At 70.7% G+C, this 113602-nt stretch carries 97 protein-coding genes, 1 tRNA gene, 4 pseudogenes and 1 riboswitch (1 of these 103 running past the window's edge); of the genes and pseudogenes, 45 read left to right on the top strand and 57 right to left on the bottom strand.

The features are described from left to right. Positions 1 to 105 precede the first annotated feature (105 nt). On the top strand, positions 106 to 1581 hold the full coding sequence (locus SLV14N_RS20035; protein ID WP_263270493.1) for a CCA tRNA nucleotidyltransferase: 1476 nt from the start codon (positions 106 to 108) through the stop codon (positions 1579 to 1581). A gap of 89 nt (positions 1582 to 1670) precedes the next feature. Here the strand turns inward: SLV14N_RS20035 and SLV14N_RS20030 are convergent, their stop codons facing one another. The 4 genes from SLV14N_RS20030 to SLV14N_RS20015 form a co-directional block, all read right to left on the bottom strand. Continuing rightward, on the bottom strand, positions 1671 to 2255 hold the full coding sequence (locus SLV14N_RS20030; RefSeq protein WP_263270492.1) for a hypothetical protein: 585 nt from the start codon (positions 2253 to 2255) through the stop codon (positions 1671 to 1673). Positions 2256 to 2368: 113 nt separating this feature from the next. Next, complete coding sequence (locus tag SLV14N_RS20025) at positions 2369 to 3628, bottom strand: MFS transporter (RefSeq protein ID WP_263270491.1); 1260 nt, start codon at positions 3626 to 3628, stop codon at positions 2369 to 2371. 78 nt (positions 3629 to 3706) lie between these two features. Next, on the bottom strand, positions 3707 to 4789 hold the full coding sequence (locus SLV14N_RS20020) for an inositol-3-phosphate synthase (RefSeq protein ID WP_018092113.1): 1083 nt from the start codon (positions 4787 to 4789) through the stop codon (positions 3707 to 3709). A gap of 46 nt (positions 4790 to 4835) precedes the next feature. Next, the gene (locus SLV14N_RS20015) at positions 4836 to 5516 is read right to left on the bottom strand and encodes a PadR family transcriptional regulator (protein WP_018092114.1); all 681 of its coding nucleotides are present in this window, start codon (positions 5514 to 5516) and stop codon (positions 4836 to 4838) included. A 589-nt stretch (positions 5517 to 6105) separates the two neighbouring features. Here SLV14N_RS20015 and SLV14N_RS20010 point away from each other — a divergent pair. Then, positions 6106 to 8535, top strand: coding sequence for a transglycosylase domain-containing protein (locus SLV14N_RS20010; protein WP_259670433.1), 2430 nt, complete (start codon positions 6106 to 6108; stop codon positions 8533 to 8535). Positions 8536 to 8655: 120 nt separating this feature from the next. Then, positions 8656 to 10137, top strand: a complete 1482-nt coding sequence (locus tag SLV14N_RS20005) for a glycosyltransferase family 87 protein (RefSeq protein ID WP_208682391.1) — start codon at positions 8656 to 8658, stop codon at positions 10135 to 10137. Positions 10138 to 10229: 92 nt separating this feature from the next. On the opposite strand, the gene SLV14N_RS20000 is transcribed toward SLV14N_RS20005, so the two are convergent. The 3 genes from SLV14N_RS20000 to SLV14N_RS19990 all read right to left on the bottom strand — a co-directional run bounded on the left by SLV14N_RS20000 (position 10230) and on the right by SLV14N_RS19990 (position 12884). After that, positions 10230 to 11261 (bottom strand): alanine racemase, encoded by a 1032-nt coding sequence (locus SLV14N_RS20000; RefSeq protein ID WP_018092117.1) that lies wholly within the window; start codon positions 11259 to 11261, stop codon positions 10230 to 10232. A gap of 63 nt (positions 11262 to 11324) precedes the next feature. After that, the gene (locus tag SLV14N_RS19995; protein ID WP_208682387.1) at positions 11325 to 12443 is read right to left on the bottom strand and encodes a peptidoglycan bridge formation glycyltransferase FemA/FemB family protein; all 1119 of its coding nucleotides are present in this window, start codon (positions 12441 to 12443) and stop codon (positions 11325 to 11327) included. Between the two features lie 123 nt (positions 12444 to 12566). Further along, positions 12567 to 12884: a hypothetical protein gene (locus tag SLV14N_RS19990; RefSeq protein WP_208682385.1), complete on the bottom strand. Its 318-nt coding sequence runs from the start codon at positions 12882 to 12884 to the stop codon at positions 12567 to 12569. 228 nt (positions 12885 to 13112) lie between these two features. Here SLV14N_RS19990 and rpsF point away from each other — a divergent pair, with 228 nt between their 5' ends. The 4 genes from rpsF to rplI all read left to right on the top strand — a co-directional run bounded on the left by rpsF (position 13113) and on the right by rplI (position 14888). After that, positions 13113 to 13403 carry a 30S ribosomal protein S6 gene (gene rpsF / locus SLV14N_RS19985; RefSeq protein ID WP_006604399.1) on the top strand — a complete coding sequence of 97 codons (291 nt, stop codon included), beginning with the start codon at positions 13113 to 13115 and terminating at the stop codon, positions 13401 to 13403. Between the two features lie 82 nt (positions 13404 to 13485). After that, complete coding sequence (locus SLV14N_RS19980) at positions 13486 to 14076, top strand: single-stranded DNA-binding protein (protein WP_208682384.1); 591 nt, start codon at positions 13486 to 13488, stop codon at positions 14074 to 14076. A 110-nt stretch (positions 14077 to 14186) separates the two neighbouring features. Further along, complete coding sequence (gene rpsR / locus SLV14N_RS19975) at positions 14187 to 14423, top strand: 30S ribosomal protein S18 (protein ID WP_003978893.1); 237 nt, start codon at positions 14187 to 14189, stop codon at positions 14421 to 14423. 18 nt (positions 14424 to 14441) lie between these two features. Continuing rightward, entirely contained in the window at positions 14442 to 14888 is a 447-nt protein-coding gene (gene rplI / locus SLV14N_RS19970) for a 50S ribosomal protein L9 (RefSeq protein WP_018092121.1), read from the top strand. A 79-nt stretch (positions 14889 to 14967) separates the two neighbouring features. Here the strand turns inward: rplI and SLV14N_RS19965 are convergent, their stop codons facing one another. Then, complete coding sequence (locus tag SLV14N_RS19965) at positions 14968 to 15837, bottom strand: serine protease (RefSeq protein ID WP_263270486.1); 870 nt, start codon at positions 15835 to 15837, stop codon at positions 14968 to 14970. 41 nt (positions 15838 to 15878) lie between these two features. Continuing rightward, on the bottom strand, positions 15879 to 17216 hold the full coding sequence (locus SLV14N_RS19960; protein WP_263270485.1) for an MATE family efflux transporter: 1338 nt from the start codon (positions 17214 to 17216) through the stop codon (positions 15879 to 15881). 476 nt (positions 17217 to 17692) lie between these two features. On the opposite strand from SLV14N_RS19960, the gene dnaB reads away from it, so the two are divergent. Beyond that, positions 17693 to 19150, top strand: coding sequence for a replicative DNA helicase (gene dnaB, locus SLV14N_RS19955; RefSeq protein ID WP_208687993.1), 1458 nt, complete (start codon positions 17693 to 17695; stop codon positions 19148 to 19150). Positions 19151 to 19231: 81 nt separating this feature from the next. Here dnaB and SLV14N_RS19950 read toward each other — a convergent pair whose 3' ends face one another. The 4 genes and pseudogenes from SLV14N_RS19950 to SLV14N_RS19935 form a co-directional block, all read right to left on the bottom strand. Further along, complete coding sequence (locus SLV14N_RS19950; RefSeq protein WP_263270484.1) at positions 19232 to 19957, bottom strand: dienelactone hydrolase family protein; 726 nt, start codon at positions 19955 to 19957, stop codon at positions 19232 to 19234. A 245-nt stretch (positions 19958 to 20202) separates the two neighbouring features. After that, a pseudogene (locus SLV14N_RS19945) lies at positions 20203 to 20280 on the bottom strand (DNA-binding protein); the annotation flags it as partial. Positions 20281 to 20289: 9 nt separating this feature from the next. Beyond that, complete coding sequence (locus tag SLV14N_RS19940; protein WP_263273222.1) at positions 20290 to 20796, bottom strand: HAD domain-containing protein; 507 nt, start codon at positions 20794 to 20796, stop codon at positions 20290 to 20292. A 116-nt stretch (positions 20797 to 20912) separates the two neighbouring features. Then, positions 20913 to 21878 (bottom strand): NADP-dependent oxidoreductase, encoded by a 966-nt coding sequence (locus SLV14N_RS19935; RefSeq protein WP_208682374.1) that lies wholly within the window; start codon positions 21876 to 21878, stop codon positions 20913 to 20915. Positions 21879 to 22020: 142 nt separating this feature from the next. Between SLV14N_RS19935 and SLV14N_RS19930 the strand changes: the two genes are divergently transcribed. From SLV14N_RS19930 to SLV14N_RS19915, 4 genes and pseudogenes are all read left to right on the top strand, one after another. Further along, positions 22021 to 22995 carry a GlxA family transcriptional regulator gene (locus SLV14N_RS19930; protein WP_263270483.1) on the top strand — a complete coding sequence of 325 codons (975 nt, stop codon included), beginning with the start codon at positions 22021 to 22023 and terminating at the stop codon, positions 22993 to 22995. Positions 22996 to 23112: 117 nt separating this feature from the next. Next, entirely contained in the window at positions 23113 to 25089 is a 1977-nt protein-coding gene (locus SLV14N_RS19925) for a MerR family transcriptional regulator (RefSeq protein ID WP_263270481.1), read from the top strand. A 139-nt stretch (positions 25090 to 25228) separates the two neighbouring features. After that, positions 25229 to 26492, top strand: a pseudogene (locus tag SLV14N_RS19920) (serine hydrolase domain-containing protein). Positions 26493 to 26584: 92 nt separating this feature from the next. Continuing rightward, entirely contained in the window at positions 26585 to 27730 is a 1146-nt protein-coding gene (locus SLV14N_RS19915) for an alanine--glyoxylate aminotransferase family protein (protein ID WP_263270480.1), read from the top strand. Between the two features lie 202 nt (positions 27731 to 27932). Here the strand turns inward: SLV14N_RS19915 and SLV14N_RS19910 are convergent, their stop codons facing one another. After that, positions 27933 to 28829, bottom strand: a complete 897-nt coding sequence (locus SLV14N_RS19910) for an NmrA/HSCARG family protein (RefSeq protein WP_263270479.1) — start codon at positions 28827 to 28829, stop codon at positions 27933 to 27935. Between the two features lie 91 nt (positions 28830 to 28920). On the opposite strand from SLV14N_RS19910, the gene SLV14N_RS19905 reads away from it, so the two are divergent. After that, positions 28921 to 29667 (top strand): TetR/AcrR family transcriptional regulator, encoded by a 747-nt coding sequence (locus SLV14N_RS19905; RefSeq protein WP_263270477.1) that lies wholly within the window; start codon positions 28921 to 28923, stop codon positions 29665 to 29667. A 33-nt stretch (positions 29668 to 29700) separates the two neighbouring features. On the opposite strand, the gene SLV14N_RS19900 is transcribed toward SLV14N_RS19905, so the two are convergent. Both SLV14N_RS19900 and SLV14N_RS19895 read right to left on the bottom strand, forming a co-directional pair. After that, positions 29701 to 30153, bottom strand: a complete 453-nt coding sequence (locus SLV14N_RS19900) for a GNAT family N-acetyltransferase (protein ID WP_127152067.1) — start codon at positions 30151 to 30153, stop codon at positions 29701 to 29703. A gap of 79 nt (positions 30154 to 30232) precedes the next feature. After that, positions 30233 to 30760 carry a MarR family winged helix-turn-helix transcriptional regulator gene (locus tag SLV14N_RS19895; protein ID WP_208682358.1) on the bottom strand — a complete coding sequence of 176 codons (528 nt, stop codon included), beginning with the start codon at positions 30758 to 30760 and terminating at the stop codon, positions 30233 to 30235. A 132-nt stretch (positions 30761 to 30892) separates the two neighbouring features. On the opposite strand from SLV14N_RS19895, the gene SLV14N_RS19890 reads away from it, so the two are divergent. Further along, a complete protein-coding gene (locus tag SLV14N_RS19890; protein WP_263270476.1) occupies positions 30893 to 32113 on the top strand; it encodes an MFS transporter in 1221 nt (406 codons plus the stop codon). An 86-nt stretch (positions 32114 to 32199) separates the two neighbouring features. Beyond that, positions 32200 to 32637, top strand: a complete 438-nt coding sequence (locus SLV14N_RS19885; RefSeq protein ID WP_263270474.1) for a heme-binding protein — start codon at positions 32200 to 32202, stop codon at positions 32635 to 32637. A gap of 18 nt (positions 32638 to 32655) precedes the next feature. Here the strand turns inward: SLV14N_RS19885 and SLV14N_RS19880 are convergent, their stop codons facing one another. Then, a complete protein-coding gene (locus tag SLV14N_RS19880; protein ID WP_263270473.1) occupies positions 32656 to 33213 on the bottom strand; it encodes a DUF2269 domain-containing protein in 558 nt (185 codons plus the stop codon). 198 nt (positions 33214 to 33411) lie between these two features. Here SLV14N_RS19880 and SLV14N_RS19875 point away from each other — a divergent pair, with 198 nt between their 5' ends. The 3 genes from SLV14N_RS19875 (at position 33412) to SLV14N_RS19865 (ending at position 37315) form a co-directional block, all read left to right on the top strand. After that, entirely contained in the window at positions 33412 to 34047 is a 636-nt protein-coding gene (locus tag SLV14N_RS19875; RefSeq protein WP_263270472.1) for an HAD family phosphatase, read from the top strand. 450 nt (positions 34048 to 34497) lie between these two features. Then, the gene (locus tag SLV14N_RS19870) at positions 34498 to 36330 is read left to right on the top strand and encodes a globin domain-containing protein (RefSeq protein ID WP_263270471.1); all 1833 of its coding nucleotides are present in this window, start codon (positions 34498 to 34500) and stop codon (positions 36328 to 36330) included. Between the two features lie 49 nt (positions 36331 to 36379). After that, positions 36380 to 37315 carry a pyridoxamine 5'-phosphate oxidase family protein gene (locus SLV14N_RS19865; protein ID WP_263270469.1) on the top strand — a complete coding sequence of 312 codons (936 nt, stop codon included), beginning with the start codon at positions 36380 to 36382 and terminating at the stop codon, positions 37313 to 37315. A gap of 44 nt (positions 37316 to 37359) precedes the next feature. Here SLV14N_RS19865 and SLV14N_RS19860 read toward each other — a convergent pair whose 3' ends face one another. The 5 genes from SLV14N_RS19860 to SLV14N_RS19840 form a co-directional block, all read right to left on the bottom strand. Then, complete coding sequence (locus tag SLV14N_RS19860) at positions 37360 to 37839, bottom strand: NUDIX domain-containing protein (RefSeq protein WP_018092145.1); 480 nt, start codon at positions 37837 to 37839, stop codon at positions 37360 to 37362. Positions 37840 to 37887: 48 nt separating this feature from the next. Continuing rightward, complete coding sequence (locus SLV14N_RS19855) at positions 37888 to 38784, bottom strand: LysR family transcriptional regulator (RefSeq protein WP_208682344.1); 897 nt, start codon at positions 38782 to 38784, stop codon at positions 37888 to 37890. A 308-nt stretch (positions 38785 to 39092) separates the two neighbouring features. Further along, positions 39093 to 40220: a cystathionine gamma-lyase gene (locus tag SLV14N_RS19850; protein WP_263270467.1), complete on the bottom strand. Its 1128-nt coding sequence runs from the start codon at positions 40218 to 40220 to the stop codon at positions 39093 to 39095. Further along, a complete protein-coding gene (locus SLV14N_RS19845) occupies positions 40217 to 40885 on the bottom strand; it encodes a low molecular weight protein-tyrosine-phosphatase (protein ID WP_263270466.1) in 669 nt (222 codons plus the stop codon). Before SLV14N_RS19845 ends, SLV14N_RS19850 begins: the two co-directional genes overlap by 4 nt. Before the next feature lie 3 nt (positions 40886 to 40888). Further along, positions 40889 to 41266, bottom strand: coding sequence for a phage holin family protein (locus SLV14N_RS19840; protein WP_127152078.1), 378 nt, complete (start codon positions 41264 to 41266; stop codon positions 40889 to 40891). Positions 41267 to 41314: 48 nt separating this feature from the next. On the opposite strand from SLV14N_RS19840, the gene SLV14N_RS19835 reads away from it, so the two are divergent. The 4 genes and pseudogenes from SLV14N_RS19835 (at position 41315) to SLV14N_RS19820 (ending at position 43783) form a co-directional block, all read left to right on the top strand. Next, positions 41315 to 41632, top strand: coding sequence for a cupin domain-containing protein (locus tag SLV14N_RS19835; RefSeq protein WP_208682337.1), 318 nt, complete (start codon positions 41315 to 41317; stop codon positions 41630 to 41632). Positions 41633 to 41857: 225 nt separating this feature from the next. After that, positions 41858 to 42082: a DUF5326 family protein gene (locus SLV14N_RS19830; protein WP_263270463.1), complete on the top strand. Its 225-nt coding sequence runs from the start codon at positions 41858 to 41860 to the stop codon at positions 42080 to 42082. A gap of 404 nt (positions 42083 to 42486) precedes the next feature. Then, positions 42487 to 43256: pseudogene (locus tag SLV14N_RS19825) on the top strand (IclR family transcriptional regulator). A gap of 104 nt (positions 43257 to 43360) precedes the next feature. After that, complete coding sequence (locus SLV14N_RS19820) at positions 43361 to 43783, top strand: SsgA family sporulation/cell division regulator (RefSeq protein ID WP_168480449.1); 423 nt, start codon at positions 43361 to 43363, stop codon at positions 43781 to 43783. Positions 43784 to 43825: 42 nt separating this feature from the next. On the opposite strand, the gene SLV14N_RS19815 is transcribed toward SLV14N_RS19820, so the two are convergent. Continuing rightward, positions 43826 to 45238, bottom strand: a complete 1413-nt coding sequence (locus tag SLV14N_RS19815) for a YibE/F family protein (RefSeq protein ID WP_263270460.1) — start codon at positions 45236 to 45238, stop codon at positions 43826 to 43828. 71 nt (positions 45239 to 45309) lie between these two features. After that, positions 45310 to 45466: riboswitch (TPP riboswitch) on the top strand. On the opposite strand from SLV14N_RS19815, the gene thiC reads away from it, so the two are divergent. Beyond that, positions 45460 to 47247, top strand: a complete 1788-nt coding sequence (gene thiC / locus SLV14N_RS19810) for a phosphomethylpyrimidine synthase ThiC (RefSeq protein WP_263270458.1) — start codon at positions 45460 to 45462, stop codon at positions 47245 to 47247. (Overlaps the previous riboswitch by 7 nt.) Before the next feature lie 56 nt (positions 47248 to 47303). Here thiC and SLV14N_RS19805 read toward each other — a convergent pair whose 3' ends face one another. After that, entirely contained in the window at positions 47304 to 47690 is a 387-nt protein-coding gene (locus tag SLV14N_RS19805; protein WP_208687991.1) for a VOC family protein, read from the bottom strand. Positions 47691 to 47853: 163 nt separating this feature from the next. Here SLV14N_RS19805 and SLV14N_RS19800 point away from each other — a divergent pair, with 163 nt between their 5' ends. Beyond that, a complete protein-coding gene (locus SLV14N_RS19800) occupies positions 47854 to 48756 on the top strand; it encodes a LysR family transcriptional regulator (RefSeq protein WP_263270456.1) in 903 nt (300 codons plus the stop codon). A gap of 83 nt (positions 48757 to 48839) precedes the next feature. Here the strand turns inward: SLV14N_RS19800 and SLV14N_RS19795 are convergent, their stop codons facing one another. From SLV14N_RS19795 to SLV14N_RS19785, 3 genes are all read right to left on the bottom strand, one after another. After that, positions 48840 to 49730 carry a hypothetical protein gene (locus tag SLV14N_RS19795; protein ID WP_263270455.1) on the bottom strand — a complete coding sequence of 297 codons (891 nt, stop codon included), beginning with the start codon at positions 49728 to 49730 and terminating at the stop codon, positions 48840 to 48842. A 224-nt stretch (positions 49731 to 49954) separates the two neighbouring features. Beyond that, positions 49955 to 51058 carry a metallophosphoesterase gene (locus SLV14N_RS19790; protein ID WP_269470888.1) on the bottom strand — a complete coding sequence of 368 codons (1104 nt, stop codon included), beginning with the start codon at positions 51056 to 51058 and terminating at the stop codon, positions 49955 to 49957. 262 nt (positions 51059 to 51320) lie between these two features. Further along, positions 51321 to 52421 (bottom strand): LacI family DNA-binding transcriptional regulator, encoded by a 1101-nt coding sequence (locus tag SLV14N_RS19785; RefSeq protein WP_037742820.1) that lies wholly within the window; start codon positions 52419 to 52421, stop codon positions 51321 to 51323. 402 nt (positions 52422 to 52823) lie between these two features. On the opposite strand from SLV14N_RS19785, the gene hisC reads away from it, so the two are divergent. The 5 genes from hisC to SLV14N_RS19760 all read left to right on the top strand — a co-directional run bounded on the left by hisC (position 52824) and on the right by SLV14N_RS19760 (position 62295). Further along, entirely contained in the window at positions 52824 to 53903 is a 1080-nt protein-coding gene (hisC, locus tag SLV14N_RS19780) for a histidinol-phosphate transaminase (protein WP_208682329.1), read from the top strand. Between the two features lie 231 nt (positions 53904 to 54134). Next, positions 54135 to 55643 (top strand): cytochrome ubiquinol oxidase subunit I, encoded by a 1509-nt coding sequence (locus SLV14N_RS19775; RefSeq protein ID WP_263270451.1) that lies wholly within the window; start codon positions 54135 to 54137, stop codon positions 55641 to 55643. Between the two features lie 9 nt (positions 55644 to 55652). After that, complete coding sequence (gene cydB / locus SLV14N_RS19770) at positions 55653 to 56654, top strand: cytochrome d ubiquinol oxidase subunit II (RefSeq protein ID WP_208682325.1); 1002 nt, start codon at positions 55653 to 55655, stop codon at positions 56652 to 56654. A gap of 38 nt (positions 56655 to 56692) precedes the next feature. Further along, positions 56693 to 60376, top strand: coding sequence for a thiol reductant ABC exporter subunit CydD (gene cydD / locus SLV14N_RS19765; RefSeq protein WP_263270450.1), 3684 nt, complete (start codon positions 56693 to 56695; stop codon positions 60374 to 60376). Positions 60377 to 60615: 239 nt separating this feature from the next. Further along, positions 60616 to 62295 (top strand): GAF domain-containing sensor histidine kinase, encoded by a 1680-nt coding sequence (locus tag SLV14N_RS19760; RefSeq protein ID WP_208687989.1) that lies wholly within the window; start codon positions 60616 to 60618, stop codon positions 62293 to 62295. Positions 62296 to 62352: 57 nt separating this feature from the next. On the opposite strand, the gene SLV14N_RS19755 is transcribed toward SLV14N_RS19760, so the two are convergent. Next, positions 62353 to 63282, bottom strand: a complete 930-nt coding sequence (locus SLV14N_RS19755; protein WP_208682314.1) for an HAD hydrolase family protein — start codon at positions 63280 to 63282, stop codon at positions 62353 to 62355. Positions 63283 to 63437: 155 nt separating this feature from the next. On the opposite strand from SLV14N_RS19755, the gene SLV14N_RS19750 reads away from it, so the two are divergent. From SLV14N_RS19750 to SLV14N_RS19740, 3 genes are all read left to right on the top strand, one after another. Further along, positions 63438 to 64337 (top strand): LLM class flavin-dependent oxidoreductase, encoded by a 900-nt coding sequence (locus SLV14N_RS19750; protein ID WP_263270447.1) that lies wholly within the window; start codon positions 63438 to 63440, stop codon positions 64335 to 64337. Positions 64338 to 64566: 229 nt separating this feature from the next. Beyond that, positions 64567 to 65466 (top strand): zinc metalloprotease HtpX, encoded by a 900-nt coding sequence (htpX, locus tag SLV14N_RS19745; protein WP_263270445.1) that lies wholly within the window; start codon positions 64567 to 64569, stop codon positions 65464 to 65466. Positions 65467 to 65531: 65 nt separating this feature from the next. Then, positions 65532 to 66095 (top strand): hypothetical protein, encoded by a 564-nt coding sequence (locus SLV14N_RS19740; protein WP_263270443.1) that lies wholly within the window; start codon positions 65532 to 65534, stop codon positions 66093 to 66095. A gap of 30 nt (positions 66096 to 66125) precedes the next feature. Here SLV14N_RS19740 and SLV14N_RS19735 read toward each other — a convergent pair whose 3' ends face one another. The 5 genes and pseudogenes from SLV14N_RS19735 to SLV14N_RS19715 form a co-directional block, all read right to left on the bottom strand. Continuing rightward, positions 66126 to 66668, bottom strand: a complete 543-nt coding sequence (locus SLV14N_RS19735; protein WP_208682305.1) for an RNA 2'-phosphotransferase — start codon at positions 66666 to 66668, stop codon at positions 66126 to 66128. A gap of 84 nt (positions 66669 to 66752) precedes the next feature. Next, a complete protein-coding gene (locus SLV14N_RS19730; RefSeq protein ID WP_263270440.1) occupies positions 66753 to 67970 on the bottom strand; it encodes a MerR family transcriptional regulator in 1218 nt (405 codons plus the stop codon). A 29-nt stretch (positions 67971 to 67999) separates the two neighbouring features. Further along, positions 68000 to 68146: pseudogene (locus SLV14N_RS19725) on the bottom strand (metal-dependent hydrolase); the annotation flags it as partial. Between the two features lie 217 nt (positions 68147 to 68363). Next, the gene (locus tag SLV14N_RS19720; RefSeq protein ID WP_263270439.1) at positions 68364 to 70139 is read right to left on the bottom strand and encodes an SDR family oxidoreductase; all 1776 of its coding nucleotides are present in this window, start codon (positions 70137 to 70139) and stop codon (positions 68364 to 68366) included. A 137-nt stretch (positions 70140 to 70276) separates the two neighbouring features. Continuing rightward, complete coding sequence (locus tag SLV14N_RS19715; protein WP_208682300.1) at positions 70277 to 71143, bottom strand: M24 family metallopeptidase; 867 nt, start codon at positions 71141 to 71143, stop codon at positions 70277 to 70279. 232 nt (positions 71144 to 71375) lie between these two features. Here SLV14N_RS19715 and SLV14N_RS19710 point away from each other — a divergent pair, with 232 nt between their 5' ends. The 4 genes from SLV14N_RS19710 to SLV14N_RS19695 all read left to right on the top strand — a co-directional run bounded on the left by SLV14N_RS19710 (position 71376) and on the right by SLV14N_RS19695 (position 75161). Beyond that, a complete protein-coding gene (locus SLV14N_RS19710; RefSeq protein WP_263270438.1) occupies positions 71376 to 72431 on the top strand; it encodes an ABC transporter ATP-binding protein in 1056 nt (351 codons plus the stop codon). 4 nt (positions 72432 to 72435) lie between these two features. After that, entirely contained in the window at positions 72436 to 73347 is a 912-nt protein-coding gene (locus tag SLV14N_RS19705; protein ID WP_263270436.1) for an ABC transporter permease, read from the top strand. Between the two features lie 103 nt (positions 73348 to 73450). Further along, a complete protein-coding gene (locus SLV14N_RS19700; protein WP_263270434.1) occupies positions 73451 to 74362 on the top strand; it encodes an ABC transporter ATP-binding protein in 912 nt (303 codons plus the stop codon). A 79-nt stretch (positions 74363 to 74441) separates the two neighbouring features. Beyond that, positions 74442 to 75161 (top strand): ABC transporter permease subunit, encoded by a 720-nt coding sequence (locus SLV14N_RS19695; protein ID WP_208687988.1) that lies wholly within the window; start codon positions 74442 to 74444, stop codon positions 75159 to 75161. Between the two features lie 58 nt (positions 75162 to 75219). On the opposite strand, the gene mltG is transcribed toward SLV14N_RS19695, so the two are convergent. The 5 genes from mltG to SLV14N_RS19670 all read right to left on the bottom strand — a co-directional run bounded on the left by mltG (position 75220) and on the right by SLV14N_RS19670 (position 80362). Next, positions 75220 to 76032 (bottom strand): endolytic transglycosylase MltG, encoded by an 813-nt coding sequence (mltG, locus tag SLV14N_RS19690; protein ID WP_263270432.1) that lies wholly within the window; start codon positions 76030 to 76032, stop codon positions 75220 to 75222. Between the two features lie 272 nt (positions 76033 to 76304). After that, a complete protein-coding gene (locus SLV14N_RS19685) occupies positions 76305 to 77576 on the bottom strand; it encodes an MFS transporter (RefSeq protein ID WP_263270430.1) in 1272 nt (423 codons plus the stop codon). Positions 77577 to 77672: 96 nt separating this feature from the next. Beyond that, entirely contained in the window at positions 77673 to 78383 is a 711-nt protein-coding gene (locus SLV14N_RS19680; protein WP_263270428.1) for a FadR/GntR family transcriptional regulator, read from the bottom strand. Positions 78384 to 78627: 244 nt separating this feature from the next. After that, positions 78628 to 80031 carry a diaminopimelate decarboxylase gene (gene lysA, locus SLV14N_RS19675; protein WP_263270426.1) on the bottom strand — a complete coding sequence of 468 codons (1404 nt, stop codon included), beginning with the start codon at positions 80029 to 80031 and terminating at the stop codon, positions 78628 to 78630. A 16-nt stretch (positions 80032 to 80047) separates the two neighbouring features. Further along, on the bottom strand, positions 80048 to 80362 hold the full coding sequence (locus tag SLV14N_RS19670; RefSeq protein ID WP_263270424.1) for an SAV_915 family protein: 315 nt from the start codon (positions 80360 to 80362) through the stop codon (positions 80048 to 80050). 305 nt (positions 80363 to 80667) lie between these two features. Between SLV14N_RS19670 and SLV14N_RS19665 the strand changes: the two genes are divergently transcribed. Further along, on the top strand, positions 80668 to 81585 hold the full coding sequence (locus SLV14N_RS19665) for a MerR family transcriptional regulator (RefSeq protein WP_263270422.1): 918 nt from the start codon (positions 80668 to 80670) through the stop codon (positions 81583 to 81585). A gap of 106 nt (positions 81586 to 81691) precedes the next feature. Here the strand turns inward: SLV14N_RS19665 and SLV14N_RS19660 are convergent, their stop codons facing one another. Together SLV14N_RS19660 and SLV14N_RS19655 are read right to left on the bottom strand one after the other, a co-directional pair. Further along, positions 81692 to 82615 (bottom strand): LysR family transcriptional regulator, encoded by a 924-nt coding sequence (locus tag SLV14N_RS19660; protein ID WP_263270420.1) that lies wholly within the window; start codon positions 82613 to 82615, stop codon positions 81692 to 81694. Positions 82616 to 82844: 229 nt separating this feature from the next. Next, on the bottom strand, positions 82845 to 84428 hold the full coding sequence (locus tag SLV14N_RS19655) for an MFS transporter (RefSeq protein ID WP_263270418.1): 1584 nt from the start codon (positions 84426 to 84428) through the stop codon (positions 82845 to 82847). Positions 84429 to 84613: 185 nt separating this feature from the next. Here SLV14N_RS19655 and SLV14N_RS19650 point away from each other — a divergent pair, with 185 nt between their 5' ends. Beyond that, entirely contained in the window at positions 84614 to 85672 is a 1059-nt protein-coding gene (locus SLV14N_RS19650) for an Lrp/AsnC family transcriptional regulator (protein ID WP_263270416.1), read from the top strand. 8 nt (positions 85673 to 85680) lie between these two features. Further along, positions 85681 to 86418 (top strand): rhomboid-like protein, encoded by a 738-nt coding sequence (locus SLV14N_RS19645; protein WP_263270414.1) that lies wholly within the window; start codon positions 85681 to 85683, stop codon positions 86416 to 86418. Here the strand turns inward: SLV14N_RS19645 and SLV14N_RS19640 are convergent. The 9 genes from SLV14N_RS19640 to SLV14N_RS19600 form a co-directional block, all read right to left on the bottom strand. Further along, complete coding sequence (locus tag SLV14N_RS19640) at positions 86406 to 87236, bottom strand: HAD family hydrolase (protein WP_263270412.1); 831 nt, start codon at positions 87234 to 87236, stop codon at positions 86406 to 86408. The two genes, SLV14N_RS19645 and SLV14N_RS19640, sit on opposite strands and share 13 nt — an antisense overlap. Then, positions 87233 to 88522 (bottom strand): serine--tRNA ligase, encoded by a 1290-nt coding sequence (gene serS, locus SLV14N_RS19635; RefSeq protein WP_208682280.1) that lies wholly within the window; start codon positions 88520 to 88522, stop codon positions 87233 to 87235. Before serS ends, SLV14N_RS19640 begins: the two co-directional genes overlap by 4 nt. A gap of 671 nt (positions 88523 to 89193) precedes the next feature. After that, entirely contained in the window at positions 89194 to 90120 is a 927-nt protein-coding gene (pheA, locus tag SLV14N_RS19630) for a prephenate dehydratase (RefSeq protein WP_208682278.1), read from the bottom strand. Positions 90121 to 90334: 214 nt separating this feature from the next. Beyond that, positions 90335 to 91786 carry an iron uptake transporter deferrochelatase/peroxidase subunit gene (efeB, locus tag SLV14N_RS19625; RefSeq protein WP_263270410.1) on the bottom strand — a complete coding sequence of 484 codons (1452 nt, stop codon included), beginning with the start codon at positions 91784 to 91786 and terminating at the stop codon, positions 90335 to 90337. Further along, positions 91783 to 94176, bottom strand: a complete 2394-nt coding sequence (locus tag SLV14N_RS19620) for a FixH family protein (protein ID WP_263270409.1) — start codon at positions 94174 to 94176, stop codon at positions 91783 to 91785. The genes efeB and SLV14N_RS19620 overlap by 4 nt, the downstream gene beginning before the upstream one ends. A gap of 101 nt (positions 94177 to 94277) precedes the next feature. Beyond that, positions 94278 to 94724: a copper chaperone PCu(A)C gene (locus tag SLV14N_RS19615; RefSeq protein WP_208682267.1), complete on the bottom strand. Its 447-nt coding sequence runs from the start codon at positions 94722 to 94724 to the stop codon at positions 94278 to 94280. After that, a complete protein-coding gene (locus tag SLV14N_RS19610) occupies positions 94721 to 95365 on the bottom strand; it encodes an SCO family protein (protein WP_093641539.1) in 645 nt (214 codons plus the stop codon). The genes SLV14N_RS19615 and SLV14N_RS19610 overlap by 4 nt, the downstream gene beginning before the upstream one ends. 84 nt (positions 95366 to 95449) lie before the next feature. Further along, on the bottom strand, positions 95450 to 96238 hold the full coding sequence (locus SLV14N_RS19605) for a YcnI family protein (protein ID WP_263270405.1): 789 nt from the start codon (positions 96236 to 96238) through the stop codon (positions 95450 to 95452). Positions 96239 to 96383: 145 nt separating this feature from the next. Beyond that, positions 96384 to 97211 carry a hypothetical protein gene (locus SLV14N_RS19600; RefSeq protein ID WP_263270403.1) on the bottom strand — a complete coding sequence of 276 codons (828 nt, stop codon included), beginning with the start codon at positions 97209 to 97211 and terminating at the stop codon, positions 96384 to 96386. A gap of 245 nt (positions 97212 to 97456) precedes the next feature. On the opposite strand from SLV14N_RS19600, the gene SLV14N_RS19595 reads away from it, so the two are divergent. Both SLV14N_RS19595 and SLV14N_RS19590 read left to right on the top strand, forming a co-directional pair. Next, positions 97457 to 97951, top strand: a complete 495-nt coding sequence (locus tag SLV14N_RS19595; RefSeq protein ID WP_018092200.1) for an ATP-binding protein — start codon at positions 97457 to 97459, stop codon at positions 97949 to 97951. A gap of 320 nt (positions 97952 to 98271) precedes the next feature. Beyond that, positions 98272 to 98922 carry a TetR/AcrR family transcriptional regulator gene (locus SLV14N_RS19590; RefSeq protein ID WP_208682263.1) on the top strand — a complete coding sequence of 217 codons (651 nt, stop codon included), beginning with the start codon at positions 98272 to 98274 and terminating at the stop codon, positions 98920 to 98922. Positions 98923 to 98956: 34 nt separating this feature from the next. Here the strand turns inward: SLV14N_RS19590 and SLV14N_RS19585 are convergent, their stop codons facing one another. Then, positions 98957 to 100417: an aminopeptidase P family protein gene (locus SLV14N_RS19585; RefSeq protein ID WP_263270401.1), complete on the bottom strand. Its 1461-nt coding sequence runs from the start codon at positions 100415 to 100417 to the stop codon at positions 98957 to 98959. 232 nt (positions 100418 to 100649) lie between these two features. After that, complete coding sequence (locus SLV14N_RS19580) at positions 100650 to 102305, bottom strand: PP2C family protein-serine/threonine phosphatase (protein WP_317633714.1); 1656 nt, start codon at positions 102303 to 102305, stop codon at positions 100650 to 100652. Between the two features lie 698 nt (positions 102306 to 103003). Here SLV14N_RS19580 and SLV14N_RS19575 point away from each other — a divergent pair. Next, positions 103004 to 103753 carry a bifunctional DNA primase/polymerase gene (locus tag SLV14N_RS19575; RefSeq protein ID WP_208682257.1) on the top strand — a complete coding sequence of 250 codons (750 nt, stop codon included), beginning with the start codon at positions 103004 to 103006 and terminating at the stop codon, positions 103751 to 103753. Positions 103754 to 103950: 197 nt separating this feature from the next. Beyond that, positions 103951 to 104532, top strand: a complete 582-nt coding sequence (locus SLV14N_RS19570) for a hypothetical protein (RefSeq protein ID WP_263270399.1) — start codon at positions 103951 to 103953, stop codon at positions 104530 to 104532. Positions 104533 to 104813: 281 nt separating this feature from the next. On the opposite strand, the gene SLV14N_RS19565 is transcribed toward SLV14N_RS19570, so the two are convergent. From SLV14N_RS19565 to SLV14N_RS19555, 3 genes are all read right to left on the bottom strand, one after another. Further along, positions 104814 to 105782 (bottom strand): SEC-C domain-containing protein, encoded by a 969-nt coding sequence (locus SLV14N_RS19565; protein ID WP_263270398.1) that lies wholly within the window; start codon positions 105780 to 105782, stop codon positions 104814 to 104816. Between the two features lie 114 nt (positions 105783 to 105896). Further along, the gene (locus SLV14N_RS19560) at positions 105897 to 106574 is read right to left on the bottom strand and encodes an ATP-binding protein (RefSeq protein WP_263270396.1); all 678 of its coding nucleotides are present in this window, start codon (positions 106572 to 106574) and stop codon (positions 105897 to 105899) included. 53 nt (positions 106575 to 106627) lie between these two features. Beyond that, entirely contained in the window at positions 106628 to 107473 is an 846-nt protein-coding gene (locus tag SLV14N_RS19555) for a glycerophosphodiester phosphodiesterase (protein ID WP_208682249.1), read from the bottom strand. A 590-nt stretch (positions 107474 to 108063) separates the two neighbouring features. Between SLV14N_RS19555 and SLV14N_RS19550 the strand changes: the two genes are divergently transcribed. Together SLV14N_RS19550 and SLV14N_RS19545 are read left to right on the top strand one after the other, a co-directional pair. After that, the gene (locus tag SLV14N_RS19550) at positions 108064 to 109533 is read left to right on the top strand and encodes a S1C family serine protease (protein ID WP_208682247.1); all 1470 of its coding nucleotides are present in this window, start codon (positions 108064 to 108066) and stop codon (positions 109531 to 109533) included. Between the two features lie 52 nt (positions 109534 to 109585). Next, positions 109586 to 109672: transfer RNA gene (locus tag SLV14N_RS19545), tRNA-Ser, on the top strand. A 157-nt stretch (positions 109673 to 109829) separates the two neighbouring features. On the opposite strand, the gene SLV14N_RS19540 is transcribed toward SLV14N_RS19545, so the two are convergent. From SLV14N_RS19540 to SLV14N_RS19530, 3 genes are all read right to left on the bottom strand, one after another. Further along, positions 109830 to 111212 carry a tyrosine-type recombinase/integrase gene (locus tag SLV14N_RS19540; protein WP_263270392.1) on the bottom strand — a complete coding sequence of 461 codons (1383 nt, stop codon included), beginning with the start codon at positions 111210 to 111212 and terminating at the stop codon, positions 109830 to 109832. A 66-nt stretch (positions 111213 to 111278) separates the two neighbouring features. Further along, the gene (locus SLV14N_RS19535) at positions 111279 to 111467 is read right to left on the bottom strand and encodes an AlpA family transcriptional regulator (RefSeq protein ID WP_263270390.1); all 189 of its coding nucleotides are present in this window, start codon (positions 111465 to 111467) and stop codon (positions 111279 to 111281) included. Between the two features lie 272 nt (positions 111468 to 111739). After that, on the bottom strand, positions 111740 to 113602 hold the 3' portion of the coding sequence (locus SLV14N_RS19530) for a DUF3987 domain-containing protein (protein WP_263270388.1). The gene runs 135 nt beyond the window's last position; the window shows 1863 of its 1998 coding nt (coding positions 136-1998); the start codon falls outside the window, past its right edge — the gene reads right to left on this strand; its stop codon occupies positions 111740 to 111742.

Below are 113602 nucleotides of genomic sequence, written 5' to 3'. Positions count from 1 at the left end.
GCCGGGGACTGCTCCACATGATCGCGGTGCGGAGAGCCGGGCGCCCAGCCTGTCCCCTTTATTACGTGGCGCCTCGCGCTCCGCGGCCACGTACCCTGTTTTGTTGTGCCGAACGCCAACAATGACCTCCCCGCCCCGATCGCCGAGCGGACCCCGCAGTCGACGAACGCGCTGAACCATGTCCAGCGCCGAGCCGTGAGCGAGCTGCTGCGGGTGTCCCCCGTCGCGGATGACCTGGCCCGTCGATTCCAGGAGGCCGGGTTCACACTTGCCCTGGTCGGCGGTTCGGTCCGGGATGCGCTCCTGGGCCGGCTCGGCAACGACCTGGACTTCACCACCGATGCCCGCCCCGAAGACGTTCTGAAGATCGTCCGGCCGTGGGCGGACGCGGTCTGGGAGGTCGGCATCGCTTTCGGCACGGTCGGCTGCAAGAAGGCCTCCTTCGACATCGAGGTCACGACCTACCGGTCCGAGGCGTACGACCGCACCTCCCGCAAGCCCGAGGTGTCGTACGGCGACTCCATCGAGCAGGATCTGGTGCGCCGGGACTTCACGGTGAACGCCATGGCGGTGCTGCTGCCGCAGAAGGAGTTCGTCGACCCGCACGACGGTCTGGAGGACCTGGCGGCGCGTGTGCTGCGGACGCCGGGGACGCCGGAGGAGTCGTTCTCCGATGATCCGCTGCGGATGATGCGCGCGGCCCGCTTCGCGGCCCAGCTGGACTTCGAGGTGGACCCCGAGGTCTTCGCCGCGATGAAGGCGATGTCGGACCGCATCGAGATCGTCTCCGCGGAGCGCGTACGGGACGAGCTGAACAAGCTGGTCCTGGCGCCGCACCCGCGCGAGGGGCTGCGGCTGCTTGTCGAGTCGGGCCTGGCGGACCATGTCCTGCCCGAGCTCCCCGCACTGCGGCTGGAGAGTGACGAGCATCACCGCCACAAGGACGTCTACGAGCACTCGCTGACGGTGCTGGAGCAGGCGATCGACCTTGAAGAGAACGGGCCCGATCTCGTGCTGCGGCTGGCGGCACTGCTCCACGACATCGGAAAGCCGCGGACGCGACGCTTCGAGAAGGACGGCCGGGTCTCCTTCCACCACCACGAAGTGGTGGGCGCGAAGATGACCAAGAAGCGGATGACCGCTCTGAAGTACTCCAATGACCTGGTCAAGGACGTCTCGCGGCTGGTGGAGCTGCATCTGCGCTTCCACGGCTATGGGACGGGCGAGTGGACGGACTCGGCGGTGCGCCGGTATGTGCGGGACGCCGGCCCGCAGCTGGAGCGGCTGCACAAGCTCACGCGCTCGGACTGCACTACCCGCAACAAGCGCAAGGCCGGCGCTCTCTCGCGCGCCTATGACGGGCTCGAGGAGCGCATCGCGCGGCTGCAGGAGCAGGAAGAGCTGGAAGCGATCCGCCCGGACCTGGACGGCAACGACATCATGCAGATTCTGGGTATCCGCCCGGGGCCCGAGGTCGGCAAGGCGTACAAGCAGATGCTGGAGCTCCGGCTGGAGCACGGGCCCATGGAGCGGGAGGCGGCAGTCGCTGCGCTGAAGGAGTGGTGGGCCGCTCAGAGCTGAGCGTGAAACGGGCGGTGTTTCACGTGAAACAAGGAGCGGTGTTTCACGTGAAACACCGCTCCTTTGTCTTCCGGCGCGTTCGGCGTGCGCTACTTCACCGAGGTCAGGCAGATCACCATGCGGGTGTCGCCGCTCCGGCGACGGTGCACGCTCTTGGTGTAGGCCGACTCTCCCTCTGCGCACAGCGTCGGGTCCGTGGTGTCGTTGTGCACCTTGCTCACCTTGTACTGCGCTTCGGAGCTACTGCAGTCCACCACCTTGAGCCCGTCGTCGAGTGAACTGCTGGACTTCTGCACACAGTCACCGGCCTCAGCGTTCTCCGCGTCGTCCTGGCTCACGATCCAGAAGAACGCGAAGACGATCACCGCGATAACGAGCCCGATACCCCTCAGGATCGCCTTGACGGACCGGCGCTTGGCGGGCTGAGGCGGAGGCACCGGAGCTCCGCCGTGCATGGGCTGCTGAGGAGCCATTGGGTAACCCGCCGGCGGCTGCTGCCCGTACGGAGCCTGCGGCTGCGGGGGGTAGGCGTAGCCCTGGGGCTGGCCGTAGGGAGCCTGCGGTGCTTGCGGCGCCTGCGGATACGGGTTCTGGCCGTAGGGCGGCTGTCCGTAAGGCTGCTGCCCGTACGGCGCCTGACCGTACGGATTCTGGCCCTGAGGCGGCGTGGTCATGGGACTCCCCCGATTTTGATGTGTACAGGCTTGTGTAGGACGCCCGTAAGGTATCGGGTCCGGGTGCGCCCCGTTGCAGGGACCGGGGCGCTGGGCGGGCGCGGGGGCGACGCCTAACCGCGCCCCGAGCGGATCAACGCCGCGGCGACCAGCGCATACAGCACGGTCACCATGCCGAGCAGGGCGGCGGACCGCCCGTCCGGAGGCAGCATCAGGGCCGCGACTGCGGCAGCCCCGACGAAGGCGACGTTGAAGAGCACGTCGTAGATGGCGAAGGACCGGCCGCGGAAGGCGTCGTCGACCGTCGACTGGACGATCGTGTCCGTGGAGATCTTGGTTCCTTGGGTGCTCAGGCCGAGCACGAACGCGGCGGCCAGCATCGGACCCGGTGTGAAGAACAGCCCGAGAGACGGCACCAGGACCGCGCCCAGTGCCGCACAGCCCGCGATCCAGCCGAACGCGGTGAACCGCCCCACGGCCCAGGGCGTGACGAGCGCCGCCGCGAAGAAGCCCGCTCCTGACACTCCGACGGTGATCCCGAGCAGCGCCAGCCCTTCGGACTCGGTCTCGGCCCAGGAGTACCGGCACAGCATCAGCACCATGACCGTCAGAGCCCCGTAGCAGAAACGGATCAAGGCCATCGCGATCAGTGCGCGGGCCGGGATGCGCCGCTCGGCGAGATGGCGCAGCCCTTCTCTCAACCCGCGCACGGTGCTCAACAGGGCTTCCCGCAGGTGTGGTTGGAGGCGTGCGGGGTCGGGGCCGAGCAACTGTGGGGCCATGCGCAGAGTGGTCAGGGCCGAACAGAAATAGAGGGCCGCGGCGAGCAGCACGACGAAGGCGTCCACGTCCGAGCCGGCCAGCCGGACGGCGAAGGCGAGCCCGCCGCCCGCCGTCGCGGCGAGTGTGCCGGCCGTGGGGGTGAGGGAGTTGGCCATGACCAGCTGCTGTTCACCGTCGACCACGCGCGGGAGCGCGGCCGAGAGCCCGGCCAGGACGAAGCGGTTCACGGCGGTCACGGAGAGGGCCGAGGCATAGAAGAGCCAGTCCGGGACCTTCGACACGATCAGCGTCGCGGTGGCCATGGCCAGCAGGGTGCGCAGCAGATTGCCGTACAGCAGCACCTGACGGCGCCGCCAGCGGTCGAGCAGCACACCGGTGAACGGCCCGAGGAGGGAGTACGGGAGCAGCAGGATCGCCATGGCCGAGGCGATGGCCGCGGGCGATGTCTGCTTCTCGGGCGAGAAGACGACGTAGGTGGCGAGCGCGACCTGGAACACCCCGTCGGCCGCCTGGGACAGGAGCCGTGCGGCAAGGAGCGAACGGAAGTCGCGTAGCCGGAGTAATACGCGAAGGGCGCGCACAGCATGCATGAGGCACAGCCTCACACAGCCCGCAGGCCCCCGGGCGGAATACCCGGGGGCCTGCGGAGGGAGGGCGCGTCGGGCGGCTCAGCGCTCGGCGTCACCGCTGATGAACTTCTCGACGTTCTCCCGTGCCTCGTCGTCGAAGTACTGCACCGGCGGCGACTTCATGAAGTACGAGGACGCGGAGAGGATCGGGCCACCGATGCCCCGGTCCTTGGCGATCTTCGCGGCACGCAGGGCGTCGATGATGACACCCGCGGAGTTCGGGGAGTCCCAGACCTCGAGCTTGTACTCCAGGTTCAGCGGGACATCACCGAAGGCGCGGCCCTCGAGGCGGACGTAGGCCCACTTGCGGTCGTCCAGCCAGGCCACGTAGTCGGAGGGGCCGATGTGGACGTTGTCCTCGCCCAGCTCACGGTCCCGGATCTGGGAGGTGACGGCCTGCGTCTTGGAGATCTTCTTGGACTCCAGGCGATCACGCTCGAGCATGTTCTTGAAGTCCATGTTGCCGCCGACGTTCAGCTGCATCGTGCGGTCCAGGATGACGCCCCGGTCCTCGAAGAGCTTGGCCATCACCCGGTGCGTGATCGTGGCGCCGACCTGCGACTTGATGTCGTCACCGACGATCGGGACACCGGCCTCGGTGAACTTGTCCGCCCACTCCTTGGTGCCGGCGATGAAGACCGGGAGTGCGTTGACGAACGCGACCTTGGCGTCGATGGCGCACTGGGCGTAGTACTTGGCGGCGTCCTCGGAGCCGACAGGGAGGTAGCAGACCAGCACGTCGGCCTGCGTGTCCTTGAGGACCTGGACGACGTCGACCGGGGCCTCGGGGGACTCCTCGATCGTCTGGCGGTAGTACTTGCCCAGGCCGTCGAGGGTGTGACCGCGCTGGACCTGCACGCCGGCGTTCGGCACGTCGCAGATCTTGATGGTGTTGTTCTCGCTGGCGCCGATGGCATCCGCGAGGTCGAGCCCGACCTTCTTGGCGTCGACGTCGAAGGCAGCCACGAACTCGATGTCACGCACGTGGTAGTCGCCGAACTGCACGTGCATGAGGCCGGGCACGCGGCTCTTCGGGTCGGCGTCCTTGTAGTACTCGACGCCCTGTACCAGCGAGGCGGCGCAGTTGCCCACGCCGACGATGGCTACGCGAACCGAACCCATTCCGGTTGCTCCCTGTGTTCTCGATGAGGACCTGCACAGCAGAGCCTCATGTGGTGGTGTCATCGGACGGATCCGGCCGGGTACCACCCCGGTGCCGGGGCAGGCCGCCCGTATCTCCTGACTGGTTCTTCTTGTCCTGCGCTGCGGAGCCCGTGGGGCGCTGATCACGCCCGGCGCGCTCGCTCTCGATGAGCTCGTTCAGCCAACGGACTTCGCGCTCCACGGATTCCATGCCGTGCCGCTGCAGTTCGAGGGTGTAGTCGTCCAGCCGCTCGCGGGACCTGGCCAGGGAGGTGCGCATCCTCTCCAGGCGCTCCTCCAGCCGGCTGCGGCGGCCTTCCAGCACGCGCATCCGTACGTCCCGCGAGGTCTGGCCGAAGAATGCGAAGCGGACGCCGAAGTGCTCGTCCTCCCATGCATCCGGCCCGGAGTGGGCGAGCAGCTCCTCGAAGTGTTCTTTGCCCGCCGGTGTCAATCGGTAGACGATCTTGGCGCGGCGCCCGGTCAGAGCCGCGGGGGGTACGCCCTCCGGGGCGCCGTCCGTCTCCTCGATCAGCCAGCCGCTCGCGACCAGCGCCTTGAGGCAGGGGTAGAGGGTGCCATAGCTGAACGCACGGAAGACCCCGAGCGAGGTGTTGAGCCGTTTTCGCAGCTCATAGCCGTGCATCGGGGACTCGCGGAGCAGGCCGAGGACAGCGAACTCGAGGACGCCGGAACGTCTGCTCATCCTCCGCCTCCTTGGTCCGGTGCGCTCTTTATGTCGTGCTGATGTATCGACTCGATACATCCAGACGATAGAACGGCCACCTGGGCGGAACAAGAGGGGGCACGGTGAACGGCATCACATCACCGAATCGTTCTCATCAACCTGACTGATTTGGAGTGAATTTCAACACTGGGCAGGTTTTGGCCGTGCGTAGTCTGTGCGGCATGCAGACTGCCGGGAACCGTGGGCCGATATCTGGCGTCCTCGTCCTCGGTGTAGTGCGGCTCGCGCCTCAGGAGCGGGTCGTGCATCGGGGGGACCTGAAGACAACTGCCGCCTTCAGGCGACGAGATAGCGCGCCTGCCCGAGGAGTATTCGTTCCATGAGCGAGCACCGTCGCAAACCGCCACAGCCGCAGAGTGGCGGACGTGCCGCGGCCCGACGCGCCGCACAGCAGCCATCGGGGCGCCGTGCCGCCCCTTCCCGTGGCTCCGCTGCCGGTTCTGCCGCCCACTCCGAGCCGTCCGGCCACGAGCCGCGGCAGGGTGGGCGTGCCGACGCCCGTAGAGCCGCCCAGCGTGGTGGCCGCCGGCGGTCGTCCGATGCCGCGATGGCCTCCGGCGATGGCGCCGGGGGCCGTGGTGGCGGTGGCCGTCGGGGCGGTGGCGGCGGTGGTCCCGAGGGAGGCCGTGGCCGCGGTCGCGGCGGCGGGAAGCCTGCCAAGAAGCGCTTCATCGACTACCCGCGGGCCAACCGGGTCGGCTGGCGGCGCTTTGTGCCGTCGTGGAAACAGGTCACGACCCTGTGCGTCGGATTCATAGGGCTGATCGTGGGTGCCTCCGGCGTCGCGCTGGCCCTGGTGCACGTGCCCAGCGAGAGCGACGCCGCCAAGTCGCAGAACAACGTCTACCTCTGGGCCGATGGCAAGGTCATGGCGCGTGACGGGGAGACGAACCGACAGAACGTCACGATCAACGAGATTCCGCTCGAGATGCAGAAAGCGGCGATCGCCGCGGAGAACGCATCGTTCCGGACGGACTCGGGCGTGGACCCGATGGGCATCGCACGTGCGCTGGTCAACATGGCCAAGGGCGGCGAGACCCAGGGCGGATCGACCATCACTCAGCAGTACGTGAAGAACGCGATGCTGAGCCAGGAGCAGACCCTTGACCGTAAGTTCAAGGAGCTGTTCATCGCGATCAAGGTCGGCTGGTCGAAGAGCAAGGACCAGATCCTCCAGGGGTATCTGAACACCAGCTACTACGGCCGCGGGGCGTACGGGATCCAGGCAGCGGCGCAGGCGTACTACGGAGTGGACGCCGAGAAGCTGGACGCGAACCAGAGTGCCTTCCTGGCCACCGTGCTCAAGGGTGCGGATCTGTACGACCCGGCGGGCGGTACCAGCCCGGGGGCCACGCGGGCGGCGAACACCCAGCGCGCCAAGGCGCGGTGGTCCTGGATTCTCGACCGGGAGGTCGAGAACAACCTCCTCTCCAAGGCGCAGCGGGACAAGTTCCGGGGGCACTTCCCCATGCCGCATCTGCCGAAGCCGGTGGCCAGCAAGAGCGGTCAGATCGGCTACATGATGGACACCGCGAAGAAGTACGTGCTGAAGCACTCGGGTCTCAGCGAAGCCCAGTTCGACAAGGGCGGCTACACGATCCACACGACCTTCAGCTCGAAGAAGACCAGCCAGCTCGAGTCCGCGGTCAAGAATGTCAACAAGCGGTACATCGACCCGAAGAAGCGCGCCAAGGACAAATTCGTCCAGTTCGGCGGTGCCTCAGTGGTGCCGGGCGACGGCAAGATCGTCGCCCTGTACGGCGGCGAGGGCTACGACAAGGGGCACTTCAGCAACAACGCGGACACCTTCGGTGTGCCGGTCGGCTCGACCTGGAAGCCGTTCGTGCTCGCGGCGGCGATGAAGAACGGAACGGCCAAGAGCAACGGGGTGCCGATCAGGCAGGACAGCCGCTACAACGGCGACGACCACCTCAAGGTGAAGGACGCCGAGGGGGGGTACGTCAAGAGGAGGGACGGCTCGTTCTTCTTCCAGGAGAACGAGAGCGACCATCCCTGGGGCTATATCTCGTTGACCAAGGCGATGGAGCAGTCCGTCAACACTCCGTTCGTGCAGCTCGGTATGGATGTCGGGATGTCGAAGGTCCGGGACATGGCACAGGCCGCGGGTATCTCGGAGGGAAGCTTCGACAAGAACCTGAACCCCTCCTTCGCGCTGGGCACCTCCACACCGAGCGCGATTCGTATGGCCGATGCCTATGCCACGTTCGCCCAGTCCGGGACGAAGGTGGAGCCGTATTCCGTGACGCAGGTGACGTACAAGGGCCGGGACCTCGACGGCTTCGAGAAGCCCCAGAGCGAAACGGCGATGGATGCCAACATCGCCAACAACGTGACCAAGGTGCTGGAAAACGTCATCGACAACGGCACGGCCAAGGAAGCCAAGAAGCTGAACATGCCGGCGGCGGGCAAGACCGGCACCACCGACGAGAACAAGTCGGCCTGGTTCGTGGGCTACACCAAGCAGCTGTCGACGGCCATCACGATGTTCCGTGAGGACGCGGGGAATCCGCGCCAGCTGTCCATGAACGGTGTCGGTGGCTTTGACTCGATCCACGGTGGTGCGCTGCCCACCGAGGTGTGGACCGAGTACATGCTGCAGGCGATGAAGGGTGTCACCCCGGAGTCCTTCCCGCCGGCCACGCCCGTCGGGCAGCGGTTTGACCAGGAAGGCATGCCGACGCCGACGCCGACTCCCACGCCGTCGGACACTCCGTCGAGCTCGCCGTCGGAGTCTCCCAGCGAGTCCGTTCCCCCGACGAACTCTCCGAGCCCGACTCCGACAGACAGCTGCTCCCCCTGGGATCTGGAATGCCGGAACAGCGGTGGGGCGAGTACTGGCGGAGGTAACGGAAATGGCGCGGGTGGTCCCGGAGGTGGCCCCGGCGGCACGAGTCCGACGCCAGACCCGACGGATGCGACAGACAGTGGAGGCTGGCTCGGCGGCCCGAACGGCTGACCGTTTCACGTGAAACGCTGAATGTTTCACGTGAAACGTGGAGCAACGAAGCCCTCGCCCGGTTTGCCCGGGCGGGGGCTTCGCCGTCTTCTGCCCGTGGGCGTACGGCAGGATGGGGCCATGACGAGCGTGCGACGGGACGATCCGGTACGGCCGACGAAGCGGGATGAGGTGGCGGCGGCCGGCAGCGAGCTGATCGGGGGGCCTCTCGGCCGCCACGCACTGCTCGGGAGGCACTGGCTGACGCCGGTGCGCATCATCGCGCTCGTCGCCATCGGCATGTTCGCACTCGGCATGGTGCAGAAGCTGCCCTGCTACAACGGCGGCTGGTTCTTCGGCGCCACGACCCAATACACGCACGCCTGCTACTCCGACATCCCCCATCTCTATGCGGGGCGGGGCTTCGCCGATGGGCTGATCCCGTACTTCGACCGGCTGCCCGGCGATATGGAGTATCTCGAGTACCCCGTGCTCACCGGCGTCTTCATGGAGGTCGCCTCCTGGATGACTCCGCACTCCGGAAGCATCCAGCACCGCGAACAGATCTACTGGCTGGTCAACGCCGGCATGCTGATGATCTGCGCCGCTGTCATTGCGGTGTGTGTGGCCCGCACCCACCGCCGCCGCCCCTGGGACGGTCTCCTTGTCGCCCTGGCGCCCGCCTTCGCCCTCACCGCCACCATCAACTGGGATCTGCTGGCCATCGCCCTGACGGCCGCCGGGATGCTGATGTGGTCACGCAGCCGTCCGCTGGCGGCCGGCATCCTCATCGGGCTGGCCACCGCGGCGAAGCTGTACCCGGTGTTGCTGCTGGGCCCGCTGCTGGTGCTGTGCTGGCGCGCAGGCGCCTGGCGCGCGTTCCGGAGGGCGCTGACAGGTACGGTCGCGTCCTGGCTCGTGGTGAACCTGCCGGTGATGATCACGCATGATGCCGCGGGCTTCCACATCCGGGAGGGCTGGGCGAAGTTCTACACGTTCAGCCAGGAACGGCCCATCGACTTCGGTTCGATCTGGCTCCTGATCTCGCAGCGCACCGGCAACCCCCTGGAGAACGCCAACACCTACGCCACGCTGCTGATGATCGTGGGCTGTGGCGCCATCGGCCTGCTGACGCTCTACGCACCGCGTCGGCCGCGCTTCGCGCAGCTCGCGTTCCTCGTCGTCGCGCTGTTCATCCTCACCAACAAGGTCTACTCGCCGCAGTACGTCCTGTGGCTGACCCCGCTCGCCGCGCTGGCCCGGCCGCGTTGGCGGGACTTCCTGATCTGGCAGGCCTGCGAGGTCATGTACTTCCTGGGGATCTGGACGTACCTCGCCTACACAGGAAGCGGCGACAAGCACCAAGGACTGCCGACCGAGGGCTACCAACTCGCCATCGCGCTGCACCTCTTGGGCACGCTCTACCTGTGCGCCCTGGTCGTACGGGACATCCTGATGCCGGAACGCGATGTGGTCCGCAGGGACGGGGACGACGATCCCTCGGGCGGAGTCCTGGACCGCAGCTCCGATGTGTTCGTGCTCGGACGGGCCTACCACCGGCCCCGGCACGCGGTGCAGTTCCAGGCGGCGCCCCAGGTGCGCTGGGGCGTCGCACGGGAGTGATTCCGGCCCCAGGCCCCAACGCATCAGGCCCGGTCCCGCAGAAGGCGTCTCTGCGGCACCGGGCCCTTGTCTGTCTGCGTCGTGGCTCCGGCTCAGCGGTCCACGAGGCGGTCGAACTGTGTGGTGGTGTGCCGCAGATGGGCCACCAGCTCCTCGCCGACCTGCGGCTGCGGGGCATCCCCCGGCACGAACAGGATCGACACCTGCATGTGCGGGGGCTCCGCGAACCAGCGCTGCTTCCCGGCCCACACATACGGTGCGAGATTGCGGTTCACGGTTGCCAGCCCGGCCCGGGCCACGCCCTTGGCACGCGGCATCACACCGTGCAGCGCCTTGGGCGACTCCAGGCCGACCCCGTGCGAGGTGCCGCCCGCCACCACGACCAGGTAGCCGTCGGAGGCCGCCTTCTGCTGGCGGTAACCGAAGCGCTCGCCCTTGGCGATCCGGGTGACATCGAGCACCGAACCGCGGTACTCGGTGGCCTCGTGGTCGCCGAGCCACAGCCGGGTACCGATCCGCGCACGGAAGCGCGTCTGGGGGAACTGCTGCTGGAGACGGGCCAGTTCATCGGCCTTGAGGTGGCTGACGAACATGGTGTGCAGCGGGAGGCGGGCGGCGCGGAGCTGGTCCATCCAGCCGATGACCTCTTCGACCGCGTCGGAGCCGTCGGTGCGGTCCAGCGGGAGGTGGATCGCGAAGCCTTCGAGCCGGACGTCCTCGATGGCCGTGGCCAGCTTCGGCAGGTCCTCCGGCTTGACGCCATGGCGCTTCATGCTGCTCATGACCTCGATGACGACCCGGGCGCCGACCAGGCCCCCCACGCCTTCGACCGACGACACCGAGCGGATCGCCCGGTCGGGCAGCGGCACCGGCTCCTCGCCGTGGCGGAACGGCGTCAGGACGAGCAGATCGCCGCTGAAGAAGTCCTTGATGCGGGCCGCCTCGTAGGTCGTCCCGACCGCGAGGATATCGGCACCGAGGCGGGTCGCCTCGTCGGCGAGGCGCTCATGGCCGAAGCCGTAGCCGTTGCCTTTGCAGACCGGGACCAGCCCGGGGAACTGCTGGAGAACGCTCTGCTGGTGCGCCCGCCAGCGCGCGGTGTCGACGTAGAGGGTGAGCGCCATGGCCGGGCCCGGAACCTTTCTCGTGGCTGGTGTCTCAGGGTGACGAACGGTGCGGTGGAGCGGTCAGCGGCGCGCCATGTAGAGGTCGAACGCCTTGTGCAGAAGCTTGTTGAGCGGGAAGTCCCACTCACCGAGGTACTCCGCTGCCTGCCCACCTGTGCCGACCTTGAACTGGATCAGGCCGAAGAGGTGGTCGTTCTCGTCGAGCGAGTCGCTGATGCCGCGGAGGTCGTAGACCGAGGCGCCGAGCGCGTAGGCGTCCTGCAGCATCTTCCACTGCATCGCGTTGGAGGGACGGACCTCACGGCCGATGTTGTCCGAGGCCCCGTAGGAGTACCAGACGTGCCCGCCGACGACGAGCATCGTCGCGGCCGACAGGTTCACGCCGTCATGGCGGGCGAAGTACAGCCGCATGCGGTTGGGGTCCTCGGCGTTGAGAGCCGACCACATGCGCTGGAAGTAGCTGAGCGGACGCGGCCGGAAGTGGTCACGCACCGCGGTGATCTCGTAGAGACGCTGCCACTCGGCCAGGTCGTCGTAGCCGCCCTGGACCACCTCGACACCGGCCTTTTCGGCCTTTTTGATGTTGCGGCGCCACAGCTGGTTGAAGCCCTTGTGGACCTCTTCCAGCGAACGGTCGGCCAGCGGCACCTGGAAGACATAACGCGGCTGTACGTCGGCGAAGCCGGCGCCGCCGTCCTCGCCCTGCTGCCAGCCCATGCGGCGCAGCTTGTCGGCCACCTCGAAGGCGCGCGGCTCGATGTGGGTCGCCTCGACGTCCCGGAGTCGCTTGACGTCCGGGTTCTGGATGCCGGCCTTGATCGCCTGCGAGTCCCAGCGGCGGATGATGACCGGCGGGCCCATCTTCACGGTGAAGGCGCCCTCCTGCTTGAGATGCGCGAGCATCGGCTGCAGCCAGTCCTCCAGATTCGGCGCGTACCAGTTGATGACCGGGCCCTCGGGGAGGTACGCGAGGTAGCGCTTGACCTTGGGCACCTGGCGGTAAAGGACCAGTCCGGCGCCGACCATCTCGCCGCTCGGGTCGAACCAGCCCAGGCTCTCCGAACGCCATTCGGCCTTGACGTCCGCCCAGGCGGGGACCTGCATGTGGCTGGCCGCGGGCAGACTCTGGATATATGCCAGATGCTGCTCTCGGCTGATGGTCCTCAGGGTCAGGCTCATGCGGGGCGCTCCTCGGCAGGTGTGTCCCCATGGTCGGGGCTCCGGCTCTCGCGCCGAAGCCTACTGTGACCGTGGAGCGCCCCGTCTGGGCCATACGGGCTGGGGCCCCGTATGCCGCATCGGCTAGCCGATGACACCGCCCCAGAGGCCGCCGTGTGCCAGGCCGAGGTAGAAGCCGACGGCGGCTGCGCCGAGGCCGATGATCAACAGGAAGCGCTCGCCGGTCGTCGACGAGATGAACTGACCCCACAGGCCGGTGCCGATGCCGATCAGGCCGACCCAGGAGCTGACCAGGTGCAGGCTGGGAGAGAGCGTCGTGAAGATGGCGATCGCGCCGAGTACCACGGTCACGATGGCGAAGGTGTTCTCGACGGGATGGTCCTTGCCGTCGCTGTTGAGAAGCGACAGCCAACTGCGCTGGGTCCGTGCTGCCTGTGCCATGCGGCACCTCCGATGACAGGGCGGCGCACTGTAACGCCGCTCACACCCGTTGTGTTCCAGATTGAGGGGTGGAGCGGACGGATTTCAACCGGAAGGCCTCAGGCAGGTACTCTGTACGGTCTGCGCCTATGTCTGTCCGGAGCACCGGACGGGCGTGGCGCGGAACGCATACGACCCTCCTGCCACGGAACGACCGTGGCCGCTGAGTCCAAAGGAGGTGGGTTCTACATGCGTCACTACGAGGTGATGGTCATCCTCGACCCCGATCTCGAGGAGCGCGCTGTCTCCCCGCTGATCGAGAACTTCCTCTCCGTCGTCCGTGAGGGCAACGGAAAGGTCGAGAAGGTCGACACCTGGGGCCGTCGTCGTCTCTCGTACGAGATCAAGAAGAAGCCCGAGGGCATCTACTCGGTCATCGACCTGCAGGCCGAGCCTGCGGTCGTCAAGGAGCTCGACCGTCAGATGAACCTGAATGAGTCGGTCCTCCGGACCAAGGTCCTCCGTCCCGAGACCCACTGAACGCGTCAGCGTCCAGCGGTAACCGGGTTCGAGTAGCAGCAACACCAGCAGCCAGCAGCACACCCGCCGAGAGGTTCCCCTAATGGCAGGCGAGACCGTCATCACGGTTGTCGGCAATCTTGTCGACGACCCCGAGCTGCGCTTCACCCCGTCCGGTGCGGCGGTCGCGAAGTTCCGCGTCGCGTCCACTCCCCGCACTTTCGACCGCCAGACCAATGAGTGGAAGGACGGCGAGAGCCTGTTCCTGACCTGCTCGGTGTGGCGTCAGGCGGCGGAAAACGTCGCCGAGTCCCTGACGCGGGGTACCCGCGTGGTCGTCCAGGGCCGCCTCAAGCAGCGGTCGTACGAGGACCGCGAGGGCGTGAAGCGCACGGTCTACGAGCTCGACGTCGAGGAAGTGGGCGCGAGCCTCAAGAACGCCACGGCCAAGATCACCAAGACCAGCGGTCGCGGTGGCCAGGGCGGCGGCTTCGGCGGCGGTCAGCAGGGTGGCGGCGGCCAGGGTGGCGGCGGCTGGGGCGGCGGCCCCGGCGGCGGTCAGCAGGGCGGCGGCGCTCCTGCCGACGACCCGTGGGCGACCGGCGGTCCGGCCGGCGGTGGCCAGCAGGGTGGCGGCGGCGGTGGCTGGGGCGGTAGCTCCGGCGGTGGCTACTCGGACGAGCCGCCCTTCTAGGTCCGTAGAGCTGGTCGACTCCGCGCTGTTTCACGTGAAACAGCGCCGTGGGACGGCCAGGGGCCTTGAGGGCGTCAGCACAAACTTCTTGAACTCATTGGAGAGAGACAATGGCGAAGCCGCCTGCTCGCAAGCCTAAGAAGAAGGTTTGCGTGTTCTGCAAGGAGAAGATCTCCTACGTCGACTACAAGGACACGAACCTGCTGCGGAAGTTCATCTCCGACCGCGGCAAGATCCGTGCCCGCCGGGTCACCGGCAACTGCACTCAGCACCAGCGTGACGTCGCCACGGCTGTGAAGAACAGCCGTGAGATGGCGCTGCTGCCCTACACGTCCACCGCGCGATAAGGGAAGGGTGACCGAATCATGAAGATCATCCTCACCCACGAGGTCTCCGGCCTCGGCACCGCCGGCGACGTCGTTGACGTCAAGGACGGGTACGCCCGTAACTACCTGGTCCCGCGTGGTTTCGCGATCCGCTGGACCAAGGGTGGCGAGAAGGACGTCGAGCAGATCCGTCGCGGTCGCAAGATCCGCGAGATCGCCACGATCGAGCAGGCCAACGAGGTCAAGGGCCGGCTCGAGGGCGTCAACGTGAAGCTGGCCGTCCGTGCCGGCGACGCGGGCCGCCTGTTCGGCTCCGTCACCCCGGCCGACATCGCCTCGGCGATCAAGGCTGCCGGTGGTCCGGACGTCGACAAGCGTCGTGTCGAGCTCGGTTCGCCGATCAAGACCCTGGGCGCGCACCAGATCTCCGTGCGTCTGCACGCCGAGGTCGTGGCGAAGCTCGGCGTCGAGGTCGTCGCCGCGTAATCGCAGTACCACGCCGAAGGGCCGCATCCCGTCACCGGGGTGCGGCCCTTCGCCGTGTGCGGAGCGCGGAAGGACCGCGTCAGTCCTCGTCCTGGGCTCGCTTGTAGAGCGCGGCGATGTCGTCGTCGAAGTACGCGGCGAAGGAGACATCGTCCTCGTCGCCGCCGCCTTTGTGGCCGCCCAGGACGCCGATGACCGTGCCGGTGTGGCTCTTGGGGTCGTAGTCGGCGAGCCAGGGGCTGCCGCTCGTACCGCCCTCGAAGTCGGTGCATCGGATGCGCAGCTGGGTGTCGCTGAACCTCGTGGTGCGGTTCTGGCAGGAGATCGGGGTGTCGCGGCTGGTGGGGTAGCCGGTGATCTTGACCTCGTTGTCGTAGCCACGGTCGATCCCGAGGGTGTTTCCGCCGAGGACGTCCTGGATCTCCTTGCCCTTCTTCTTGTCGAGGACGAGGAAGGCGACATCGAGGTCTTCGTCGTTGGAATTGGCCCAGCGGTCGTCGAGGATCACCTTCTTGACCTTCCACAGGCCGGTGGGCTCATCGCCGTCGCGGTAGTCGGGGGCGAAGACCAGGTCGTTCACCGGGGTTTTGCCGTCGCTGTCGAAGGCACAGTGCGCTGCGGTGATGAGCATGTTCCGGCCCGGACTCTGCACCACGCTCGCGGTGCAGAAGTGGTCGCCGGAGTCGTCCTTCTCGAAGACCGCACCGACCCGGGCGTTCTGCTCGGTACGGCGCGGGGTGTACGCATTGCCGTCATCGGCTGGTGCCGTAGCGGCGGGATCCTGGTCCTGGGGGTCCTGGCCCGCCTCGCCGGATTTGCCGAAGCTGCTGCGGCCGCCACCGCTGCTGCTGTTCGTGTCGGCTTCCTCCGTGGCGTACCCCACCACAGCAGCAGCCACGATGACGACGAACGTCAGGGGCAGCACGGAATTCCTGGCAAGCGAGCGCACAGGGTCATTATTGACACGCGCTGCGTATTACGGGAGATGCTTCAGCGGGAGGCTCCGGTCACAATCCACCGGCCCGAACGGGTGCGCAGCCACAGGGTCAGCATCCGCACGGTCATCATCAGGGCCATCGCCCACCACAGGGCGACCAGTCCGCCGCCGAGCAGCGGGACGGCCAGAGCCACCGGCGCGAACAGGGCCAGCGTCGCGACCATGGCCCAGGCGAGATAGGGGCCGTCCCCCGCTCCCATCAGCACGCCGTCGAGGATGAAGACGATGCCGGAGACCGGCTGGGTCACGGCCACGACCAGGAGCGTGGTGAGCAGCGGGCCCTGTACGGCCGGGTCGGCGGTGAACAGGGGGATGAACAGCGGGCGGGCGAGCGCGACCAGCACACCGAGGACCAGGCCCGAGACGATGCCCCACTGGATCATGCGGCGGCAGGCGGCCCTGGCGCCGTCGCGGTCCCCCGCGCCGAGGTAGCGGCCTATGATGGCCTGCCCGGCGATGGCTATCGCGTCCAGCGCGAAGGCCAGCAGGGACCACAGTGTGAGCACGATCTGGTGGGCGGCGATCTCGGCGTCGCCGAGCCGGGCGGCGACGGCGGTGGCGATCATCAGCACAGCGCGCAGCGAGAGCGTACGGACCAGAAGCGGCACACCGGCCTGGGCCGAGGCACGGATTCCGGCGGCATCGGGACGCAGCGAGGCCCCGTGCCGTCGCGCGCCGCGAACGACCACGGCGAGGTAGACCGCGGCCATGCCGCACTGGGCGATAACCGTGCCCCAGGCGGAGCCCGCGATGCCGAGGCCGGCGCCGTAGACCAGTCCGATGTTGAGCGCGGCGTTGGCGGAGAAGCCGCCGAGGGCGACGTAGAGCGGGGTCTTGGTGTCCTGGAGGCCGCGGAGCACGCCGGTGGCGGCGAGCACGACGAGCATCGCGGGGATGCCGAGCGCGCTGATGCGGAGGTAGGTCGTGGCGTACGGGGCGGCGGTGCCGGAGGCGCCGAAGGCCTCGACGAGCCAGGGGGCGGTGGGCAGCACCGCCGCGATGACGGCGGCGCCGAGCAGCAGGGCGAGCCAGATGCCGTCCATGCCCTGGCGGATGGCGGCGGGCAGATCGCCGGCGCCGACCCGGCGGGCGACCGCGGCGGTGGTGGCGTAGGCGAGGAAGACGAAGACGGAGACGGCGGTGGTCAGCAGGGCGGCCGCCACACCGAGGCCGGCGAGCTGGGGAGTGCCGAGATGGCCGATCACGGCGCTGTCGACCATGACGAAGAGGGGTTCCGCGACCAGTGCGCCGAAGGCGGGCAGCGCGAGGGCGATGATCTCGCGGTCATGGCGGCGGCCGGTGCGGCGCGGTGTCGCGGGAGCCAGGGTCATGCGCGCAATCTAATCTTCCACAGGTAAGAGATGCAAACCCTGTGCAGTCCTTACTTTCCGCTGTGTGGAGTCGTCTCCCCTGCGCCGTTTGTCGCGATCTTGAACCGCTGGCAGAAGTTTTTCTCCCCCACAGGCTATGGATGAGGAAAGTGCAGGTCAGGGGCGTGGTGGTGGGGTGATTGTGTGCTTGTCCACAGAAGTTTCCCCCGGGCCGTGCACAGGATCCGGGGACTTCTCCACAGCTGTAGGCCAGTCATCCACATGGCCTGTGGATAACCAGATTGGCGGACGGTGCCCACGGGCCTACCGTGGTCCGGCACCCGCCGCCTGTTCCGGCCTGAGACATCGTCCGAACTCGACGCGCCGTAACCGGAGTCGGGCGTCTCGATTGTCAGAGCTGTGCCGTAAGAAAGAACAGCACAGCAAGGTCCGCGTCGCGGACGGGAGGAGGTGCCGGGGTGAGCATTCCCGAGCCCATGGAAGACCCCTGGGCGGACTCCGGTCCCAGCGACCTGCTGCCGGCCGCCCGTTCCCGACGGGGCGAGGGCAAGGGCCGCGGCCGCGGCGACCGGCAGGAACGCGAGGACGACGGCGGCTCCTGGACCGGCGGCTTCGAGCGGGTCCCTCCACAGGATCTCGACGCCGAGCAGTCCGTGCTCGGCGGCATGCTGCTGTCCAAGGACGCCATCGCGGACGTCGTCGAGGTCCTCAAGGGCGAAGACTTCTACCGCCCCGCCCATGAGCTGGTCTTCCAGGCGATTCTCGACCTGTACGCCAAGGGCGAGCCGGCCGACCCGATCACCATCGCCGCGGAGCTCACCAAGCGCGGCGAGATCGCGCGGGTCGGCGGCGCCTCGTATCTGCACACCCTCGTCCAGTCGGTACCGACCGCCGCGAACGCCGAGTATTACGCCGAGATCGTCCATGAGCGTGCCGTGCTGCGCCGCCTGGTCGAGGCCGGCACCCGTATCACGCAGATGGGATACGCGGCGGACGGCGATGTCGACGAGATCGTCAACAGCGCCCAGGCGGAGATCTACGCCGTCACGGAGCAGCGGACCAGCGAGGACTACCTTCCGCTTGGCGACATCATGGAGGGCGCCCTCGACGAGATCGAGGCGATCGGCTCCCGCCAGGGCCAGATGACGGGTGTGCCGACGGGCTTCACCGACCTGGATTCCCTGACGAACGGCCTGCACCCGGGCCAGATGATCGTGATCGCGGCCCGTCCCGCCATGGGTAAGTCGACCCTGGCGCTGGACTTCGCGCGGGCCTGCTCGATCAAGAGCAATCTGCCGAGCGTGATCTTCTCGCTGGAAATGGGGCGCAACGAGATCGCGATGCGTCTGCTGTCCGCCGAGGCACGGGTCGCGCTGCATCACATGCGCTCCGGCAGCATGACGGACGAGGACTGGACGCGGCTGGCGCGCCGGATGCCGGATGTCTCGGCCGCGCCGCTGTACATCGACGATTCGCCGAACCTGTCGATGATGGAGATCCGCGCGAAGTGCCGCCGGCTCAAGCAGCGCAATGAGCTCAAGCTGGTCGTCATCGACTATCTCCAGCTGATGCAGTCCGGCGGCTCGAAGCGCGCCGAGAGCCGTCAGCAGGAGGTCTCGGACATGTCCCGAAACCTCAAGCTGCTGGCGAAGGAGCTGGAACTCCCCGTCATCGCGCTCTCCCAGCTGAACCGTGGCCCCGAGCAGCGCACGGACAAGAAGCCGATGGTCTCCGACCTCCGTGAGTCCGGTTCGATCGAGCAGGACGCGGACATGGTCATCCTGCTGCACCGCGAGGACGCCTACGAGAAGGAGTCCCCGCGCGCCGGCGAGGCCGACCTGATCGTGGCCAAGCACCGTAACGGCCCCACGGCCACGATCACGGTGGCGTTCCAGGGCCACTACTCCCGCTTCGTGGACATGGCACAGACATAAGGGGCCGGACTGCCGGTTCTCCGGCTCCGCGTCATTTTCTCCGCTGTCATGTCATGACGAGGGCAGTCCTGAGGCCCTGGCTCACTCCGTTACGGGCAGGCAGTCGGCGAGCAGGTCGACGATGTCGCGCCAGGCCCGTTGCGCGTGCTGCGGGTGGTAGCCGACGCCGGGGGGCGCGGGGTGGTCGACCGGTGGGTGGTGGAAGGCGTGCAGGGCTCCGCCGTAGACCACGAGGCGCCAGTCGACGCCCGCGGCCTGCATCTCGGCGGCGAAGGCGTCCCGTTGCTCAGCGGGCATGATCGGGTCCTCCGATCCGACCCCGGCCCACACGGGGCAACGGATGCGCGCCGCCTCGCCCGGTCGGCCCGTGGTCAGTGCGTTGACCGTTCCGATCGCCTGCAGGTCGACGCCGTCGCGCCCGAGTTCCAGCGCGATGGCGCCCCCGGTGCCGTAGCCGATAGCGGCGATCCGGTCGGGGTCGGTCCGCGGTTCGCCGCGCAGCACATCGAGTGCCGCATGGCCGATGCCCCGCATCCGGTCGGGGTCGGCGAGCAGCGGCATGCAACGGGCCAGCATCTCCTCGGGGTCCCCCAAATAGCGCCCGCCGTGGAGGTCGAAGGCCAGCGCCACGTATCCCAGCTCAGCCAGGGCATCCGCTCGGCGGCGCTCGACATCGCTGAGACCCATCCCCTCGGGCCCGATCAGGACCGCGGGCCGGCGGTCGACACCGGCGGGGAGCGCGAGGTGCCCGATCATCGTGAGGCCGTCAGCCGGGTATTCGACCGTGTGTGTGGTGACCGTCGTCATGAGGCTGGACTGTAGTGATTGGCGAGGCCGGTCGGGCCGGTCTTCACCGTGGGCAGAACGGCGCGGGCAATGTACTCCGTCGAGCGCCAGGGCCTCCGCCTCGGTCTGTGAGCAGGCGAGGTGCTGCCCGTACGGCTGCGGCCGGCGCTCGACGAAAGGGTCCGGCCGGTCTCGGCGAGCGGGAACCCGGTCCTTCGGCGCTCGGTCTCAGCCGTTCTCGTTCTCCTCCTCCGTGCCGGTTGCGTACGGCCGATGAGTCGTTCGTAGCGCTGCCGGGCGGCCTGCGGAGTGCCGAGCCCCAGGCCGACGGCGACCTCCTGCCAGGCCGGCCGTCAGCCCGCGCGCAACCACGCGTCGAGGGCGGCGAAGTCCGGGGCCGTGAGGCCCTGCCGGGGGTCGATGCGATGGAGCAGTGCGCGTCCCGGGTGGTGTGCCGCCACCCAGGCCCGGTCGGCATCGGTGAGCTCGTCGTCGACCCAGACGAACGGCCGGCCGTCCGCGCAGTCGACGAGGGTGCAGGTCTTCCAGTGCAGGCCGCCCTGGTCGTCCTCGTCGGACGGCTCCGGCCAGGCCACTACCGGCAGCTCCGGCAGGCCGATCCGCGGTGCGATGCACTCGTTCGCTGCGGACATCCATGTCGTGGCCCACACCAGGTCGCACGGGAGCGCCAGCAGGCGGGGGCCGTGTGCGGGATTGATCCTGGCCAGCAGCGTCCCCTCGGGCACCGGCCCCGTGGGGGCGGTCCGATACGTCGGATAGCCGTCCGGCCTCGACCCGAAGGGGATGAGTGGCCCGTCGACGTCGAGAAAGAGGAGCGGACGCTGGTCAGAACCGGTCACCATTGCACGGTAGCCGCCCTTCCCGCCCTCGGTCAGGGTGCTGTCGTACGCGCCCGGCACGGGCGGGAGCACCGTCGCCGCGGGGGTGGGAAGGGGCCTCGGAGCAGTGACCGCCGTCAGGGCGCGACCGTGAGGACGATCTTGCCGGTGGTGCGGCCGGTCTCGCCGAGGGCATGGGCCTTTGCGGCGTCTTCGAGCGGGACGACCGTGTCGACGTTGACCTGCAGTTTTCCGGTGTTCACCAGCTCGGCGACGGCTTGCAGGCCGGCCCGGTCGGGCTCGACGAGGACGAACGCCGCGCGTACCCCCGCCTCGCGCGCCCGGTCGGTCGGGAAGGCGTCGTCCAGCGGCAGGATCGAGACCAGCGAGCCGCCGGGGCGCAGGGTGCGCAGCGAGCGGGCGCCGTAGTCGCCGGCGATGCTGTCGAGCACGAGGTCGACGTCGCGTACCGCCGTCGCGAAGTCCTGCTCCGTGTAGTCGATGAGCTCATCGGCGCCCAGACCGCGCAGGAAGTCATGCTTGGCCCGCCGGGCGGTGCCGATCACATACGCGCCGCGGGATTTGGCGATCTGCACCGCGAGATGACCGACGCCGCCCGCCGCGGCATGGATCAGCACCCGTGCGCCGGGCCGCACCTGCGCGGTGTCGACCAGGGCCTGCCAGGCGGTCAGTGAAGCCAGCGGGAGGGCGGCGCCCTGGATGTGGTCCAGGCCCGTGGGCAGGTGGGCGAAGTGGCGCGCCGGGGCGGTGACGTACTCGGCGTAGGCCCCGGCAGGGTGCGGGAAGCGCGGCATACCGAAGACCTTGTCGCCCGGTGCGAAGAGGGTGACGCCGAGGCCGACCGCCTCGACCACACCGGAGACATCGAAGCCCAGGATGAACGGCGGCTCGCTGCCGGTGAGGAACCGGCCGCCGGCCCGCGTCTTCCAGTCCACCGGATTGACGCCCGCGGCATGCACCCGGACCAGGATCTCCGTGGGGCCGGGCACCGGCCGGTCGGTCGTGATCACCTTGAGGACCTCAGGGCCTCCGGCGGTGTCCTGGCTGACGGCCCGCATCTGCGGGGTCCCGGTCTCGGACATCGTGTCTCCTTCGTACGTGCCTATGGCGGGGAGCGGGTCTGCGCGCCGCCCGGCGGCCGCGTTTCCCGAGGTGCTGCCAGCTTTCCGCGGCGGCCGGGCGCCCGGCGGTGTCCAGATGGCCAATGTTTGAAAGAATCGGGTCATGCATCGCGTCGGTGTTCTCGCCCTGGACGGGGTCGTCCCTTTCGAGCTGGGGATTCCCGCGCGGATCTTCGGTGCCGCGTGCAGCGCCACCGGCGAGCCGCTCTACTCCGTCGTCACCTGCAGCCTGGACGGGCGCCCGGTGCGCACCGAGGCCGACTACGACATCGCGGTCGCCGAGGACGCCTCCGTACTTGCGGATGTCGACACCGTCGTCATCCCGCCCTCCCATGGGCAGTCCACGCTCCGCGAGGGCGGCCTGCTGCCCGATGATCTACGGGCGGCGCTGGAGCGGGTCCGGCCCGGCACCCGGATGGTGGCCATCTGCACCGGCTCCTTCGTTCTGGCCGCCGCCGGGCTGCTCGATCACCGGCCGGCCACCACACACTGGCGTGAGGCCACCCAGCTGCAGCACCTCTTCACGACCGTCCGCGTCGACCCCAATGTGCTGTTCGTCGACGACGGCGATGTCCTCACCTCGGCCGGCGCGGCCGCCGGGGTGGATCTGTGTGTGCACATCGTGCGCCGTGACCACGGCGGTGCCGTCGCCAATGAGGTGGCCCGCTTGTGTGTGGTGCCGCCCTGGCGGGACGGCGGACAGGCCCAGTTCATCCGGCAGCCCGTGCCGGAGTCCTCGGGTGGCGGCACCGCCGCCACCCGCGCCTGGGCCCTGGAGCGTCTCGGCGAGCCCCTCACCCTGACCGATCTCGCCGCGCACGCCCGGGTCAGCGTGCGCACCCTCACCCGGCGTTTCCGCGACGAGGTCGGGATGAGCCCCGGTCAGTGGCTCGCCGGACAGCGCATCGAGCGCGCCCGGCATCTGCTGGAGACCACGGACTGGCCGATCGACCTCGTCGCCCATCACGCGGGCTTCGGCACCGGGACCTCCCTGCGCCAGCATCTGCACAGTGCGGTGGGGGTGGCACCGCTGGCCTACCGGCGAACGTTCCGGAGCGCCGCTGCGCTGACCGCTTGAAGCGGCGCCCCGCGGCGGGCCGCATACGGACCCGCCGCGCGGCAGCCCGTATGAGCAGCTAGGGGCCGCCTTCCCGGTGTTGACCTTCAGGCTGGTCGAAGCTCCGCAATCGCGCCCATGGACGACACCGAACAGCTGTTGACCATCGGCGTTTTCGCGCGCCGGGTGGGGCTCACGTCGAGTGCCCTGCGGTTCTACGACGACTGCGGGCTGCTGCGGCCGGCGCGGGTGGATGCCGTGACGGGGTACCGCCGCTACGGGGCGGGGCAGGCGCCGCGGGCGGTGAAGCTACGGCAGTTGCGTGCGGCGGGGCTACCGCTGGTGGATGCCGCGGTGGTGCTGGACGGTCCCGAGGACGCGGCGCGTGACGTTCTGCGGGCCCACCTGGAGCGCACTCGACGGACGGCGGACGAGGCGCGAGCCGTGGTGGAAGGGCTCCTGCGGGAGGCGTCCGGCGCCCCGGAGCACCGTGGGATCCGGGCACGGGCGAGGATCGGCGGTGCCGAACTTGCCAGTGCGGTACGGCAGGTGGCGCCCGCGGCCGCGACCGGGGCGGCCCGGGAGGAGTTTCCGGTGCTGGGCTGTGTGCTGCTGGAACTCGTCGACGGCGAGGTGCGCTGGGTGGCGACGGACCGCTATCGGCTGGCGGTGCGGGTGCTGCGGCCGGACGGGTTCGAGGGCGGTCCGCGACGGGTGCTGATCGCCGCGGATACGGCGCGGAGCCTGGCGGAGTGGGCCGTACGGCAGGTGACGGTCGACATCGAGTGCGCGGCAGAAGCGGCGGGGGCCCGGCTGCGGAGCGGGGCGGACCGCCGGGAGGTGCCGGAGGGCGCCGGCCAGGGGCGGAGCGGCGGTGAGGAGCCCGGTGTGTTTCCGGACTACCGGCTGATGCTGGAGGGCCTGGAGACGGGGCGGCATCGGGTGATCGTCGACCGGGTGGGGCTGCGGGACGCGGTGACCGGGCGGGCGGGGCCGGTGTCGTTGTCGGTCGGTGCGGGGCAGGGGGACGCGGCGGACTCGGGTGGCTCGATGGTTCCGGACACGGCGGGAGACGCGGGAGACCTCGCGGCAGGGCCGGTGGTGGAGGTGACGGGCGGGGGCCGGGAACCCGTCCGGATGCGGGTGGTGCGCACCGGGCCCGGGGCTGCGGATCGCCTTCGATCCGGCCGTACTGGTGCCCGCGCTGGAGGCCGGGGTGGGGCCGGATGTGCTGCTGGAGATCGCTGCGCCGGACCGGCCCGTCCTGGTCCGCTCCGCCGACCAGGGGAGTTTCACGACGCTGGTGATGCCGGTGCGCGAGGGTGCCGGGGCGGACGTCTCCGATGCCGGGCGCACCGACGGCTGATGTCACCCGACCGACGACTGAGGACGGATGAGGGGAGCGGACCGGTGGATCCGGAACTGTCTGTGGTGCGCCTGTGCGTGGCGGGGATGCAGGCCGAGGCGGAGGGACGGGCCGGTGCGGCACGCGCACTCTTCCAGCAGGCCTGGGACAGCGCTGCCGATGACTACGAGGCATGCATCGCCGCGCACTACCTCGCACGGCACCAGAACTCGCCCGAGGAGACGCTCCGTTGGAACCAGGAGTGCCTGGACCGCGCCGACCGGGTGGGGGACGAGCGGGTGGCCGGGTTCTATGCGTCGCTGCACCTGAACATGGGGCACGCCTGCCGGCAGCTCAGCCGGCCGGCCCTGGCGCATACGCATTTCGTGCGCGCCGCGGAGCGGGTGGAGCAGGCCCCCGAGGGCCAGTACGGCGACTGGAACCGCTTTGCGATCGCGGCGGGTCTGCGGGACACGGCCGGTGCGCGCGAGGACTCGGCGGGGGAGGACGGAGCCGGTGCGGAGGTGGTGCCGCGGAGCCTCGACGAGGTGGTCGACGGGCGGGTGCGGGAGCTGGTGTCGCGGTGGTGTGCGCGGGGCGAGCTCATGGCACTGGGACTGGCGCTCCCTGCCTACCTCGGATACCTCGGAACGGCCGCGGACCGCATACGGCTGCGGTCCGCGCTGCACATGGTGCATGCGGCCCGCCGGCTGCCGGCGGACGAACAGGCCGAACTCGGAGCGGTGATCGGGTCGGCAGCGCTGCGGTGAGACGGCGAGGATGGGGCCGGCCGAGTCGGATCCGCTGTTGAGGAGCGCCATGACCATCGCACAGTCCACGGAGTTTCCCCGTCCCGAGCCCGTCGGCCATGGACCGGGTGCGGTCGGTACACCCGACGAGTTCGCGCAGCTGCTGCCGCAGACACGGCGGGCGTTGCTGCACCGGCTGGCGGTCGGGCAGGCCGAAGGGCGCGCGCCGTCGATGACGGGTGCGGTCGTCCGCGACGGACGAGCGGTGTGGACCGGGGGCCGGGGCGCGGTGGCGGGGGAGGTACCGCACGGCGATGTGCAGTACCGGATCGGTTCGCTCACCAAGACCTTTGTCGCCGTGCTGGTGCTGCGGCTGCGGGACGAGGGGCTGCTGCGGCTGGAGGACCCGGTCGGCAGGCATCTGGAGGGCACTCCGGTGGCGGACGCGACGATCGCGCAACTGCTCTCCCACAGCGCGGGGTTGGCCGCCGAGCCACGCGGGCCGTGGTGGGAGCGGACCGCGGGCGAGCTGCGGCCCGCGCCGGCCGACCTCTTCGAGGAGCGCCCACAGCGGCTGCCCGCCGGGCGGCACCATTACTCCAACGTCGGCTACGCACTGCTCGGCGCGCTGGTGGAACGGCTGCGGGACGGTGTCCCGTGGGACGAGGTGCTGCGGCGCGAGGTGCTGGAACCGCTGGGCATGGACCGTACGACGCCGCGGCCGGAGAAGCCGTACGCGAGTGGCTGGGCGGTGCACCCGTGGGCTGACGCGCTGCTGCCGGAGCCGGCCGAGGACACCGGCCTGATGGGCCCGGCGGGGCAGTTGTGGTCGACGCTCCAGGACCTGTGCCGGTGGGCGGCGTTCCTGCTGAGGGGCGATGCGCGGGTGCTCGGTGCGGCGAGTCTGGCGGAGTTGCGCACACCGGCCGTACCGCCGGAGAGCGGCACCTGGGATGCGGGGTACGGGCTGGGAGTGCAGCTCCTGCGGCGGGAAGGGCGGCTGCTGGTCGGGCACCAGGGCTCGATGCCCGGGTTCCTGGCGGCGCTGTGGGCCGATGCGGAGGAGGACGTGGCCGGCGTCGTCCTCACCAACTGCACCTCGGGCCCGGCGGCCGGGGCTCTCGCCGCCGATCTCACCGGGATCGTCCTCGCGCACGAGCCCCGGATCCCCGAGCCCTGGCGTCCGCTTCCCGGGCCGCTGGATCCGGAGCTGCTGGCGCTGACCGGGCCCTGGTACTGGGGCGCGAACCCCCATGCGCTGCGGCTGCGGGCCGAGCGCGGGCTGGAGCTCACTCCGGGTGAGGCGGGACCGGGACGGTGCGGTGAGCCATCTGGATCTCGGCACCTTTGTGTTCACCCGCGGTCCCTACGAGCCGTCGGCGCCGGTGCCCGGCCGGGTGGATCCGGAGGGTTGGCGGGTCTGAGGCCTGCACGGCAGGTGTGCGGCGCGCGGACGTACAGTCGGTCCAGATGTCAGGAGCCGCGCCGAGCCGGCTCGCTACCGCTGGAAGGCCCCGTGACTGCTGTGTCTGACCCGACCGCGAACTCCGCCGCCCCGGACCTGCTCGATCTGCCGCCGCTCACCGCCGCCCGCTTCGCGCGGATCGAGGACAAGGTCGGGGCGCTGATGCGTACCCGTGGCGATGTCGTGGCGATGCAGGGCGAGGCGCTGCTGCCCCTGGAGGCCTGCATCCGCTCGGCCGTGCGGCCCGGCAGCACCGCGCTCAACATCGTCACCGGTCCGTACGGCGAGACCTTCGGCGGCTGGCTGCGCTCCTGCGGGGCCGAGGTGGTCACCCTCACCGCGCCGTTCACGGGTGCGGTCGCCCCGCAGCAGGTGGCGGAGGCGTTGCGCGAGCGCCCCGAGATCGACTTCGTGAGCCTGGTGCACGCCGAGGCGGCCACCGGCAACACCAACCCCGTGGCCGAGATCGGTGCGGTGGTGCGGGAGCACGGCGCGCTGCTGATGCTGGACGCGGTCGCGTCGGTGGGCGCCGAGCCGCTGCTCACCGACGAGTGGGGCGTGGACCTCTGTGTGATCGGCGGGCAGAAGGCGATGGCCGGGCCCGCCGGGGTATCGGTGGTGTCGGTCAGCGACCGTGCCTGGGAGCGGATCGCCGCCAATGAGCAGGCTCCGCGGCGCTCGTACCTCTCGCTGCTGGACTGGAAGGAGCGCTGGATCGACGGCGGACGCACCGCACTTCCGCATGCTCCGGCGCAGCTGGAGATGCTCGCGCTGGAGCAGGCCGCGGACCGTCTGGAGTCCGAGGGGCTGGAGGCGACCCTCACCCGGCACCGGGCGGCGGCCGCGGCGACCCGGGCCGGTGTGCGGGCGCTGGGCGGGCTCGCTCCGTATGTCGTGCGCGAGGAGGACGCGGCACCGGTTGCCACGACGCTCCGTGCGCCCGAGGGAGTGGACGCCCGGGAGATCGTGACCGCCGCGGTCGCGGTGGACGCTGCGGTGCCGGTGCAGGCCGCGGCGGGCGCGCTCGCCAAGCAGATGATCCGGGTGAACCACTATGGCCGCGCCGCCGACCGGGCGGTGGTCACGGCCTCCCTGGTGGCGCTGGCGGGCGGGCTGCGTGCCCTGGGAGTGTCCGTGGACGCCGAGGGCGCGGCCCAGGCGGCGGGCGCGGCGTGGGACGCGGTGGTCGCCGGCTGAGCCGAGCGGGCGCCTGGCTGTAGGCGCGTTGTCGATGTGGGGTCGTGTTTCACGTGAAACACGACCCCACGCGTATGCCGGGAAGTGGCGTCGTTTCACGTGAAACACCCTTGTACGCAGGGGGCGTTGTCCATGACGCGATGCTGTGGAGCACGCGAAACATGAGCCTGCCGAGCTATCCGAGAGCGTCGGCGGCATGTCGTCAGGCGAGCAGTCGCTTCAGCTGCCGTGCGCCGTCGCGCTCCAGCCATGTGTCGAAGGAGATCAGGTCCGGGTGGAGGGCACGCAGTGCGTCGATGTCCGCGCCACGGGCCCGGCGGTCGTTCAGCCACTCATGGCCCTCGGCGGCATCCGGGCTGAGCTCGCGGAGCGTCTCCATCGGCATACGGACATAGGGCACCGTACGCCCGGTCGCGCGGCTGATGGCCTCGGCGATCTGCGGGGGCGTAAGGGCGTCACCTGCCAGCTCCAGGGCCCGTCCGGCGAGTCGGTCCGGTTCCATGAGGGCGAGCGCGGTCAGGGCGCCGATGTCGGACAGCGCGATGAGCTGCTGGGGGATGTCGGGTGCCAGGGCGGTGGTGAGGGTGCGGTCCTGCAGGCCCCATACCGGGTGGAGGTAGTTCTCCATGAACGAGGTGGGGCGGAGCACCGTGGCGGATATCCCGAGCTCGCGGATGTGCTCCTCGATGGCCCACTTGTTCTCCAGGATCCGTATGCCGGACCGGAGTTGGGCGCTGTTGGCGGAGGCGTAGACGAGGTGCCGTACGCCCGCGGAGGCGGCCGCGTCGGCGACATTGCGGCCCGCGGCGATCTCGTCCTGCCAGGAGTAGTCCGGTGGCGTACCCGGGGCTCCGGAGGCAGGCTGGACGCTGAAGACGCCGTAGGCGCCGTCGAGCGCGGGCTTCAGCGCAGCGGGGTCGGCCATGTCGACGGCTCGTACGTCCGCGCCGGCGCCTGCCAGGGCGCGAGCTCCGGGGCTCGTCGGATCGCGGGTGAGCGCCCGCACGGTCCAGCCGTCCGCCAGCAGTCGGCGGGTCACCGCGCCGCCCTGCTGTCCCGTGGATCCGGCCACCGCGACGATTAAGCCATTAACGATCATGCTGGAACCCTCCTATGGAATCGGAACAACCGACCCGGTTAGAATTCCGGAGCGCCGACCCGGTGTCAATCGTTTCTCAGGAGGCCCGGCAGTGACGGACGGTGGTGTGACGCCCTCCCGTGCGGATGCGCGGCGCAACAGGGCGCTGGTGCTCCAGGCGGCCCGATCCGCCTTCGAGGAACAGGGGTTGGGGGTACCGCTCGGCGAGATCGCGCGCCGCGCCGGGGTCGGCGCCGGGACCGTCTATCGCCATTTCCCTTCCAAGGAAGCCCTGTTCAGGGCGACGATCGTGGACCGGATCGAGCTGTTCACCGACACCGCAAGGGACTTGGCCGAGGTCCCGGATCCCGGTCCGGTCTTCTTTCGCTTTCTGTCCTCGGTGGTACGGCTCGCGGTACGGAACAAGGCGCTGTGTGACGCGCTGGAGGCGGCCGGCGCGGGCCGCTTCGAGCCGTGTCCAGGAGTCGGACAGGACTTCGACGACGCACTGGAAGTCCTGCTCAGGAGGGCTCAAGAGGCGGGCACCGTACGGCAGGACGTCGGGATAGCGGATCTCAGAGCGCTGCTGGTCGGCTGTCTTTCGATGGAGCGGGCCGTGCCGGGAAGCGGTTCCGAGGGCGGGGCTCTGGGCCGGATGGCGGCGCTGATGTGTGATGCGCTGCGGACGGAGCGAGCTGTAACGGAACTCGAAACGGAGCCGGTGAAACGTAACGAATCGCAGTGTGGGGTGTGCGGTGCGGCGATCGCGGCGGCGCGCACGGGCCGGCCCGCGCGCTACTGCGGTGGTGCCTGCCGGCAGAAGGCACACCGAGCGCGGGAGCGTACGCGCCAGACGTGATCAGGCACGGCCGGGTGCCGGCCGGACCGCTCCTCAGAGCGGGAGCTTGAAGCCCAGGTGCGATGCCTCGAACCCGAGGCGCTCGTAGAAGCGGTGTGCGTCGATGCGGGTCGCGTCCGAGGTGAGCTGCACCATCTGGCAGCCGAGCGTGCGGGATTCCGCGACCGCCCACTCGATGAGCTGGGTGCCGAGACCCCCGCCGCGCTCGTCGCGGTGGATCCGTACGCCCTCGATGATCGAGCGGGTGGCGCCGCGCCGGGACAGGCCGGGGATGACGGTGAGCTGGAGCGTGCCGACCGTCCGCCCCGCGCGGACGGCCACGACCAGGTGCTGCTGCGGGTCGGCGGCCAGCGCTTCGAACGCGGCGCGGTACGGAGCCGGATCGTCCGGTGACTCGCGGGTGGCGCCCAGGGGGTCGTCGGCGAGCATCGCGACGATGGCGGGGAGATCGGATTCGGTCGCGCGGCGTATCTCGATATCGCTCATGGGCGCGACCTTATGCCGTGTGATCGCGGGGGCGGCAGGCAGGCGGCCCTGCCGCCCGTCCCTCATCCGCCCGCCGGCGTCACTCCGGCGGCGCGAGCGTCTCGACGGCGGTGACCAGGGGTGCCAGTTCGGGGCGCTGCGCGGCGTCCTTGAGGGCTTCGCGCAGTGCGCCGTCGTGGGTGGGCCGGGCCTCCACCAGGAGCGCGAGGCCATCGGACGTCACGTTGGTGTAGATGCCGCGCCGGTCGTCGGGGCACAGATAGCGCGAGAGGAGCCCGCGCTCCTCGAGCCGGGTGACCAGGCGGGTCGTGGCGCTCTGGCTGAGGACGACGGAGTCCGCGACCTGGTGCATCCGCAGATGACCGCCCGGTCCGTCGTGCTGCTCGCTGAGCACATTGAGGACCGAGAACTCCCGGACGCTGAGGTCGTGAGCGGTCTGGAGCGCGCGCTCGATGTGTGACTCGATGCGGCCGTGCAGTGCGGACAGGGCGCACCAGCCCTGCGCCAGCCCGGGGGGCTCGGCCGGCGGGCAGCCGGGCTCGGCCGCTGCCGACTGCGGGACCGCCGCCTTCTGCGTCTCCCGCTTGTCCCGTGTCTGCTGCGTCATCGAAGACCTCCTCATGGCCGCATCAACCAGGATAGGCCACCTCCGAAATATACGGCGCTTGCAATAGCCCGCGTCTGCAATTATTGTGGACGCTCGTAAGGGACGGACGCAATGATTTGAAAGGGATCCGTCATGCCTCTCGCACTCCTGGCGCTTGCCATCGGTGCCTTTGGGATCGGAACGACCGAGTTCGCGGTCATGGGCCTGCTGCCCGACATGGCGGCCGGCTTCGGTGTCTCCATCCCCCTCGCCGGATACGCGACCACTCTCTACGCCCTCGGCGTGGTCATCGGCGCGCCGCTGATGACCGCTCTCGGCACGCGCTTCACCCGCAAGCAGATGCTGATACTGCTGATGGGCCTGTTCATCGTGGGCAATCTGCTCACGGCCCTCGCGCCCAACTTCGGGATCATGCTGGCCGGGCGGATCGTGGCGGCGTTCACGCATGGCGCGTTCTTCGGTATCGGCGCGCTGGTGGCCGCCGACCTCGTCGCGCCCCAGAAGCGCGCCACCGCCCTGTCGCTCATGTTCAGCGGTCTGACCGTCGCCAACGTCGTGGGCGTACCGGCCGGCACCATGCTCAGCCAGCACTTCGACTGGCGCGCCACCTTCTACGCCATCACCGCGCTCGGTGTGATCGGCCTGCTGGGGATCGTCAAGCTGGTCCCCGCGCAGCGGGCAAAGGCGGCCTCTCCCATGGGCAGCGAGCTCGCGGTGTTCCGCAACCCGCAGGTCGGCCTCGCGATGCTGATGACGATCCTGGGCTTCGGCGGCGTCTTCGCGGCCGTCACCTACCTCGCCTCGATGATGACCGAGGTCACCGGCTTCGCACCGTCCTCCGTGATCTGGCTGACGGCCATCTTCGGTCTCGGCATGGTCGGCGGAAACCTGGTCTCCGGCCGCTTCACCGACCGCGCCATGATGCCGATACTGTTTGTGTCGCTGACCGGTCTGGCGCTCTCGCTGGCCGCGTTCACCTTCACCGCGCACGACAAGACCGCCGCCACCGTCACCATCGCGCTGATCGGCATCTTCGGCTTCGCCACCGTGCCGCCGCTGCAGAAACGGGTGATGGACCAGGCGGCCTCGGCACCCACCCTGGCCTCGGCCGGCAACATCGCGGCCTTCAACTTCGGCAACGCGCTGGCCGCTTGGCTCGGCGGGATCGTCATCTCGGCCGGCCTGGGCTACACCGCTCCCAACTGGGTCGGTGCGCTGATGACCGTCGCGGCGCTCGGAGTGGCGATATTCGCCTCCGTCCTGGAGCGGCGTCAGACGAGCCATGGCCAGGTGGTGGCCGCCGGCGGACCCGGCGTCGTCGCCAACGAGCCCGTACCGGCGGCACACGGCTGACGGCCGTTTCCGTACCGCACCCTCCGCACCGGCACTCCGCGCACCACCCGCGCGGCCGGCGTCACCACACCCAAAGGACCACCCTCATGAGCACCACCACCGTCACCCCCACCGTCCGCCCCCTCACCATCCGCGAGGCCGATGCCCTGATCGAGGCCGCCGTCCGTGCCGCCGATGGCCTCGGGGTGCGGGGCAGCGTCACCGTTCTGGATGCGGGCGGTCAGCTGCTCGGCTTCCGGCGGGACGACACGGCCGTGCTGATCTCCGGGGAGACCAGCACCCGCAAGGCGTACACCGCCCTGCAGTTGGACGCGCCGACCGCCGACCTCGTCGACCTCGTACGCCCCGACGGGATCTTCCACACGCTGCCCACGGCGCTGGACCGGCCGCTGCTCTTCATCGCGGGCGGTGTGCCGCTCCACCGGGACGGCCGGCTGATCGGTGCGCTCGGCTTCGGCGGCGGCGCCCCCGACCAGGACCACCGGATCGTCACCGCAGCGATAGCGGAGGCCGAGCTCGGCTGACCCCGGCCCCGCCCTCCGCTAGCGGACGCCCGCGCCCTTGATGCCGCTCCTTCGTGCCCGGCCGGCGTGGGCCTCGGCCGACTGCGCCTCGCGCAGTCGCCTGCCGCGTGCGGTCGGCCCCCAGGGCTTGAGGACGGAGATCGCGGTGACGAAGAGATAGGTGGCCGTGGCGACCGCCGGCGCGACGACAAGGCTGATGTCGGGGGCCGGGGTGCCCGCGGCGGCCTCGGCGGCGAGGTGGTTGATGCCGGGCCGGAGCGAGAAGACCGACAGCAGCACGGTGACGAGCGTCAGCCAGAACTTCACGAGGACCCAGCGGTGCCGGGCCAGCCCCCAGACGGTGCCCAGGGACAGCACCAGCCCGCTGACCAGCGAGGCGAAGGCGATGGGGAGGACCAGCCAGTCACCGAAGATCTTCATCGCCCGGTAGGCGACCGTCGTCATCTCGGGGGAGCCGGTGGTGTAGCCGGTGATGCCGAGGGTGAGCAGGCCGAGGGTCAGTCCGAGCCAGCTGACGGATACGGCGACATGAACGACGAGGACGGCCCGGCGGGCGGGGCGGCTGAGCTGCTGCATACCGCCACGGTCCCGCCTCGCGTCGCGCGGTACATCTGACGGCGGGAGTATCCGGGCGTACGCGGCCTTGAGTAGGTACCCGAGCCACGGCGCCGAGAGGCGCTCACCTTGTCGGATTTGGGGTCGTAAGAACCCGGTTGCACCTATACCCCCTCCCGCCCGTGCTTCCCGTCGACGGGCGCCCTAGGCTCCGGGGCCATGAGCAAGCTGCATCTGTTCGACATGGACGGGACCCTGCTCTACGGGTCCGCGGCCGCGATCGAGATCTCCCGGCAGCTCGGGCTGGACCGGGAGATCGGCGAGCTGGAACGCGGATTCGCGGCGGGTGCGCTGACGCCCGTGCAGTTCGCCCAGCGGGCATGTGAGCTGTGGGCCGCCGAGCTGACCGAACTTCAGGTGGCCGCGGCCTTCGACGGTGCGCCCTGGCTGACCGGAATCCGGGAGGTCTGGGCGGATATCCGGGCCCGTGGCGAACGGTGCGCGGTGATTTCCCTGTCCCCGGCCTTCTTTGTGGAACGGCTGCTGACCTGGGGCGCCGACGCGGCGCACGGTTCCCGCTGGCCGGCGGTGCCGATCCGGCAGGCGGTGGAGCCGGCCGGCATCCTCACCTCGGCGGCGAAGGTACGTATCGCGGATGAACTCTGTGTGCAGTACGGGCTGACCCGGGCCGACTGTGTGGCGTACGGCGACTCCCAGTCGGACACCGAACTGTTCGCGGTGGTTCCGCAGTCGGTGGCCGTGAATGCGGATCACCATGTCAGCGGCCTGGCCTCATATGCGTATGTGGGAGGTGATCTGCGCGAGGCATACGAGCTGGTGCGTACTGGTCAGTAATTCCGGACTTTCCGCGGAGGATTCGTCCGCTGTGTGCGCTGAAAATGCACTCTGTGGGGAGGATCACTGTTATCGGAAGGGCCGCGCGGAGTGTTCCAAGATCAGGACTTGTGGTTTCAACTACTGCCGGTATGGTCGAGTCCGGCTTGGCGGAGTGAGGGCTTCCGGGGCTGCGCGAAGGGCGGGTAAAGCTCGTCAGCTTAGCGGCGAAGCGGCCCGTGACACCCGGACTTCCGACTATTTGTCCATCGTGATGAGGAGGAGTGGCATGCTGCTGACATGGCATCTGTTCCACCTTGTCGCAGGGAAGTAAGATTTGTCCGCTTTGGAGGATGTTGCCGGAATCTCTTGAGTCGATGAAGAATTCCGGGGCAGGGCGGGGGAATTCCGGGCAGTTCCGATCCACGGAAGTGCGAAGACGACCGAAAGACGTTCGAGGCGAGGCAGACCATGGACGCTCCGACCACTACGTCGGCCGATAACGGCTCTTCCGGCGGGAGCAGTGGCGATTGGGGTTGGTTCACTCCGCCGGCGAAGAAGTCCTCCGGAGAACAACAGGAGCGGCAAAACAGCCAGGAGCGGCAACAAGGCCAGGACGGCCGGGCCGAACCGGACGACCGGAGTGCGCACCCCGACCGCGGTGACCACAGAGATCACACCGAGCGGAACGAGAGAGACGAGCGGAACGACCGGGAACGCATACCCAGTCGGCCGGTCAATCCGATCCGGCCGGTAGGCACCGCCGCCGCGCGTGAGCGCGAGACGGAGCCGTCGCAGGTTCCGCAGTCGCGGCACGAAGCGGGCGGAGCACCCACCGCCCCCGTTTACCCCGAGCAGACCGCGGCCGCCTCCGGGTACGCCGCCCCGGCATACGCACCGCCGCGCCGCGAGGCCGAGCCCTCCTGGGATCGTCAGCCGGTCCGGGACGGTCAGCCGCCCTGGGAGCGCGAGTCCGTCCGCGGCCGGGAGCCCGAGCCCGTACACGAATCGGCGCGCGCCGCGGGAAGCGCCGCCCCGGCACCGCCCGCCCAGAGCGTGGCCCCCGCGCCCTCTGCCTTCACCCCCAAGGCCCGTGCCGCCGCTCCCGCGCCGGAGCCCTCCCTCGACGCCCTGACCGCTTCGGCCTCTTCCGCGAGCCCCGCCTCTCCCGACGCGGTTCTCATCCGTCGCACCATGGCGGAGATCGAGCCCGTGGCCGACAAGGTCACCTCGTACTTCTACGCGCTGCTCTTCGTCCAGTACCCCGACCTGCGGGCGCTGTTCCCCGCCTCGATGGACACCCAGCGCGACCGGCTCTTCAAGGCGCTGCTCACCGCGGCCCAGCATGTCGACGACGCCGATGTGCTCACCGCGTACCTCTCGAACCTCGGCCGCGGGCACCGCAAATACGGCACCCAGCCCGACCACTACCCGGCGGTCGGCGAATGTCTGCTCAGCGCGCTCGCGCGCTATGCGACGTCCAGTTGGGGGCCGGAGGCCCAGGCCGCCTGGGTGCGCGCCTACACGGCGATCTCGCAGATCATGATCGACGCGGCCGCCGAGGACGAGGCCGTGGCTCCCGCCTGGTGGCAGGCCGAGGTCGTCTCGCACGAGCTGCGTACGCCCGACATCGCGGTGGTCACGGTCCGCCCCGACCAGCCCTACCCGTTCCTCGCCGGGCAGTACACCAGCGTGGAAACCCCCTGGTGGCCACGTATTTGGCGGCACTACTCCTTCGCCTCCGCGCCCCGCTCGGACGGTCTGCTCTCGTTCCATGTCAAGGCGGTCCCGGCCGGCTGGGTCTCCAACGCCATGGTCCATCGCGCCCGCCCCGGCGATGTCATCCGGCTCGGTGCCCCCGGTGGCTCGATGACCGTGGACCACACGACGCGCAGCGGTCTGCTGTGCGTCGGCGGCGGCACCGGCATCGCGCCGATCAAGGCGCTGGTCGAGGATGTCGCGGAACACGGTGTCCGGCGTCCTGTCGAGGTCTTCTACGGCGCCCGAAGCGACCATGATCTCTACGACCTCGACACCATGCTGCGGCTGGAACAGACCCACCCCTGGCTCTCCGTCCGCCCGGTCGTCGCCACCGGACCGGCGGCGCGTGGCGGGACGAGCAGCGAAACCGGACAACTTCCGGACGCAGTACGGCAATACGGACCGTTCCGGGAATACGACGCCTTCCTTTCCGGGCCGCCAGGGTTGATCCGCAGCGGTGTGGACGCTTTGGTGGGAGTCGGCATCCCGACCGACCGCATACGGCACGACTCCATAGAAGAGCTGGTCTCGGCAGGAGATTGACGTCTTGGCAGCACAGGGCGAATTCGGTCCGACAGGGGAGGGGTGGGGTATGCCGCGGCAGGAACGCCCCGGGAGCGACGGCGAGCACTTGGTGCAGCAGAGACTCGGTACGACCGAGCGCGCCGAACGCTTCTACGGGGATCAGGTCCTGGACCATCTCAATGTCCGTATGCAGGAGTTCGTGGCCCGGCAGGAGATGTTCTTCCTGGCCACGGCCGACCGGCACGGCGAATGCGACTCGACGTTCCGGGCCGGCCCGCCGGGGTTCGTCCGGGTGCTCGACGACCGGACGCTGGCCTATCCGGAATACCGTGGAAACGGTGTCATGGCGTCCATCGGCAATATCTCGGAGAACCCGCGCCTGGGCATCCTCTTGATCGACTTCACCCGGGACCGCATCGGGCTGCACATCAACGGCCGCGCGCGGGTCGTCCTGGACGAGGAGATGCGGGCGCAGCACGCCGGTCTGCCGGTCGACCCGGTTCCCGGGCGGCGCGCCCAGCTGTGGGTCACGGTCGAGATCGAAGAGGCGTACATCCACTGTGCCAAGCACATTCCGCATCTGCAGAAGGTCCCGGCACAGCAGCGTGGGGCGCGGGCATGGGGCACCGACGACAGCAAGCGCAAGGGCGGCGACTTCTTCGGCGCGGCTGCCGAGGCGAGTGAGCGGCCGCCGTTCCGGCGCGCGGAGCGCCGGAACGAGCACCTTAGGGGCGGACTCCACGAGGACACGGGTGACGCTGCCTACCAGGGCGCGGCCCCGGTGTACGGCGGCGGTCCCGAGCAGGTCGGCGTGCACCGTGCCGCACGGGCCGAGCCCGCGTACGGCGCCGGGCCCGGTGGCTCCGGCCGGGGGGATTTCGTGGAGGAGCTGAACGCGGAATTCCTCGACCGGGTGGAGCGGGTGCTCGCCCGCGCCCAGCCCCGTCGCCCGTCCGAGGACGAGGCCGAATTCCGTGGATGGTTCGACCGGCGCGACGGCTGACCCGGCGCTGCCGCAGCGGCCGGTGCGGTGGCTGGGCGGTCCGCTCAGCCCAGGTCGGGGGCGTGCATGGCCCGCACGCCCTCGATGTTGCCGTCCAGGTAGTGGCGTAGCGACAGCGGTACGACCTCGACGGAGGCGATGCCGACGCGGGTGAAGGGCACCCGCACGATGTCGTAGTCCCCGCAGGGCTCCTCGACCTCGGGGCCGTGCCGCCGTGTGAGGTCCATCGAGTCGAGCCGGCAGACGAAGAAGTGCTGGACCTTCACGCCGTCCACCCCGCCGTCGCTGAAGTGCTCGACGGTGTCCACGAAGACCGGCACCACGTCCTTGATCTTGGCGCCCAGCTCTTCGTCCAGCTCACGGTGGAGGGCGTCGATGACGGTGGCGTCCTCGGGCTCGACGCCGCCGCCGGGAGTGATCCAGTACGGGGCCCGGCCCGGCTTGGTGCGCTTGATCAGAACGAGGTCCGCGCCGTCGAGCAGAATCGCGCGGGCGGTGCGTTTGACGACTGGCCGTTCGTTCATAGGGGACAGATGCCGCAGTCACGGCCTGGTGAAACCCTCGCCCCTCGGTCACCAGTCGACAGCGGTTCGCAGCAGGCCTTCATGCGCCCGCGCGATGTGCGGCAGGCCGAGCGTCCCGGTCCGTACGGCCAGGAAGTAGGTCCGCAGCGGGGGCACCGGCGGGTCGAGCAGGGTGAGGACGTCGCCGCCGGCCAGCGCGTCGGCGCACAGATAGCGGGGCAGTACGGCGAGCCCCGCGCCGGCCGCGACACAGGACAGCACCGCCCGCAGATCGCCGGCGATCACGGCGGCGGAGGCCGTGGGCTTGGCGTCGAAGACCGCGGACCAGTAGCGGGTGATCAGCGGCAGACTTTCGTGGACCTCGACGATCGGTACGGGGTCCAGCAGGCGGACGCCACCGGCCTGCAGTGCTCCGGGGCCGCCCAGATCGGCCGCCCAGTGCGGCGCGGCGATCAGTACATGTTCCTCGTCGCACAGCGGTGTGGCGGTGAGCAGTCCGCCGCGCGGCCGGGTCGTGGTGACGGTCAGATCGTGGTGACCGGCCGCCAGACCGGTCAGCATCTCCTCCGCGGGCCCGAAGGCGGTGCGGATGGACAGGCCCTGGGCTATCAGCGGGGTCAGCGCCGGGAGCGCGCGCTCGGTGAGGAACTCCGGGGGGCCGGCGAGATGGAGAGTGCGGGTGACGGAGTCCCGGTCGAGACCTGCCTCGGTGATCTCGGTGAGCGCGTCCAGGTGCGGCGCCACTTTGTGGGCCAGTTCGTCGCCGATGGTGGTGGGGGTGACACCGCGGGCGTTCCGGAGGAAGAGCGGACGGCCCAACTGGCGTTCCAGCGCCCGGATCTGGCTGGTCACCGCGGGCTGGGAGAGGCCGAGTAACGCCGCGGCGCGGGTGAAGGAGCCGGCCCGGTGCACCGTGACAAAGGTGCGCAGCAGAGCCAGATCCATCGCATACCTCCTGCGCCCCTCGGAAGCCTGGTCGCGGGCCAACTATAAATTTGTCGATAGGGATGTGTCGCTAGCGTGATTGGACACTGACGCTCGGTCAACTAGCCTTGTTCGAGCGGTTGGTTTCACGTGGAACATCTGGTTTCACGTGAAACGCGTGGACTCGGGGCCATGGGAACCGCAGGCCGGCAGGGTGACGAGGGGGGATACCCTGCCGGCCTTCCTTACGTCTTCAGGCGTGCCGGACCTGGTGGCGCGCTCCGCTTGTTCGACTCGTCCCGATGGTGTGGTCAATCCTGGTTGTCCGGTCAGTTCTGTGCGGCCACGTTCAGCGCCCGGAGGACATCCGCGATCAGATCCTCCTGCTCCTCGACGCCGACCGAGAAGCGGATGAAGCCCTCCGGCACCGCGTCTCCGCCCCAACGGGCCCGCCGCTCCGCACTGGACCGTACGCCCCCGAAGCTCGTCGCATCGTCCACCAAGGTCAGCGCGGCCAGGAACCGCTCGGCGAAGGACTTGTCGGGCAGCACGAAGGACACCACGGAGCCGAACCGTCCCGGGCGCATCTGCCGGGCGGCGAGCTCGTGGGACGGGTCGGACGGCAGTCCGGGGTGGCGCAGGCCGGTGACCTCCGGGCGGTCCGCCAGCGCCGCGGCCAGAGCCAGTGCACCGGCCGACTGCTGGCGGACGCGCAGCGCGAGGGTGGCGAGGGAGCGATGCGCGAGCCAGCTCTCCATGGGGCCCGGGATGGCGCCCACGGTCTTGCGCCACAGCCGTACGGAATCGGCGAGCGCGGCATCGCGGGTGCTGGCATAGCCCAGCAGGACGTCGCCATGGCCGGTCAGCGCCTTGGTGCCGCTGGCCACCGAGAAGTCCGCGCCGAGGTCGAGCGGGCGCTGGCCGAGCGGGGTGGCGAGGGTGTTGTCGACGGCGACCAGGGCGCCCCGGCGGTGCGCCGCGTCGGCCAGCCGCCGGATGTCGCAGACGTCGAGGCCAGGGTTGGAAGGCGTCTCGATCCACAGCAGCCGGGCGCCGTCCAGCGCATCGAGCTGTGCGTCGTCTGCCGTCGGCGCGGTACGGACCTCGATGCCGTAGCTCTCCAGACGCGTGCGGACGGCAGGCAGCAGCTGATAGCCGTCGCTGGGGAGGACCACCGCGTCGCCGGAGCGCAGCTGGGAGAAGAGGACCGCGGTGATCGCCGCCATCCCGGAAGCGAAGGCGACGGTATGGGCGCTCTCCTCCGGCGATTCGAGCTCGCCGATGGCCTGTTCCAGACGGGTCCACGTCGGGTTGGCGTCGCGGCCGTAGGTGTAGGGGCCGACGGCATCGCCGGGGAGGTGGTAGTGGGCCGCGAACACCGGCCCGGGGAGGGTCGGCTCATAGGCCTCGGGCTCCGGGAGCCCGGCTCGTACGGCGCGGGTGCCGTCGCCGGTCATGCGCTCTCCTTCTGCTGCGGCTGATCCGGTTCCCGGGCAGCGCGCCGCTTGTCGTGCTCGGGGGCGCGGGCCGTGACGACGGTACGGCCCGGGAGGGCGGCGCGGACCGCGGCCAGCAGGCCTTCGCTCGCTGTCTCGACCATCTCCAGGCACTCCTCGAAGCCCTCGAAGCCCCCGTAGTACGGATCGGGTACGTCGAGATCGTCGAAGAGACCGAGGTCGGAGGGATCCATGTCGGAGGCGGGGGCGGAGGCGGGGGCGGACACCGGGGCCGAGCCGCTGTCCGCCGTCGCTTCCGTCGCCGGGCCCGTCCCGTACGCACGCAGCAGGCGGACCTTGGCGGCGTCCCGCGCGGTGGGGGCCAGGCGCCGCAGCTCGCGCAGATGGCCGGAGTCGAGCGCGATGACCAGGTCGAGGCGGTCGAACCAGGAGGCATGGAACTGGCGGGCGGTGTGAGCGTGTTCATAGCCGCCCGCGCGCAGTACGGCGACCGTGCGCGGGTCGGCTCCATCGCCCTCGTGCCAGCCGCCGGTCCCCGCGCTGTCGACCTCGACCAGGCCGTCGAGCCCGGCCTCCGCGAGGCGGGCGCGGAAGACGGACTCCGCCATCGGCGACCGGCAGATATTGCCGGTGCAGACGAAGCAGATGCGGAAGGGAGCGGTCAAGGGTCAGTCCTCGTCGGGAAGGACCACATGCATCGCCCAGGCGACGATGGAGATGATCACGCCGCCGAGCAGTGCCGTCCAGAAGCCGTCCACATGGAAGGCGAGATCGGCCTTGCCGGCGAGCCAGGAGGTCAGCAGCAGCATCAGCGCGTTCACGACCAGCGTGATCAGGCCGAGCGTGAGGATGAACAGGGGGAACGAGAGCAGCTTCACCACGGGCTTGACCAGGAAATTGACCAGTCCGAAGATCAGCGCGACGAGGATCAGTGTCAGTATTTGGCGGCCGGTGTTCTCACCGGTGAGCGTGATGTCCTTGAGCAGCCAGATGGCCACGGCAAGCGCCGCGGCATTGGCGATCGTCTTGACCAGAAAATGCTTCATGGTGAGATCGTCGCAGACGAGTCTGAATCATCGAGGGGTGCGATCGGCATGAAGGCTTTCAGACTGGAAGAGCTGGAAGCGGAGCGGGCCGCGAACGACGGTGCGTATCTGCAGTTCCTACGGGAACGCAACATGTCGGTCGGGCTCTATGCGCTGGATGCCGGCAGCGTCGATCCACAGCAGCCGCATGCCCAGGACGAGGTGTATCTCGTGGTCAGCGGCCGGGCGGCGATCACCGTCGGGCAGGAGACACAGTCGGTGGCGCGGGGCAGTGTGGTCTATGTGCCGGCCGGGGTGCCCCACAAGTTCCACCACATCAGCGAGGACCTCCGGGTGATGGTGGTCTTCTCTCCTCCTGAGAGCTAAGGGCCGGGCCCCGGGACCCGTAGGGGACGGGTCAGGGGAGGACCGGGGCTGCGGAGCCCCCACGGCCGTGATCCGCGTCCTAGCATCGTTGGTGAAGGGAAATCTGAGGCGTGAGGCGGCAGACACGCAGCACGCGGACGGTGCCATCAGCGCGATCACAGCGCGGCAGACAGATAGCGCGGTACGGACAACGGCAGCGCGACAGACAGAAAGCAGGGGAGAGCAGTGGCCGGTAAGGGGATATTCGCAGGGCTTCCGTGGTGGGTCACCTGGGTCGTGGTGCCCGTCATCCTGATCGTCGTCTTCGGCGGACTGATCGCCACCGCGCTCGGCTTCCTGATCGGCGTGCTGTTCAAGGTCCTCATCGCGGCGGCCCTGATCGCCGGAGTCGTCTACCTCGTCCGCAGGGCGAGCGGCTCGTCCTCTTCCTCGTCGAAGAGCGACTGGTAAGTCACAGCCGTCGCGACCGACCGCCGGGACCCGACCACCGGCGGTCGCCGCAGCCATGATCCCGCTCGGCGATGCTCGCCGAACAGCTCACCCCGCAAAGCACCCCAAATGCACCTCGTCATGACGCAGTTGGGTCCGCTGTCGAACCCCGCCCGCACAGCCCCGCTCAACGGTGCGCGGGCAGGGTGACTCCCCCGGCTTTCGGTCTTCCGCCCCCCTCCGCCGAGTTAGAGTGCCGATCGCAGGCGTCTTCCGGACGATGGCGTTCCGGAAAGCCCCGGGTGAGGCGAGCCCGGTCCGGGCGTGGTCGTGGGTGCCTGGGAGACGTGCGCGGGTCACGGGAGTGGTCCCATGGCCGGGGCCTCGTGTCCCACCGCGAGCGGACCTGGGGGTTGGTGTTGGCAATCGTGAACGGTGAATCCGCCTCCCACCCCACCTTGATCGGCTCGGTGCAGCGCGCGCTCCGGCTGCTGGAGGCGGTGGGCGCACATGTCGACGGCGCGCCCGCCAAGCAGCTGGCCAGAGAAGCCGGGCTCCCGCTGCCGACGACGTACCACCTGCTGCGGACACTGACGCACGAGGGCTATCTCCGGCGTGAGGGCGGTGTGTTCGTCCTGGGAGAGGCGGCCGAGGTCATCGGCCGGGCCGGGGCCAGGCGCCGGCAGCGGGCCCATATCTCCGAGGCGCTGGCCGTGGCGGGACGCGAGCTGGGTGCCGCCGTCTACTTCGCTGTCTACCGGGAGGGTGAAGTGGAGGTGGTGGCGGTGACCGATGACCCGGCGCGGCCGCCGGTCACGGAGTGGGTCGACTTCCGTGCCACCGCACGGCCCATGCGATCGGGCAATGTCTGCTCGCGCAGCTCGACGAGGCAACGAGGAAGGAGCATCTGGCCCGCCATCCCGTCCAGTCGATAACGCCCTTTTCCGTGCGAACTGAGGACGATTTGCTGCACCGTTTGGATACGGTGCGTCGCGGCCAAGTCGCTTACGAGCGTCAGGAATATGCCCTGGGCACGGTGTGCTCCGCTCTCCCGGTCCAGGTCGGGGCGGCCGCCGCGACGTTGGCGGTTTCCCTGCCCGTGGACGAACTGCGTCGATTGCGGTCCGTTACAGACCGACTACGGAAAATGGCGGAGGCGACACTAACGACACTCGCCTTCTCTATCAGTATCTGAAAACTCACTCCTTGTGATCTGCTGGCGCGTGGCAGACGATGGCGCCAATAGGGCTACGGGGGTTGTTTCCCGGCCATCTCCGATCAAGTGCGGGGCAGTGGTTGATGACCGACACAGTTCAGGCAGAAGTGATCATGAGCTTCGTCGTCTCGGAGGAGCTTGCGTTCCGGATTCCGGTGGAGCTGGACTTCGCCAGCGCCGATCCGTATGCCGTCCGCCTCACCTTCGATCTGCCCGGCGATGCGCCGGTGACCTGGGCGTTCGGCCGGGAGCTGCTGCTGGACGGGCTGAGTCGGCCGTCCGGTGAGGGCGATGTGCGTATCGAGCCGGCCTCCCCCGAGCACCTCAGCGATGTCCTCATCAGCCTTCAAGTCGGCGCCGAGCGTGCGCTGTTCCGGGTGAGCGCGGCGCCGCTGGTCGCCTTCCTGGACCGTACGGACCGGCTGGTCCCGCTGGGCAAGGAAGAGGTCTGCGACACCCTGGAGGCCGTACTGGACCAGATCCTCACGGAGGCCCCGGCCGGCTGACCCGGCCCCCGGCCTCCCTCCCCCGCTCCCGCCTGCCCGTCGTCACTGCTTACGTCGCTTGCCGCGTCCCCCACGTCGTCCCTGCCTGCCACCCGTGGGGCTCGCCGGCACGCTGCCGGTGACCCCGACCGCACCCGCCCCGGCTTCGGCCCCGGTCAGATGTCCGGCTCCCGTCTCGTCGCCGGTCGGCGCGCTCCGCTCCTTCCGGTCCGCCGAGACGACCAGTGTGGCCAGCAGGGTGGTCAGGGGCACCGCGGCGACCAGCCCGATGCTGCCCACGAGTGTGCGGACGATCTCCTCCGCGACCACCTCGCTCGAGGCGACCGTACCGACGCTGCTCTGTGCGATCGAGAACAGCAAAAGCAGCGGCAGTGCGGCACCCGCATAGGCCAGCACAAGGGTGTTGACGACGGACGCGATGTGGTCCCGGCCGATCCGCATCGCGGCGCCGTACAGCTTGCGCCAGCCGGCCGACGGGTCCGCTCCCTTGAGCTCCCAGACCGCGGCGGTCTGGGTCACCGTCACATCGTCGAGCACACCCAGCGAACCGATGATGATCCCCGCCAGCAGCAGACCGCGGATCTCGATGTCCGGGTACAGACCGTGCACCAGCCCGGTCGTGTCGTCGGTGTTGCCGGTCAGCAGTGCCCAGCCGATGAACACCGACCCGAGCAGCCCGATCAGCAGCAGCGACGCGAGGGTGCCGAGCACGGCCACGGAGGTTCGGGCCGTCAGCCCATGGCACAGGTACAGCGCGATCAGCATGATGGCGCTGCCCCCGACCACTGCCACCACCAGCGGATTGGAGCCCTGCAGGATCGCCGGAAGGATGAACAGCGTCAGGACCACGAAGCTGGCCGCCAGCGCCACCAGGGCGAGCAGTCCGCGCAGTCGGCCGACGATCACCACGGCGAACGCAAAGATCGCGGCCAGCAGCCACATCGGGAACGACCGGTCGACATCGCTGATCGAGTACTGCAGATCCTTCGGCGCCTTGGGGGAGTACGACACCACCACCTCCTGGCCGGTGGTGTAGTGGCGCAGGGCGTCCGGTGTCACCACCGTCTGGAAGGTACGCCCCTTGTGCTCCCCGGTGGTGACTTCGATCGTCGCCTGCTGGCAGGGCTTGCCCTTGTCCGCTCCCCCGGTCGGTGGCTGCCCTGTCGGCGACGGGGGCTGGGGCTGCTGTTCGGCATGGACGTCCGCACAGTTCACCTCCGCCACTTTGACCACTCTGGCCGTCTCTGTGGGCTGGTCGAAGCCGACCCCTGACGGTTTGTGGGGCGGTGCACCGCCTGGCCAGAGCACGACCAGGCCGACCGCCACTGCGGCCGCGAACGGGATCAGTACCGCCGCGATGACCTTGCGCAGATGTCGGGAGACGGGCGCGGCAGGGCCATGGCTGTGCGCATGGGAGTGCGGGGCGGGGTGGTGGTGGGACTCGTGAGCGGACACCGCCCGATCATCGCAAGAACTCAAGGGGCCCACTGTTCACCGCGCCACATCGGCCGCTACCGTGGTGGCACCTTTGCAATCGCGGGAGCTCGGAGCACCGGGCTGAGAGGGCGCTGACCTCCGTCCCAGCGGCGTTTCACGTGAAACGTCGGCGGACGGAAGCCGCTGCGTCGACCGCCGAACCTGTTACCGGGTAATGCCGGCGTAGGGAGTTGGGTCTCATGACTCTGCAGGATGCACGCACGCCCGAAAACGGTGCCAACGATGGCGAAAAGCCGCAGATCGGCTGGCACAAGGGCTATGTCTCCGGATCGCGTCCGGACCTTCGGGTGCCGGTCCGGCGGGTGCACCTCACCAACGGCAAGGACGTGACGCTCTACGACACGTCAGGGCCGTATACCGATCCCAATATCGAAACCGACGTCCGCCGTGGCCTGGCGCCGCTGCGGGAGAACTGGATCATCGGCCGCGGCGACACCGAGGAGTACGCGGGCCGCCCCCTGAGGCCGGAGGACGACGGCCTCAAGCACACCTCGCCGCGCGGCGGACTCAAGAACCTCGACGCGGTCTTCCCGGGCCGCCCCCGTCAGCCGCGACGCGGCCGTGAGGGCGCCGCGGTCACCCAGCTCGCGTACGCCCAGCGCGGCGAGATCACCACGGAGATGGAGTACGTCGCCCTCCGCGAGAAGGTCACGCCCGAGTTCGTCCGCGACGAGATCGCGGCCGGCCGTGCGGTGCTGCCCGCCAACGTCAACCACCCGGAGATCGAGCCGATGATCATCGGCAAGAACTTCCTGGTGAAGGTGAACGCCAACATCGGCAATTCCGCGGTCACTTCCTCCATCGAGGAGGAGGTGGAGAAGATGACCTGGGCGACCCGCTGGGGCGCCGACACGGTGATGGACCTGTCCACCGGCCGCAATATCCACACCACCCGAGAGTGGGTGCTGCGCAACTCCCCCGTCCCCATCGGCACCGTCCCCCTCTACCAGGCGCTGGAGAAGGTCGACGGCAAGGCCGAGGAGCTGACCTGGGAGATCTACAAGGACACCGTCATCGAGCAGGCCGAACAGGGCGTCGACTACATGACGGTGCACGCCGGTGTGCTGCTCCGCTATGTGCCCCTCACGGCCCGCCGCAAGACCGGCATCGTCTCCCGCGGCGGTTCGATCATGGCCGCGTGGTGCCTGGCGCACCACCAGGAGTCGTTCCTCTACACGCACTTCGAGGAGCTCTGCGAGATCCTCGCTTCCTACGACGTGACCTACTCGCTCGGTGATGGTCTGCGCCCCGGCTCCATCGCGGACGCCAACGACGAGGCACAGTTCGCGGAGCTGCGGACGCTCGGCGAGCTGAACACCATCGCCAAGCGGCACGGCGTACAGACCATGATCGAGGGCCCGGGACATGTCCCGATGCACAAGATCAAGGAGAACATCGACCTCCAGCAGGAGATCTGCGAAGAGGCGCCGTTCTACACGCTCGGCCCGCTGACCACCGACATCGCGCCCGCCTACGACCACATCACCTCCGGTATCGGCGCGGCGATGATCGCCTGGTGGGGCACCGCGATGCTCTGCTACGTCACGCCCAAGGAGCACCTGGGCCTGCCGGACCGCGACGACGTCAAGACCGGCGTCATCACGTACAAGATCGCGGCCCATGCGGCGGACCTGGCCAAGGGCCACCTGGGTGCCCAGGAATGGGACGACGCGCTGTCCGACGCCCGCTTCGAGTTCCGCTGGGAGGACCAGTTCAACCTGGCCCTCGACCCGGACACGGCCCGCGCCTTCCACGACGCGACGCTGCCCGCCGAACCGGCGAAGACGGCGCACTTCTGCTCGATGTGCGGCCCGAAGTTCTGCTCGATGAAGATCAGCCAGAGCATCACCGAGCGGTTCGGTGGTGACGAGGGCTCCACCCCCGAGGAGATCGAGGCGGGGATGCTGGAGAAGTCCAGGGAATTCGCGGAGAGCGGGAACCGGGTGTACCTGCCGCTGGCGAACTGAGCTCCTCCCCAGGGTCCCGGTCCGGTCGTCGCACCCGGACCGGGACTTCGGCTCGGTCAGGCTGCGACGTCCTGCGGGTACCAGCGCAGTTCCACGGTGTTGCCGTCCGGGTCCTGGACGTAGATCGATATGGCAGTGCCCCGCGCGCCGAAGACCTCGATGGGGCCCCGGACGACGGAGAAGGCTCCCGACGCGATGACCTCGTCCCAGTCCAGCGGTTCCACGGTGAGACAGATGTGGTCGACGTTGGCTTCCCCCCGAGGGCCGCTGACCAGGTCGATGATGGTCTCCGGAGTGACTCTCACCGACGGGAACGGGACCTTGCCGGACCGCCACTCCGCCACGCGTACCGGTTCCAGGCCGAGGAGTCCGATGTAGAAGTCCAGGGACCGCTCGATGTCCTCGACGTTGAGGACCAGGTGATCGAATCCGGTGACGCGCACAGTGGTCACGTTCCCTCCAGGGCAATGGCGTTGGCGGCCGGGTGGGCGACTGCCCGGGGCCGGCTCGGGTTCTCATGGATGACCGGGTGGTCGCCCTCTACGATCCGCCCCCGTGAATCCGTGATCAAGGCATGATCGAAATAAGACCGTTGAGCCGGATTCAATGCCGGGGGGCATCTTGCTGGAACGGCTGGAGACCCAGATCTTCCTGACGCTTGCCGAGGAGTTGCACTTCGGCCGGACCGCCGAGCGGCTGCGGATCACGACCGGGCGGGTCAGCCAGGTGATCAAGAAGCTGGAACGCCGGATAGGCAGCAGGCTGTTCGACCGCAACAGCCGTACCGTTCGGCTCACCCCGATAGGACGGCAGTTGGCCGACGACCTGGCGCCCCTGGTTGCCGCCATGGAGGGGGCGCTGCAAAGGGCGGTCGACGCCGGTTGCGGTGTGACGGGCGAACTGCGGGTCGCCTTCCTCGGCGAGTGGACGGCACCTGTACTGCTCAGGGCGGTCGCCCTGTTCGCGGAACGTCATCCCGACTGCCGGGTCGACGTACGGGAGGTTCAGCTGTCCAATTCCCGGGCGAGCCTGCTGGACGGCTCGATCGATATCCTCCTCGCCTCCTATCCGTTCGACGAAATGGCCTGCGGGCCGGTGTTGCTGAGGGAGAAGCGGGTGCTCGCCGTGGCGGCGGGGCATCCGCTGGCCGGTGAGCCGGCGGTGTCGGTCGAGGTACTCGCGGAATACCCCGTGGTGCAGTACCCGGCGGCGACCTCAGCGGTATTCAAGAGGGACCGCACACCGGACCGCACCCCGTCGGGCAGGCCCGTGGAGAAGGGGCCCGCCGGCGGGTCGTTCTCCGAGATGCTCACCCTGGTCGCGAGGGGCAGGGGCGTCCTCCCGGTCGGGGAGTCCTCCCGGCAGTACTACCCCCGGCCGGACGTCACCTATGTGCCCCTGCACGACGCGAAGCCGATCGAACGGGGACTGGTCTGGTCGGAGGGGAACACCACGAAGCGCGTGCGCGAGTTCGTGCGGGCCGCGGCCGACCTCGCCGAGACGCCCTGAGGCCGCTTCACACACCTGCCCTGATGGTCGAGGACGGCACAGGCCGGCCGCCGCGGGCCCGGCCCTGACCGGAAAGCCCAGCCCTAATCCGACCGATGGTCCGGTCCGCCGTAATCCGGGCTGGTGAAGTCCGGGCTGGAGTAGCGCGGGCGGGAGCCCGAGGAGCCGCTGTCGGGGCTGGTGAACTGGGGACGGGTGTAGCCGAGGGTGGGGATGCGGCTCTCGGGGGACGTGGTGCTGCGGGGGACGTAGCGCGCGGGGTCGTCGTCCGGGATGGCGGTGGGGTCGGCCAGGGCCTCTCGGAAGAAAGGCAGCAGACCGCGCTCCAGGAGGGCGCGGCGCCAGGCCTCGCGGGCCCGGTCCAGCGCCTCGGCCGACTCCTCGGCTCTGGCGACCTGGGCGGACGCGCCGTTGCGCAGCGCCGTGACGAGCAGACCGGCCATCGCGACGAGGGTGCCCACCGCGGTCAGCGCCGCGAAGATCCAGCCGACGCTGATCAGCGGCTGGGCCAGGGACTTGTCGGGGCTGATGGCGCGCAGCACATAGCCGAGGAGGAGGAAGAGGACGGCGGCGATGCCGGCGAGCACGGGGGCGAGCACCGCGATCATGGCGGTCAGCCCGGCGCCGGTGGATTCGGCCTCGTCCATGACCGCGTCGCTGTCCGGTCCCGGTCTCCCGTCGTCGGCCGCGTTCTGCTCCTCGCCGCCCGCATCGGCGACGGACGCGGTGGGCGCCGGTGCGCGCAACTCGGCGCGGAGCTGCACATAGCGCTGGTATTCGGCCGTGGCGCAGGCGGCGATGGCGGTGGTCGCGCCGAGCGCCATCGTGCGCAACTGCTCGGTGTTGAGAGGGTGTCCCGCGGCGGTGGTCAGGTCGTCCGGGCGGTATGGGGCGGTACGCAGCGCCTCATCGAGGATCCGCGCAAATTCCGCGCGATCCTCGTTCAGCAGGTGCGGAGCGCTGTTCATGTGCATCCCCCGATGCTCCGTAGGGCCGTACGGCCGGCGTTGGCCGGGCAGTGGGCGGAAACGGAGGAGAGCCTGCTACGGATAGTCCGATGGTAGAGCGACTCAGGTACGGGGTGACAGAGAGTTTGCGGAAATTGAGTAATGCCTCGACCGGTTTCCGCCGGTACCGCCCCTCGTTTTCGTCCTGACCGCCCGTCGGCCGGTCCGGTGTACGACTACCCGGACAATCCTCAGCCAGCCAGCGGGAGTTGAACGACCAACAGCTTTCCGGCCATCGTGATGCCGCCGTCCATGGCGATGGCCAGACCGTCGGCGTAGACATGCGGACCGTCGACCGCGACGCTGTCGCTCTCGCCGTCCTCCGTGCCGACCTCGCCCAGCAGATACGGGATCGGGCTGTGGCCGTGGACGACGCGGGCGCCGCCGTAGGCATCGAGGAGTTCCCGGACGGCTTCCGAGCCGGATTCGTCGCGGAAGGCGAAGCGCTTGGTGAACTTCCGGAAGAGATCCCAGACTTCATCCGCCTCGCTGCGGGTGAGCACGTCGTGGACGGTGTCGTTGACGGCCTCGATGGAGTCGCCGTATTCGAGGTAGGCGGTGGTGTCGGAGTGCACGAGCAGATGCCCGTCCTCCTCCATCACGGCGTCCAGCCGGGCCATCCACTGCAGGTGGTGGTCCTCCAGGCGGTCCATATCGGTCTTCTGGCCGCCGTTGAGGAGCCAGGCGGCCTGGAAGGACGCGGTGCCGGCGCCGGACTGTACGGGGGTGTCACCGAACCGCTTGGCGCCCAGCAGCAGGAGTTCGTGATTGCCCATCAGGGCCTTGCAGTAGCCGCCGGCCGCCGCGGCCTCGGCGGAGAGCTGCATGACGAGGTCGATGACGCCGATCCCGTCCGGGCCGCGGTCGGTGAAGTCGCCGAGGAACCAGAGCCGGGCGTTGCCCGCCGCCCAGTTGCCGTCGGCGTCGATCAGGCCCTCGGCGGCCAGCGCCTCGCGCAGCTCGTCGTAGTAGCCGTGCACATCGCCGACGACGTACAGCGGGCCCATGTTCTCGGGCGCGTCGGGGTCCGTGGCCGGTTCGGGCACCGGGACGACCGCCGGGCGGTCGATGAGGGTGTCCGTGCGACCGGGGCTGATGACCGGGAGGTCACGCGCGGTCGGGGTGTACTCCTCGGGCAGCTCGGCAGGCGGGGCGGCCGGCGGCGCAACGGGAGGCGCGGCAGGGGCACCGGCGGGCAGATGGAGCGGCGGGCCGACGGGCGGCACGGGGGACCCGGCGGGCGTGCCGGAAGGCACTCCGGGCGGCGGAGCAGGCGCCGGAGTTTCTCCCGCCATGGTCCGCACCATGGGTCCCAGACTGGCCCCCTGAGTCATCGACCCCTCCACCGTCGCGCCGCCGTGCACCTCTCGGACCTTTGCCTGGTCGACGGCGGTCCGCGGTGTCGTGCGCCCATCATAGGAATGCTGGTCGCGGGTTGTGACGCACCCGGGGGTGGTCAATCCGCCGAAGCCCGGCATTCGCGGCTGATTTCTCCCGTGATCACCCGGTTTTTTCCTCGCAGAAGGGAACGCCCGGTCGTCCGTATGTGGCAGCCCCTCAGTCGCAGGTCGGCCCCCGTGGTGGGCTGACGGTCGTTCTCGGTGACCGTCGCTGGGACGAGGCACGGACGATCAGGTCGGTAGGTATCACCTGTTCGATGGGCCGTCCGTTGTCCAGCCCTTCGATGGCGTCGATGAGGATCTGGATGACGGCGGTGCCGATACGGCGCGGTTTGAGGGAGAGCGTGGTGACCGGCGGTTCGGTGGCGGCGTAGAGGGTGGACTCGCTGCAGCAGACCAGCAGCAGGTCCTCCGGCACCCGCAGGCCGTAGCGCCGGGCGGCGGCCAGCAGGTCCGTGCCGTTGGGGTCGAAGAGCCCGTAGACGGCGTCCGGGCGGTCCGGGCGGGCCAGCAGCCGGTCGGCGGCGACGGCCCCCGCGCACGGGTCGTGGGCCGGGTAGGACTCGTACACCGGATCCTGGCCGACCCGCTCGCACCAGTGCAGATAGGCGGTGGTCGACAGGCGGGTGTAGGTGTCGGTGGTGTTGCCCGTGAGGAGTCCGATGCGGCGGGCGCCGGCATCGGCGAGGTGGTCGAGCAGGCCGAGGACGGCCGCCTCGTGGTCGTTGTCGACCCAGCCGGTGACCGGCAGTGCGCCGCCGGGGCGGCCGTCGGAGACGACGGGGATGCCGTGCCGGACGAGTTCGGTGACGACGGGGTCGCCGTCGGCGGGGTCGATGACGACGGTGCCGTCGAGGGCGACGTTGGACCACACGTCGTGACGGGAGGTCGCCGGGAGGATGACCAGCGCATAGCCGCGGGCCAGGGCAGCGGAGGTGGCGGCTCTGGCCATCTCCGCGAAGTAGGCGAATTCGGTGAAGGTGAAAGGTTCGTCCCCGTACGTGGTCACGGTCAGGCCGAGGAGCCCTGACTTGCCGGTACGGAGGGTGCGGGCGGCTGCGGACGGGCGGTAGCCCAGCCGGTCGGCCACCTCGCGGACATGGCTACGGGTGGCATCCGGAAGCCGGCCCTTGCCGTTGAGCGCGTCGGAGACAGTCGTGATCGACACACCGGCTGCGGCGGCCACGTCCCGGATGCCCGCCCGCCCCAGCCGGCGGCCGGTCGACCGGCTCACCTGGTGCTTCCCTGCTGCTGTCATGGCGAGCCGATAGTAGGGCTCGTTAGGGGCATTCACGGGGGGCTACCAACGGCTGTGGAAAGGCACGTTTCTGCACGGTGATCAATCACCAATTCCCTGGAAAATAAAGGGAGTTGGCGTGAATAGTGATCATTCTGCGGGAGATTTTCCGCCTTGACCTGTCGATCTGTTCCGGTCCCGAAGTGGTCCCAAGTCACCTTGACGGGGGATGCGCGCCACGGCGTAAGCCACCGGCGCGCGCCGGTTCGGGGAGCGCTCCCAGGGGGCTTTGCGCGGGCTTTCCGGGAGGGCCGTCCCGGGAGGGGAGAGGCGCCGCCGCCGGGCCGGGGCTGCCGCCGAACGGGTCAATCCTCATAAGGTGTGCAGTATTGGAGACGAGCGGACGGTCGAGGAGGACCTGCGGTGAGCGAGAAGACCCCGAGGCTGCGTGCTGCGCTGGACGGCGTACCCACCTACAAGCCGGGTCGGCCGGCGGCGGCCGGCGGCCCCGTCACGTACAAGCTGTCCTCCAACGAGAACCCCTATCCGCCGCTGCCGGGCGTCCTGGAGAGCGCGGTGACCGCTGCCGGGTCCTTCAACCGCTACCCGGACATGGCCTGCACGGGCCTGATGGCGGAGCTGTCCGAGCGGTTCTCGGTGCCGGTGGAGCATCTGGCGACGGGCACCGGGTCGGTCGGGGTGGCCCAGCAGCTGGTCCAGGCGACGTCCGGGCCCGGTGATGAAGTGATCTACGCCTGGCGTTCGTTCGAGGCGTACCCGATCATCACCCAGGTTTCCGGTGCCACGTCCGTGCAGGTCCCGCTGACCTCCGGCGAGGTGCACGACCTGGACGCGATGCTGGCCGCGATCACCGACCGGACCCGGTTGATCTTCGTCTGCAATCCCAACAACCCCACCGGCACCGTCGTGCGCCGGGCCGAGCTGGAGTCCTTCCTGGACCGGGTGCCGGGCGATGTGCTGGTGGTGCTGGACGAGGCCTACCGCGAGTTCATCCGGGACGCCGAGGTGCCGGACGGTATCGATCTCTACCGCGACCGCCCCAATGTGTGTGTGCTGCGGACCTTCTCCAAGGCGTACGGCCTGGCGGGGCTGCGGGTTGGCTTCGCGGTGGCCCATGAGCCGGTGGCCGCGGCGCTGCGCAAGACGGCGGTGCCGTTCGGTGTCAGCCAGCTTGCCCAGGAGGCGGCGGTCGCGTCGCTGCGCAGCGAGGGGGCGCTGCTGGAGCGGGTCGATGCGCTGGTGGCCGAGCGGGCGCGGGTGGTGGACGGTCTGCTCGGGCAGGGCTGGACGGTCCCGGAATCGCAGGCCAACTTCGTCTGGCTGCGGCTGGGGGACCGTACGGTCGACTTCGCCGCGGCCTGTGAGCGGGCCGGCGTGGTCGTGCGGCCGTTCCCTGGCGAGGGGGTGCGGGTGACGATCGGCGAGAGCTCGGCGATGGATCTGTTCCTGCAGGCCGCGGAGGAGTTCCGCAAGGCGCTGTAAGCCGTCGTCAGGACGTCGTACCGAGGCCGTGGGTCTGCCGACCCGCGGCCTCGGGGCGTTTTGACGGCGACGTGACCGCAGTCACGTACCCCCCGGGGATTGGCCGAAAAGCGGTAGGAGATAATTGCTTGTGAATGTGAACGCGTTCACAAGCCTGTCCGTTATGCGTCTCTTTATAGGCCGCATAAGGGACATTGCCGTAGTGCAACACGGCGACGTAAGGAGCACGACATGGAACTGGCGTTGGCGCCAGAGACTCTGGCGCGATGGCAATTCGGCATCACGACCGTCTACCACTTCCTGTTCGTCCCCCTGACGATCTCCCTTGCCGCTCTGGTGGCCGGACTGGAGACCGCATGGGTACGCACGGGTAAGGAGAGGTACCTCAAGGCCACCAAGTTCTGGGGCAAGCTGTTTCTGATCAATATCGCGATGGGTGTCGTCACCGGCATCGTCCAGGAGTTCCAGTTCGGGATGAACTGGTCCGACTACTCGCGGTTCGTCGGTGACGTCTTCGGTGCTCCGCTGGCCTTCGAGGCGCTCATCGCGTTCTTCTTCGAGTCCACCTTCATCGGTCTGTGGATCTTCGGCTGGGACAAGCTCCCGAAGAAGATCCACTGCTTCTGCATGTGGATGGTCTCGATCGGCACGATTCTCTCGGCGTACTTCATCCTGGCGGCGAACTCCTGGATGCAGCACCCGGTCGGCTACAAGTACAACGCCGCGAACGGCCGTGCCGAGCTGACCGACTTCTGGAAGGTGCTGACCCAGGACACCACCCTGGTCGTCGTCTTCCACACCCTGACCGCGGCCTTCCTGACCGGCGCCGCGTTCATGGTCGGCATAGCCGCCTTCCATCTGATGCGCAAGAAGCACATCAAGGTCATGCGGACCTCGCTGCGGCTCGGGCTGATCACGCTGGTGATCTCCGGCGTCCTCACCGCGGTGAGCGGTGACGAGCTCGGCAAGGTGATGTTCAAGCAGCAGCCGATGAAGATGGCCGCCGCCGAGGCGCTCTGGGAGACGGAGAAGCCGGCGCCGTTCTCGGTCTTCGCCTACGGGGATGTCGACGAGGGCCACAACAAGGTCGCCATCGAGGTGCCCGGTCTGCTCTCCTTCCTCGCCCACAACGACTTCACCTCACCGGTCCCCGGCATCAACGACGTCAACCGGGCCGAGCAGCAGAAGTTCGGGCCCGGTGACTACCGGCCCAACATCCCGGTCGCCTACTGGGGCTTCCGCTGGATGATCGGCTTCGGGATGTCGTCGTTCGCCATCGGGCTCGCCGGGCTGTGGCTCACCCGTAAGAAGTTCTGGCTGGCGCCGGGGCTGCGCACGGGCGACGAGGAACCACCCCGGCTCGCGCTCACCAAGAACAAGGAGCTCGGTGCCCGCCTGAGCAAGTGGTACTGGTCGCTCGCCTTCGTCACTCTCGGCTTCCCGCTCCTCGCGAGCTCCTGGGGCTGGATCTTCACCGAGATGGGCCGCCAGCCCTGGGCCGTCTACGGCGTGCTGCGCACCTCGGACGCGGTGTCCCCGGGCGTCTCGCAGGGCGAGGTCCTCACCTCGATGATCGTCTTCACCACGATCTACGCGATCCTCGCCGTGGTCGAGGTCAAGCTGCTGGTGAAGTACGTCAAGGCCGGCCCCCCGGAGCTCACCGACTCCGACCTCAACCCGCCCACCAAGATCGGCGGCGACAGCACGGACGCCGACCGGCCGATGGCCTTCTCGTACTAGGAGGCGACTGTGCAACTCCACGACGTCTGGTTCGTTCTTATCGCCGTTCTCTGGACCGGGTACTTCTTCCTCGAAGGATTCGACTTCGGCATCGGCGTCCTCACCAAGCTCCTCGCCCGTGACCGGCAGGAGAAGCGGGTACTGATCAACACCATCGGGCCGGTCTGGGACGGCAACGAGGTCTGGCTGATCAGTGCGGCCGCTGCGACCTTCGCGGCCTTCCCCGAGTGGTACGCCACCCTCTTCTCCGGCTTCTATCTGCCGCTGCTACTGATCCTCATCTGTCTGATCCTTCGCGGTGTCGCCTTCGAGTACCGGGTCAAGCGGACCGGGGAGCGCTGGCAGCGGAACTGGGAAAACACCATCTTCTGGACCTCGCTGCTGCCCGCGGTGCTGTGGGGTGTGGTGTTCGGCAACCTCGTGCACGGGGTCAAGATCGATGCCCACAAGGAATATGTGGGGAGCGTGCTCGATCTGCTGAACCCGTACGCGATCCTGGGCGGCCTGGTCACGCTGACCCTGTTCACCTTCCACGGCGCGGTGTTCGCCTCGCTCAAGACGGTGGGCGACATCCGGGAGCGGGCGCGCAGGATGGCGGCCGTCCTCGGACCGATCGCCGCGGTGTCGGCGGTCGGCTTCCTCGGCTGGACCCAGGCCGACCAGGGTGACGGCAGCAGCCTGGTCGCCATGATCGTGGCGGTGGTCGCACTGGTCGCGGCGCTCGGGGCCAACCGGCTCGGGCGCGAGGGCTGGGCGTTCGCCTTCTCCGGCCTCACCATCGTGGCCGCGGTCGTGATGCTGTTCCTGACGCTCTTCCCGAACGTCATGCCGTCGACGCTGAACGAGAGCTGGAACCTCACTGTCAGCAACGCCTCGTCCAGCCCCTACACCCTGAAGATCATGACGTGGGGTGCCGCTTTCGCCACACCGCTCGTGATGCTCTACCAAGGGTGGACGTACTGGGTGTTCCGTAAGCGCATCGGCACCCAACACCTGGCCGAGGCCCACTAGTTGAGCTGCCGCCCCTCGGGGCGGCCTCAGCAGGATGGATGTTTCACGTGAAACCCGTCGACCCGCGTCTGCTCCGTTACGCCCACGCCACCCGCGGCTTCCTGATCGCGGTGGTGGTGCTCGGGCTTGCCGGAGCGGGCCTGGTGGTCGGCCAGGCCATGCTGATCGCGGAGGTCGTGGTCGGTGCGTTCCAGCACGACCTCGCGGTCAGCGCCCTGATCACCCCCCTGATGCTGCTCGCCGCGGTCTCCGTGGGGCGCGGCCTGGTCTCCTGGCTCACCGAGCTCGCCGCCCATCGCGCCGGTGCGGCGGTCAAGTCCGAGCTGCGGATGCGGCTGATCGAGCGGGCGGCGCGGCTCGGGCCCGGCGCGGTGATCGGCCGTACGGGCGGCGGTGCGCAGGTCCCGGATGCGTACGGCGCGGAGGCGGCCGGTGCGGGCGCCGCTGCCGGCACCCTGGAGATGCGCACCGGCGAACTCACCGCCCTCGCCACCCGGGGCATCGACGCACTGGACGACTACTTCGCCCGCTATCTGCCGCAGTTGGGGCTGGCGGTCGTCGTTCCCCTCGCGGTGCTGGCCCGGATCGTCACCGGCGACTGGGTCTCGGCGCTCACGATCGTGCTCACCCTTCCGCTGATCCCGCTGTTCATGATCCTGATCGGCTGGGCCACCCAGTCGCGGATGGACCGTCAATGGCGGCTGCTCGCCCGGCTGTCGGGCCACTTCCTCGATGTCGTCGAGGGCCTGCCCACCCTCAAGGTTTTCGGCCGGGCCCAGGCCCAGGCCGCCTCCATCCGGGCCATCACCGGTGAATACCGCCGGGCGACGCTGCGCACGCTGCGGATCGCCTTTCTCTCCTCCTTCGCGCTCGAACTCCTCGCCACCATCTCCGTCGCACTGGTCGCGGTCGGCATCGGTATGCGGCTGGTGCACGGTGAACTCGACCTCTACACCGGGCTGATGGTGCTGGTGCTGGCCCCCGAGGCGTATCTGCCGCTGCGGCAGGTCGGTGCGCAGTACCACGCCGCGGCCGAGGGGCTCTCGGCCGCGGAGGAGATCTTCGCGGTGCTGGAGACGCCGCTGCGGACGCCCGGCACTGCACCCGCGCCGCGGGGCACCGCGCTGGCCGTCGAGGAACTGGTGGTCCGCCACCCCGGGCGGAGCGCCGACTCGCTCCCCGCGACCTCGTTCGAGGTCCGGCCCGGCGAGACCGTCGCGCTGGTCGGGCCCTCCGGCACCGGCAAGACCACCCTGCTGAGCGTGCTGCTCGGCTTCACCGAACCGGCCGAGGGCCGGGCCCTGGTCGACGGCCACGACATTGCGTCCCTCTCCCCCGAGAGCTGGCGGCAGCGGATCGCCTGGGTGCCGCAGCACCCGCATCTGTTCGCCGGCACCATCGCCGAGAACGTACGGCTGGCGCGGCCGGACGCCGATGACGCCGCGGTGCGCACCGCCCTGGGGGACGCGGGCGCGCTGGACTTCGTCGACGCGCTCCCGGACGGTGCGGCGACCCGGCTCGGCGAGTCCGGCGCCGGGCTCTCCGCAGGCCAGCGCCAGCGCCTCGCGCTCGCCCGCGCCTTCCTCGCCGACCGCCCGATCCTGCTCCTGGACGAGCCCACCGCGAATCTGGACGGCGCCACCGAGGAGGCGATCGTCGCCGCGGTCCGCCGGCTCGCGGCCGGCCGTACGGTCCTGCTCGTCGTCCACCGTCCGGCGCTGCTGGCGGTGGCGGACCGGGTGGTGCGGCTCCCGGACCCGGCGGCCGGGGACGTGCTGACCGGAGCGCCGAGCGCGGTGCGGGGCGCCGCTGCGGACGCGTCGTTGGCGGTGCGCCCGGAGACGGCCGGGGACTCGGCTGCCGGGGAGGGAGGCTCCGCCGGGGCCGCGGCCGTGGACCTCGCGTCCGATGCCGCTCTCGATACGTCCCGTGACTCCGCCCGTGGTGCCGCGCTCACCCGGCTGCGGCGGCTGGCCCGTGCCCATCGGGCGCAGTTCGCATGGGCGCTGCTGCTCGGGAGCCTTGCGCTGGGCAGCGCGGTGGGCCTGATGGCGACCTCCGGCTGGCTGATCTCGCGCGCGTCGCAGCAGCCACCGGTGCTGTATCTGATGGTGGCGGTGACCGCGACCAGGGCGTTCGGCATCGGGCGGGCGGTGTTCCGGTACGCCGAGCGGCTGGTCGCCCATGACGCGGTGTTCCGGATGCTCGCCGAGGTACGCGTCGCCGTTTTCCGGCGGCTGGAGCGACTGGCGCCGGCCGGGCTCAGGGAGCGCAGCCGTGGCGATCTGCTGTCGCGGCTGGTGGCCGATGTCGATGCGGTGCAGGACTACTTTCTGCGCTGGCTGCTGCCCGTCGGTGCGGCGGTGCTGGTCGGTGCCGGCGCGGTCGGCTTCACCGGCTGGCTGCTGCCGGAGGCCGGTGCGATCCTCGCCGCCGGGCTGCTGCTCACAGGGGTGGGCGTACCGGTGCTCTCCGGTGCGCTGGCCCGCCGTACGGAACGCCGGCTGGCACCGGCCCGCGGCCGCCTCGCCACCCGGGTCGTCGAGATGCTCACCGGTACCGCCGAGTTGACGGTGGCCGGCGCTCTGGGGGCCCGTACGGAATCGGTGCGGTGCGCGGACCGGGAGCTGACCCGGATCGCCTCCCGCTCGGCCGCCGTGACCGGGGCCGGCGCCGGGCTGTCGGCGCTGCTGTGCGGGCTGACGGTCGCGGCGTCGGCGGTGGCCGGCGTCCAGGCCGTGCAGACGGGCCGTTTGACGGGGGTGGCGCTGGCCGTCGTCGTGCTGACTCCGCTGGCCGCGTTCGAGGCGGTGACGGGGCTGCCGCTCGCCGTCCAGTACCGCCGGCGCACCCGGCACGCCGCCGAGCGGGTCTTCGAGGTGCTGGACGCTCCGGCGCCGGTGCACGAGCCGGCCGCCCCGGCCACCGCTCCCGGGACGCCGTTCCCGCTGGCCGTACGGGAGCTGACCGCGCGCCACCCGGGACAGGACCGGCCGGCGCTGGACGGCGTCGGCTTCACCCTGACGGCCGGGCACCGGCTCGCCGTCGTCGGTGCGTCCGGCTCCGGGAAGACCACGCTGGCGCAGGTGCTGCTGCGCTTCCTGGACGAGGAGTCGGGCACCTACACGCTGGGCGGCACGGAGGCCCGGGAGATGGCCGGTGACGCGGTGCGGCGGCTGGTGGGGCTGTGTGCGCAGGACGCGCACCTCTTCGACAGCTCGCTGCGGGAGAACCTCAGGCTCGCCCGTCCGGACGGGCGGGGTGCCGCGGGCGACGCCGACCAGGACCTGTGGGACGCGCTCGGGCGGGCGCGGCTCGCGGACTGGGTGCGGGGGCTGCCCGCCGGCCTGGACACCATGGTCGGGGAGCGCGGCGCCCGGCTGTCCGGTGGCCAGCGGCAGCGACTGGCTCTGGCCCGTGCGCTGCTCGCGGACTTCCCGGTGCTCGTCCTGGACGAGCCCGCCGAGCACCTCGACCTGGCCACCGCCGATGCGCTGACCGCCGATCTGCTGACCGCGACGGAGGGCCGTACGACGGTGCTGATCACCCACCGGCTCACCGGTCTCGATGCGGTCGATGAGGTGCTGGTCCTGGACCGCGGGCGGGCAGTGCAGCGCGGGACGTACGCGGAGCTGGCCGCGGCCGACGGCCCGTTCCGGCGGATGCTGGAGCGCGAGCGGGCGGTGGACGCGGCGTACGGCGAGGCCCAGCCGGTGGCGTAGCGCAGGGGCCGGTGGCGTAGGGCGGGAGCCGACCGGTGGGATGTGGCGGTACGGCCGGTGGCCTGTGGCGGCCCCGGCCGGTGGCGTGCAGCCGTCCGGCCGGTCGCCGCCCTCGCAAACCTGGACTTTCCCCGGAAAACTGCCCTTATTAGGCTCATGGCATGGCAGCCACGGCAGGACCACCCCCCTCAGACCCCAGGGACCTCGGGAGCGGTGGCCAGGACGCGGTCCCCGACCCCATGGACGCCGCCACCGAGGCGACCCGCAGTCTGCGGGGTCTGTCGTCCGAGCTGACCGCCCGGGTGCCGCAGCTGCTGGAAGCGATGCGCACGGTCGGTGCGGGGCTTGATCTGCATGTCACCCTCGACCGGATCGTGGAGACCGCCGCCGAGCTCGCCGACGCCCGCTATGCGGCGATCGGGATCATCGACGAGGCCCGCGAGGGGCTGTCGGACTTCGTGACGTACGGCGTGACCGCGCAACAGCACGAGCGGATCGGCGCGCTGCCCGACGGCCACAAGGGACTGCTCGGTGCGCTCATCCACGATCCCAAGCCGCTGCGCCTCGACGACCTCACGAAGGACGCCCGCTCGGCCGGCTTTCCGCCGGGGCACCCGCCGATGCGGACGTTCCTCGGGGTGCCGATCCGCGTCCAGGGCGACATCTTCGGCAACCTCTATCTGACGGAGAAGCGCGACGGCGGGGTGTTCAGCGAGGAGGACCTGCACATGGTGCGGGTGCTGGCCACCGAGGCCGGTATCGCGATCGGCAACGCCCGGCTGCATGCGGCGACCCGGCAGCGGGAGCGGTGGATCGACGGATCCGTCGCGGTGACCACCGAACTCCTCGCCGGCAGCGATGTCGACGATGCGCTCGCGGTGGTCGCCGAGCAGGCCCGGAAGCTGGCGGACTCGGCGGCCGGCATCGTGCTGCTGCCCGATGAGGAGGGCGGTCTGGAGATCGTCGCGGTGTCGGCGGACGAGCCCGCCGGGATCATGGGGACGCAGATTCCGACCGACAGCCCGGTGGTCGAACAACTCCTTGCCGGGGAGCCGGTGTTCGTGGACGATTCGGCCACCGACCCGCGCATGGTCACCGATATCGCGCAGCGCTTCGGCCCCAGCATGATGCTGCCGCTCAAGAGTGGCGGCCGGGTGCTGGGCACCCTCGCGACACCGCGGGCCCGAGGTGCCCGCCCGTTCACCGGTGCCGAACGGACGCTGGCCACCCAGTTCGCGGCGCAGGCCGCGCTGGCGCTGGTGCTGGCCGACGCGCAGCGCGACCGTGAGCGGCTCGCCGTCTATGAGGACCGCGACCGGATCGCCCGTGACCTGCACGATCTCGTCATCCAACGGCTGTTTGCGACGGGCATGATGCTGGAAAGCGCACAGCGCAGGACCGTCGTGCCGGAGGTGGCCCAGGGCGTCGGCAAGGCCGTCGACGAGCTGGACGTGACCATCCAGGAGATCCGGACCGCGATCTTCGCCCTCCAACAGGGCCCGGCCGAGGCGCCGTCCGGGCTGCGGACCCGGGTCCTGCGCGAGATCGGCACCGCCGCCGTACCGCTCGGCTTCCAGCCGTCGGCCAGTTTCGTCGGCCCGGTCGACTCCCGGGTCGGCGAGCTGACCGGAAAGAACCTGATCGCCGCGTTGCGTGAGGCGCTGTCGAACGCCTTCCGGCACGCCCAGGCCTCCCGGATCGAGGTCGTCGTCGATGCCACGGTCCGGCTCCCGGACGGCACCGACGGCGTCCGTCTGACCGTCGCCGACGACGGCATCGGCATCCCGGACGGCGGCCGCCGCAGCGGCCTCAGGAACCTCGCCAACCGGGCGGAGGCGCTGGGCGGCTCCAGCTCGTACGGCCCGGGGCTCGGCGAGGGCGGCACGGGCACGATGGTGCAGTGGGAGGCACCTCTGTGAGACGGCACGGGGGGCCGGGCCGACGGCCTTGTGGGCCGGACGGGACGTGGCGGCGCCCTAGAGGTGGCCGTCCTGCAGGATCCGCTCGATGACGGCCGCGACACCGTCGTCGTTGTTGGACGCGGTACGGCGCGTCGTGGCGGCCAGCACATCCGGATGCGCGTTGGCCATGGCGTACGAGGTGCCGGCCCAGGACAGCATCGCTATGTCGTTCGGCATGTCCCCGAAGGCGACGACCTCGTCCGGCGCGATACCGCGCTCCGCACAGCAGCGGGCGAGGGTGCCGGCCTTGCTCACGCCGGGCCCGCTGATCTCCAGGAGGGCAGTGGGGCTGGACCGGGTGAAGGTCGCCAGACCGCCGGCGGCCGTACGGGCCAGGGTGAGGAAGGCGTCGGGGTCCAGCTCGGGGTGGTGCGCGAGCAGCTTGATCACGGGCTGGTCGGGGAAGGCGGGGCGGTCGGTGCCGCCGGCCGGGCCGTCCGCCTCGGTCTCCTCCGGTCCCAGCGGCGGGACGAAGTCGTCGGCGAGCAGCTTCTCCGCCGGTGCGACGACCGCTGCCGGGTCGAGGAGAAGGGGCGGGTACTGCGGTTCGTAGTGGATGCCGCCGGTGCGCTCGACCGCGAACGAGGTACCGGGCGCGGCGCTGCGCAGCGCGTCCACGACCTGGCGCGCGGCGGTCCGCTCCAGGGGGCTGACCTCGACGATCCGGCCGCCGCGGTGCAGATCGACGACGGCCGCGCCGTTGGCGCAGATCGCCAGGCCGTGACCGTGCACATGGTCGCTGACCACGCCCATCCAGCGGGCCGGGCGTCCGGTGACGAAGAACACCGCGAGGCCGGCCCGTTCCGCGGCGGCGAGCGCGGCGATCGTGCGGTCGGAGACCGTCTTGTCGTCGTGCAGCAGCGTGCCGTCGAGATCGGTGGCGATCAGCCGGGGGGCAACGGCCGTTTCGGGCACCCGGGACGGTGGGGCGGAGGCATCAGTCACGGGGCCATCTTCCCGTACCGCCGTGCACAGGCGTGCGGTGGGTTGCGCGCATGAGCCCGCGCGCCGCCGGGTCGAAGGCCTATGGGCAGGCGGACGCAGCCGTCCACAGCGCCGAGGAGAATCGTCCGGCCCTCGGACGGCCGTACGCTCGGAGTATGCGACTGAGCACCCTGATACTCCCCGTCCGCCGCTGGTCCGAAGGCGGGCGGGAGGTGTGGCAGCGCGCCGAGGAGCTGGGCTTCCACGCCGCGTACACCTATGACCACCTCTCGTGGCGGAGCTTCCGTGACCGGACCTGGTTCGGCGCCCTGCCGACGCTGACCGCGGCCGCGTCCGTGACCTCCCGGATGCGGCTGGGCACCCTCGTCACCTCGCCGAACTTCCGGCACCCGGTCACCCTCGCCAAGGAACTGATCTCGCTCGACGACATCAGCGACGGCCGGATCACCCTGGGCGTCGGCGCCGGCGGCAATGGCTTCGACGCCACCGCGCTCGGCCAGGAGCCCTGGGCGCCGCGGGAACGGGCCGACCACTTCGACGAGTTCGTCGCGCTGCTGGACCGGCTGCTGAGCCAGGACGTCGTCTCCCACGAGGGGGCGCACTACTCCGCGCACGAGGTGCGCAACATTCCCGGATGTGTGCAGCGGCCGCGGCTGCCGTTCGCGGTGGCGGCCACCGGCCCGCGCGGGCTGAAGCTGGCCGCCCGTTATGGGCAGGCCTGGGTGACGACCGGCGATCCCAAGGTGTCGAACGGGGGCGGCACCCCGGCCGAGTCGCGTGCGGCGATCCGCGGGCAGCTCGAACGTCTGGGGAAGGCCTGCGCCGACCAGGGCCGCGACGTCGCCGACCTGCAGAAGATCATGCTGGCCGGCTTCACCCCGGACCGTCCGCTGGACTCCGTGAACGCCTTTGTCGACTTCGCCGGCCGCCACGCCGAGCTGGGCATCGATGAACTGGTCCTCCACTGGCCGATCGCCGATTCGCTCTTCGAGGCCGATGTCGCGGTCTTCGAGCGGATCGCCACGGAGGGGGCGGCGCAGCTGGCCGCCCGGTAGACGGGCCCCGGCCCCGCGCTCCACAGGGGCCGGGGCCCGTCTACCGGCGCTCCCCGTCCCGCGCGCCCGACGCGCCGGGCCGTCTTCTGGCCTGGGCTTTACCCCGCATATAGCCCGGAAGAGGGAGAATCGGGACAGCGGCGCAGTGCGCGGCACGCGGCGCGCGGTGCGAAGACGGCGCGCGAGCGGGCCGGCGCACTGCGCGGAGTGCGGCGTGTGTGGAGGAGCCATGGCACAGACCCGATTCGCCCCGGACCGCGGGCTGACCTCACGCATGGTCACGACGATGTTCTTCATCGGACTGCTGTACGTCGTGGTCGTCGGCGTGCTGGTGGTGCTGCTCAAGGGCGCCTGGGTGGTGGTACTGCTGATCGCCGGTGCCCTGTTCGTCGCGCAGTTCTGGTTCAGCGACCGGATCGCGGCATTCAGCATGGGCGCGCGCGAGGTCACCCCGGAGCAGGCGCCCGAACTGCACGGTGCCGTTGACCGGCTGTGTGCGCTGGCCGATATGCCCAAGCCACGGGTCGCGATTGCCGAGTCGGATGTGCCGAACGCGTTCGCCACCGGCCGCAGTCAGAAGAACTCGCTGGTGTGCGCCACCACGGGGCTGCTCCGGCGGCTGGAGCCGGCGGAGCTGGAGGGGGTGCTGGCCCACGAGCTCTCGCATGTCGCGCACCGCGATGTCGCCGTGATGACCATCGCCTCGTTCCTCGGCGTACTGGCCGGGATCATCACCCGGGCCGCCCTGTGGAGCGGTATCGGCCGCAGCAACCGGGACCAGAACACGGCCATCGCCGTGCTCATCGTCACCGCCGTCAGCGCGGTCGTCTACGCGCTCAGTTTTCTGCTGACCCGGCTGCTGTCCCGTTACCGCGAGCTGTCCGCCGACCGGGCCGCCGCCCTGCTGACCGGCCGGCCGTCGGCACTGGCCGCCGCGCTGACCAAGGTCACCGGTCAGATCGCGCGGATCCCGACCGAAGACCTGCGCAAGGCCCAGCCGTTCAACGCCTTCTACTTCGCCCCCGCGTTCAACAAGGAGAGCTTCAGCAGGCTGCTGTCCTCGCACCCGACGCTGGAGCAGCGGCTGGACCAGCTGGGCCGGATCGCGGCGGAGCTGGGACGGGCGTGAGGCACGGTGCGCGCGGGGCGCGGCCTTTGACCGGCCGGTCGTGACGATCAAGGAGCAGGCAGCACATGGGTTTTCTGGACGCCATCCTCGGCCGCAGCAAGCCGGTCCGCCCCGACCTCGACCAGCTCTTCGCGCTGCCGTCCGCCGCGGTGACCCTGCAGGCCGCGGCCGGATTCGAACCCACCGGCCTGGGGTCGGTGTGCTTCGCGAGCGTCGAGGGCGGCGCGTTCGCACGTATCCAGGAGGAGGCACGGTCCCTGCTGGACGGCTCCGTGGAGTTCACCCAGGACGCCTACGGCTATACCTGGCTGCTCGTACGGCATCCGCCGGAGGACGTGGCGGGCCTGGTCAACGACCTGCATGCGGTCAACACGTCCCTGGAGGAGGCGGGCTTCGGTCCGCAGCTGCTGTGTTCGCTGGTCGGCTTCCGCGATGACCAGCAGCGGTCGCTGGCGCTGGTCTACCTCTACAAGCGGGGCACGTTCTACCCCTTCGCGCCGGCGCGGGACGGTGGCGAGAAGCGCGACAACCCGCTGGAGCTCCAGGTGCGGGCGATGCTCGGGGACGATCTGACGATCGAGAAGGACCTGGCGCGGTGGTTCCCGGTGTGGGGTGCGCCGGGGCTCTGAGCCGGCCCCTGCCCTACGGGCGTGGTGGTTTCAGCCCGGGAAACGCAGGAACTGGGCCGGTACGCGGCTGGTGAGCCAGACCCCGTTGGCGCTGACCCGGAAGACGTGGCCGGCGCGGTGCATGGCGCCCGCGTCGACGGTCAGGACGACGGGCTTGCCGCGTCGCGCGCCCACCCGGGTCGCGGTCTCGCGGTCGGGGGAGAGATGGACGGCATGCCGCGACATCGGCCGCAGTCCCTCGTCCCGGATGGCGGCCACACTGCGGGCCACCGTGCCGTGGAAAAGATGGGCGGGGGGCACGGCCGGCGGCAGATCGAGGTCGACCGGTACCGAATGGCCCTGGTTGGCGCGGATCCGGTCGCCGTCGATGGCGTAACGCTGCTTGTCGTTGCCGGCGACCACTGCCGCCAACTCGGCCCGGGTGAAAGGGAACCCGTGCCGCGCGGCCGCTGCCATGAGCTCGGCGACGGGCACCCAGCCCTGGGCGTCGAGGGTGATCCCGATCCGCTCCGGTTCATGGCGCAGATGCTTCGCCAGATACTTCGAGATGCGTACGGAGCGCTGGTCGTTCATGTCTCCAGAGTGCCGCGCGGGGCGTGCGGCGGCATCTGAATTCCCGGCCGGGAGTACTGCGGGACCCCCAGCGCCCCCGGCGCGTCACTCCCCCTCGCCCGCGCGGTCTTCCGTGTGCGACGCAGTGTCGATGCCGATGCCGATGCCGATGCCGATGCCGCCGCCGCTGCTGCCCGCCACCAGGGCGTCCATCGTGCGGGCCTGCACCTCCCGGTGTGCGGCGGCGGCGATAAAGGCGGCCGTGTTCTCCGCGCCGACCAGAGCCCGCACGGCCTGTACGGCCTCGGCGGGGAGCAGCACGGTCTCCGGGACGGCCGCCGGGTCGGCCGAGGTACGGGGGTCCGCGACTGACCCGGGGGCGGACGGCGGGGCGGTCTCGGTAGGGGAGTCCGCGACGGGCCCAGGGGCGGGCGGCGGGACAGGCGGCAGTCCGGGGGCTGCCCGAGGCGCGGGGACGCTCCCGGCCCCGGCCTCTCCTACGGAGCTGCTCCCGGCCTCGGCGTCCGCCGGCCTTCCACCGGGTCTCCGCGCCTCTGCCGGAAGGGCCTCGCTGAGGTGATGGCGCAGATACTGGGTGGCCAGGGTGCGCATGGCGCGGGCGAGTTCGGCGTCGATGGTCTGCTGGGCGAGGGGGCGCAGCCGGCGTACGAGGGAGGCGGCCTCCGCGGTCTCGGCCTCGGTGGGCGGGTGGTCCAGGAACTGCTGGAAGACATGCTCGGTGGTGAAGTCCAGGAAGCGGGCGGCGATGTGCTCGACCTGGCCGCGTACCTCCCGCAGATGACCGGAGATCGCCGTCAGCGGGACACCGGCGGAGTGCAGTTCGGCGGCGACGGCGAGTTCCTGCGGGCTGGGGACGAGGTACTCGTCGTCCCGGCCCGGGATGCGTTCCAGGACGCCCAGTTCGACGGCTTCGGCGAGCGCTGTCTCATCGGGGCTGCCCCCGAAGGCGGCGTCGAGGTCCGTGCGGCTGATGCGGGACGCCTCCTCGTCGGTCCACGGCCCGTCGATCTCGGCGACCAGGCCCAGCACCCCGCCGAGGTCACGGCCCGCGTCCCAGGCCTCGAGGAGTTCCTTGATGCTGGCGAGGGTGTAGCCGCGGTCGAGCAGATCGGCGATCTGGCGCAGCCGGGCCAGATGGGCGGCGCCGTAGACATTGGCCCGGCCACGGCGTTCCGGGCGGGGAAGGAGTCCACGGTCCTGATAGGCGCGGATCGTGCGGACCGTGGCGCCGCTGAGGTGAGCCAGATCCTCGATGCGGTACTCGGCCGTGCGGTACTCGGCCCTTGGCGGCTGCTCGGTCACTGTGGTGCTCCTTACGAGATGGCCGCGCGCTACGAGACGGCCGCGTGGCCCACCGCACCCGCCGCGGCCCGTGCGGCCGGGGAGGACGCCGGGCAGGCGACGGCCGTGCGCAGCGACCCTTCCTGCGAGGGATGGTACGACCGCCCTCGATAGCGAGGGTCCGCCGCACCCAGCTGCCCCCCCCCGAGCGCTCCGGCCCGGCCGCATCCCGGAGGTCCCAACCCCGCTGTGCCCCAAACCTCTTCGCCCACCCCGAGGCACCCCATGAGGCGGCGGATGCTCTGGGTGGCGGATGCTCGGGGCGGCGAAGGCCAAGGGGGCGGCGGGGACCGCCCGGACGGGCCCCTGCACGCGGCGGCGCGTCGGCCCGCGCCCCCGCGTCCCGACCTCCTCCTAAAGTCGCGGCTCGAAGCGGGCGAGGGCGCGTAGGACGCGTGGGGCGAAGCGGGAGAGGAGATGGGCGCCGCGTGCTTCGGGGGTGACCGGTACCACCGCCTGGTTGCGGACCACGGCCCGCAGAATGGCGTCGGCGACCTTCTCCGGCGGGTAGTTGCGCAGCCCGTACATCCGCGCGGCCTTGGTCTGGCGGCGCTTCTCCTCGTCGGCCGAGACGCCGGTGAAGCGGGCGGTGGAGGTGATGCCGGTGTTGATGATCCCGGGGCAGATCGCCGAGACGCCGATGCCCTGCCCCGCCAGCTCGGCGCGCAGACACTCGCTGAGCATCAGGACCGCCGCCTTGGAGGTGCTGTACGCGGGCAGCGTCTTCGACGGCAGGAAGGCCGCGGCCGAGGCGGTGTTGACGATATGGCCGCCCTGTCCGCGCTCCGCCATGCGTTTGCCGAAGATCCGGCAGCCGTGGATGACGCCCCACAGATTGACGTCCAGGACCTTCTTCCAGTCCTCGGTGCCGGTCTTAAGAAAGGAGCCGGACAGGCCTATCCCGGCGTTGTTCACCAGCACGTCGACGGTGCCGTACTCCGTATGGACCTTGTCGGCGAGCTTCTCCATCGCCGTCTCGTCCGAGACATCGACGACCTCCGCCCAGGCCTGTGGTGCACCGATCAGCCGCGACATATCGGCGGTCCGTGCCGCGCCCTCGGCGTCCCGGTCGACGGCGATGATCCGGGCGCCGGCTTCCGCGAAGGCGAATGCCGTCGCCCGGCCGATGCCGCCGGCCGCGCCGGTCACCAACACCAGCTGCCCGCCGAACCGGTCGGCGTAGGTGCCGGATGCCACGACCTGCCGCGCCGGATCCCCCTCCTCCTTGGCGGTGATGAACTCGCCGATCCAGGAGACGAGCTGGTCGGGGCGGGTGCGTGGCACCCAGTGCTTGGCCGGGAGGGTGCGGCGTACCAGCTGGGGCGCCCACTGCTCCAGGTCGTCGTACAGCCGCGGCGAGAGAAAGGCGTCGCCGGTGGGCGTGATGAGCTGGACCGGGCAGTGCGCATACGCGTCGGCGCGCGGGCGGCGGAGCCGGGGGCGCACATTGTCGCGGTAGAGCCAGGCTCCATGGGCCGCGTCGGTCGGCAGCGAAGCGGTCGGGTAGTCACCGCCAGGCACCTTCTCCACCCGCTGCAGGATCTTCGGCCAGCGCTTGCCGAGCGGTCCCTTCCACGCCAGCTCGGGGAGCACGGGGGTGTGCAGCATGTAGACGTACCAGGACTTGGCGCTCTGGTTGAGGAGTTGGGCGGCGCGTCGGGGGGTGGGGCGCACCGTCCGCTTCTTGATCCAGTGGCCGAAGTGGTCGAGCGACGGGCCCGACATGGAGGTGAAGGAGGCGATCCGGCCCTCCGTACGCCGCACCGTGGCGAACTCCCAGCCCTGCACGGAGCCCCAGTCATGGCCGACCAGATGGACCGGGCGATCCGGGCTGACGGCGTCGGCGACGGCCAGGAAGTCGTCCGTCAGCTTCTCCAGGGTGAAGCCGCCCCGCAGCGGCCGCGGGGCGGTGGACCGGCCGCAGCCCCGGACGTCGTAGAGCACCACATGGAACCGGCCGGCCAGACCACGGGCGACCTCGGACCAGACCTCCTTGCTGTCCGGATAGCCGTGCACCAGCAGCACCGTGGGCTGCGCCGGGTCGCCCAGCTCGGCGACGCACAGCTCGATGCCACCGGTCCGCACCCAGCGCTCCCGCGCCCCGGCGAGCCCCGCACCGGTACCGGACACGGCCCCGGCCTCAGCCGCAGCCTCGCCCCCGGCCCCGGACCGCTGCCCCCGCCCCGAGCCCCGCCCGCTTCCGCTTCCCCGTCCGCTTCCCCGCTCGCTTCCCGGTTCCCGTCCGCTTCCCGACTCACGTCCCGTGTTCATGCGGCCTTCTCCTCCTGCCGGCGCCGCACATGCGGCAGATCGTCGTCCAGCCAAAAGGCGCTTTCCTGTGGGTCCTTGGAGTCCGTGACGACCAGGATCTCCTCGAACTTCGCGCCCGTTCCCCGGAATCCGAGGTGGGGTTCGACCGCCCACAGTCCCGGCTGCGGCGGGTGGTCGGAGAAGCGGTACGGGCTCCACAGCGGGGACCAGCCGTCACGGTGGCCGTGCAGTGCGTCGGAGGCCAGGCCCCTGAGGGACTGGGTGCCGAACCCGAAGAGAGTGGGGGACCAGCGGCGCTGCCGGACCCGGTCGACCTTGTGCGCGATGACGCCGAAGGGGTAGGCGCGGTGGCGGTTGGCATAGCCCTGCCGCACCATCAGCCGGTCGACGTTCTCGTAGATCTCCCGCAGCGGGCGCCGTTCGCGCACCTCGCGCAGGATCAGCTCCCGGTGCGCTTCGAGGTCGGCGAGCAGCCGGTCGTGCACGGGGTTGAGCCCCAGGCAGCCGGAGTAGCCGATGTCGGCGGTGTAGCCGTTGTGGATGGGGGCCATGTCGAGGATGAAGGCCATCCCCGGCTCCAGCTCACGATGGGTGGGGAAGAACTGCAGCGGCACGCGGAAGTCGGCGAAGGCGGTGCGGTCGCCGAACCAGGCGAACGGCAGGTGGAACCAGTCCCGCACTCCGTGCTCGCGCAGCCACTCGCGCTGCATCCGCGCCGCAGCGCGCTCGGTCACCCCGGGCCTGAGCTGGGCGGCCACCGCTTCCGCGCAGGCGTAGGCGAGGCGTTGGACCTCTCTGAACCCCCTTAGCCCGGCAAGGAGTTCTCCGGCTCCTGGTGAGGTCGCTGAGGTGACTGAGGCCATCGCCAACCGTCCGTCCGTCCGTGAGCAGTGCATCGCGGTACGTGCCCGTAACTTGACACTGATGAATGTGACAATGACCGGCGGCTGCGTCAAGAGGTCCGCAATTCCGCACGAGAGATCCGCGTCCATGCACCGGCATCCCTTACGCCGGGGCAGCTCACAGCAGGAGACCCCTACGGGCACGTAATACCGGAGGGGGAGGGACATCCCATCGTCTGGGTTGACGACCGGTGTGGCGGGCACCACTACCGTCGATGACGTGACTGTGATCGTGACCGAAAGCCTGAGCAAGCGGTTCCCGCGGGTGACCGCCTTGGACCGGCTCTCCGTTGACATCGCCCCCGGCGTAACGGGCCTGGTGGGTGCCAATGGTGCCGGAAAGTCCACCCTGATCAAGATCCTTCTCGGGCTGGCCCCGGCGACCGAAGGGACCGCGCATGTCCTCGGCCTGGACGTGACCAAGGACGGCGGCACCATCCGTGAGCGGGTCGGCTACATGCCCGAGCACGACTGCCTGCCGCCGGACGTCTCCGCCACCGAGTTCGTCGTGCACATGGCCCGGATGTCCGGGCTGCCGCCGACCGCCGCCCGCGAGCGCACCGCGGACACCCTGCGCCATGTCGGCCTCTACGAGGAGCGCTACCGCCCCATCGGCGGCTACTCGACGGGTATGAAACAGCGGGTGAAGCTGGCCCAGGCGCTGGTCCACGACCCGCAGCTGGTGTTCCTCGACGAGCCCACCAACGGCCTCGACCCGGCCGGGCGGGACGAGATGCTCGGCCTGATCCGGCGGGTCCACAGCGACTTCGGGATCTCCGTCCTGGTGACCTCCCACCTCCTTGGTGAGCTGGAGCGCACCTGTGACCATGTCGTCGTCATCGACGGCGGCAAACTGCTGCGGTCCTCCTCCACCGATGAGTTCACGCAGGTCACGGCCTCGCTGGCGGTCGAGGTCACGGACACCGACGCCCATCCGGACGGCACCGAGGCACTGCGTGCGGCGCTGGCCGCGGCCGGGGCAGCGGTGACCACCCGCGCGGCCGGTTCCGAGGGTCTCGCCGCCTCCGGCCGCCTGCTGTATGTCGAGGCGGCCGGTGAGGAGACGTACGACCTGGTGCGGGACACCGTCGCCGGACTCGGGCTCGGCCTGGTCCGGATGGAACAGCGCCGCCATCAGATCGCCGAGGTCTTCCGCGACGCGGATGCGGCGCAGTCCGCCCCCGTCACCGCAGGCGCCCCGAGCGCCCCGTACGCCACCCAGGACGGAGGCGCCCACGATGTCGCCTGAGCCCATGACGTCCGCGCATCCGACGTCCCCCGACGCCGCGCCGGGCGGCGCCTATATCCACAACATCGGCTACCGCCACTACGACGGCCCCCGCCTGGGCCGCGCCTACGCCCGCCGGTCACTCTTCTCGCAGAGCCTGCGCGGCGCCTTCGGTCTGGGCCGTTCGGCCAAGAGCAAGGTGCTGCCGATGCTGCTCTTCGTCACGATGTGCCTGCCCGCCACGATCATGGTGGCGGTGGCGGTGGTCACCAAGGCCAGTGCCCTCCCGGTCGGCTACTCCCGCTACGCCGTCTACCTCCAGGTCGTCATCGGCCTGTATCTGGCCGCGCAGGCCCCGCAGTCGGTCTCCCGCGATCTGCGGTTCAAGTCCGTACCGCTGTATTTCTCCCGGCCCATCGAGCGGGTCGACTACGTGGCCTCGAAGTTCGCGGCCATGGCCGCTGCCCTGTTCATCCTCACCGGCGCGCCGCTGCTGATCCTCTACGTCGGGGCGCTGCTGGCGAAGCTGGACTTCCTCGACCAGACCAAGGGCCTGGGGCAGGGACTGGTCGCCGTGGTGCTGCTCTCGCTGCTGTTCGCCGGGATAGGGCTGGTCGTCTCCGCGGTCACCCCGCGCCGCGGCTTCGGTGTCGCCGCCGTGATCGCCGTCCTCACCATTCCGTACGGCGCGGTGAGCGCGGTCCAGGCCATCGCCTTCGTCCAGGGCAATGAGTCCGCCGTCGGCTGGCTGGGGCTGTTCTCCCCCATCACGCTGATCGACGGGGTGCAGTCGACGTTCCTCGGCGGCACCAGCTCCTTCCCCAACGGCCTGGCTCCGACCACCGGCGCCGGATTCGTCTATCTCCTCGTGACGCTGGCCGTCATCGTCGGCTGCTACGGCCTTCTGATGCGCCGCTACCGAAAGGCCGGCCTGTGACCTCCCACCCGTCACCCACCACCGCCCTTCCCAGGGATGGGCTGCGCCCATGCGCCTTCTGCCCGTCGCCCGCCACCACCCTCCGAAGGACTGGGCCGCGCCCATGACGACTCTCCACATCGACCATGTCTCACGCTGGTTTGGCAATGTCGTTGCCGTCAACGACATCACGATGACCATCGGCCCCGGTGTGACCGGCCTGCTGGGCCCCAACGGCGCCGGCAAGTCCACCCTCATCAACATGATGGGCGGCTTCCTCGCGCCCTCCAACGGCTCCGTCACCCTCGACGGGACGACGATCTGGCGCAACGCCGGCATCTACCGCCACATCGGCATCGTCCCGGAGCGCGAGGGGATGTACGACTTCCTCACCGGGCGCGAATTCGTTCTCGCCAACGCCGAGTTGCACGGCCTCGGCCTGACGGAGGCGGCGAGGGCGCTGGCCACCGTCGAGATGGAGTACGCCCAGGACCGCAAGATCTCGACGTACAGCAAGGGCATGCGGCAGCGCGTGAAGATGGCTTCCGCGCTGGTCCACGACCCGTCGGTGCTGCTGCTGGACGAGCCGTTCAACGGTATGGACCCCCGCCAGCGGATGCAGCTGATGGAGCTGCTGCGGCGGATGGGCGACGAGGGCCGTACGGTCCTGTTCTCCTCGCACATCCTCGAAGAGGTCGAGCAACTCGCCGCGCACATCGAGGTGGTGGTGGCGGGACGGCATGCCGCGTCCGGTGACTTCCGCAAGATCCGCCGGCTGATGACGGACCGCCCGCACCGCTATCTCGTCCGGTCCGACAACGACCGGGCGCTGGCCGGGGCGCTGATCGCCGACCCCTCGACGGCCGGTATCGAGGTGGACCTCGCCGAAGGCGCGCTGCGCATCCAGGCGGTCGACTTCGGCCGCTTCACCGAACTCCTGCCGCGGGTCGCCCGCGACCACGGCATCCGCCTCCTGACGGTCTCGCCCTCCGACGAGTCGCTGGAATCCGTCTTCTCCTACCTCGTAGCGGCCTGAGGCCTGAAAGGAGCCCTGACGCATGTCCACGACCACTCCGACGGCCCGGACCGCGCCCCCCGGCGCCCCCCAGTTCACGCTGTTCCACCCGACCGTCGCCCGGCTCACCTACCGCGCCCTGCTCGGCCGGCGGCGGGCCCTGATCCTCTTCGCGCTGCCCGCCCTGCTGGTGGTGCTCGCGGTGGCCGTCCGCTTGCTGACCGGTGCCGACGATGCCACCGCCGGCGACATCCTGGGCGGCTTCGCGCTGGGCACGATGGTGCCGCTGATCGGCGTCATCGCCGGTACGGGCGCGATCGGCCCGGAGATCGACGACGGCTCGGTGGTCTACCTCCTGGCCAAGCCGGTGTCCCGGCCGTCGATCATCTTCACCAAACTCCTGGTCGCGATAGGCGTCACGGTCACCTTCTCGGCCCTCCCCGTCCTGTTCGCCGGGTTTCTCCTCAACGGCAACAGTCAGCAGATGGCCGTGGGATACGCGGTGGCCGCGGCCGTCGCCTCGGTCGCCTACAGCGCTCTCTTCCTGCTCTTCGGCACGATCACCCGGCACGCCGTCGTCTTCGGTCTGGTCTACGCCCTGATCTGGGAGGCGTTCGTCGGGACGCTCATCTCGGGCGCGAAGACCCTCAGCATCCAGCAGTGGGCGCTGGCGGTCGGCCAGAAGGTGGCCGCGGAGGGTGCGCTCACCTCCGAGGTCCAACTTCCGCTCGCCATCTGCCTGTTGGTGGGTCTCACGGGTGCCGCCACCTGGTATGCCGCCCGTCGTCTGAAGGCGCTGACCCTGTCGGGCGAGGAGTAAGGACGCGGGCGGGGAGTGAGGACGTCCGGGCGGCGGGGCGACGGACGGCCGCGCCGCCCTAAGCCCCGCTCCCGGCGCTGCGCTGCCGTGCGTTGAACTCCCGCACGTTGCGCAGATGCTCCTGGTAGTCGGCGGTGAAGCGGGTGTCGCCGGGTTTGACGGTGACGAAGTAGAGCCAGTCGCCGGCGGGCGGCGCACCGGCCGCCTTCAGCGCGTCCGCACCGGGATTGTCGATCGGCGTCGGCGGCAGTCCCGGGTACCGGTAGGTGTTGTACGGGCTCTTGGTCCTGGTGTCGGCGTGGCTGGTGTGGAGCGTGCTGCGGCCCAGCGCGTAGTTGATCGTCGAGTCCATCTGCAGCGGCATACGGTGTGCGAGCCGGTTGCCGATGACCCGGGCGACCTTGCCCATGTCGGCCGGCCGGTCCGCCTCGGCCTGCACGATGCTGGCGATGAGGACCGTCCGGTAGGAGGCGATCTTGTCGGCGGCGAGGCGCTGCTTGGCGGTTTTGACCATGTAGGAGAGCAGCGACGCCGGGGTGGTGTCCGAGCTGATCGGATAGGTCGCCGGGAAGAGGTAGCCCTCCGGATTGCCCTTCGCCTCGGCCGGCAGCGGGAGATGCGCGCGCTTGGCGGCCTTCGCGGTGGACCCGGCGGGCATGTGCAGGGCCTTGTCGGCGGCGGCGTAGATCTGGGTGGCCCGCTGCCCTTCCGGGACGGTCAGCGTCTGCTCGGACTGCGGCCCGCGCAGCAGTCGCGGCAGCAGCAGGACGGCAAGGACGGCCAGGACCAACAGCACGGCCACAAGAACGAGCCGGCCGGTGCGGGAGAACCGCGGACCTGGCCGGCGAACGGTGGGCGAAGCATCGCTCATGGGCAGCACGGTAGGCGAGGGCGCGGGCAGGTGGGCCGGCCGACCCCGGATCGTTGCCGACCGCGAAGATCCTTCACCACCTCGCCATGCCCCCGCCACCTGCGACGTTGCCCGCCCGGCGGGCCCCGGCGGACCGCCGTATCGCTCCACCGCCGCCCGCCGGACCCGCCGGACCCGCCGGACCCGCCGGTCAGCCGACCACCCACCGCTCGGCCGCCCCGCCCTCAGCTGATCCGCCCGTCAGCCGCCCCGCCCGTCCGTCACCCCGCCCGTCAGCCGATCCGCCGGTCCCGTCCCGCGCCCATGCCCAGCAGGGCCAGGCCGGCGCAGACGCCGAGCAGCAGTACGAGGGGGACGGTCCAGCCGTCGGTGGCCTGGTGGACGGCGCCGAGGACCAGGGGGCCGACGGCGGCCAGGAGGTAGCCGCCGGTCTGTGCCATGCCGGAGAGGCGGGCGGCGGTGTGGGCGTCGCCCGAGCGCAGAACCATCATCGTCAGGGCCAGTCCCAGCGCGCCGCCCTGCCCGATACCGAGGAGCGCGGCCCACAGCCAGGCGCCGGCCACCGGTGCCACCAGCAGACCCGTGATGCCGCAGGCCATCAGCCCGGTCACGGCCACCGCCAGCAGCCGCTGCTGTCGCATCCGCCCCGCCAGCATCGGCACCACGAACGAACCGGCCATCTGCACCAGCGTGCTGAAGGCGAAGACCAGGCCCGCCTCGCCCTTGCCCATGCCGTGGTCGGTGAAGATCGTCGGCATCCAGGCGATGGCCACATACGCGATCAGCGACTGTGAGCCCATGAAGAGCGTGACCTGCCAGGCCAGCGGGGAGCGGCTCAGCCGCGGTCCGTCCTCGGTGAGGTGGGCCGGGGTGGCCGCGGCCGCGCCATGGCGAGTGCCGCGGCGGGCCATGAGGGTCTGCGGAATCCAGACGACCGCGGCGACGGCGGCCAGCAGTGCCCAGGAGACCAGCGCGCCCTGCCAGCCGCCGAGCGCATGCTCCATCGGCACCGCGGAGGCGGCGGAGACCGTGGCGCCCAGGATCATCGCGGTCGAGTAGAGCGCCGTCATGCCCGCGGCCCGCTCCGGGAAGTCCCGCTTGATCAGGCCCGGCATCAGCACATTCAGCAGGGCTATGGAGGACCCCACCACCGCACACCCGGCGAACAGCGCGACCACCGGCGGGGCGATCCGCAGCACGATGCCGCCGCACAGCGCCACCAGCGCCGCACAGAGCGCCGTCTCGGTGCCCCAGCGGCGCGCCAGCTTCGGCGCGGCGATCGAGCCGAGGCCCATGAAGATCAGCGGAATGGTCGTCACCAGGCTGCTGGCGGTCGCGGTCAGCCGGAAATGCGCGCCGATCTCACCGAGCAGCGGTGAGACCCCGGCCAGCGCCGCCCGCATATTGAGCGCGGCAAGCACGATCCCGGTCATGACCAGCGCCGGGTGGGCCCGCAGCCGGCGGCGGGCCGCGGCGACCGGCGGTGCCGCGACCAGGTCCTCCTCGGCGTCGATCAAGGGTGTTTCGGACCTGGGCCCTGCCATGCGCGCATACCTCGTCAGGAGTGGGGATCGGGAAGGAAGGAGAGAGGGGATTGGGAGAGGGAGCTGAGAGAGGAACTGCGGGGGAAGGGCCTGCCCTCAGCGGGCGGCCAGCAGGGCCTCCACGGCCCGCTTCGGCTTGTCCAGCAGTGCGCGGGTGGCCCGCTCCGCCGCTTCCGGGTCGCCCGCCGCGATCGCCTCCATGACCGCACGGTGATCCCCGTGCACGATCCTCGGCATCGCCTGGTCGTCGAGCGCGCTGACCAGCGCCTCCCGCACCGAGCTGCTGAACCAGTCGTAGGTCGCCGTCAGCGCGGTGTTGTGCGCGGCCTCGACGACGGCTTTGTGGAACGCGACGTCATGATCGGCGTGGAGCTCCAGACTGCCCGCGTCGGGCTGCCCCTCCGCGTCCCCCAGTTCGGCCTGGGCATCCAGGGCGGCCCGCATCCGTTCCAGATCCTCGGGCCGGTGGCGCAGCGCGGCCAGCCGGGCGGCCTCCGCCTCCAGCGCGATCCGCAGCTCCAGTACGTCGCGGATACCGGCCCGCTGGATGCCGCGCATGATGTCGCCCGGGTCCGCGGTGGAGACGACGAAGGTGCCCTCGCCCTGCCGCGAGCGCAGCATCCCGGCGTGAACGAGGACCCGCACCGCCTCGCGCACGGTGTTACGGCCGACCTGGAGCTGCTCGGCGAGCGCATGCTCGGTGGGGATCCGGGACCCCACCTTCCACTCCCCGGCCGTCAGCTGGGACCGCAGGGCGTCGACGACGGTGTCCACCAGGGATTGCCGCCCGGCTGCCTGCAGTGCCATATCCATTCCGTCCGCGTCGATGAATCCGTAGACCGGCCGGACCCACAGGGCCCGTAGGGACCGGCCCCCGCAAGACCGGCCCCCGCAGGGCCGGTAGCAAGTCCCGTAGGCCGGTCGAGGGCCAGTTGAATACCAGTTGCCCAGTCATCCTACAACTGGTCGATTCATCGTACACGGAAACGCCGGCGGCGAAGGGGCGAAGAAGCCCGTCGCCCCTCGCCCCGTCGCCCCTCGCCCCCGCACCTCACAGCCCGATATCCCGCTCCTGGATGTCCGCGAGGGATTCGCGCCGTACGAGAAGGCGGGCATGCCCGTCGGTGACGGCGATGACCGGCGGCCGGCCGACGAGGTTGTAGCCGGAGGCCATCGAGAGGTGGTACGCGCCGGCGACGGGCACGGCCAGCAGGTCGCCGGAGCGGATGTCGCCGGGCAGCCGGGTGTCGGCGGCGAGGACATCGCCGGCCTCGCAGTGCCGCCCGACGACGGTGACGGGTTCCGGTGCGGCGGCCGAGGCGCGGCCGACCAGTCGTGGCGCATAGCGCACCCCGTACAGCGCGGGCCGCGGGTTGTCGCTCATCCCGCCGTCCACCGCCACGAAGGTGTGGGCGCCGGTCCGTTTGACGGACAGCACCCGGTAGAGGACGACCCCGGCCGGGCCCGCGATGGCGCGGCCCGGTTCGACGGCGAGCCGGGGCACCGGCAGACCGGCCGCCGCGCAGCCGCCGGCCAGTTCGGCGCGGATCTTGGTGCCGAGGGAGACGAGGTCGAGCGCGGGCTCCCCGGGGCGGTAGGCGACGCCATGGCCGCCGCCGAGGTCCAGCTCGGGCAGGGTGATGCCGTGGTGCTCCCGGATCCGGGCCAGCAGGCCGATCAGCCGCCGTACCGCCGAAAGATAGGGCTTGACGGTGGTGATCTGCGAGCCCAAGTGGCAGTGCAGGCCGACCAGTTCGAGGCGCGGCTGGCTGAGTATCCGGGTGATGGCGTGCTGTGCGGAGCCGTCGGCGATCGACAGGCCGAACTTCTGGTCGTCGGTCCCGGTACGGATCTTGGCGTGGCCGCCGGCGGCGATCCCCGGCACGACCCGGACCAGTACCTTCTGGCGGCTGCCCGCCGGGACCGCGACGGCCAGCCGGGCGATCTCCGAGGTGCTGTCGATGACGATCCGGCCGACACCCAGCCGCAGCGCGGCCCGCAGGTCGGCCGGGCTCTTGGCGTTGCCGTGCAGCACGATCCGCTCGGGCGGAAAGCCGGTGGTGACGGCCAGCTCCAGCTCGCCGGCGGAGCAGACGTCCAGCCCGAGCCCCTCCTCCTGCACCCAGTGCACCATGGCGCGGCACAGGAAGGCCTTGGCCGCGTAGTAGACCTCGGTGTCGGGGAAGGCCCTCAGGTAGGCGCGGCAGCGGTGGCGGACTTCGCCCTCGTCCAGAACGTAGGCGGGGGTGCCGAAGCGGTCGGCCAGCTCGGTGAGCGAGACACCGCCGACGGCGATGTCGTCATGGCCGACCGGCGCCGCGGACGCGGGCCAGATGGACCGCGGTTCGCTGTCGGACGGCGGCCGGGCGGCGGTACGCGGCGGGGGTGCCAGGGCGGTGGCCGGCGGCGGGGCACCGGCCTCGTGGCCGGCCGGGGGCAGAGTGCGGTGACTCATCGCGATCGCCCCTCCCTCAGGCTGCCCGTAGGTGGTGACCACGGGAAATGTCGGGGATGAACCGGGGATCGACGGTCAGGACCGTCGCTCCGACGGGTTCGGCCAGCGCCCGCAGCGCCGGTTCGGAGAGCCGGACCCAGGGCTGTCCGCCGCCGAGGGCCGCGGCAAGCCGTTGGGGCGAGGTGAAGGCGACGGCGGTACGGCCGCCGAGCGGAGTGCGGAACAGGCGGGCCGTGCAGCCCGCGGGGCCCGACCGGACGGGGACGAACAGCGGCCCGGCCGGGACACGATCGGCGGGCTCGGGATCTTCCGCGTACAGATGGTGGGACACGGCGTTGCTCCTCGGACAGAACATCGGCCCCGGACCGGTGGGAAACGCGTACGCCGGGGCTCGGCTCTGACGCTATGCCCGGCGCACGGGGCGCCCCGCCGGTCGCTGACGCGTCATTGACGGATTGCGGGCGCTACTTGACGCGATGCTGCCGCTCGGTGGCCGGTTGTGCGGCGGTGGTGACGCGAGGTGTGGGCCGTGGGCGGCAGGCCGGGCCCCGCCCGCCGGTCCGCCACCCGGTCCATCGTCCGTGGACCGCCGCGCTTGACCTTGACACTGTGGAAAGCACTCCACTGGAAGGCGTCATGTTCAGCATCGGAGATTTCGCCCAGTACGGCCGTGTATCGGCCCGCATGCTGCGCCATTACGACGCGATCGGGCTGCTGCGCCCGGCCCGTACCGACCCCGTCAGCGGCTACCGCTTCTACGAAGCGGCCCAGCTCGCCCGGCTCAACCGCATCATCGCGCTCAAGGACCTCGGATTCAGCCTCCAGCAGGTGGGGGCGATCCTGGCCGAGGAGGTGAGCGTGCCGGAGCTGCGCGGGATGCTGCGGCTGCGGCAGGCGGAGCTGGAGGCGGCGCTGACGGCGGAGGGTGCGCGGCTGGCGCGGGTCGAGGCGAGGCTCCGGACGATCGAGAGTGAGGGACGCATGTCTGCCGACGATGTGGTGGTCAAGCGCACCGGGACGGTACTGCTCGCGGAGCTGAGCGGGATCGCCGCCAGTTACGGGCCCGAGGACATCGGCCCGGTGATCACGCCGCTCTACGCCGAGCTGTGCCGGCTGCTGGCGGCGGCGGGGGTGACACCTGCCGGGACGGGGCTGGCGTACTACGAGGACGTACCCGAGCCGGGCGAGGGGAGCGACCGGCCGGCCGGAGGGAACGACGGGAAGGACGCCATCATCGTGCACGCGGGGATGGTGATCACCGAGGAGGCCCTGGCGAAGGCCGGTGCCACGACCGGCACCTCCGGCCGCCCCGGAGCCCCCGCCGCCACCGGCCTCGGCTTCGATGTCGTCACCCTCCCCGGCCTGGACAGCGCCGCCACGGTGGTGCACCGCGGCCCGATGAGCCGGATTCTGCCGACCGCCCAGAATCTTGCCCACTGGATCGACGACAACGGCTATCGCTCCGCCGGGTACGCCCGCGAGCTGTACCTGGAGTGCCCGCCGGACCTGGAGAAGTGGGTCACGGAGATCCAGGAGCCGGTGGTCAGGGCGTAACGACGGGGCCTGGAACCCGGCGGGACACCAGGGCGTAAGGCCGGGCCGGAGACACGGCGTCACACCGGGCCGGACCCCAGGCCGCCCCGCCGGGCCACACCCGGCCTCAGCGCATGACCTCTCCGCCCGGCGCCGCCCCGCCCAGACCGGCGGTGACCGTCTCGGCGAAGGCCACCGCCGCCGGGCTCAGTGCCGCCCACCGGCGGACCGCCCAGCCGGTGGCCAGCGGGGGCAGGCCGGTGATCGGTACCAGCCGCAGGGCCGGGTGGGCGGTGGCCGGCAGGCCCGGCAGCTGGGGTACGACCGCAGGGCCGACGCCGAGTTCGGCCAGCAGCAGGGCGGTGTCCCAGTCGGCGACGCTGGTGGTGCTCGGGGGCGGCACGGGCCCGGCGTCCCGGTGGCCGAGGTGGCCGTCGAGGCGCATCCGGGAGGTGGAGTTCTCCGGCAGCCGGATGTGCCGGATGCCGGCCAGCTCCCCGGGCTCGATGCACTCCCGGTCGGCGAGCGGGTCATCGGCGCGTACGGCGAGCACCCACGGCAGGCGGATCACCGGATGCTGCTCGATACCGTGCTCCGGTGGGCCGATGGTGATCCAGGCCAGTTCGGAGCTGCCGTCGGCGACCGCCTCGAAGCAGCGGCGGCTGGAACTCTCGGTCCGGAACTCCAGGTTGACGTGCGGATGGCGGGCGCGGAAGGTGACCACCGCGTCGGACATGAAGTGCCGTACGGACGTGGCGCCGGTGGTCACCCGGACCGTGCCGCCGTCGCCCGCGCGCAGATCGGCCAGCCGGCGCAGCGCCAGATCCAGCCCGCCGATGCCGTCCGCCGCCGCGCGGTGCAGGATCCGGCCCGCCTGGGTCGGTGCCACCCCGCGTGGCCGGCGTTCCAACAGCCCGATGCCCGCCGCCCGTTCGACGCGTTTGATGCGCTGGCTGACGGCCGACTGGGTACAGCCGAGATCGCGGGCGACGGCGCTGAGATTGCCCGCCTCGCACACGGCCACGAAGGCGCGCAGGTCGTCGAGGGTCACCGACGTACGATATTCCGCCAACCCAAGCTATAGCTAAGGGATTTGGAAGGAGATCAGAGGATTGACTTGGGGGTGAGAGCGCGGCGAAGATCGTCACAGGGCCCAGGGCGGCAACCCGGAACCGCGTACGGCCGTACGGTTCCGGGTGCCGACCCGCATGCACTGACACGCTCCGACTCGGCCGCGCCGCACGGCCGTTGCCGCCGGCTACGCCGCCCGGTGCCGCTGGCTACGCCCCGCCCGGCGCACCCGCCCGCGCCGGAGCGGCCGCCGCCCGAGCCGCCGGGAGGTCACCGTCACCGTCGTCACCGTCGCCGCCCGCCCCGCGCCGTACGACGGCCAGGACCAGTACCCCGCCCGCCAGCGCCACCGTCCCGGAGATCAGCAGGATGTCGGTCAGCCCGGAGACATGGGCGGCCGCGACAGCCGTACGGGAGGCACCGGGTCGGACGTCGTGCAGCGCGTCGGCGAAGACGGTGCCGAGGGCCGCGACGCCCAGTGCGAAGCCCAGCTGCTGGGAGGTGTTCATGGCACCGCTCGCCATCCCCGCCCGTTGCGGGGGAGCCGCGCCGAGCGCCGCCGAGACCAGTACCGGCATCGCCGCCCCGATACCCAGCCCGCTCACCGCGAGCCCGGGGACCAGCGCCGCCCAGCCGGCGCCGTCGTCCAGCAGCGCGTACTCCAGCAGCACCCCGGCGCCCACCAGCAACATGCCGATACCGATCGGGAGTTGGGGTGCCATCCGCTGGAGCAGCCGGCCGCCCAGCGCGCCGACCAGCAGGGACACCAACGCCATCGGCGTCACCGCGAGGCCCGCCTGCACCGGGCTCAGACCGAGGATGTTCTGCACCCACAGCCCCACGAAGGTGAGATACGGGAACGCCGCGGCCTGCAGCAGCAGCGCCGCCGCCGGCAGCGCCGCGAACGAGGGGCGGCGCAGCAGCCCCAGGTCCAGCAGCGGCCGCTGCACCCGCCGTTCGACGAGGACGAACACCAGCAGCGCGAGCGCCGCGCCGCCGAGCGCGATGAGCGTCCCGGACTCCGTCCAGCCCTGCTCGCCGCCGCGCATCAGCCCGTATGTCAGCGCGCCCGCGCAGGCGGTGAAGGACGCGGCACCCGGCCAGTCGATCCGGGCGAGGGGAGTCCTCCCGGCGGAGTCCGATCGAGGACGGGGGAGGCCGCCGTACGACTCGGGAACCCTGCGCACCGTGATCCATACCGCGACCGCGGTCAGCGGCAGATTGACCAGGAAGATCGCCCGCCAGTCCACATACTCGGTGAGCAGGCCGCCCAGTACGGGGCCGGTCGCGGCCGCCGCGCCGCTGGTGCCGCCCCAGACGCCGAACGCCACGCCCCGGTCCCGGCCCTGGTAAGCGGCCATCAGCAGCGGGGTGTTGGTGGCGATCATCGCCGCCGCGCCCACACCCTGCACAGCGCGGGCCACGACCAGGACGCTCGCGTCCGGGGCCAGACCGCAGGCCAGCGAGGCGAGCGCGAACACCGTCAGCCCGGCCACATACAGCCGGCGCCGGCCGAAGAGGTCCGCGGCCGAGCCCGCCAGCATCAGCAGCGCGGCCAGCGCCAGCGCATAGATGTCCAGCACCCACTGAAGCGAGGTGAGGGTGGCGTCCAGGCCGTCGGCTATCCGGGGCAGCGCGGTGTTCACGATCGTCACATCGACCAGCAACAGGAAGTTGCCGAGGGCGATGGCGGCCAGCGGCCACCACTTCCCGGCCGGTCCTCCGCCCGGCTTCCCGCCCGCGTCCGGCGCCCGGACGCCCGCCGCGGTCCCCCTCTCGGGTGTGCTCCGCATGATCCTTTCCTCCCGTGGGTAGCGGCCGGTGCCCACGGGCCCGGCGCCGCCCGCAAGGCCGGCCCGGCCCGCCGATTCCCCGGCCGGCGACGTGTGTTGCCGACGCCACGGTGTGGTGCGCACCGCCCGCGCTCCCAGCCATCGCGCGTCCGGCGGCGCAATCCGACACGCGTTAGCCTCGAACGGTGAAATCCGACCGGAAGCCCGAGGCGGCGGACCGGGGGAACGGCACCGGTGACCCCGGCGGCCCGACCGGCTTCGACGCCCTCGACCACCGGCTGATCCATGCGCTGCAGCTCGACGGCCGGGCGCCGTTCAGCCGGATCGCCGCCGTGCTCGGGGTCTCCGACCAGACCGTCGCCCGGCGCTACACCCGGCACCGCACCCACGGCATGCTCAAGGTGCTGGGCCTGCCGGATGCCCAGGCGCTGGGCGAGGTGCAATGGCTGGTGCGGGTCCAGTGCACCCCGGACGCCGCGGTCGCCGTCGCCGAGGCGCTGGCCCGCCGCCCGGACACCTCCTGGGTCAGCCTGATGTCCGGCGGCACCGAGATCTCCGCGGTGTGCCACGCGGTGAGCAGCGACCACAGCGATGTACTGCTGCTGCAGAAGCTGCCCCGCACCCCGAGCGTCATCGGGGTGACCGCACACTGCCGGCTGCACCAGTTCTACGGCGGTCCCCAGGGCCTGATCAGCAAGTCCGGCGCGCTGACCGACGAGCAGATCGCCCGGCTGAGCCCGCCGCCGCCGGACCCGGCAGCCGCCCCCGTCACCCTCACCGACACCGACCGCCGGCTCTTCGACGTCCTCGCCCGGGACGGCCGCGCCCCACTGGCCGAACTCGCCGCCGCCACCGGCTGGTCGCCCACCACCGTCCGCCGCCGCTTCGCGGAACTGCGGGCGAACGGTGTCCTGTACTACGACGTCGACTACGACCTGCGGCAGTTCGGGTACGGCGTGATGGTGGCTCTCTGGCTGTCCGTCGAGCCCGCCCGGCTCGCCGCCGCCGGAGAGGCGATGGCGGCACACCCGGAAGTCGCCTACGCCTGCGCCACCACCGGTCCGAACAACCTCTTCGCCTCGGTGCTCTGCCGCGACGTCGGCGCGGTCTACACCTATCTGACGACCCGGGTGGCTGCGCTGCCCGGCGTACGGTCCATGGAGAGCGCGCCCCGCATCCGGCACATCAAGGGACCGGGGCCGCTGTTCTCCGCCGGTCACACCGCCCCGGGGCGCCGCCGGTGAGGCCGCCGGTGGAGCCACCGCGCGGCGGCCGTCGGCCGGGCTCCGGCAACCCCCTGGCCTGGGCGAGGGACTGGGTACGCAGCAGCCCCGGAACCCACATCTGGCTGCTGGTCATCGGCATCACCAGCCTGGTCATCGCCTCCGCCTCCGAGGGGCTGGGGCAGTTCCTGGTCCACCGCACCAGCAGCAACATCCACCAGCTGAACGAGCATCCGCTGCCGTCGCTGCTGATCAGCGGCTTCTGGATCGAACGCCCCTCGTCCTTCCTGCTCTACGTGGTGCTGTTCGAGCTGCTGCACGCCAACGTGGAGCGCTGGACGGGGACCCTGCGCTGGCTGCTGACCGTCGGCGGTGCGCATATCGCCGCCACCCTCGCCAGCCAGGAGCTCGTGCTGCTGGCCATCGAGGGCCACCAGCTGCCGCGGTCGATGACCCATGTCGTGGACATCGGGGTCTCGTACGGGCTGGCGGCGGCCGCCGGGGTGCTGACGTACCGCCTGCGGCAGCCCTGGCGCTATGGCTGTCTCGCCGGGGTGCTGATCTTCTTCGGGATTCCGCTGCTGACCGGTGCGACCTTCACCGACTTCGGCCATGCCATCGCGCTGACCATGGGCTTTGCGGCCTGGCCGCTGACCCCGGCGGCCGCCGAGGGGCTGCCGCCGGAGGAGGAGCACGGCCACGAACCCGCCGGCCCGGCCGAGGAGCCACCGCCGGGCCGGGATCCGGAAGGCTGTCAGGAGAGGTAGAGCCGCTCCAGCACCACCGCGACACCGTCGTCCTCGTTGGAGGCGGTGAACTCGTCCGCGACGGCCTTCAGCTCGTCATGGGCGTTGGCCATCGCCACACCGTGTGCGGCCCAGGCGAACATCGGGATGTCGTTGGGCATATCGCCGAAGGCCAGGGTCTCCTTGGCGGTGAGGCCCAGCCGGCGGGCGGCCAGCGACAGCCCGGTGGCCTTCGACAGGCCCAGCGGCAGCAGTTCGACGATGCCCTCGCCGGCCACCGTCACCCCCACCAGATCCCCGGCGACCTGACGCGCGACCTGGGCCAGCGCATCGTCGTCCAGGGCCGGGTGCTGGATGTAGACCTTGTTGATCGGGGCCGCCCACAGCTCGCCGGGGTCGTTCATCAGGACGTTCGGCAGCGGGCCTTCCTGGACGCGGTAGCCGGGGCCGACCAGCACCTCGCCCTCCAGACCGTCCCGGCTCGCCGCCAGATACAGCGGCCCGACCTCCGCCTCGATCTTGGACAGCGCGAGACCGGCGAGCTGGCGGTCGAGCGTCACCGACGTCAGCAGCCGGTGTTCACCGGCGTGGTAGACCTGACCGCCCTGTCCGCACACCGCGAGGCCCCGGTAGTCCAGGGCGTCGAGGATGTGCCGGGTCCAGGGCACGGCCCGGCCGGTGACGACGATATGGGCCGCGCTCGCCGCGGTGGCCGCGGCGAGCGCCTGGCGGGTGCGCTCGGAGACGGTCTCGTCGGAGCGCAGCAGCGTGCCGTCGAGGTCCGTGGCGATGAGCTTGTAGGGCAGCGGGGCACCCGCGGCCGGAGCGGGTGCGCTCACTTGGCGACGGGCTCCAGGATCTCCCGGCCGCCCAGGTAGGGGCGGAGCACCTCGGGGACGCGCACCGAGCCGTCCGCCTGCTGGTGGTTCTCGAAGATCGCCACGATGGTGCGCGGTACGGCGCAGAGCGTGCCGTTGAGGGTCGCGAGCGGCGAGACCTTCTGCTTGCCGTCGACGTTCTCCCGCATCCGGACCGAGAGGCGGCGCGCCTGGAACTCGTCGCAGTTCGAGGCCGAGGTCAGCTCGCGGTACTTGCCCTGGGTCGGGATCCACGCCTCGCAGTCGAACTTGCGGGAGGCGGAGGCGCCGAGGTCACCGGTGGCGACATCGATCACCTGGAAGGGCAGCTCCAGACCGGTCAGCCACTGCTTCTCCCAGTCCAGGAGCCGCTGGTGCTCGTTCTGGGCGTCCTCCGGCGCGACGTACGAGAACATCTCGACCTTGTCGAACTGGTGGACCCGGAAGATGCCGCGGGTGTCCTTGCCGTAGGTGCCGGCCTCGCGGCGGAAGCACGGCGAGAAACCGGCATAGCGCAGCGGCAGCTTGGCCGCGTCGACGATCTCGTCCATGTGGTACGCGGCGAGCGGGACCTCGGAGGTGCCGACCAGGTAGTAGTCGTCCTTCTCCAGGTGGTAGACGTTCTCCGCGGCCTGGCCGAGGAAGCCCGTGCCCTCCATGGCGCGCGGGCGCACCAGGGCGGGGGTCAGCATCGGCGTGAAACCGGCCGCGGTGGCCTGCGCGATGGCGGCGTTGACCAGCGCGAGCTCCAGCAGCGCGCCGACGCCCGTGAGGTAGTAGAAGCGGGAGCCGGACACCTTGGCGCCGCGCTCGACGTCGATGGCGCCGAGCAGCTCGCCGATCTCCAGGTGGTCCTTGGGCTCGAAGCCCTCGGCGGTGAAGTCACGGATCGTGCCGTGCGTCTCCAGGACCCGGAAGTCCTCCTCGCCGCCGACCGGGACGTCGGGGTGGACGAGGTTGCCGAGCTTCCGCAGCAGCGCCTGCGTCTCTTCCTTGGCTTCGTCCTGCGCGGCGTCGGCGGCCTTGACGGCGGCGGACAGCTCACCGGCCTTCTTCAGCAGCTCGGCCTTCTCGTCGCCGGCGGCCTTGGGGATGAGCTTGCCGAGCGACTTCTGCTCGGCACGCAGCTCGTCGAAGCGGACGCTGGACGACCTGCGCCGCTCGTCGGCGGAGAGAAGCGCGTCGACGAGGTCGACGTCCTCTCCACGGGCGCGCTGGGACGCGCGCACACGGTCGGGGTCCTCACGGAGCAGGCGAAGGTCAATCACCCCCCCAGGCTACCGGGGCCACGCCCCGCCACTCGACGGCATATTGCCCGGCAAGTCATTTTGCCCGTTTTGGGGCTGTTTATTCCCTTAGGGGTGGGGGACGAAAGGCGGTGCGGAATTCCCGCGCATTCCATGGCGCGGGGTGGTCGGCGAGGTCCCTTCGCGGTGTCCGGGATGGGGTTTTCGCGGTCTCCGCACCGATGATCCACTGTGGGGACAGCGGGAGTTGGGCGGGCGTCGAGGCGGGCCGCGGGTCCCGGGTTATCCCCCGGGATCCCCTGGTTGTCCACAGGGGTCGGGGGTTTCGGGAATCTTATCCACAGGCTGTGTGTGAGATCTGTGGAAGTCAGAGGTGATCATTCCGCTCCCGAAATGCTCGGCTATGGATTCCCTGTCCAAACCCCGTTCACGCACTCTTTCGTGTGGGATTGCCTCGCCCTAAAGGATTGATCACGTGAATTGTGCTGACGGTGCCCGACGTGGGGTGTTGTGGAACGGTGTGTGGTCAGTAGGGCGATATGTCGACTGTGTCCGACCCGGATGTCGACTTACCCACAGGTCGAGAACTGGCCCTGTGGATAACTTTGTGGATAACCCACTGGCCTTCCAAAGCCGCAGGTCGTGCTGTTCCACAGCGCCCGCCGCCCGCCCGTGAAGCACCGGGCGCCCGCTCAGCTCCGCCCGTCCATGCAGCGCGCCAGCCAGTCCGACGCGTCGGTGAACGCCACGTCGGTCATCTCCGGCCGCACGCTCGCCGTCACCTCGTCCGCCCGCGGATACGAGCCGAGGAAGCGCACCTCCTGGCAGACCCGCTTGAGGCCCATCAGCACCTCGCTGACCCGCCGGTCGGTGATGTGCCCCTCGCAGTCCACGGAGAAGCAGTAGCGGCCGATGCCCTCGCCGGTCGGCCGGGACTCGATGCGCATCATGCTCACCCCGCGCACCGCGTACTCCTGGAGCAGTTCGAGCAGCGCACCGGGGTGGTCCTCGCGCAGCCACAGCACGACCGAGGTCTTGTCCGCGCCGGTGGGCGCGGCGGGCCGGGCCGGGCGGCCCACCAGCACGAAGCGGGTGGCCGCGTTCTGTGCGTCATGGATGTCGGTGACCAGCGGTGCGAGGCCGTATGTCGCCGCCGCGAACTCGCCCGCGAACGCGCCGTCGTAGCGGCCCTCCTGCACCAGCCGCGCGCCATCGGCGTTCGAGGCCGCCGACTCCCATACGGCTTCCGGGAGTTGCGACGCCAGCCACTTGCGCACCTGCGGCTGGGCGACCGGGTGCCCGGTCACCGTCTTCACGTCGGTGAGCGCCGTACCGGGGCGCACGAGCAGCGCGAAGGCGATCGGCAGCAGCACCTCGCGGTAGATCATCAGTGGCTCGCCGGACGCCAGTTCGTCGAGGGTGGTGGTCACACCGCCCTCGACGGAGTTCTCGATCGGCACCAGTGCCGCGGCGGCCTCACCGGCACGCACCGCGTCCAGGGCGGCGGGCACCGACACCATCGGCGTCAGCTCGCGGGTCGCCGCCTCGGGGAGGGTGCGCAGCGCGGCCTCCGTGAAGGTGCCCTCGGGGCCCAGATAGGTATAGCGGCTGGCCGACATGGATTAGGACTCCCTCGCGTAACTGCGGGGGCACCCCGCCGATCTTCTCCCTGTCCTGCCACGATACCCAGCCGCTCCGCTGCCCGGCCGGTACACGGGAATACCGCCACCCCCCACCCCGTTGTGGCCCCGAGGGGGCGCTCCCCTCCCCTACGGCATCCGTTCGACCCCTCCTTAAGGCCCGGCTGCCCGCCGCCCCCAGGCCCCAGGGCGTCTACCCCTCCAGCAGCGGCTGCCCCACGTAGTCGCCCGGCTCCGCCGCCGGGGGCACCGCGAACAGTCCGCTCGCCTCGTGTCGCAGGAACGGCGACAGCGCGTCGCCGCGGTCCAGCTTCCGCTGGACCTGGGTGAAGGCGCGCAGCGGATCGGCCTGCCAGCAGATGAACAGCAGCCCGGCGTCCGGGGCACCGTCCTCCCGGAACCCGTCGTGGTAGGAGAACGGCCTGCGCAGCATCGCCGCGCCCTGGTTGGACTCCGGCGCCGCGATCCGCGCGTGCGCGTTGGCCGGGATGACCGGCAGCCCGTCCGGGCCGTTCGCGTCCAGCCGCATCGGAGTGGTCTCGGAACCGCCGGTCAGCGGCGCCCCGTTGTCCTTGCGGCGCCCGATGACCCGCTCCTGGTCGTGCCGGGAACGCTTCTCCCAGTCGTCCAGCAGCATCCGGATCCGGCGCACGACGGCGTACGAGCCGCCGCGCATCCACGCCTGCTCGGCGTCCCGCCCCACGAAGATCCGCTCGTCGAAGTCCTGGTCCGACGGCTCGGGATTGTTGGTGCCGTCGATCTGGCCCATCAGATTGCGGGTGGTCATCGGGTGTGCGGTGGCGCCCGGGGTGCGGTTGAAGCCGTTCATCTGCCAGCGCAGCCGCGCCCGGCCGGCCGCGTCCTTCTGGAGTGCGCGCAGCGCGTGGAAGGCGACCAGGGCGTCATCGGCGCCGATCTGGATCCACAGATCGCCGTTGCTGCTCTTGGGGTCCAGGGCGTCGGCGGAGAAGTCGGGCAGCGGGTCCAGCTCCAGGGGGCGCCGCTTCGTCAGGCCCGTACGGCCGAAGAAGCTGTGGCCGAAGCCGAAGGTGACCGTCAGCGAGGAGGGGCCCGCGTCGAGGGCGACCCCCGTGTCGGCGTCCGGGGCCCGCCCGGCCATCAGCTCCTCGGCCGTCCGCGACCAGCGGCGCAGCAGCGCGGCCGCGGCCTTGCGGTCGCTGCCCGGTGCCAGGTCGAAGGCGACGAGGTGGCCCTTGGACTGCAACGGGGTGGTGATCCCCGCCTGGTGCTTGGCGCCCGCCGTCCGGAACGGAACCCGGGTGGAGCCGAGGGTGCTCAGGGCCTCGGGGGCGTCGTCCTGCGCCGCCGAGACCCCGGCGGCGCCACCGGCCCCGCCGACGACCAGCCCCGCCGCGCCCGCCGCGCCGACGGTCCCGAGCAGCCGACGGCGGGAGAACTCCTTGGCGGCTGCCCCGTCCGCTTCCGGTGCCGGGGCGGCGGCAGGGGCGGGTATGCGCCCGCCGCCCGCCCCGGCGGACCCTGTGCCGGGGCGCGTGCCGGGGGTCTTCCCGCCGGCGGTGGCCTGCTTCGCTGTGGCCTGCTTCGCTGTGGCTTGCTTCGCCGTGGCCTGCTTGGCGGTGGTGTGCTTCGCGGCGGTCTGCTTACGGGGGGTCTGCTTGCTCATGAGCCGATCTTCACGTTCTTGATCTCGGTCACCTGGTCGATGTCGGAGGTCCGTACGACCAGCGACAGCTGCCACTTTCCGGGGACCGGCAGCTGGACCCCGCTCGCCCGCCATCGGCCCTTGCCGGTGTGCCGGGTGGTGACCGACAGCGGCCCGAGCTTCTTGGCCTTCTCCGTGAAGGAGACCTTCACCTCGGGGACGTCCATGGGCTTGCCCGCGGGGTCGGAGATCCGCAGCTGCAGCGTGTTGGCGCTGCCGCTGCGCCCGGGGGCGAGGTCGATGCGGGCGGTGCCCTTGCCGCGCGGGCCGCCGGTGTCGAAGGGGATGGTCAGCACCTGCGGCCGGCCGGCCTCGGCGGACTGCCCGCCCGAGGTGGCCTTGACCGCCGCTTCGGTACGGGCCGGCTCGGTGGCGGTCAGCGCCGTGGTGACCACGAGCAGGACGACCGCGACCGACGCCTCGGCCAGCACGGACCGGCGCAACCCCAGCCGTTCCGGGTCGGCGTCACGCTTCCGCTTGGTCCGGGCGGTACGCAACGCCGCTTGCTGCCGGGCGAGTTGGGCGGCGCGGGCGGGGTCGGGCGCGGAGGTGCCGTCGGCGGGGGAGGCGGCGTCGGCGGAGGTGGGGGCGCCGTTGGTGGCGGGGGTTTCGTCCGGAGCGGGGGCGGGGCCGCTCTCCGGGGCGGGGCCGCTCTTCGGGGCGGGGCCGCTCTTCGGGGCGGGGCTCGGGGCCGTGCCCGCCGTGGCAGCGGCGGCCGAGGCACCAACGGGCGCCTTCTCCGCTTCCTCCTCCGCTTCCTCCTCCGCCTCCTGCTGGTCTTCCTTCCCGGCTTCCTTTCCGGCTTCCTTCCGGGCTTCCTGCTCCGCGCCCTGCTCCGTCTCCTTCTCCGCTTCCTCCGGCGCCCGGAGTTCCGCAGCCGGTACCTCGGCCAGCCGCCCGGTCCACTGGCGCGACATCCAGGCGATCCCGACGAGCACCACGACCAGCGCCACCTTCACCAGCAGCAGCCGCCCGTACGTGGTGTCGGTCAGCGCTTGCCAGGTGCCCACCTGCCGCCAGGACTGGTAGAGGCCGGTGGCCACCAGCACCACCACGGAGCCGAACGCGAGCCGCGAGAAGCGGCGGACGGCGGACCGCTCGACGGGCGGGCCCCAGTACAGGGACACGACCAGCGCCGCCAGCCCGCCGAGCCAGCCGGCGACCGCCAGCAGATGCAGCACATCGACCGGCATCGCCACGGTGGGCTGCAGCCCGGTCGAGGCGTGTTCGGCCATCGCCCAGGTCGCGGCGAGCCCGGTGGCGACGATCACTCCGCCGAAGCCGAGGCCGAAGGTGAGGTCCTTGCGCCGCCTGGCCTGCTCGGCGGCGTCCACGGCAGGCTCCTCGGCGTCCGAGGCTCCTCGGCCCGACCCATCCGACCCATCCGACCCATCCGACCCATCCGACCCATCCGTCCCATCCGACGCACCACGCTCGTCCGACTCATCCGAAGCACCTGAGCCGCCACGCGCGCCCGCCGCACCCGACCCGCCACGCGCGCCCGCCGCCCCCGGCCCGTCCGCCTCCGCCGGTTCGTGCGCCCGCGCAAACGCCCCGAACAGCACCGCCACGAACAGCGCCGCGGCGGCGAGCAGCAGCAGCCGGGAGATCAGCGCCGCGCCCGGCTTGGTGATCAGGACCTGCTGGAGGCCGCCGAGGTCGAAGACATCGGCGAGATCGCCGGAACCGGTGTAGGGGTTGCGCAGCAGCAGCATCACGACGGTGGTGCCGGCCAGCAGCGCCCAGCCGTAGACGACCAGCCGCTGCACGGACCTCACGAGGGCCGCGGCGGGCCGGCAGGCCACCACGAAGGCGGCGCCGCCGGCCAGCAGCACGAACCCGGCGTAGGCGAGATAGCGGGCGATGCCGTAGAGCGCGCCCACCAGGCCGCCGCCGGCCTCCTGTTGGGGTACCGGGGCGGTGGTCTTGGACGGTGCGCCGACCGAGAAGGTGAAGGCACCGGCCACGGGGTGGCTGTCGGCGGAGACCGCCTGCCAGGCGACGGTGTAGGTACCGTCGCGGAGCCCCGGCGGCAGTGCCGCGGCGTATTTGACGACGCGGTCGCTGCTCAGATTGCGCAGCTTCTTGTCGTCCACCCGCTTGCCCTGCGGATCCAGCACCCGGATCGAGTCGTCGCCCAGCGCGACGCCCTCGGAGAAGGTGAGCGTCACCTGCTCGGGGGCGCGGTCCACCACCGAATCCCGCGCGGGGGTGCTGCCGGTCAGCGCGGCATGCGCCGAGGCCGGTGCGGCACCGCCGAGCGCGCCGAGGAGCGTCCCGGCCAGCGCGAGCGCGACGACCAGCAGGCGCAGCACGGCGGACCGTCGCGGCCGAAGCCCGGTGGTGACCATAGTGATCGCTCCCCTTACTCCCGTTGTGTGTACCGGCCTGTGCGGTGCTTCCGGCCGCTGCTGGTTTTTCTCCGGACCTCTGGGTGCTTCTCGGCTCTCCGTTAGTGCTTCGGCTGGTAGTCGGCGGCCTTGACCGGGATCTGCACCCTGACCGGGTCGGCGGCGGCGAAGTGCAGCGTGACGGTGAAGACGTCGCCCTTGGCCGGCTTGCTCTTCAGCCCCATGAACATCAGGTGGTTACCGCCGTGGCTGAGCCGGAGCGTGCCGTTGGCCGGGACGGGCAGGGACTCGACCTGCTCCATCTTGTTGCCCACCGTCTTGTGGATCGTGATGGTCTTGGCCAGGTTGCTGGTGACCTCGGTGAGCTTCTCGGCGGTGTCGCCGTTGTTCTTGACGGTGAGGTACGCGCCGGCCATCTGCTGGGTGACCGGCTGCGGCATGTACGGGTCGGCGACCTCGATCCTCGGGACGCTGTCCCCACCGCAGCCCGCCAGTGTGAGACCGGCCGTGAGGGTGAGGGCGACGGCGAGGGTGGTGTGGCGGTTCACGGGTTCTGCCCCTTGAGGATCTTCGGAAGTGCCTTGGTGTAGTCGTCGGAGGTCGCCTTCTGCATGGCCATCCAGTGGACCTTGTCGTCCTTGGGGGAGGTCAGCAGCACCTGCGCGCCATGGGTGGAGACGACATCGCCGTTCTTCTTCTTGACCGGCTTCTCGATCCCGATGTTCACGCTGCGCGCACCGGCCTGGATGGTGTCGAACTTTCCGGTCAGGCCGGTGAAGTCCTTGTTGATACCGCCGAGCCACTTCTTGAGGGCGGCGGAGGTGTCGCGCTCCGGGTCGGAGGTGACGAAGACGACCCGCAGATCCTTCTGTTCGGCCTTGGGCAGCTGCTTCACCGCGACCGCGATGTTGGCCATCGTCAGCGGGCAGACGTCCGGGCAGTTGGTGTAGCCGAAGTAGATCAGGGTCGGATGGCCCTTGGTCTTCTCCAGCAGGTCGTACTTGGCGCCGTGGGTGTCGGTCAGGACCAGGTCCGGCTTCGCCATCGGGCTGTCGAGCGTGATGATCGACTTGGCGGAGGTGCCGCCGGACACGACGGCGGCGGGCTTGCTGTCGTCCCCGCCGCAGGCGGTCAGGCTGAGGGCCGCGGCCGCCGTGAGGGCGGACGCGAGCAGGGTCGTTCTACGCATTGCAGATAAATCCCGTGAGTTGAATCCCGTGTGTCAGGAAAGGGGCGTCGGGCCGGCGCGGGTCGGGCGCCGGCCCGTCCGTGATCAGGCGCTGCGGCGCCGGCCGGCGAAGACACCGAAGCCGACTCCGATGATGCCGACGACGATGCCGATGGCGCCCAGGACGCGCGCCGTGGTGTCGCTGGTGGAGGCGTCCTCGGCGGCCGCGGCGTTCTTGAGGTGGTCCTTGCCGCCGTTCTTGTCGGCCGCGGCGGCGGCGCCGTGGCCGTCCTCCTCGGCCGCGGTGAGCTTGAGGACCGGCGCCGGGTTCTCCGGCTCCGGGCCGCCGTCCTTCGTCGGCTCGATCCAGCGCACGACCTCCTTGTCGTCGTACGTCTGGAGAGCCTTGAAGACGACCTGGTCGGCGTCCTCGGGCAGCATGCCGACGGAGACCGGGAACTGCTGGAACCGGCCGGGCTCGACGCCCTTGTCCTCCGCGGTCCAGGTGATCTTCGAGGGGGCCTCGTTGATCTTCTCGCCGTGCATCTCGATCGGCTTGGCCAGCTTGGACTTCTTGACGTCCACCTTCCAGCCGGGCACCGGCTGCGGCATGACGGACGCCAGCGGGTGGTCGGTCGGCAGCGTGACCTCCAGCTTCACCGTGGACGCATCGTCCCGCTCATTGGGCACCTTGAAGTTGACGGTCGCGTAGCCGCCCTTCGGGGCGGCGCCCGCCGGCTGCACGCTGACGTGCGCAAAGGCCGGGGCGGCGAGCAGCACCACACTGCCGACCGCGGCGGCGCCCACGAGCGGCAGCCGTCGTGCGAGCCGCCGCGTCCGCGAGAGGTCCGGCTGCTGCTGCGGCATCTGCGTCGTCTTCGAGATCTTCGACATCGGAAAAACACTCCACAGGAAGGAGAAAGGTGCTGGTGACGGTGTAGGTGGCGCGCGTGCGACGACGGCGCGCGAGCCCGTACCCCTCCCCCATGCCCAAAGGGCATGGGAGGGGCCCCCACGTGGGAGCGTGCTTCGCGCGATGTCAGGCCGCGAGGGCCAGGGTGGGTGGCCCTCGCCTCACGACACTGTGGTGGAGTGCGGGGTCCTTCGGGCCGGGTTTGTCATCCCCGTACGAAACCGGGGCGCGCCGCGGCTCGTCGTGCGCCGCGCCGAGGCCCCTGAGCAGGGCCCGGACCAGCACGAGCGCCCCGCGCACCGCACCGACCAGCGTCTGTACCGCCGGAGCCGACAGCCGGACCAGCCGCCACAGCGCGATCTCGCCCCGCCGCAGCAGCCAGCCGACGGCGAGCGCCGCCAGCAGATGCCCCAGCAGCATGGGCAGCGACGGCAGCAGAGTGTGCGCCGTCACGGTGTCGGCGGCGGCCGTGCCACCGGCCGTACCGTGCGCCGCCGGTGCGGCCACCCCGGCGGCGGAGGCCGCGTCGAAGCCACCCGAGCCGAGCACCCGGCGCGCCTGCGCCCCGTCCATCCGGCCGCTGCCGAGCCCGCACATCAGATGCCGGGCCATGCTGATCGCGGCCTGGTCCGAGAGCCCGCCGGCGCCGGAGCCGCCCCGCGGCGCGGCGGGCACCGGCTGCTGCCCCCAGGTGAACACCGCATGCAGGACGAGCTGTCCCACGGCGAGCCCGACGGCGATGCCCGGCAGTGAGCGTTCCCGCCCGGCCAGCGGCGCCGCGACCGCGAACACCGCGGCGGCGGCGACGCCCAGCGTCCACAGCGGGACGGTGGCGCACGAGGCGAGGATGTGCCCGGCCGCGGACAGCGCGACGCAGGCCGCGGTGAAAACCGCGGCCCTCAACAGCCGGAGATCGGCGGCTGCGCGCGCTGTGGAGGCGGGCGGTGGAGTCATGGCCGCGCCATCATCCCACTGGTCTCAAGGCCCCCCGACGGCAGGTCGGTGTCAAGGGGCGCCCAGCGGGGCGTCCGAGGACGCAGGCGGGCGCGCGACGGCGCATGGGCAGCGCGGCACCTACACCGATGCGCTCACTCTTCGCATCCGCCGAATGAGCGGTATCACGTCCCGGACATGCTTACGGACCTTGCGGCGCGGCAATAGGTATCGATATGTCGAGCCGCGGCCAGGAGGCTGGAGCGATGAGCATCTGGTGGTCACTCCATTTGCGGCGCGAGGCTGCGAGCGTGCCGCTCGCCCGTCGCCTGCTGCTGGGCACGATGGAGACAGCGGGCGTGGACCCGGACATCTGTTACGACCTGTCGGTGGCCCTCTCCGAAGCCTGCGCGAACGCCGTCGAGCACGGGGGCGACGCCACCGAGGACTACCGCGTCACCGCCTTCATCGACGGCGACACCTGCCGCATCGAAGTCACCGACTCGGGCCCCGGCTTCCACCACTGCCCCGCACCCCCCGCCCCACCCCATACGGCGACGGACCGCGCCCTCCCGCCGGCCCCCGTGCCCACCCCCGCGCAGGCCCCCGAGTTTGCCGAGGACGGCCGGGGGCTCTTTCTGATCGAGGCCCTCACCGACCACGTCCGCTACCGCAACCGCACCGGCCGCCCCGGCGCCGTGGTCAGCTTCGACAAGATCCTCAAGTGGCGCGAGGGGGCGGCGCTTCCCATGGCGTCGTGAGGCGGGGCAGGCGTCACGCCTCCGGGCCGCCGCGACCGTCCGGCCGCCGCGACTCCTGCTTGTCCACGGGAACCCGGCGAGCCATGCCCGAGACGCCGGGAGATGAGGTGTCAAACCGGGCGAACGTCGGCAGTGGGATAATTGGCCGGAAATAGCCTGGCGGAGGGACTGGGCCGCGCGGTCTCGCGGTGGGAGGACCTCCCCCGCGGCGTCCCCTGTCCCTGCGAGACCAGCGCGCACCAGGGTTAACGCGAAGTTGCTCGCGTTAACTTGTCTCGGACAATACTTGGCGTGAACCCGCACTGCAATACGGAGCCGTCGTGACGACAGCGCACCATGCCCCGGGCGAGACCCGGCCCGGCGGACGTACGGCCCGCACCCGACAGGCCGTACTGACCGCTGTCTTCGAGGAGTTGGACGAGGGCGGCTTCGCCGGGCTGACCATGGAGAGGGTCGCGCAGCGCTCCGGAATTCACCTCGCGACGCTCTATCGCCGCTGGCGCTGCATCGAGGGTCTGGTGTGCGAGCTGCTGACCGAACTGAGCTCCGATGTGCCGCTGCCGGACTCCGGCACCCTGCCCGGGGACCTGCGTGAACTGGCCCGCTCGATAGCCGCCTTCTTCGCCGAGGCGCGGATGAGCTGTCTGATCGAGGCGGTGGTCTCCGCCGCGGCGCGTGACGCGCAGGCGGCGGCCGTGCTGCGGTCCTTCTTCGGCGAACGGCTGACGCTGGCCGGCCGGATGGTGCAGCGAGCCGTCGACCGCGGCGAACTGCCCGCGGACACCGACCCGGAGGAAGTGATGTCGGCGCTCGGCGCGCCCTTCTACTACCGGATTCTGATCGCCCGAAGACCCGTGGACCGGCACCTCGCCGAGTCCGCCGCCACCGCCGTCTGGGCGGCGGCCTGCGCGGGCGCCTACAAGAGGAAGGGCGGCCGCCCCGCCAACGACACAGCTCCCGGCGGCGGTTGACGCCCCCGGGAGCCGTACGCGGTGTCCTGCGCTACTACGTGCCGAGCAGCCCGGCCATCCAGGCCTCGACCTCGTCCGACCGGCGCGGCAGCCCGGCCGACAGATTCCGGTTGCCGTCGTCCGTCACGAGGATGTCGTCCTCGATGCGGACGCCGATGCCCCGGTACTCCTCCGGCACCGTCAGATCGTCCGCCTGGAAGTACAGTCCGGGCTCGACGGTCAGCACCATGCCGGGCTCCAGCGTGCCGTTGACATAGTGCTCGGTGCGGGCCGCGGCACAGTCGTGGACGTCCAGGCCGAGCATGTGGCCGGTGCCGTGCAGGGTCCAGCGGCGCTGCAGCCCCAGGTCCAGCACCCGCTCGACCGGACCCTCGACCAGACCCCACTCGACCAGCTTCTCGGCGAGCACCCGCTGCGCCGCGTCGTGGAAGTCGCGGTAGGCCGCGCCTGGCTTGACCGCCGCGATGCCCGCCTCCTGGGCCTCGTACACCGCGTCGTAGATCTTGCGCTGGAGGTCGTTGTAGCGGCCGTTGATGGGCAGGGTGCGGGTGATGTCCGCGGTGTAGAGGGTGTGGGTCTCCACACCGGCGTCCAGCAGCAGCAGATCGCCGGAGCGGACCTCGCCGTTGTTGCGGACCCAGTGCAGGGTGGTGGCGTGCGGGCCGGCGGCGCAGATCGAGCCGTAGCCGATGTCGTTGCCCTCGACGCGGGCGCGCAGGAAGAACGTGCCCTCGATATAGCGCTCGCTGGTCGCCTCGGCCTTGTCCAGGACCTTCACGACGTCCTCGAAGCCGCGCACCGTCGAGTCGACGGCCTTCTGCAGCTCGCCGATCTCGAACTCGTCCTTGACCGCGCGTGCTTCGGAGAGGAAGACCCGCAGCTCTTCATCGCGCTCGGCGGTGACCTTGTCGGTCAACGCGGCCTCGATACCGGCGTCATGGCCGCGCACCATGCGGACCGGGCCGGTGGCCTCCTTCAGCGTGTCGGCCAGCTCACGGACGTCCTTGCAGGGGACGCCGAGCAGCGCCTCGGACTCGCTGAGGCTGTGGCGCCGGCCGACCCACAGCTCGCCCATGCCGTTGAGCCAGAACTCGCCGTTCTCACGGTTGGAGCGCGGCAGCCGGTGGATCGTCGCCTCGTGCGAGTCGCCCTTCGGCTCCAGGATCAGGACGCTGTCGTCGGTCTGGTCGCCGGTGAGGTAGACGTACTCCGTCGAGGCACGGAACTGGTACTCGGTGTCGTTGGAGCGGGTCTTCAGATTGCCCGCCGGGATCACCAGGCGCTCGCCGGGGAAGCGCGCGGACAGCGCGGCCCGGCGCCGGGCGGCGTGCGGGGCCTGCTCGACCGGCTGCAGATCGCGCAGCTCGGTGTCGGCCCAGCCGCTCTTCATGTTCTCCGCGAGCTCGTCCGAGACGCCCGGGTAAAGGCCGTTCTTGCGCTGCTTGATCGGCTGCTCGTCCTCGTCCGGGGTCTCCGGAGTGAGCTCGTCGGTCACAATGCCTCCTTTAAAGACTGAACCGCATTCCATCGTATGTGCGGATCGAAAGCGGTCCAGGGGCCGGAAGGCGTGACCTCTCCGGCAGACCGGCCATAGGAGGCATGGCGCCCGGCGGGTCCGGGGCGGCAGGTCCGCCGCCCGGCCCTCCGCCGTATGGGGCGTGCTCAGGGCCGGCCCTGCGACCAGGGCCGGGGGCCGCCGGACCGGCCCTGAGCCGCCGGACCGGGGGCTACTCCTCGAAGTACGCCGCGAGCAGCACGACGTCCTCCTCCGACGACGGATCGTCCAGGCCCTGCGGCAGCATCGTGCGCACGATGTGGTCGACGACCGCCTCCGGATCATGGCGGGCGGCCTGGGGGACGCCCGCGGCGGCCGCGTGCAGCCGGGCGAAGGCGCGGTCCATGGGCTCGCCGGTGCGGTGCAGCAGCCCGTCGCTGTAGAGCAGCAGGGTCTCGCCGCCGGCCGGTTCGATCTCCACGCTCGGCGCCTCCCAGCAGGCCAGCATGCCCAGCGGCGCGGACAGCGAGGTCTCCACGTACTCGGTCCGCAGATCGCCGAGGATCAGCGGCGGGCAGTGGCCGGCCCCGGCCAGGACGATCTTGCGGGCGAACGGGTCGGTGATACCTCCCGGCATCGGGGGTGCGGGCGGCCCGCCCGGCGCGCCGGGCGGCGGCTCGGTGAAGGCGAACAGCGCGGTGGCGCTGCGGGCCGGCTCGGTCAGCCGGAGCAGCAGTTCGAGGTCGGAGAGGACCGCGACCGGATCCTCGCCCTCCATGACGGCGTAGGCGCGCAGGGACGCCCGCAGCCGCCCCATGGCCGCCACCGCGCTCGGCCCGGAGCCGGTCACCGAACCGATGGCCAGGCCCAGTGCGCCGTCGGGCAGCGGCAGCGCGTCGTACCAGTCGCCGCCCCCGCGCGGTCCGCTGTGGTGCCGCACCGCGAGGCGGACTCCGGGGATCCGCGGCAGCCGGTGCGGCAGCAGCTCCTCGCGGAGGGTCCGGACGGCCTGCCGGCTGCGGTGGAGTTCGAGGAGGCGGGCGAGGTGTTCGGCGGCGTGCGCACGGTAGAGGCCGATGAGATGGCGCTGCCGTTCGGTGGGCTCGGCCGGTTCGTCGTAGAGCCAGACCGCGGCGCCGGTCCTGCCGATGGGGTCGGCGGCGAGCGGGACCGCGTAGCTGGCGGCGTACCCGAGCCGGGCCGCGACCTCACGCAGGCGCGGGTCGAGGTCCTTCTCACCGGGGATGTCGGGTTCGGAGATCTCGGTGCACGGTCCGGCCGCCGCCGCGCCGCGCGGACCGGGGGGACGGCCCGTGTCACACGTCCCGGGCCGGGTGTCGTGGACCGGTCCGGTCCGGGGGCCGTCGCCGCCGGCGCCCGGCTCCGGGAGGCCGTCCAGTATCCGCGCGTACGACAGGGCGCGGCGCGGGATGGTCTCGATGGTGCCGATCTCGGCGTGGCCGAGCCCGAGCCCGACGGTGGTCTCCGGGCCGAAGCCGTCGGCCGGGGCGAGGACGACCAGACCGCGCCGCGCGCCCACCAGGGAGGCGCCCGCGCGCAGCAGCTCGTGGAGGGCGTCCTCCAGCGTACGGGTGCGCGCGAGCCGTTCGGTCAGGTCGTGCAGGGTGCTGAGGTCGGAGATCCAGCCGGCCAGCCGGTCCTGGACGGCGGCGAGTTGGTCGACGACGGAGATGTCGGGGGCGGCGCCGGGGGCGGTGCCTGACGCGGCGTCGGGTCCGGTGTCCCGAGGGGCGCCCTCAGGAGTGCCGGACGGGGTGTCGGAGGGGGGATCCGCGGGGGTTTTCCCCAGGTGCGGGTCGACAGTGTGAGTGGGGGCGGGAAGGGCTGGTTCGATTCCAGCCACTTTCGGCACGTGAGGGGCGGTCATGGCCGGCGACTCTCGTGGTGCCAGGTAATGACCCAGGTCAGGCCGCTTTTTGGTAGGGAGTGCGGCATTTTGTTGAGTGATGTTGCGCGGTACGGTTGGCCGCTCAATTTCCTCAATAGCATCGCAAACCCCCATGTCATGCTGCTCCGCTATCAATGCCTCCAGATGTACACGCACCAGCGATGTGATGTCCAGCACTCTCCCCATGGGGTTTGTGGTGTCAGCGAGGTCTGTAGATTGGCCTGAAAAAATCCCCCCAAGCGTCAATTTGAGGTCGACTGACGGCGATCAACAGCGCGTCATCACCACAGTGGCGGGTACGTACTCGGAAAGGTGCGGGGTCAGTTGGGGCCGCACCGGAACTCTCCGGCGGACACCGGCGTCTAATACGGCGACGACCGCGACGCACTCCCAAGAGGCGGGGACTGCACCACGGAGGCGCAATCGCCAGGCGCGCGCCACCCCCCGCCATGTTCCACGCTCGGCGTACGGCGTGATGCGCTGCCTTGTACACGCGGTGACCAGTGATCCACGTGGCGTGATCGAGATGCGATCGACCCCGGGAAGCCCGGCCGGGCCGCAGGAAACGCCACACCACGGCATGAAGCGGCACGGCACGAACGACGGTGAACCGGCAAGAAGTGCCATGTAGTGCGATGGACCAAGCCCTCGGCGTTTACGGAAAGGAACGAGCGCTCATGCGCGAGATCCTCGGAAGGCGACGCAAGCTCCTGTTCCGGCGCGGCGGAAGGTCGGCGCTGCTCGGTGCGGCGCTCCACTGCGCCACCGAGTGGCAGTGGCCCGTACTTCCCGGTGTGGGGATCAGGCCCGCCGGCCGCCAGCCGGCCGGTGCCCGGCTCGGCCTCGGCGAGCGGACCGGCCGCCGGTGCAGCTGCCCCGACCCCGACTGTGTGGTGCCCGGCGCGCACCCCTTCGACCCCGGCCTGCTGGCGGCCACGACCGATGCCCGGATGGTGCGTTGGTGGTGGGCGAACCGCCCCGATGCCCCGATCGTGCTGGCCACCGGAGGCCGCGCGCCCTGCGCGGTGAGCCTGCCCGCCGTCGCCGGCGCCCGCGCCCTGGCGGCCCTGGACCACTTCGGGGTGCGCCTCGGCCCCGTGGTGGCCACGCCCACCCGCTGGTCGCTGCTCGTATCGCCGTACGACCTCGCGGAGTTGGGCGAGCTGCTGCACTCCCAGGACTGGGTGCCCAGCTCGCTGCGGTTCCACGGCGAGGGCGGCTATGTGGTGCTCCCGCCCTCCCAGATCGGCGCGGGCCGGGTCCGCTGGGAGCGGCCGCCGGCCTCCCCCAAGCTCTCAGCTTCGTTCGAGCAGGGGGGACCCCCACCCTCGGCCGCGCCCTGGCTGCCGAAGGTGAGCACGATCGTGGACGCACTGGTCACGGCGAGCACCAGCACTCCCGACGGCGGCAGCCGGCTCGCGTACTGACGTCCGCGCGGGCGCCCGTCCGGTCTGTGCGGCGGGCGGTCGGAAACAACGCGCGGGCGGATCACCCGTTCGGGTGTGACCGGCCCGGACAACTACGGGAAACCCGCGTCCGGGTGCCTGGGCGCACCCCCGCCGCCCGATAGGTTCGGCCCACCGTCAAGCCGTCGTCAGCGGCATCTCGATCCAGGTGGGGGCCCATGCAGCGTGCGCAGAAACTCCGCATGACCGGGCTCGCCGGCGTGGCGGTGCTCGCCGGCGTCGTGCCGCTGGGCGCCGCAATGGCCGGTCCGGCCGACCTCACGGCTTCGGGGGCGGCCGCCACGTCCGAAAACAGCTCTGCGGCCGAAAGGGGCATCAGGCCCAATAGCGGCGCCAAGCCGGGCAAGAGTCCCGTCACTGCCGGCGCCCGGAGCTCCACCGGTTCCCCCGCCGGCCCCGGCCTGCCGCCCCCCTCCGGCCGTACCTCCCGCTGCGGCCCCCAACTCGCCGCTCCCGGGCGGATCGAGGCCCAGACCTGCGTGCTCGCCGAGGACGGTCTGACCTGGGGGCGGACCTACTACCGCAATCTCACCGGCGACCCGCTGCGCGCCGCACTGACGCTGCTGCGACCGGACGGCACGACCGTCCAGGTGCACTGCGAGGTAGCGGGGGCCGGTGTGCCGGGCATGTGCGAGACGCCGACCGGGGCGACCGTGCGCGGGGGCGGGCCGTACGGCGCGGTGGCGGAGTTCTCCGACGTGGCGGGGGAGCGGCTGCTGCTGCGCTCCGGCAGCAACTAGTCCGCGGGAGGCGGTGGTTCGCCCCGCTGACGGCACGGAGCCCCCGGCGGCAGGGGTCGGCCGAGCGGAGCACCCGGCTCCGGACATGGAAGCGCCCGGTCGCTGGCGACGGGGGATGCACCAGCGACCGGGCTTCTAGAACCGTAACAAGAGATCGGCAGTTCGCAAATTCGATCGTGGAATTCCGGACGCCTATTTACCGGCAGGTACGGGGAGTTGTGACAGGTGTCACGCCTGAGGTCCCCGGAGGCATCCATTCCGCACGGTCGGGGGCGGTCCGGTCAGCTCAGGGTCACCTGGCGGTTGGTGAGCCCGCCGCGCGCCCGGCGCTCCTCGGGGGACAGCGGGGCGTCCGACGCGAGCGCCTCGGCCAGCCGCTCGGCGAACGCCGCGGCCGGCTTGGCGACGTCCTCGGCGCTCATCGACGAGGGCAGGTCCCACACCGGAACGACCAGACCGTGAGCGCGGAACGAGCCCACCAGACGGGTGCCCTCACCGAGCGAGGAGTCGCCCGCGGCGTGCAGCCGGGCGAGTGCGTCCAGCAGCTGCTCCTCGGGGTGCCCGGTGACCCAGCGCAGATGGTTCTTCTCCGGGGCCTCGCACCAGTACGCGCCCTCCAGCCCGGGAATCCGGGAGGTGGGAATGGCCGCCGCGTTGGCCCGCTCCAGAGAGGCGGCGACCTCGCCGGTGGCGTTCTCGGCGTTCTCCACCCAGAACTCGAAGCCGGTGTGGACGGTCGGCTCAAAAGCCGCGTCCGGGTCGAGCAGATCCTGCAGCCGCGGACCGTCGGGGGCCGGGCGCGCGGCGGCGACCGGGGTGCCGGGCTCGGCGGCCAGCGCGCGCTGCAGGGTGTCGGCGAGGTCGCGGCTGAGGTCGCCGGAGGCGGTGTCGTTCTGCAGGCCGAGCAGCACCGCGCCGTTGTCGCGGCGCAGTGCGGGCCAGGCCATCGGCAGCACGGTCGCCAGCGTCACGGACGGGACGCCCTCGGGCAGCCCGCCCTTCAGCGTCAACTCGGCGGTGGCGGCGGGCACCAGCTCGCGCAGCGCCACCCAGTCGCACTCACCGGGCAGGCCCTCGAAGGGGCGCTGCACCAGCTCGGTGGCGGCGTGCGCCGCCTGTCGCCCGTGACAGGCCTTGTACCGGCGGCCGGAGCCGCACGGGCAGGGCTCACGGGCGCCGACGACCGGCACCTCGCCGTCCTTGATCTGTGATGCTGCGGCCTGGGGCTGGGGACGGCGCTTCTTGGCCATGGCGACGGTGTCTCCTGGTCGATCCTGGGCGTACGGACGCGTTTCGGCGCGAGCCTAGAGGATTGCGTACGGCGCCGCGCTCGGCCGCGTGTCCGGCCGTGTCCCGCCGTGCCGCTACGTCAGATCGTCGAATTCCGGGAAGCCCGGGGTCAGCGGCCGCACCGTGCTCACCCCGGCGCCCCTGGCGAGCGAGGGCGGCAGATCGGGCGTCAGATCCACGCGCGTAGCGAACGCGCCCTGGAGCGAGAGGGCCGCCCAGACCGTGACTTCGCCGACGACGGAGTCGTGTACGCCCCAGTCCTTGGCGAGTGAGCGGATGATGGCCAGCCCGCGGCCGCCGCGCGCCGTGACCGACGGTGTGGCCGGAAGGGGCCGGGTCGGGCCGCCGCCGTCCGTGACCGCGACGGTCAGTCTTCCCTGTGAGTCGATACGCCAGGACGCCCGGATGGATGCCGACGGGGCGTCCGTTGCCTCAGCCGTTACGGAGCCCGGTGATCCGTTTTCGTATATCGGACGCGCATGGCGACACGAATTGCTCAGCAGCTCCGAAAGAATGAGGACCGCGTCATCGACGACTGCGTCCTGAACTCCACTTGCCAACAGCTCTTCACGCATGCGCCGCCTGGCCATGCCCACACCCACGGGACCATGGGGTACGGCCATGATCGACGACGTCGGCACCTCTTGTGCCACCACCAACGCCACCCCCGAGACCTCCTTTGCCCCACGCCACGGGATGAATGCCCCAATGGACTGGACCGGAAACCGGCCAAGCAGCACATGGTGACGCATTGGACACAATCGAATACGGGCCGAATGCGCCGGTGCACACCCTGTGATGAGCTTTAGCCAAGGCCGAGTTGGATTCGTACCTGCTTGGGGCGGTTCGTAATCACCGCGTCCACGCCCAATTCCTGACAGAGCTCGACATCGGCGGTGTCATTGACGGTCCATACGTGGACGCGGTGGCCCGCGCGATGCGCCTTGGCGACGTAGTCGGGGTGCGAGCGGAGGATGCGTATCCCGGGGCCCGCGATGCCGACGCCGGGCGGGAGCCGGCCGTCACGGTGCCGCGGGGTGAGGAACTGCATCAGGTAGACGCCGGGGACCTCGGGTGCCGCGGCCCGTACGCGGTGCAGGGAGCGCGCCGAGAAGCTCATGACCCGTACCGAAGGGGTCCAGTCGGTGCGCATGGCCGGATTCGTGTGCCCGAATCGGGCCAGCAGCTCCACCAGCCGCTCCTCCACCTGTCCGGCCCAGCGCGTCGGGTGTTTGGTCTCGATGGCCAGCTCGACCCGGCGGTCCGCGTCGGCGACCAGCTCCAGCAGCCGCTCCAGTGTCAGTACGGAGGTCCGCTCGGGGTCCTCGTGCTGCCGGTCCGGCGCCTCGTTCGCGTACCCGTCGTCCTTCCAGGAGCCGAAGTCGAGCATGGCGAGATCGGCGAGCTCCAGGGCGGAAACCGAACCGCGCCCGTTGGACGTGCGGTTCACCCGGCGGTCGTGCACGCACACCAGATGCCCGTCCGCGGTCAGCCGGACATCGCACTCCAGGGCGTCCGCCCCGTCCTCGATCGCCTTGCGGTAGGCCGCGAGGGTGTGTTCCGGGGCGTCCTCGGAGGCGCCGCGATGGGCGATGACGGAAATGGCGGGACGGCCCGGACGGGCGTCCTGGGCAGGGCGTGCATAGGTCACCGCGTTATCGTGCCATCCACCGCTGAGGGGGCGCCGGGCGCATACCCAAGGCGCGGAACAGGGGATGCGCCGGTTTTGTCCGGCATAAAGGATGAGGGGACAGTCACAGCCTCGGCTTACGGTGCTCTGACGCGCGGTGGGCAAGGGTGGTAGGGAGACTCGCCCGTATCGCCCGGCCCGGACCGCCGGACCGGACCTGCGGACGGGGCTCGCGCACGGCCGGGGCGTGCGGGACGGGACCTGCGGATCACGGCCGGCCGCCCCCCGGACCGGCGGACCGGGACTCGCCCGTATCGCCGGGATCCTTAATCCTGGAGTACCGGGGCTCCCCGTCCACCGGCACGAGGAGCCATACGTTCCGGAGGGCCCCAGGCCCGCCGGACCGGAACAACCGCACCACCCGGCGGACCGCGAGGCCCGCCGGCCCAGAGAACCGCACCACCCGGACGCACCCCCAGGGTCCGGCCGAACTGCAAGCCCCGGAAGAAACGGCCCGCCCCGGATCTCGGGCATGGATGAGATCCGAGGCAGCAGGGAAGCAGCCTGCCGAGGCCGTGGGCGCCGACAGTCATGAAGCTGAGGAGAGAGCTGTGAGCACCGAGAACGAGGGAGTCGCCGTCCCGTCGGAGGCCAAGCCGCCGACCGGGCCGCAGCCGGACAGCGCCCCCGCGTCCGCCTCCGGCGCCCAGGCTCCCGATGCCCCGTACGCGCCGCCCCCGCCGGGCTTCGCCCCGACCGTCGGCTCGGCCCCGGGCGCCGGACACCCTCCGCAGCCCGGCTTCGGCCACCCCGGCGACGACCCCACCACCGAGCAGACCGCCCAGATCCCGCCGTACCCGGGCGCCGGTCATGGCGCCCCCGGAGCGGGCGGCGGCTGGGGCCAGCAGCCTCCGTACGGCGGTGACCCCTGGGGTGTGACCGGCAGCCCGGCGCCCAAGCGGCGCAACGGCGGCCTGATCGCGGCCGTCCTGGTGGCGGCGCTGGTCGCCGGCGGTGTCGGCGGCGGCATCGGCTTCTGGGCCGCGGGCCAGAACGACAGCGCCTCGACGACTGTCTCCGCGCCCGGCGACCCCGGTGCGCTGAACCGCAAGCCCACCTCCGTCTCCGGGATAGCGCAGAAGGCGCTGCCGAGCGTCGTGACGATCGAGGCGCAGGGTGCCACCGGCGAGGGCGGTACCGGCACCGGCTTCATCTACGACAAGCAGGGCCATATCCTCACCAACAACCACGTCGTCGCCAGCGCGGCCGGTGGCGGCAAGCTCACCGCGACGTTCTCCAACGGCAAGAAGTACGACGCCGAGGTCGTCGGCAACGCCAAGGGCTACGACGTCGCCGTGCTCAAGCTGAAGAACGCCTCCGGCGCCCCGCTCAACCCGCTCCCGCTCGGCAAGTCCGGCAGTGTGCAGGTCGGCGACGCCACGATCGCCATCGGTGCCCCCTTCGGCCTGTCCGGCACGGTCACCACCGGCATCATCAGCGCCAAGGACCGCCCGGTGGCCTCCAGCGACGGCGGCGGCACCAGCGCCTCGTACATGAGCGCCCTGCAGACCGACGCTTCGATAAACCCCGGTAACTCCGGCGGCCCGCTGATGGACGCCGCCGGCAATGTCATCGGCATCAACTCCGCGATCCAGTCGGCCGGCAACGGCGGCGGCCTGGGCGGCGAGTCCCAGCAGTCCGGCAGCATCGGCCTGGGCTTCGCGATCCCCATCGACCAGGCCAAGCGGGTCGCCCAGGACCTGATCAGGACCGGCAAGCCGGTCTACCCCCAGATCGGCGTCCAGGTCGGCATGCGGGACACCGGCGACGGCGCGACCATCGCCAAGACCGGCAACAACGGCTCCGAAGCCGTCACCCCGAACGGCCCCGCCGACAAGGCCGGTCTCCGGCCCGGCGACACCATCACCAAGCTCGACGACACGGTGATCGACAGCGGCCCCACCCTCATCAGCGAAATCTGGCAGCACAAGCCCGGCGACGAGGTCACCCTCACCTACAAGCGCGGCGGCAAGGAGCACACGACCCAAGTCACCCTGGGCCAGCGCACGGGCGACAAGTGACGCGCTAGTCTGATCCCGCGACACCCACGCGCCCCGCGCACCGGTGCCGCGGGGAGGCTTGCCCGAGCGGCCTAAGGGAACAGTCTTGAAAACTGTCGTGGCGGCAACGTCACCGTGGGTTCAAATCCCACAGCCTCCGCCCAGGTCAGCGAATTAGCTGGTCAGAAGGGGTGCTCCGCTTCGGCGGGGCACTCCTTCTGCGTTCGTCCTGTCTCATCCCGGGTCGCCTGTATCCCGGCGCTGACCAGGGCGTACGGGCCAGCGGCGGGCCAGGATTCCGAGGGTGGCAGGCGCCCTCACCCGTCCAGCTCTTGCTCGATCAAGGCGTTCGCTCGTGTCTGCGTTCCGTGCAGCACCTTGGCGTAGAAGCGGTAGAGCACAGCCACGCTGTGGCCGGCTCGCCGGGCAACCTCCACCGGGTCCACGCCCGCCTTGATCCACAGCGAGACGATCGCGTGCCTGAGGGAGTACGGAACGGCCGCGAGCGGAGAGGCCAGCTCCGCCGGCGTGAGCGCCTTCTCACGCGCTCGTTGCCAGACGGCAGTGTACTCCGTGGATCGGATACGGCCGCCCTGTGCCGCGCGGAAGAGACGGCCGTCCTCAGCCGTTCCGAACTGCTTCAGGTGCTGCCTGAGCGCTCTCACCAGCTCGGGTGGGATGGGGATGGAGCGTGTGGTGTTGCGGGCCCGCCGTTTCAACCCACGCGCCTCGTAGGACTTTCCGTCGTTCGTCCACCCGGAGCCGACCTCTGGCCGGCTGTTGGCCAGGACCAGCTCGCCCCACCCGTCCGCCGGGAGCGTGCAGGCCTTCTCGTCCAGTGCAGCGACTTCGGACGGTCGCATGCCGGCGTAGTACACGCACCCGAAGAAGCCGGAGAGGTGTTCCCCGCGGTCGCCTTGGCCGCGAACTGCCTCAAGCAGTGCACGGGCGAGCCGGGCGTCAGGTACGAAGCGGAAGTCGACTTCATCGTCGTTCGGAGGGGCGGCCCAGTCGACTCTCTGCAAAGGATTGGCAGGGAGCTTGCCCCTCTCAACCGCGAAGCGCAGAGCGTTATTCAGGACCGTGCGCTTGCGTCGAATCGTGGTCTGAGCTGCAGTGTCGCCGTCGAGCTTGATCGAGAGCGCATCGAGAGCCTTCCGGAGCTGGTCGGGCTTCGCGGCTGCGTCCAACCTCAGCGAGTTCCTTGCCAACCACACGAGCGCTGCTTGGACATCGCCAGGGGGCGTTTCGCCCTGAGCCCTGGGTGTCAGCTGGCCGTCGGGTGTGCGAATGGCGCGGTAAGCCCACTGGTGCAGTGCCATCCGCAGCACGGCCGGGGCAGGGGCACCGCGTGAGGTAGAGACGAAGACGGGGGTGACCGTAGCGAGAGACTCGGCGATGTTCGCTCGCTGCTTCGCCGCAGCCTGCGGCCACTTCATGAGTGCGTACGCGACGCTGTGGTCGTACCAGGTCGGGCTGTTGAGGGCCTCCAGTTCGTTGGCCGGCAGACCGCTCTCCTCATCGAATTGCTGCCGGTCTCGGAGGGCAGACAGCAACTCAGACCTGCGGCCGTCGGCCTGTGCCTTGGTCTTGTAGCTCTTCGAGTGCGGCCGAGTGCCGACGCGCCACCGCAGCTCGAACGGCTTGGGACGGTTCTTGCGCGAGCGGATGGACCAGATTTCGACTTCGTAGGTGAGCACGGCTCTCCACAGGGGCGCGAAGAAGGGGCCCGCCGAGTGGCGGGCCCCTTCAGGGTGGTCACGGGATCAGGCGGCGGATTGCTCGCACTCCGCCCACCAGGCGTCGAGGTCCGTCCTCCGGACGCGCAGCTGGCCGTTGGGGAGCTTGATGAGCCTGGGGGCCTTGCCGCGGGCGCGCATCCGGTAGAAGGCGGCGCGGCTCATGCCGATCTCGTCGAGGACTTCGGGGAGCTTGAGCATCTGGGTGCGGGGCACAGTTGCATCTCCTTCGCGGCGGGTTGCGCCTGGCTGCGTGTACACGCAGCGTGAGTGTGATGTGGTCCGGACGCCGTCACGGCGCGGAAAGTGTCAGCAGTGTCAGCAAAAATCGCTGACCTGTGAGAACGGTGTTGGCAGCCCTGTCAGCGGGTGTCAGCAGTGTCAGCAAAACCAGCTTTCTGCTGACACTGCTGACGGCTGCTGACGCGTGTCAGCGGGGTAAAGGAGCAGGTCAGCGATTTTTGCTGACACTGCTGACGTTCTGCGGGCTATGAAGCGTCCAGCGACGCCTTCACGGCGGGGTGGACACGAAACGTGACGCTGGCGCTGCGGCCTTTCCCGCCCTGGGCGGGAGGCGCGTCGGGGCGGAGGTAGCCGTGTTCCTCCAGGAGGCGCAGGGCGGGGTCGATGGCGTCGGTACGTCCGCGGAAGCGGCGGTGGGCGGCTACGACGTCTCGGCGTTTGACGGTGGTTCGGTGGGTGCCGTTCTGCTTGGGGCGCTGGAGCCAGGTGAGGATGTGGCGGGCGTCCTCGGTGGCGGGGTCGGCGGCGATGAGGTCGAAGACGGCCAGTGCGTGGGCGGTGTAGTAGGCGGCGATGACCGCGGCACGTTCGACGCAGTCGGCGCTGACGGGGTCGCCCCAGCCAGTGGTGATGCGGTCGGCGAGGTGCAGCAGGCAGGCGATGCGGACGGTGGCGCCGACGAGCTTTCCGGCCCAGTCGGTGACGTGGGACAGCGGCTGGTCGGGGCGCAGCTTCTCCTCGACTTCCTCCTGGAGGCGTTCGACGACCGCGTCGGCCTGTGCGGACAGCGGCACGGTGACGGGATCGGGCAGGTCGGTGAAGGTGCGCACCATCGCTTCGAGCCGGGTGTCGTAGGTGCTGCTGACGGCCTCGGGGATGGGGTGGGTGCGGATCTTGCGGTAGCCGAGGTTGGAGGGTGGCAGGGCGAACAGGAAGCGGGCCAGGAGCCCGCGGTCGCGGGCGCCGGGGGTGGCGGCCAGGTCCTGGAGGACGGCGGGTTGAGGGGTGACGCCGATGGTCAGGGCAGGGCGGTCGATGGTCGGCTGGTCACGGGTGATGCGGTCGGTCTGGAGGCGTTCGCCTTTGTGCGCCTGGAGGAAGACGCCCAGGTTGGGGCGGGCGCTGTAGCGGCCGGCGATGATGTCGAAGAGATCGCCTTCGGGGGAGAGGGCGGCCAGACACCGGTGAGTGGCCAGCAGGTGGGTGAGCGGTTCGGGGGTGATGTCTCCGGAGACCGTCAGCCGCGGGGCGGGCGGTACGTGGATCTCGTCGGCGAGCATCCGAGCCGCGGAGGCTTCGGCGACGAGCTGCTGGCGGTCGATGGAGTCGCTCTTGCGGGCCTTAGACAGCAGGGCGTCGACCTCGGCTTCGGCTGCTTCCTTGGCGGTCTGAGCCTCGATGATGGCCGGCTTGGCCTGTTGGGCGAGTTCGTCTTCGATCCGGTAGATCGGGGCGGTCATGGCGGAGAAGACGTCCGACTTGCGGGAGGCCGGCGGCATCGCGCACACGAGGTAGAGGTTGGACTGCTCGGTCCAGCCGGGGCGGATCTGGACGTGGACCCGGCCGCCAGCGGCGGTGGACAGGGCGGCCAACCCCATGGTGGCGGCCATGTCCGGCGGCGTCTGGGTGAACTCCGCCAGCGCTACGACCTGTTCGCGCAGCCAGCCGGGCAGGGCATCGACGGGGAAGCGGGGCAGCGGACCGTTCTCCCCCAGGGGGGTCGGCTCGCTCCATGTCCGCTGCTCGGCTGCCTCCAGGGCGGCGAGGGCCTCGGCGCGGGTGGCGTCGGCGGTGAGTTCGCCGGCGCGGGCGCGCTGGCTCAGGCGGAGACCGGTGGCGTCCAGGCGCCGGTTGTCCGCCGCGTCCCGGGCGATGACGGCGTAGTACTCACCGTTGCTGGCGGTGGGCACCTGCTGGACCAGGGAGTGGAGGTAGGAGGCACCGCCGACCCGGTTCAGGTCACCGGTCGTGCCGAGATAGGCGGTCACGGTGATCGGGTCCACGGGTTCGTCACGCTCGTGCATGGCGGTGATGGCGCGATGGATCGTTTCGTGCGCGGGGCGGTAATAGTCACCCGGGTCGAGGACAGCCGTGATCTCTGGGATCAC

This window comes from Streptomyces sp. Je 1-4 4N24 (assembly GCF_026239515.1).
GTDB lineage: Bacteria > Actinomycetota > Actinomycetes > Streptomycetales > Streptomycetaceae > Streptomyces > Streptomyces nigrescens.
The sequence above is the reverse complement of the archived record's forward strand: the minus strand, read 5'-3'. Positions and strand labels throughout refer to the sequence as shown.

Excerpts from the sequence above, each read along its gene's own strand:
- SLV14N_RS19605 (WP_263270405.1), bottom strand. The coding sequence starts at position 96,238 with ATGTCGAAGATCTCGAAGACGACGCAGATGCCGCAGCAGCAGCCGGAC.
- SLV14N_RS19785 (WP_037742820.1), bottom strand. The coding sequence starts at position 52,421 with ATGACAGCAGCAGGGAAGCACCAGGTGAGCCGGTCGACCGGCCGCCGG.
- SLV14N_RS19750 (WP_263270447.1), top strand. The coding sequence starts at position 63,438 with ATGCGACTGAGCACCCTGATACTCCCCGTCCGCCGCTGGTCCGAAGGC.
- SLV14N_RS19935 (WP_208682374.1), bottom strand. The coding sequence starts at position 21,878 with ATGTCCGAGACCGGGACCCCGCAGATGCGGGCCGTCAGCCAGGACACC.
- pheA (WP_208682278.1), bottom strand. The coding sequence starts at position 90,120 with ATGTCGGCCAGCCGCTATACCTATCTGGGCCCCGAGGGCACCTTCACG.
- cydD (WP_263270450.1), top strand. The coding sequence starts at position 56,693 with ATGTTTCACGTGAAACCCGTCGACCCGCGTCTGCTCCGTTACGCCCAC.
- SLV14N_RS19565 (WP_263270398.1), bottom strand. The coding sequence starts at position 105,782 with ATGGCCAAGAAGCGCCGTCCCCAGCCCCAGGCCGCAGCATCACAGATC.
- SLV14N_RS19700 (WP_263270434.1), top strand. The coding sequence starts at position 73,451 with ATGACGACTCTCCACATCGACCATGTCTCACGCTGGTTTGGCAATGTC.
- SLV14N_RS20005 (WP_208682391.1), top strand. The coding sequence starts at position 8,656 with ATGACGAGCGTGCGACGGGACGATCCGGTACGGCCGACGAAGCGGGAT.
- SLV14N_RS19870 (WP_263270471.1), top strand. The coding sequence starts at position 34,498 with ATGGACGCTCCGACCACTACGTCGGCCGATAACGGCTCTTCCGGCGGG.
- SLV14N_RS19735 (WP_208682305.1), bottom strand. The coding sequence starts at position 66,668 with ATGAACGACCAGCGCTCCGTACGCATCTCGAAGTATCTGGCGAAGCAT.
- rplI (WP_018092121.1), top strand. The coding sequence starts at position 14,442 with ATGAAGATCATCCTCACCCACGAGGTCTCCGGCCTCGGCACCGCCGGC.
- SLV14N_RS19775 (WP_263270451.1), top strand. The coding sequence starts at position 54,135 with ATGGAACTGGCGTTGGCGCCAGAGACTCTGGCGCGATGGCAATTCGGC.
- SLV14N_RS19960 (WP_263270485.1), bottom strand. The coding sequence starts at position 17,216 with ATGACCCTGGCTCCCGCGACACCGCGCCGCACCGGCCGCCGCCATGAC.
- SLV14N_RS19570 (WP_263270399.1), top strand. The coding sequence starts at position 103,951 with ATGCAGCGTGCGCAGAAACTCCGCATGACCGGGCTCGCCGGCGTGGCG.
- SLV14N_RS19930 (WP_263270483.1), top strand. The coding sequence starts at position 22,021 with ATGCATCGCGTCGGTGTTCTCGCCCTGGACGGGGTCGTCCCTTTCGAG.
- SLV14N_RS19880 (WP_263270473.1), bottom strand. The coding sequence starts at position 33,213 with ATGCAGCAGCTCAGCCGCCCCGCCCGCCGGGCCGTCCTCGTCGTTCAT.
- SLV14N_RS19620 (WP_263270409.1), bottom strand. The coding sequence starts at position 94,176 with ATGGTCACCACCGGGCTTCGGCCGCGACGGTCCGCCGTGCTGCGCCTG.
- SLV14N_RS19680 (WP_263270428.1), bottom strand. The coding sequence starts at position 78,383 with ATGGCACTGCAGGCAGCCGGGCGGCAATCCCTGGTGGACACCGTCGTC.
- SLV14N_RS19910 (WP_263270479.1), bottom strand. The coding sequence starts at position 28,829 with ATGATCGTTAATGGCTTAATCGTCGCGGTGGCCGGATCCACGGGACAG.
- SLV14N_RS19580 (WP_317633714.1), bottom strand. The coding sequence starts at position 102,305 with ATGACCGCCCCTCACGTGCCGAAAGTGGCTGGAATCGAACCAGCCCTT.
- SLV14N_RS20010 (WP_259670433.1), top strand. The coding sequence starts at position 6,106 with ATGGCCTCCGGCGATGGCGCCGGGGGCCGTGGTGGCGGTGGCCGTCGG.
- SLV14N_RS19980 (WP_208682384.1), top strand. The coding sequence starts at position 13,486 with ATGGCAGGCGAGACCGTCATCACGGTTGTCGGCAATCTTGTCGACGAC.
- SLV14N_RS19990 (WP_208682385.1), bottom strand. The coding sequence starts at position 12,884 with ATGGCACAGGCAGCACGGACCCAGCGCAGTTGGCTGTCGCTTCTCAAC.
- SLV14N_RS19840 (WP_127152078.1), bottom strand. The coding sequence starts at position 41,266 with ATGAAGCATTTTCTGGTCAAGACGATCGCCAATGCCGCGGCGCTTGCC.
- dnaB (WP_208687993.1), top strand. The coding sequence starts at position 17,693 with ATGGAAGACCCCTGGGCGGACTCCGGTCCCAGCGACCTGCTGCCGGCC.
- rpsF (WP_006604399.1), top strand. The coding sequence starts at position 13,113 with ATGCGTCACTACGAGGTGATGGTCATCCTCGACCCCGATCTCGAGGAG.
- rpsR (WP_003978893.1), top strand. The coding sequence starts at position 14,187 with ATGGCGAAGCCGCCTGCTCGCAAGCCTAAGAAGAAGGTTTGCGTGTTC.
- SLV14N_RS19835 (WP_208682337.1), top strand. The coding sequence starts at position 41,315 with ATGAAGGCTTTCAGACTGGAAGAGCTGGAAGCGGAGCGGGCCGCGAAC.
- SLV14N_RS19560 (WP_263270396.1), bottom strand. The coding sequence starts at position 106,574 with ATGCGTCACCATGTGCTGCTTGGCCGGTTTCCGGTCCAGTCCATTGGG.
- SLV14N_RS20030 (WP_263270492.1), bottom strand. The coding sequence starts at position 2,255 with ATGACCACGCCGCCTCAGGGCCAGAATCCGTACGGTCAGGCGCCGTAC.
- SLV14N_RS20015 (WP_018092114.1), bottom strand. The coding sequence starts at position 5,516 with ATGAGCAGACGTTCCGGCGTCCTCGAGTTCGCTGTCCTCGGCCTGCTC.
- SLV14N_RS19595 (WP_018092200.1), top strand. The coding sequence starts at position 97,457 with ATGAGCATCTGGTGGTCACTCCATTTGCGGCGCGAGGCTGCGAGCGTG.
- SLV14N_RS19855 (WP_208682344.1), bottom strand. The coding sequence starts at position 38,784 with ATGGATCTGGCTCTGCTGCGCACCTTTGTCACGGTGCACCGGGCCGGC.
- SLV14N_RS20025 (WP_263270491.1), bottom strand. The coding sequence starts at position 3,628 with ATGCATGCTGTGCGCGCCCTTCGCGTATTACTCCGGCTACGCGACTTC.
- SLV14N_RS20020 (WP_018092113.1), bottom strand. The coding sequence starts at position 4,789 with ATGGGTTCGGTTCGCGTAGCCATCGTCGGCGTGGGCAACTGCGCCGCC.
- SLV14N_RS19740 (WP_263270443.1), top strand. The coding sequence starts at position 65,532 with ATGGGTTTTCTGGACGCCATCCTCGGCCGCAGCAAGCCGGTCCGCCCC.
- SLV14N_RS20000 (WP_018092117.1), bottom strand. The coding sequence starts at position 11,261 with ATGGCGCTCACCCTCTACGTCGACACCGCGCGCTGGCGGGCGCACCAG.
- thiC (WP_263270458.1), top strand. The coding sequence starts at position 45,460 with ATGACTCTGCAGGATGCACGCACGCCCGAAAACGGTGCCAACGATGGC.
- SLV14N_RS19795 (WP_263270455.1), bottom strand. The coding sequence starts at position 49,730 with ATGCACATGAACAGCGCTCCGCACCTGCTGAACGAGGATCGCGCGGAA.
- SLV14N_RS19860 (WP_018092145.1), bottom strand. The coding sequence starts at position 37,839 with ATGAACGAACGGCCAGTCGTCAAACGCACCGCCCGCGCGATTCTGCTC.
- SLV14N_RS19600 (WP_263270403.1), bottom strand. The coding sequence starts at position 97,211 with ATGACTCCACCGCCCGCCTCCACAGCGCGCGCAGCCGCCGATCTCCGG.
- SLV14N_RS19715 (WP_208682300.1), bottom strand. The coding sequence starts at position 71,143 with ATGGCCTCAGTCACCTCAGCGACCTCACCAGGAGCCGGAGAACTCCTT.
- efeB (WP_263270410.1), bottom strand. The coding sequence starts at position 91,786 with ATGAGCAAGCAGACCCCCCGTAAGCAGACCGCCGCGAAGCACACCACC.
- SLV14N_RS19610 (WP_093641539.1), bottom strand. The coding sequence starts at position 95,365 with ATGCGTAGAACGACCCTGCTCGCGTCCGCCCTCACGGCGGCCGCGGCC.
- SLV14N_RS19850 (WP_263270467.1), bottom strand. The coding sequence starts at position 40,220 with ATGACCGGCGACGGCACCCGCGCCGTACGAGCCGGGCTCCCGGAGCCC.
- SLV14N_RS19705 (WP_263270436.1), top strand. The coding sequence starts at position 72,436 with ATGACGTCCGCGCATCCGACGTCCCCCGACGCCGCGCCGGGCGGCGCC.
- SLV14N_RS19820 (WP_168480449.1), top strand. The coding sequence starts at position 43,361 with ATGACCGACACAGTTCAGGCAGAAGTGATCATGAGCTTCGTCGTCTCG.
- SLV14N_RS19900 (WP_127152067.1), bottom strand. The coding sequence starts at position 30,153 with ATGAGCGATATCGAGATACGCCGCGCGACCGAATCCGATCTCCCCGCC.
- SLV14N_RS19895 (WP_208682358.1), bottom strand. The coding sequence starts at position 30,760 with ATGACGCAGCAGACACGGGACAAGCGGGAGACGCAGAAGGCGGCGGTC.
- SLV14N_RS19655 (WP_263270418.1), bottom strand. The coding sequence starts at position 84,428 with ATGCGGAGCACACCCGAGAGGGGGACCGCGGCGGGCGTCCGGGCGCCG.
- SLV14N_RS19575 (WP_208682257.1), top strand. The coding sequence starts at position 103,004 with ATGCGCGAGATCCTCGGAAGGCGACGCAAGCTCCTGTTCCGGCGCGGC.
- SLV14N_RS19875 (WP_263270472.1), top strand. The coding sequence starts at position 33,412 with ATGAGCAAGCTGCATCTGTTCGACATGGACGGGACCCTGCTCTACGGG.
- SLV14N_RS19800 (WP_263270456.1), top strand. The coding sequence starts at position 47,854 with ATGCCGGGGGGCATCTTGCTGGAACGGCTGGAGACCCAGATCTTCCTG.
- SLV14N_RS19685 (WP_263270430.1), bottom strand. The coding sequence starts at position 77,576 with ATGGCAGGGCCCAGGTCCGAAACACCCTTGATCGACGCCGAGGAGGAC.
- SLV14N_RS19890 (WP_263270476.1), top strand. The coding sequence starts at position 30,893 with ATGCCTCTCGCACTCCTGGCGCTTGCCATCGGTGCCTTTGGGATCGGA.
- mltG (WP_263270432.1), bottom strand. The coding sequence starts at position 76,032 with ATGAGCGATGCTTCGCCCACCGTTCGCCGGCCAGGTCCGCGGTTCTCC.
- lysA (WP_263270426.1), bottom strand. The coding sequence starts at position 80,031 with ATGAGTCACCGCACTCTGCCCCCGGCCGGCCACGAGGCCGGTGCCCCG.
- SLV14N_RS19760 (WP_208687989.1), top strand. The coding sequence starts at position 60,616 with ATGGACGCCGCCACCGAGGCGACCCGCAGTCTGCGGGGTCTGTCGTCC.
- SLV14N_RS19865 (WP_263270469.1), top strand. The coding sequence starts at position 36,380 with ATGCCGCGGCAGGAACGCCCCGGGAGCGACGGCGAGCACTTGGTGCAG.
- SLV14N_RS19885 (WP_263270474.1), top strand. The coding sequence starts at position 32,200 with ATGAGCACCACCACCGTCACCCCCACCGTCCGCCCCCTCACCATCCGC.
- SLV14N_RS19790 (WP_269470888.1), bottom strand. The coding sequence starts at position 51,058 with ATGGCGGGAGAAACTCCGGCGCCTGCTCCGCCGCCCGGAGTGCCTTCC.
- SLV14N_RS19950 (WP_263270484.1), bottom strand. The coding sequence starts at position 19,957 with ATGACGACGGTCACCACACACACGGTCGAATACCCGGCTGACGGCCTC.
- SLV14N_RS19665 (WP_263270422.1), top strand. The coding sequence starts at position 80,668 with ATGTTCAGCATCGGAGATTTCGCCCAGTACGGCCGTGTATCGGCCCGC.
- SLV14N_RS19925 (WP_263270481.1), top strand. The coding sequence starts at position 23,113 with ATGGACGACACCGAACAGCTGTTGACCATCGGCGTTTTCGCGCGCCGG.
- htpX (WP_263270445.1), top strand. The coding sequence starts at position 64,567 with ATGGCACAGACCCGATTCGCCCCGGACCGCGGGCTGACCTCACGCATG.
- SLV14N_RS19995 (WP_208682387.1), bottom strand. The coding sequence starts at position 12,443 with ATGAGCCTGACCCTGAGGACCATCAGCCGAGAGCAGCATCTGGCATAT.